102 protein-coding genes and 2 tRNA genes (1 of these 104 running past the window's edge) are annotated in these 115,343 nt (G+C 65.5%); 32 read left to right on the top strand and 72 right to left on the bottom strand.

Features of this window, described 5'->3' with window-relative positions; translation table 11 throughout:
• Window positions 1-513: the 3' end of an AarF/ABC1/UbiB kinase family protein gene (locus VO57_010740; protein XBL68610.1), read on the top strand. It extends 831 nt beyond the left edge of the window; only the last 513 of its 1,344 coding nucleotides appear in the window; the start codon falls outside the window, past its left edge; it ends in the stop codon at window positions 511-513.
• Between the two features lie 132 nt (window positions 514-645).
• Here VO57_010740 and VO57_010745 read toward each other — a convergent pair whose 3' ends face one another.
• Complete coding sequence (locus VO57_010745) at window positions 646-2,400, bottom strand: DUF885 domain-containing protein (GenBank protein ID XBL68611.1); 1,755 nt, start codon at window positions 2,398-2,400, stop codon at window positions 646-648.
• A 65-nt stretch (window positions 2,401-2,465) separates the two neighbouring features.
• Here VO57_010745 and VO57_010750 point away from each other — a divergent pair, with 65 nt between their 5' ends.
• Complete coding sequence (locus tag VO57_010750; GenBank protein ID XBL68612.1) at window positions 2,466-2,936, top strand: low molecular weight protein-tyrosine-phosphatase; 471 nt, start codon at window positions 2,466-2,468, stop codon at window positions 2,934-2,936.
• 30 nt (window positions 2,937-2,966) lie between these two features.
• Here the strand turns inward: VO57_010750 and recG are convergent, their stop codons facing one another.
• Window positions 2,967-5,030 carry an ATP-dependent DNA helicase RecG gene (gene recG / locus VO57_010755; protein ID XBL68613.1) on the bottom strand — a complete coding sequence of 688 codons (2,064 nt, stop codon included), beginning with the start codon at window positions 5,028-5,030 and terminating at the stop codon, window positions 2,967-2,969.
• A gap of 154 nt (window positions 5,031-5,184) precedes the next feature.
• Between recG and VO57_010760 the strand changes: the two genes are divergently transcribed.
• Together VO57_010760 and mfd are read left to right on the top strand one after the other, a co-directional pair.
• Window positions 5,185-5,460 carry a succinate dehydrogenase assembly factor 2 gene (locus VO57_010760; protein ID XBL68614.1) on the top strand — a complete coding sequence of 92 codons (276 nt, stop codon included), beginning with the start codon at window positions 5,185-5,187 and terminating at the stop codon, window positions 5,458-5,460.
• A gap of 138 nt (window positions 5,461-5,598) precedes the next feature.
• Entirely contained in the window at window positions 5,599-9,090 is a 3,492-nt protein-coding gene (mfd, locus tag VO57_010765) for a transcription-repair coupling factor (GenBank protein ID XBL68615.1), read from the top strand.
• On the opposite strand, the gene VO57_010770 is transcribed toward mfd, so the two are convergent.
• Window positions 9,087-10,382, bottom strand: a complete 1,296-nt coding sequence (locus VO57_010770; GenBank protein ID XBL68616.1) for an EAL domain-containing protein — start codon at window positions 10,380-10,382, stop codon at window positions 9,087-9,089. The two genes, mfd and VO57_010770, sit on opposite strands and share 4 nt — an antisense overlap.
• A gap of 131 nt (window positions 10,383-10,513) precedes the next feature.
• Here VO57_010770 and VO57_010775 point away from each other — a divergent pair, with 131 nt between their 5' ends.
• From VO57_010775 to VO57_010795, 5 genes are all read left to right on the top strand, one after another.
• On the top strand, window positions 10,514-11,302 hold the full coding sequence (locus tag VO57_010775) for an NAD kinase (GenBank protein XBL68617.1): 789 nt from the start codon (window positions 10,514-10,516) through the stop codon (window positions 11,300-11,302).
• A gap of 67 nt (window positions 11,303-11,369) precedes the next feature.
• A tRNA-Asn gene (locus VO57_010780) sits at window positions 11,370-11,444 on the top strand.
• 313 nt (window positions 11,445-11,757) lie between these two features.
• The gene (locus VO57_010785) at window positions 11,758-12,732 is read left to right on the top strand and encodes a GAF domain-containing protein (GenBank protein ID XBL68618.1); all 975 of its coding nucleotides are present in this window, start codon (window positions 11,758-11,760) and stop codon (window positions 12,730-12,732) included.
• A 30-nt stretch (window positions 12,733-12,762) separates the two neighbouring features.
• A complete protein-coding gene (locus VO57_010790; GenBank protein ID XBL68619.1) occupies window positions 12,763-12,951 on the top strand; it encodes a hypothetical protein in 189 nt (62 codons plus the stop codon).
• A gap of 103 nt (window positions 12,952-13,054) precedes the next feature.
• Window positions 13,055-13,888: an IS5 family transposase gene (locus tag VO57_010795; GenBank protein XBL68620.1), complete on the top strand. Its 834-nt coding sequence runs from the start codon at window positions 13,055-13,057 to the stop codon at window positions 13,886-13,888.
• A gap of 357 nt (window positions 13,889-14,245) precedes the next feature.
• Here VO57_010795 and VO57_010800 read toward each other — a convergent pair whose 3' ends face one another.
• The 4 genes from VO57_010800 to VO57_010815 all read right to left on the bottom strand — a co-directional run bounded on the left by VO57_010800 (window position 14,246) and on the right by VO57_010815 (window position 18,875).
• Window positions 14,246-15,046, bottom strand: coding sequence for a sulfite exporter TauE/SafE family protein (locus VO57_010800; protein XBL71327.1), 801 nt, complete (start codon window positions 15,044-15,046; stop codon window positions 14,246-14,248).
• Window positions 14,971-17,805: a preprotein translocase subunit SecA gene (secA, locus tag VO57_010805; GenBank protein ID XBL68621.1), complete on the bottom strand. Its 2,835-nt coding sequence runs from the start codon at window positions 17,803-17,805 to the stop codon at window positions 14,971-14,973. Before secA ends, VO57_010800 begins: the two co-directional genes overlap by 76 nt.
• A 104-nt stretch (window positions 17,806-17,909) precedes the next feature.
• Entirely contained in the window at window positions 17,910-18,176 is a 267-nt protein-coding gene (locus VO57_010810) for a hypothetical protein (GenBank protein ID XBL68622.1), read from the bottom strand.
• A 54-nt stretch (window positions 18,177-18,230) separates the two neighbouring features.
• Window positions 18,231-18,875: a TonB family protein gene (locus VO57_010815; GenBank protein ID XBL68623.1), complete on the bottom strand. Its 645-nt coding sequence runs from the start codon at window positions 18,873-18,875 to the stop codon at window positions 18,231-18,233.
• Window positions 18,876-18,972: 97 nt separating this feature from the next.
• On the opposite strand from VO57_010815, the gene argJ reads away from it, so the two are divergent.
• Together argJ and VO57_010825 are read left to right on the top strand one after the other, a co-directional pair.
• Window positions 18,973-20,199 carry a bifunctional glutamate N-acetyltransferase/amino-acid acetyltransferase ArgJ gene (gene argJ / locus VO57_010820; GenBank protein XBL68624.1) on the top strand — a complete coding sequence of 409 codons (1,227 nt, stop codon included), beginning with the start codon at window positions 18,973-18,975 and terminating at the stop codon, window positions 20,197-20,199.
• A 10-nt stretch (window positions 20,200-20,209) separates the two neighbouring features.
• On the top strand, window positions 20,210-21,022 hold the full coding sequence (locus tag VO57_010825) for an inositol monophosphatase family protein (GenBank protein XBL68625.1): 813 nt from the start codon (window positions 20,210-20,212) through the stop codon (window positions 21,020-21,022).
• 7 nt (window positions 21,023-21,029) lie between these two features.
• Here VO57_010825 and trxA read toward each other — a convergent pair whose 3' ends face one another.
• From trxA to ahcY, 8 genes are all read right to left on the bottom strand, one after another.
• On the bottom strand, window positions 21,030-21,350 hold the full coding sequence (gene trxA / locus VO57_010830) for a thioredoxin (GenBank protein ID XBL68626.1): 321 nt from the start codon (window positions 21,348-21,350) through the stop codon (window positions 21,030-21,032).
• Between the two features lie 48 nt (window positions 21,351-21,398).
• Complete coding sequence (gene addA / locus VO57_010835; GenBank protein XBL68627.1) at window positions 21,399-24,899, bottom strand: double-strand break repair helicase AddA; 3,501 nt, start codon at window positions 24,897-24,899, stop codon at window positions 21,399-21,401.
• The gene (addB, locus tag VO57_010840; GenBank protein XBL68628.1) at window positions 24,896-27,895 is read right to left on the bottom strand and encodes a double-strand break repair protein AddB; all 3,000 of its coding nucleotides are present in this window, start codon (window positions 27,893-27,895) and stop codon (window positions 24,896-24,898) included. The genes addA and addB overlap by 4 nt, the downstream gene beginning before the upstream one ends.
• Complete coding sequence (locus tag VO57_010845) at window positions 27,888-28,607, bottom strand: nucleotidyltransferase family protein (protein ID XBL68629.1); 720 nt, start codon at window positions 28,605-28,607, stop codon at window positions 27,888-27,890. The genes addB and VO57_010845 overlap by 8 nt, the downstream gene beginning before the upstream one ends.
• Entirely contained in the window at window positions 28,604-29,587 is a 984-nt protein-coding gene (locus VO57_010850; protein ID XBL68630.1) for a phosphotransferase, read from the bottom strand. Before VO57_010850 ends, VO57_010845 begins: the two co-directional genes overlap by 4 nt.
• Window positions 29,584-30,042: a tRNA (adenosine(37)-N6)-threonylcarbamoyltransferase complex ATPase subunit type 1 TsaE gene (tsaE, locus tag VO57_010855; protein XBL68631.1), complete on the bottom strand. Its 459-nt coding sequence runs from the start codon at window positions 30,040-30,042 to the stop codon at window positions 29,584-29,586. The genes VO57_010850 and tsaE overlap by 4 nt, the downstream gene beginning before the upstream one ends.
• Window positions 30,039-32,393 (bottom strand): PAS-domain containing protein, encoded by a 2,355-nt coding sequence (locus tag VO57_010860; GenBank protein ID XBL68632.1) that lies wholly within the window; start codon window positions 32,391-32,393, stop codon window positions 30,039-30,041. The genes tsaE and VO57_010860 overlap by 4 nt, the downstream gene beginning before the upstream one ends.
• 91 nt (window positions 32,394-32,484) lie before the next feature.
• Window positions 32,485-33,876 carry an adenosylhomocysteinase gene (gene ahcY / locus VO57_010865; GenBank protein XBL68633.1) on the bottom strand — a complete coding sequence of 464 codons (1,392 nt, stop codon included), beginning with the start codon at window positions 33,874-33,876 and terminating at the stop codon, window positions 32,485-32,487.
• A 322-nt stretch (window positions 33,877-34,198) separates the two neighbouring features.
• On the opposite strand from ahcY, the gene VO57_010870 reads away from it, so the two are divergent.
• Window positions 34,199-34,678 carry a peroxiredoxin gene (locus VO57_010870; protein XBL71328.1) on the top strand — a complete coding sequence of 160 codons (480 nt, stop codon included), beginning with the start codon at window positions 34,199-34,201 and terminating at the stop codon, window positions 34,676-34,678.
• 83 nt (window positions 34,679-34,761) lie between these two features.
• Here the strand turns inward: VO57_010870 and VO57_010875 are convergent, their stop codons facing one another.
• Window positions 34,762-37,122, bottom strand: coding sequence for a TonB-dependent receptor (locus VO57_010875; GenBank protein ID XBL68634.1), 2,361 nt, complete (start codon window positions 37,120-37,122; stop codon window positions 34,762-34,764).
• Window positions 37,123-37,234: 112 nt separating this feature from the next.
• Here VO57_010875 and VO57_010880 point away from each other — a divergent pair, with 112 nt between their 5' ends.
• Entirely contained in the window at window positions 37,235-37,861 is a 627-nt protein-coding gene (locus VO57_010880; protein XBL68635.1) for a TetR/AcrR family transcriptional regulator, read from the top strand.
• A 16-nt stretch (window positions 37,862-37,877) separates the two neighbouring features.
• Here the strand turns inward: VO57_010880 and folE are convergent, their stop codons facing one another.
• The 12 genes from folE to grxC form a co-directional block, all read right to left on the bottom strand.
• Window positions 37,878-38,486 (bottom strand): GTP cyclohydrolase I FolE, encoded by a 609-nt coding sequence (gene folE, locus VO57_010885; GenBank protein ID XBL68636.1) that lies wholly within the window; start codon window positions 38,484-38,486, stop codon window positions 37,878-37,880.
• Complete coding sequence (locus VO57_010890) at window positions 38,483-40,051, bottom strand: phospholipase D-like domain-containing protein (protein ID XBL68637.1); 1,569 nt, start codon at window positions 40,049-40,051, stop codon at window positions 38,483-38,485. The genes folE and VO57_010890 overlap by 4 nt, the downstream gene beginning before the upstream one ends.
• A 187-nt stretch (window positions 40,052-40,238) precedes the next feature.
• On the bottom strand, window positions 40,239-42,386 hold the full coding sequence (locus VO57_010895) for a TonB-dependent receptor (protein ID XBL68638.1): 2,148 nt from the start codon (window positions 42,384-42,386) through the stop codon (window positions 40,239-40,241).
• Complete coding sequence (locus tag VO57_010900) at window positions 42,383-42,520, bottom strand: hypothetical protein (GenBank protein XBL68639.1); 138 nt, start codon at window positions 42,518-42,520, stop codon at window positions 42,383-42,385. The genes VO57_010895 and VO57_010900 overlap by 4 nt, the downstream gene beginning before the upstream one ends.
• Window positions 42,517-43,623, bottom strand: a complete 1,107-nt coding sequence (locus VO57_010905; GenBank protein XBL68640.1) for a DUF917 domain-containing protein — start codon at window positions 43,621-43,623, stop codon at window positions 42,517-42,519. Before VO57_010905 ends, VO57_010900 begins: the two co-directional genes overlap by 4 nt.
• Window positions 43,616-45,139, bottom strand: coding sequence for a hydantoinase/oxoprolinase family protein (locus VO57_010910; protein XBL68641.1), 1,524 nt, complete (start codon window positions 45,137-45,139; stop codon window positions 43,616-43,618). Before VO57_010910 ends, VO57_010905 begins: the two co-directional genes overlap by 8 nt.
• Window positions 45,140-45,326: 187 nt before the next feature.
• Window positions 45,327-47,723, bottom strand: coding sequence for a LuxR C-terminal-related transcriptional regulator (locus tag VO57_010915; GenBank protein XBL68642.1), 2,397 nt, complete (start codon window positions 47,721-47,723; stop codon window positions 45,327-45,329).
• A gap of 228 nt (window positions 47,724-47,951) precedes the next feature.
• Window positions 47,952-48,028: transfer RNA gene (locus VO57_010920), tRNA-Arg, on the bottom strand.
• Window positions 48,029-48,074: 46 nt separating this feature from the next.
• Window positions 48,075-48,485 carry a tail fiber protein gene (locus VO57_010925; protein XBL68643.1) on the bottom strand — a complete coding sequence of 137 codons (411 nt, stop codon included), beginning with the start codon at window positions 48,483-48,485 and terminating at the stop codon, window positions 48,075-48,077.
• Window positions 48,486-48,560: 75 nt separating this feature from the next.
• Window positions 48,561-49,031, bottom strand: coding sequence for a DUF1178 family protein (locus VO57_010930; GenBank protein ID XBL68644.1), 471 nt, complete (start codon window positions 49,029-49,031; stop codon window positions 48,561-48,563).
• Complete coding sequence (locus tag VO57_010935; protein XBL68645.1) at window positions 49,028-49,852, bottom strand: carbon-nitrogen hydrolase family protein; 825 nt, start codon at window positions 49,850-49,852, stop codon at window positions 49,028-49,030. The genes VO57_010930 and VO57_010935 overlap by 4 nt, the downstream gene beginning before the upstream one ends.
• Window positions 49,853-49,860: 8 nt before the next feature.
• A complete protein-coding gene (grxC, locus tag VO57_010940) occupies window positions 49,861-50,121 on the bottom strand; it encodes a glutaredoxin 3 (GenBank protein ID XBL68646.1) in 261 nt (86 codons plus the stop codon).
• A 143-nt stretch (window positions 50,122-50,264) separates the two neighbouring features.
• Between grxC and VO57_010945 the strand changes: the two genes are divergently transcribed.
• Window positions 50,265-50,747: an Hsp20 family protein gene (locus VO57_010945; GenBank protein ID XBL68647.1), complete on the top strand. Its 483-nt coding sequence runs from the start codon at window positions 50,265-50,267 to the stop codon at window positions 50,745-50,747.
• Between the two features lie 339 nt (window positions 50,748-51,086).
• Here the strand turns inward: VO57_010945 and VO57_010950 are convergent, their stop codons facing one another.
• From VO57_010950 to tpiA, 3 genes are all read right to left on the bottom strand, one after another.
• Window positions 51,087-52,721 carry a CTP synthase gene (locus VO57_010950; protein ID XBL68648.1) on the bottom strand — a complete coding sequence of 545 codons (1,635 nt, stop codon included), beginning with the start codon at window positions 52,719-52,721 and terminating at the stop codon, window positions 51,087-51,089.
• An 87-nt stretch (window positions 52,722-52,808) separates the two neighbouring features.
• On the bottom strand, window positions 52,809-53,207 hold the full coding sequence (secG, locus tag VO57_010955; protein XBL68649.1) for a preprotein translocase subunit SecG: 399 nt from the start codon (window positions 53,205-53,207) through the stop codon (window positions 52,809-52,811).
• An 86-nt stretch (window positions 53,208-53,293) separates the two neighbouring features.
• Window positions 53,294-54,064, bottom strand: a complete 771-nt coding sequence (gene tpiA / locus VO57_010960; GenBank protein XBL68650.1) for a triose-phosphate isomerase — start codon at window positions 54,062-54,064, stop codon at window positions 53,294-53,296.
• Window positions 54,065-54,289: 225 nt separating this feature from the next.
• On the opposite strand from tpiA, the gene VO57_010965 reads away from it, so the two are divergent.
• The 11 genes from VO57_010965 to lexA all read left to right on the top strand — a co-directional run bounded on the left by VO57_010965 (window position 54,290) and on the right by lexA (window position 65,114).
• On the top strand, window positions 54,290-56,230 hold the full coding sequence (locus VO57_010965) for a SurA N-terminal domain-containing protein (protein XBL68651.1): 1,941 nt from the start codon (window positions 54,290-54,292) through the stop codon (window positions 56,228-56,230).
• A 10-nt stretch (window positions 56,231-56,240) separates the two neighbouring features.
• A complete protein-coding gene (locus tag VO57_010970; GenBank protein XBL68652.1) occupies window positions 56,241-57,752 on the top strand; it encodes a chorismate-binding protein in 1,512 nt (503 codons plus the stop codon).
• Window positions 57,752-58,624 (top strand): phosphodiester glycosidase family protein, encoded by an 873-nt coding sequence (locus tag VO57_010975; protein ID XBL68653.1) that lies wholly within the window; start codon window positions 57,752-57,754, stop codon window positions 58,622-58,624. The genes VO57_010970 and VO57_010975 overlap by 1 nt, the downstream gene beginning before the upstream one ends.
• Complete coding sequence (pip, locus tag VO57_010980; GenBank protein XBL68654.1) at window positions 58,624-59,580, top strand: prolyl aminopeptidase; 957 nt, start codon at window positions 58,624-58,626, stop codon at window positions 59,578-59,580. The genes VO57_010975 and pip overlap by 1 nt, the downstream gene beginning before the upstream one ends.
• A complete protein-coding gene (locus VO57_010985) occupies window positions 59,573-60,109 on the top strand; it encodes a YcxB family protein (GenBank protein XBL68655.1) in 537 nt (178 codons plus the stop codon). Before pip ends, VO57_010985 begins: the two co-directional genes overlap by 8 nt.
• Window positions 60,110-60,122: 13 nt before the next feature.
• A complete protein-coding gene (locus VO57_010990; GenBank protein ID XBL68656.1) occupies window positions 60,123-60,728 on the top strand; it encodes an aminodeoxychorismate/anthranilate synthase component II in 606 nt (201 codons plus the stop codon).
• Window positions 60,725-61,717 carry an anthranilate phosphoribosyltransferase gene (gene trpD, locus VO57_010995; protein ID XBL68657.1) on the top strand — a complete coding sequence of 331 codons (993 nt, stop codon included), beginning with the start codon at window positions 60,725-60,727 and terminating at the stop codon, window positions 61,715-61,717. Before VO57_010990 ends, trpD begins: the two co-directional genes overlap by 4 nt.
• Before the next feature lie 4 nt (window positions 61,718-61,721).
• Window positions 61,722-62,510 (top strand): indole-3-glycerol phosphate synthase TrpC, encoded by a 789-nt coding sequence (gene trpC, locus VO57_011000; protein XBL68658.1) that lies wholly within the window; start codon window positions 61,722-61,724, stop codon window positions 62,508-62,510.
• A gap of 160 nt (window positions 62,511-62,670) precedes the next feature.
• The gene (gene moaC / locus VO57_011005) at window positions 62,671-63,165 is read left to right on the top strand and encodes a cyclic pyranopterin monophosphate synthase MoaC (protein XBL68659.1); all 495 of its coding nucleotides are present in this window, start codon (window positions 62,671-62,673) and stop codon (window positions 63,163-63,165) included.
• Window positions 63,162-64,349: a molybdopterin molybdotransferase MoeA gene (locus VO57_011010; protein ID XBL68660.1), complete on the top strand. Its 1,188-nt coding sequence runs from the start codon at window positions 63,162-63,164 to the stop codon at window positions 64,347-64,349. The genes moaC and VO57_011010 overlap by 4 nt, the downstream gene beginning before the upstream one ends.
• Window positions 64,350-64,427: 78 nt before the next feature.
• The gene (gene lexA / locus VO57_011015; protein ID XBL68661.1) at window positions 64,428-65,114 is read left to right on the top strand and encodes a transcriptional repressor LexA; all 687 of its coding nucleotides are present in this window, start codon (window positions 64,428-64,430) and stop codon (window positions 65,112-65,114) included.
• On the opposite strand, the gene VO57_011020 is transcribed toward lexA, so the two are convergent.
• Entirely contained in the window at window positions 65,108-67,369 is a 2,262-nt protein-coding gene (locus tag VO57_011020) for a ComEC/Rec2 family competence protein (protein XBL68662.1), read from the bottom strand. The genes lexA and VO57_011020 overlap by 7 nt on opposite strands.
• Window positions 67,370-67,398: 29 nt before the next feature.
• Here VO57_011020 and gltX point away from each other — a divergent pair, with 29 nt between their 5' ends.
• Together gltX and VO57_011030 are read left to right on the top strand one after the other, a co-directional pair.
• Window positions 67,399-68,844 (top strand): glutamate--tRNA ligase, encoded by a 1,446-nt coding sequence (gltX, locus tag VO57_011025; GenBank protein ID XBL68663.1) that lies wholly within the window; start codon window positions 67,399-67,401, stop codon window positions 68,842-68,844.
• A 10-nt stretch (window positions 68,845-68,854) separates the two neighbouring features.
• A complete protein-coding gene (locus VO57_011030; protein XBL68664.1) occupies window positions 68,855-70,141 on the top strand; it encodes a citrate synthase in 1,287 nt (428 codons plus the stop codon).
• A gap of 45 nt (window positions 70,142-70,186) precedes the next feature.
• Here VO57_011030 and VO57_011035 read toward each other — a convergent pair whose 3' ends face one another.
• The 3 genes from VO57_011035 to VO57_011045 all read right to left on the bottom strand — a co-directional run bounded on the left by VO57_011035 (window position 70,187) and on the right by VO57_011045 (window position 73,040).
• Window positions 70,187-71,584 carry a HAMP domain-containing sensor histidine kinase gene (locus tag VO57_011035; protein ID XBL68665.1) on the bottom strand — a complete coding sequence of 466 codons (1,398 nt, stop codon included), beginning with the start codon at window positions 71,582-71,584 and terminating at the stop codon, window positions 70,187-70,189.
• Window positions 71,574-72,551, bottom strand: coding sequence for a hypothetical protein (locus VO57_011040; GenBank protein XBL68666.1), 978 nt, complete (start codon window positions 72,549-72,551; stop codon window positions 71,574-71,576). The genes VO57_011035 and VO57_011040 overlap by 11 nt, the downstream gene beginning before the upstream one ends.
• 177 nt (window positions 72,552-72,728) lie before the next feature.
• Window positions 72,729-73,040, bottom strand: a complete 312-nt coding sequence (locus tag VO57_011045; GenBank protein XBL68667.1) for an Hpt domain-containing protein — start codon at window positions 73,038-73,040, stop codon at window positions 72,729-72,731.
• 71 nt (window positions 73,041-73,111) lie between these two features.
• Between VO57_011045 and VO57_011050 the strand changes: the two genes are divergently transcribed.
• Complete coding sequence (locus tag VO57_011050) at window positions 73,112-75,565, top strand: ATPase (protein XBL68668.1); 2,454 nt, start codon at window positions 73,112-73,114, stop codon at window positions 75,563-75,565.
• 42 nt (window positions 75,566-75,607) lie between these two features.
• Here VO57_011050 and VO57_011055 read toward each other — a convergent pair whose 3' ends face one another.
• The 30 genes from VO57_011055 to VO57_011200 form a co-directional block, all read right to left on the bottom strand.
• Complete coding sequence (locus VO57_011055; protein XBL68669.1) at window positions 75,608-75,889, bottom strand: DUF1467 family protein; 282 nt, start codon at window positions 75,887-75,889, stop codon at window positions 75,608-75,610.
• A gap of 14 nt (window positions 75,890-75,903) precedes the next feature.
• Window positions 75,904-77,553 carry a ribonuclease J gene (locus VO57_011060; protein XBL68670.1) on the bottom strand — a complete coding sequence of 550 codons (1,650 nt, stop codon included), beginning with the start codon at window positions 77,551-77,553 and terminating at the stop codon, window positions 75,904-75,906.
• A gap of 1 nt (window position 77,554) precedes the next feature.
• Complete coding sequence (locus tag VO57_011065) at window positions 77,555-78,337, bottom strand: type III pantothenate kinase (protein ID XBL68671.1); 783 nt, start codon at window positions 78,335-78,337, stop codon at window positions 77,555-77,557.
• 3 nt (window positions 78,338-78,340) lie between these two features.
• Window positions 78,341-79,060, bottom strand: a complete 720-nt coding sequence (locus VO57_011070; protein XBL68672.1) for a biotin--[acetyl-CoA-carboxylase] ligase — start codon at window positions 79,058-79,060, stop codon at window positions 78,341-78,343.
• A gap of 25 nt (window positions 79,061-79,085) precedes the next feature.
• A complete protein-coding gene (nuoN, locus tag VO57_011075) occupies window positions 79,086-80,549 on the bottom strand; it encodes an NADH-quinone oxidoreductase subunit NuoN (protein ID XBL68673.1) in 1,464 nt (487 codons plus the stop codon).
• Window positions 80,549-82,147 carry an NADH-quinone oxidoreductase subunit M gene (locus VO57_011080; GenBank protein XBL68674.1) on the bottom strand — a complete coding sequence of 533 codons (1,599 nt, stop codon included), beginning with the start codon at window positions 82,145-82,147 and terminating at the stop codon, window positions 80,549-80,551. The genes nuoN and VO57_011080 overlap by 1 nt, the downstream gene beginning before the upstream one ends.
• A complete protein-coding gene (gene nuoL, locus VO57_011085) occupies window positions 82,147-84,207 on the bottom strand; it encodes an NADH-quinone oxidoreductase subunit L (GenBank protein ID XBL68675.1) in 2,061 nt (686 codons plus the stop codon). The genes VO57_011080 and nuoL overlap by 1 nt, the downstream gene beginning before the upstream one ends.
• Before the next feature lie 7 nt (window positions 84,208-84,214).
• Window positions 84,215-84,520, bottom strand: a complete 306-nt coding sequence (nuoK, locus tag VO57_011090) for an NADH-quinone oxidoreductase subunit NuoK (GenBank protein ID XBL68676.1) — start codon at window positions 84,518-84,520, stop codon at window positions 84,215-84,217.
• A complete protein-coding gene (locus VO57_011095; protein XBL68677.1) occupies window positions 84,517-85,137 on the bottom strand; it encodes an NADH-quinone oxidoreductase subunit J in 621 nt (206 codons plus the stop codon). The genes nuoK and VO57_011095 overlap by 4 nt, the downstream gene beginning before the upstream one ends.
• A 39-nt stretch (window positions 85,138-85,176) precedes the next feature.
• Window positions 85,177-85,662 (bottom strand): NADH-quinone oxidoreductase subunit NuoI, encoded by a 486-nt coding sequence (gene nuoI, locus VO57_011100; GenBank protein XBL68678.1) that lies wholly within the window; start codon window positions 85,660-85,662, stop codon window positions 85,177-85,179.
• Entirely contained in the window at window positions 85,659-86,045 is a 387-nt protein-coding gene (locus VO57_011105) for a hypothetical protein (protein ID XBL68679.1), read from the bottom strand. The genes nuoI and VO57_011105 overlap by 4 nt, the downstream gene beginning before the upstream one ends.
• Window positions 86,042-87,097 (bottom strand): NADH-quinone oxidoreductase subunit NuoH, encoded by a 1,056-nt coding sequence (gene nuoH, locus VO57_011110; GenBank protein ID XBL68680.1) that lies wholly within the window; start codon window positions 87,095-87,097, stop codon window positions 86,042-86,044. The genes VO57_011105 and nuoH overlap by 4 nt, the downstream gene beginning before the upstream one ends.
• The gene (gene nuoG / locus VO57_011115; protein XBL68681.1) at window positions 87,094-89,136 is read right to left on the bottom strand and encodes an NADH-quinone oxidoreductase subunit NuoG; all 2,043 of its coding nucleotides are present in this window, start codon (window positions 89,134-89,136) and stop codon (window positions 87,094-87,096) included. Before nuoG ends, nuoH begins: the two co-directional genes overlap by 4 nt.
• Before the next feature lie 12 nt (window positions 89,137-89,148).
• Entirely contained in the window at window positions 89,149-89,673 is a 525-nt protein-coding gene (locus VO57_011120; protein ID XBL68682.1) for a hypothetical protein, read from the bottom strand.
• A 143-nt stretch (window positions 89,674-89,816) separates the two neighbouring features.
• Window positions 89,817-90,473, bottom strand: coding sequence for a hypothetical protein (locus VO57_011125; protein XBL68683.1), 657 nt, complete (start codon window positions 90,471-90,473; stop codon window positions 89,817-89,819).
• Window positions 90,474-90,483: 10 nt separating this feature from the next.
• A complete protein-coding gene (locus VO57_011130) occupies window positions 90,484-91,173 on the bottom strand; it encodes a hypothetical protein (GenBank protein XBL68684.1) in 690 nt (229 codons plus the stop codon).
• Window positions 91,170-91,823 (bottom strand): hypothetical protein, encoded by a 654-nt coding sequence (locus VO57_011135; GenBank protein ID XBL68685.1) that lies wholly within the window; start codon window positions 91,821-91,823, stop codon window positions 91,170-91,172. Before VO57_011135 ends, VO57_011130 begins: the two co-directional genes overlap by 4 nt.
• Window positions 91,820-93,115, bottom strand: coding sequence for an NADH-quinone oxidoreductase subunit NuoF (gene nuoF / locus VO57_011140; protein XBL68686.1), 1,296 nt, complete (start codon window positions 93,113-93,115; stop codon window positions 91,820-91,822). The genes VO57_011135 and nuoF overlap by 4 nt, the downstream gene beginning before the upstream one ends.
• Complete coding sequence (locus VO57_011145; protein ID XBL68687.1) at window positions 93,112-93,282, bottom strand: hypothetical protein; 171 nt, start codon at window positions 93,280-93,282, stop codon at window positions 93,112-93,114. The genes nuoF and VO57_011145 overlap by 4 nt, the downstream gene beginning before the upstream one ends.
• Entirely contained in the window at window positions 93,279-93,422 is a 144-nt protein-coding gene (locus tag VO57_011150; GenBank protein XBL68688.1) for a hypothetical protein, read from the bottom strand. The genes VO57_011145 and VO57_011150 overlap by 4 nt, the downstream gene beginning before the upstream one ends.
• The gene (locus VO57_011155; protein XBL68689.1) at window positions 93,422-93,610 is read right to left on the bottom strand and encodes a hypothetical protein; all 189 of its coding nucleotides are present in this window, start codon (window positions 93,608-93,610) and stop codon (window positions 93,422-93,424) included. Before VO57_011155 ends, VO57_011150 begins: the two co-directional genes overlap by 1 nt.
• Complete coding sequence (locus tag VO57_011160; protein ID XBL68690.1) at window positions 93,607-93,777, bottom strand: hypothetical protein; 171 nt, start codon at window positions 93,775-93,777, stop codon at window positions 93,607-93,609. The genes VO57_011155 and VO57_011160 overlap by 4 nt, the downstream gene beginning before the upstream one ends.
• Window positions 93,777-94,445, bottom strand: a complete 669-nt coding sequence (locus tag VO57_011165; GenBank protein ID XBL68691.1) for an NAD(P)H-dependent oxidoreductase subunit E — start codon at window positions 94,443-94,445, stop codon at window positions 93,777-93,779. The genes VO57_011160 and VO57_011165 overlap by 1 nt, the downstream gene beginning before the upstream one ends.
• Complete coding sequence (locus tag VO57_011170) at window positions 94,438-94,614, bottom strand: hypothetical protein (protein XBL68692.1); 177 nt, start codon at window positions 94,612-94,614, stop codon at window positions 94,438-94,440. Before VO57_011170 ends, VO57_011165 begins: the two co-directional genes overlap by 8 nt.
• A complete protein-coding gene (locus tag VO57_011175) occupies window positions 94,611-95,828 on the bottom strand; it encodes an NADH-quinone oxidoreductase subunit D (GenBank protein XBL68693.1) in 1,218 nt (405 codons plus the stop codon). The genes VO57_011170 and VO57_011175 overlap by 4 nt, the downstream gene beginning before the upstream one ends.
• Window positions 95,829-95,838: 10 nt before the next feature.
• Window positions 95,839-96,384, bottom strand: a complete 546-nt coding sequence (locus VO57_011180; GenBank protein ID XBL68694.1) for a hypothetical protein — start codon at window positions 96,382-96,384, stop codon at window positions 95,839-95,841.
• Window positions 96,385-96,446: 62 nt separating this feature from the next.
• Complete coding sequence (locus tag VO57_011185) at window positions 96,447-97,298, bottom strand: NADH-quinone oxidoreductase subunit C (GenBank protein XBL68695.1); 852 nt, start codon at window positions 97,296-97,298, stop codon at window positions 96,447-96,449.
• A gap of 2 nt (window positions 97,299-97,300) precedes the next feature.
• Window positions 97,301-97,834: an NADH-quinone oxidoreductase subunit B family protein gene (locus VO57_011190; GenBank protein ID XBL71329.1), complete on the bottom strand. Its 534-nt coding sequence runs from the start codon at window positions 97,832-97,834 to the stop codon at window positions 97,301-97,303.
• A 78-nt stretch (window positions 97,835-97,912) separates the two neighbouring features.
• The gene (gene ndhC, locus VO57_011195; GenBank protein XBL68696.1) at window positions 97,913-98,287 is read right to left on the bottom strand and encodes an NADH-quinone oxidoreductase subunit A; all 375 of its coding nucleotides are present in this window, start codon (window positions 98,285-98,287) and stop codon (window positions 97,913-97,915) included.
• Between the two features lie 127 nt (window positions 98,288-98,414).
• Entirely contained in the window at window positions 98,415-99,845 is a 1,431-nt protein-coding gene (locus VO57_011200; GenBank protein ID XBL68697.1) for a coniferyl aldehyde dehydrogenase, read from the bottom strand.
• Between the two features lie 94 nt (window positions 99,846-99,939).
• Here VO57_011200 and VO57_011205 point away from each other — a divergent pair, with 94 nt between their 5' ends.
• Window positions 99,940-101,136, top strand: coding sequence for an acetyl-CoA C-acyltransferase (locus tag VO57_011205; protein ID XBL68698.1), 1,197 nt, complete (start codon window positions 99,940-99,942; stop codon window positions 101,134-101,136).
• Between the two features lie 94 nt (window positions 101,137-101,230).
• Here VO57_011205 and VO57_011210 read toward each other — a convergent pair whose 3' ends face one another.
• Entirely contained in the window at window positions 101,231-101,713 is a 483-nt protein-coding gene (locus VO57_011210; protein ID XBL68699.1) for an SH3 domain-containing protein, read from the bottom strand.
• Between the two features lie 93 nt (window positions 101,714-101,806).
• Here VO57_011210 and VO57_011215 point away from each other — a divergent pair, with 93 nt between their 5' ends.
• Together VO57_011215 and VO57_011220 are read left to right on the top strand one after the other, a co-directional pair.
• Window positions 101,807-102,823, top strand: coding sequence for a D-glycerate dehydrogenase (locus VO57_011215; protein XBL68700.1), 1,017 nt, complete (start codon window positions 101,807-101,809; stop codon window positions 102,821-102,823).
• A 121-nt stretch (window positions 102,824-102,944) separates the two neighbouring features.
• Window positions 102,945-104,246 (top strand): ammonium transporter, encoded by a 1,302-nt coding sequence (locus tag VO57_011220; GenBank protein XBL68701.1) that lies wholly within the window; start codon window positions 102,945-102,947, stop codon window positions 104,244-104,246.
• Here VO57_011220 and VO57_011225 read toward each other — a convergent pair.
• From VO57_011225 to VO57_011250, 6 genes are all read right to left on the bottom strand, one after another.
• Window positions 104,243-104,986, bottom strand: coding sequence for an alpha/beta fold hydrolase (locus tag VO57_011225; GenBank protein XBL68702.1), 744 nt, complete (start codon window positions 104,984-104,986; stop codon window positions 104,243-104,245). The two genes, VO57_011220 and VO57_011225, sit on opposite strands and share 4 nt — an antisense overlap.
• Before the next feature lie 4 nt (window positions 104,987-104,990).
• Entirely contained in the window at window positions 104,991-106,397 is a 1,407-nt protein-coding gene (locus VO57_011230; protein ID XBL68703.1) for a nitronate monooxygenase, read from the bottom strand.
• Between the two features lie 31 nt (window positions 106,398-106,428).
• On the bottom strand, window positions 106,429-107,190 hold the full coding sequence (locus VO57_011235) for a methyltransferase domain-containing protein (GenBank protein ID XBL68704.1): 762 nt from the start codon (window positions 107,188-107,190) through the stop codon (window positions 106,429-106,431).
• 49 nt (window positions 107,191-107,239) lie between these two features.
• Complete coding sequence (gene prfB / locus VO57_011240) at window positions 107,240-108,367, bottom strand: peptide chain release factor 2 (protein ID XBL68705.1); 1,128 nt, start codon at window positions 108,365-108,367, stop codon at window positions 107,240-107,242.
• 68 nt (window positions 108,368-108,435) lie between these two features.
• Entirely contained in the window at window positions 108,436-110,928 is a 2,493-nt protein-coding gene (locus VO57_011245; GenBank protein ID XBL68706.1) for a transglycosylase domain-containing protein, read from the bottom strand.
• A 73-nt stretch (window positions 110,929-111,001) separates the two neighbouring features.
• Window positions 111,002-111,871 carry an N-acetylmuramoyl-L-alanine amidase gene (locus tag VO57_011250; GenBank protein ID XBL68707.1) on the bottom strand — a complete coding sequence of 290 codons (870 nt, stop codon included), beginning with the start codon at window positions 111,869-111,871 and terminating at the stop codon, window positions 111,002-111,004.
• Between the two features lie 490 nt (window positions 111,872-112,361).
• Here VO57_011250 and VO57_011255 point away from each other — a divergent pair, with 490 nt between their 5' ends.
• A complete protein-coding gene (locus VO57_011255) occupies window positions 112,362-115,304 on the top strand; it encodes an Rne/Rng family ribonuclease (GenBank protein XBL68708.1) in 2,943 nt (980 codons plus the stop codon).
• Window positions 115,305-115,343: the final 39 nt, after the last annotated feature.

Here is a 115,343-nt window from a genome sequence, read left to right on the forward strand (position 1 = left end):
GCGCGCGAATTGTTCGAATGGGGCCTGATGCAAACCGACCCCAATTTCGCCAACTACCGCTACCGCGAAGCCGACCGGAAGATCGTGCTGCTCGATTTCGGAGCGACTCGCGAGGTCGACCGCGAAGTACAGCAATCCTACCGCGAACTATTGCGCGCCGGGCTCGACCGCGACCATGCGGGCGTTCGTCAGGCGGCTATCGATGCGCAATTCATGTCGCCCGCCGTGGTCGAAAAACATGGCGAGGCGATCGACCGGATGATCGCGATCATCCTCGGCGAAATGGCCAAGGATGCTCCATTCGATTTCGGGGACCGGGGTTTTGTCCCCGTGCTGCGTGACGAAGGCATGGTCATCGCGCAGGACAAGTCCATCTGGCACATCCCGCCCGCCGAGACCTTGTTCGTCCAGCGCAAGGTCAGCGGTACGGCGCTGCTCGGCGCGCGGATCGGTGCGGTGGTCAACATCCACGCCATCGTGCGCGATGTGCTGGAGCGGACGGCAGCTACCTAGAAATTCGTCATTGCGAGCGACCGCAGGTCGCGCGGCAATCCACGGTGGGATCTCGCAAGCCATGAGCAAGGCAGAGCGTCCAGTCCATGGATTGCTTCGTCGCTTCGCTCCTCGCAATGACGATTGGGAGGGTCAGCCCTCCCGCTGCTCCGCGATCCAGCGATCGATATGCTCTTCCAGCACGTCGAGCGGGACCGCACCGTTTTCCAGCACCGCGTCATGGAACGCGCGCAGGTCAAACCGGTCGCCCAGCGCCTCCTCAGCACGCCCACGCAACTCGCGGATCTTCAGCTCGCCGATCTTGTAGGCCAGCGCCTGGCCGGGCCAGGTGATGTAACGGTTGACCTCGGCGTCGATATTCGCGGCACTGAGCGCGGTGTTCTCGGTCATGAAATCGACCGCCTGTTGCTTGGTCCAGCCCTTCGAGTGGATGCCGGTATCGACCACCAGCCGGGTCGCGCGCCACATTTCGTAGCTCAGGCGCCCCATCTGCTTGGCGGGCGTATCGTACAGCCCCATCTCGATCCCGAGCCGTTCGGAATAGAGGCCCCACCCTTCCACGAAGGCGGTGAAGAAGGTGCCGTTGCGGCGCAGCGGGTGGAGGTCGAGCTCCTGCTGCAACGCAATCTGGTGGTGGTGGCCGGGCACCGCCTCGTGCACGCCGAGCGCGGGCAGTTCCCACAGCGGGCGCTGGTCCAGCTCGGTCAGGTTGATGCGGTAGATACCCGCCTGCCCGGTTTCGAGCGAACCGGGCTCGTAATAGGCAGTGGTGTTGCCCGGCGCCTGCGCGGCGGGGATCGGCTGGACCGTGTAGGGCTGGCGCGGCAGGGTGCCGAAGAGCTTGGGCATCCAGCCGTCGATCTGCTTGGCCAGCGCGCCGACATAGCGTTCGTACTCGGCTTCGTCGGTCATATAATATTGCGGATCGGTGCGCAGGTGTTCGACGAAGGCCTCGCGGGTGTCGAAGCCCGCCTCTGCCGCGACCTCCTCCATCTCCGCCCGGATCCGCGCGACTTCGGACAGGCCCAGCTGGTGGATCTGGTCCGGCGTCATGTCGGTCGTGGTGAAGCTGCGGACGCGATAGGCGTAGTAGTCATCGCCGTTCGCGGTTTCGGCGACACCGGGCAGGCCGGTGCGGCATTCGGGCGCGTATTCCTCGGTATAGAAGCTGAGGAAATCCTCGTAGGCGGGGAACACCACATCGGTCAGCGCGGCACGTGCGCGGGCCTGCAGGGCTGCCCAGTCGGCTTCCGAAATGGTCGAGGGGCGCTTTTCGAACGGACGCCAGAAGCCCGATTCCTCGGGGCTGTCCGCCATCTGCCCGGTGATCTGGTCCTCGACGCCTTCCATCGGCCCGCACGCCTGCGTCAGCCCGCGCGCCACCGCCTCTCGGCTGCGGGCGATCCCGGCTTCGTTCTGCGCGCCATAGGCTTCGAGCCGCGCAACGTAGCTTTCGTAATCGGCCTTGGTGAACAACGGGGAGCTGTAGGGCAGCGATGCGATCCAGCTGAACCAGCCGCCGCGATTGGTGAACAGGACGTAGCGGGTCTGGTCGAACTGCGCGCCCTCGATCCCGTCTTCGAGCGACGACTTGAGGATCGCGTAGTCCACCCGCAGGTCTTCGGGCAGCGCGCTCTCGTCGATGGAGTTGAGCCGGGCGAGGAATTCGCGGTCTTCGGCGACGTTGCGATCATAGGCCGCCATGCTGAGGTCGCCCAGTTGCCCGTCCCCGCGCCGGTCGCCCACCGAGGTCGCCAAGGTAGGATTGTCGTCGAGCATGTCCTGCCACACGTCTTCGCGCAGCTCGGTGTAATCTTCGACCGGTCCGGCAGTCAGCGGGCTGGCGATGGTGAGTGTCAGCGCGGTTGCGGCGAACAGGTGCTTCATGTGTGTCTCCCCTTGTTGGGCGATCTCTATTGCTCTGGCCCGGCCCCGTCCAGTACGTCGGGGCCATGGAAAAACCCGCGATCCTGTTCGTCTGCCTTGGCAATATCTGCCGCTCCCCGCTCGCCGAAGCGGCGTTTCGAGACGCTGCGGAGAAGGCCGGGCTGGAGGCGGAGGCCGACAGTGCAGGCACCGCGGACTACCACGTCGGCAGCCCGCCCGATCCGCGCAGCGTCGAGGAAGCCGCGAAGCACGGGATCGACATTTCGGGCTATTCCGGACGGCAGCTGGTGGTCGAGGACTTTCACCGCTTCACGCATATCTTCGCGATGGACCACCAGAACCTGCGCAATATCGAGGCGCTGCGGCCCGAGGGATCGCGTACGCATGTCTCGCTGCTGATGGACCTGGTGCCCGGCCGCGAAGGCGCGGTGATTGCCGACCCGTACCATGATGGCGAGGAGCAGTTCGAGGCGACGTGGGAGGATGTCGACGCGGCGGCGCGGGCGCTGGTGGAGCGGCTTTCGAAGCCGAGTTAAACCCCTCCCCCCAAGGAAGGGGATAAATGCTCACCCGCCCCGAAGCGTGCGCACGCCCATGTCGCGCTCCATCAGGTAGAGCAGCACCCGCGCCGCCTCGCCCCGCTCGCCTTCCAGCCCGGCATCGCGGTCCATCAGCAGTTTGGCATCGGCGGTGGCGGGGTCGAGAAAGCGCTGCATCTGGTCGAGAGTGGCGATCCGGAACGGCGTGTCACCCGACTGGCGCGTGCCGAGCAATTCGCCTCCGCCGCGCAGTTCGAGGTCTTCCTCCGCAATTCGAAAACCGTCCTGCGTCTCGCGCATCAGGGCGAGGCGGCGCTGGCCCGTTTCGGACAGCTGGTTGCCGCGCAGCAGCAGGCAGACCGACTTCTCGCTCCCGCGCCCCACGCGGCCACGCAGCTGGTGCAACTGGGCGAGGCCGAAGCTTTCCGCCTGTTCGATCACGATCAGCGTGGAGGCGGGCACATCGACGCCGACCTCGATCACGGTGGTCGCGACCAGCAGCTTCGCCTGCCCGCTGGCGAAGCGCGCCATCGCGGCGTCCTTCACCTCGGGGTCGAGCTGGCCGTGGACCATCACCACGGCATCGTCGTCGAACCGCGCCTTGAGCGCTGCGTAGCGCTGCTCGGCCGCGGCTTTCTCCATGCCCTCCTCATCGCGGACCATCGGGCACACCCAGTAGGCCTGCTGCCCGCTCGCGAGGTGCCGCCCGACCGCCTCGACCACTTCTGGCAGGCGATCCATCCCGACCACGCGCGTATCGATCGCCTGCCTGCCCGGCGGCAGTTCGTCGAGCCGGCTGACCTCCATCTCGCCATAGTTCGCCAGCGTCAGCGTGCGCGGGATCGGGGTGGCGGTCATCGAAAGCGTGTGCGGCGGGCGCTTGCCCTTCCCCGCCATCTGGAGGCGTTGCGAAACGCCGAAGCGATGCTGTTCGTCCACCACCACCAGCCCGAGATCGCGGTACTGCACCGCTTCCTGGAAGATCGCATGCGTGCCGACCACGATCTGGATGCTGCCATCCATCAGCCCCATCAGGATGCTTTCGCGCGCCCGGCCCTTGTCGCGCCCTGTCAGCAGAGCGACCTCCACGCCGGTGGGCCGCGCCATCTCGCGCAGGGTCTCGAAGTGCTGGCGGGCGAGGATTTCGGTCGGAGCGAGCAGCGCGGCCTGCGCGCCCGCCTCCACCGCGACCAGCATCGCGTGCAGCGCCACCACCGTCTTGCCCGCGCCGACATCGCCCTGCAGCAGACGCAGCATCGGCGCGTCCTGCGCGAGGTCGCCCTCGATCTCGCGGATCGAACGCTCCTGCGCGCCGGTCAGCGGGAACGGCAATTGCAGCTTGTCGCGCAGGTGTCCGTCGCCTGCCAGCGGGCGTCCGCGCTTGCGGCGGTTATCCGCCTTCACCAGCTGCAAGGCCAGCGCATTGGCGAGCAGTTCGTCATAGGCGAGCCGGTCCTTCGCCGTCTCGTCGTCGCGCGCATGCACGCTGCGCAGCGCTTCGCCCCAGGCGGGCCATTTCTGCTGTGCGAGCATGCCGGGCTCGATCCATTCGGGCAGGTCGGGCAGCTTCTCCAGCGCCTGCGCCGCAAGGCTCGCCATGCGCGGCTGGGTCAGCCCTTCGGCGAGGCTGTAGACCGGCTCGCGCATCTGGCCGAGGCCTGCATCGTCCAGCTTCATCACATGGTCGGGATGGACCATCTGGAGCATGTCGCCATACCGCTCCAGCTTGCCCGCCACGCGGCGCTTCTCGCCGACGGGCAGCTGCTTCTTGGCCGTGTAGGAAGCGCGCCCGAAGAAGGTCAGCGCCAGCACATTGCCCGCGCTGTCGGTCGCCAGCACGCGATAGGGCGCGCGGCGCGAGGCACCGGAGCGATGCTCGGTCACGGTCAGCGCGATAATGATCTGCTCGCCCTCGCCCGCCTCGTCGAGCGTTTCGACCGGGCGGCGGGTCACGAAGCGATCGGGCCAGTGATAGGCAATGTCGCGCACGCGCGTGCAGCGCAGCTTTTCCAGCGGCTTCTTCAGCTTGGGCCCGACACCGTCGAGCGTGTCGACCTCGGCAAACAGGGGGTTGAGGATTTCGGGCCGCATGGGACCATCGATATGGCCCAGCTATCGCGTCATTGCGAGCGGAGCGAAGCAATCCACGGCGTGCCGCTGTGGATTGCCGCGTCGGGTCAGCTGCGGTGCCCCTCCTCGCAATGACGAGTTGAAAGCGGTGCGCAGAAAATCTACCTCCCGCCCCATGACCTCCCCCAGCTTCGAATCCCGCCTCGCCCGTGCCAAGTTCCGCGCCTGGCACCGTGGCACGCGTGAAGCCGATTACATGATCGGCGGCTATTTCGACCGCTATCACGCCGAATGGGGCGAGGAAGACCTCGTCTGGTTCGAAACCCTGCTCGATTACGACGATGTCGAGATCATGGCCTGGGCGCTCAAGACGCAGCCGATCCCGCCGGAAATGCAGGGCGAGCGGATCGCGATCATGCAGAAGCTCGATTACGTCGATATTCCCCGCTAGGATTTGGCGCATGCGGGCTGGTGCATTGCGCCACCGCCCGCTAGTCCCACCCCGAACCCCGGCCCCCCTCCTCTTCGCGAGCAGGGGGCTATTTTCGTTTGCGCGGAACACGCACAGCACGGATCGACTTACGCCATAATGCCCGACCTTTCCCGCATCCTCTCCGCCAAACAACCGCTCACCTTCGCCAATCTTGCGCGGGGGAGCCAGCCGCTGGTGATGGCCGATCTCGCCCGCGCGGCGCACAAGCGCGCGGTGTTCGTCGCGCCGGACGACAGCGCGATGCGCGCGGTCGCGGATGCCGCGCGCTATTTCGCGCCCGAGCTTAGCGTGATCGAGTTGCCCGCTTGGGACTGCCTGCCCTACGACCGGGCATCTCCTGCGCTGTCGATCAGCACCCAGCGCCTTTCCGCGCTGCATCGTTTGCAGGCGGAAAAAGGCGCGCCGCAGCTGCTGGTGACCACCGCCAACGCCGTGGTCCAGCGCATGCTCACCCCGTTCCGCATCCGCGAGGCGGTGCGCGAGCTGAAGCCGGGCGTGCATATCGGGCACGAGAGCCTGACCCAGCTGCTGCAGAAGCAGGGTTATAGCCGCACGGACACCGTGATCGACGCGGGCGAATTCGCGGTGCGCGGGTCGATCTTCGACATCTTCCCCTCCGGCCTCGAACAGGGCCTGCGGCTCGATTTCTTCGGTGACGAGCTGGAAAGCCTGCGCCTGTTCGACCCGAACACGCAGCGCACCACAGGCACGCTCGACAGCTTCCTCCTGCTGCCCGCGTCCGAAGTTTTGCTCGAAGACGCGACGATCAAGCGTTTCCGCGCGGGCTATCGCGAGCGGTTCGGCGCGAACGCCACGCAGGACCCGCTTTACGAAGCGGTCAGCGAAGGGCGGCGGCAGGCCGGGATGGAGCACTGGCTGCCTCTGTTCGAGGAGAAGCTGGCGACCCTGTTCGACCATCTGGGCACCAGCGATCCGGTAGTGATCGATGTCGGCGCTCTGGCCGCGTTCGAGGAGCGGCTGGGCGACATCGCCGAATACCGCCGCACCCGCACCGAAACCGCGGGCCAGAAGGCGGGCAGCTATCGCCCGCTCGACCCGCAGGCGCTCTATCTCACCGAGGACGAGATCGGCACCACTCTCGAAACACGCCCGGTCCACCGCGCGACCGGGTTCGACGAGCCCGAGAGCGACAGCGTGATCGACTTCGGCTTCCGCTCTGCCCGCGACTTCGCGCCCGAGCGTGCGCGCGGCGACAATGTGTACGAGGCAGCGGCCGAGCACTTCAAGAAGCTCGCCAAGGCGGGCAAGCGCCCGCTGCTCGCCGCCTATTCGAAGGGTAGCCGCCAACGCATCGCCTCGATCCTGGGCGAAGCGGGCACCGAACTCGCGCTGGCCGAAAGCTGGCAGGAAGCGCTGGGCAAGTCCGCCAAAGGCAAGCCCACGGCGATGATCCTCCCGCTCGACAGCGGCTTCGCGAGCGAGGATATCGAGCTGGTGACCGAGCAGGATCTGCTCGGCGACAGGCTGGTCCGCCGCCGCAAGAAGCGGCGCGATTCGGATGCCTTCCTCAGCGAGCTACAGGCGCTGTCGCGCGGCGACCTGGTGGTTCACACCGAACACGGCATCGGCAAATATCTCGGCCTCGAACCGGTCACCGTGGGCAAGTCCAAGCACGACTGCGTGATGTTGCAGTACAAGGGCGGCGACAAGCTCTACATCCCGGTCGAAAACCTCGAAGTCCTCTCCCGCTACGGCAGCAGCGAGGATGCGGTGATGCTCGACCGGCTGGGCGGCGAGGCATGGCAGAAACGCCGCGCCCAGCTGCGCGAACGCATCCGCGAGATCGCCAGCGAACTGATGCGCACCGCCGCGCAGCGCGCGCTGAAGAAGGCGCCCGTGCTGGAGGCCGATCATGCCAGCTACAACCAGTTCGTCGACCGCTTCCCCTGGGAAGAGACCGAGGATCAGGAGCGCGCGATCGCCGACGTGCTGGGCGATCTGGAAAGCGGCAAGCCGATGGACCGCCTCGTCTGCGGCGATGTCGGCTTCGGCAAGACCGAGGTCGCGCTGCGCGCCGCCTTCGTCGCGGCGATGGGCGGCCAGCAGGTCGCAGTCGTCGCGCCGACCACGCTGCTCGCGCGCCAGCATTTCCAGCATTTCAGCGAACGCTTCGCCGGTTTCCCGCTCAAGGTCGGGCGGCTCAGCCGGCTCGTTTCGGCCAAGGAAAGCAGCGAGACGCGCGATGCGCTGGCCGACGGCACGATGGACATCGTGGTCGGCACCCACGCGATCCTCTCCAAGTCGACCAAGTTCAAGGATCTGGGGCTCGTGATCGTCGACGAGGAACAGCGTTTCGGCGTGACCCACAAGGAAAAGCTGAAGCAGCTGCGCGCGGACGTGCACATGCTCACGCTGACCGCCACGCCCATTCCGCGCACGCTGCAGATGGCGATGACCGGCCTGCGCGAGCTTTCCACCATCCAGACCCCGCCGGTGGACCGCCTTGCGGTGCGGACTTACGTTATCGAGTGGGACGATATGGTGATCCGCGAGGCGCTGCTGCGCGAACATCATCGCGGCGGCCAGAGCTTCATCGTGGTGCCGCGCATCTCCGACATGGACCCGCTGCTCGACTGGCTGCACGAGCATGTGCCCGAAGTGAAGGTGGTGCCCGCACATGGCCAGATGAGCGCGTCGGAGGTCGAGGACCGAATGAGCGCGTTTTACGAAAAGAAATACGACGTACTGCTGTCGACCACGATCGTCGAAAGCGGGCTCGATATTTCGAGCGCCAACACGATCATCATCCACCGCGCCGACCGCTTCGGCCTCGCCCAGCTATACCAGCTGCGCGGGCGCGTGGGCCGCGCGAAGCTGCGCGCCTATGCCTACCTGACCACGCCTGCGGACGAGGCTCTGTCGGAGGTCGCAGAGAAGCGGCTGAAGGTGCTGAGCGATCTCGATTCGCTGGGCGCGGGCTTCCAGCTCGCCAGCCACGATCTCGACATTCGCGGCGCGGGCAATCTGCTGGGCGACGAACAGTCGGGCCACATCCGCGAGGTCGGGTTCGAACTCTACCAGTCGATGCTGGAGGACGCGATCCTCGCCGCGAAGGCGGGCGAGATGGGGCTCGAGAAGCCCGCTGAGGACTTCAGCCCGCAGATCACGGTCGATGCGCCGATCATGATCCCCGAGGATTACGTGCCCGACCTCGCCGTGCGCATGGCGCTCTATCGCCGCCTCAACCAGGCGAGCGACAAGGCCGAGATCGAAGGGCTGGCCGCCGAGATGATCGACCGCTTCGGCGAACTACCCTCCGCGACGCAGAACCTCGTCCGCCTGATCGAGATCAAGCATCAGGCGATCGAGGCGAATATCGCCAAGATCGACGTCGGCGCGCGCGGCACGCTGGTCACCTTCCACAAGGACGATTTCCCCGATCCGGTCGGCCTGCTCGCCTATGTCGACAAGCGGGCCGAGGCGGTGAAGCTGCGGCCGGACATGAAGCTGGTCGTCAACCGCGCCTGGGGCGATCCGCAAAGCCGCCTCAACGGTCTGTTCCAGCTGACCAAGGGCCTCAGCGCGATCGCCAAACGCGCGGCGAAGAAGGAGAAAGCGCCAGCCTAGGCTTGCCCGCTCGCCAGCGCGAGGAACTCCTCGTGCGGCAGCGGGCGCGCGCGCAGGAAGCCCTGGTACGCGCTGCACCCTTCCTCAAGCGCGATTTTGCGCTGCGTTTCGTCCTCGACCCCCTCGGCGATCACCGCCAGCTCCAGCGCGCGGGCCATGGCGATCACCGCGCGCAGCACCGCGCGGTCGCGCGCGCTTTCTGCCACGCCATCCAGCATGATCCGGTCGAGCTTGATGAAATCGAGCGGCAGGTATTTGAGATATCCGAAATTGCAGAACCCCGCGCCGAAATCGTCGAGCGCGATCCGCATCCCCGCATTGCGCAAGCGGCCGAGCGAGCGCGCAGCAAGGTCCAGATCGCCCAGCAGCGCCTGTTCGGTGATCTCCAGCGTAAGCCGCGCCGGGTCGACGCCCCGCTCCTCCACCATCCGCAACAGGTCATCGGGAAAGCGCACCACCGCCAGATCGGCGGCGGTGATGTTGATCGAGCACTTGAGCCCCTCGGGCCAGCCCCGCACCGCATCCAGCGCGGCCTCGATCACCTTGCGGGTCAGCTGCGTGGTCAGGTCTGCGCGCGCGGCGATCCGCAGCAGCGCTTCGCCGCCGATATCGCCCAGTAGCGGCTGATCCCACCGCACCAGCGCCTCCGCCCCGATCAGCGCATCATCGGCGAGCGCGAATTGCGGCTGGAAGCGCAGCGAGATCGCGCCCCGCTCTAGCGAACGCCGCAGCTCCGCCTCGATCTGGCCGACATCGAACCCGGCGGGTGCCAGATCGCGGTCGATCCACACGATCCTGCGCCCGGACTCCCCGCGCAGCGCGATCTGCGCATCGCCGAGCCGCGCGAGCACCGTGGTAGGATCGTCGCCCGACAGCGCGCGGATCAGCGCGATATGTGGCCACAGCTGCGGCACGCCCAGCGCGCTGCCTGCCATCGGCTGGGCGACCCCGTCGGCCAGCGTCTCGGCCAAAAACTGCCACCGCTCCCGGCTGCACTTGTCGCGCGTGGCGAGCAGGAACTTGCCCCCGTCGATCCGCGCGACCAGCCATGATGCCCGCGCAAACTCGTCCTGCGCGAAATGCGCCATCCGCCGCCCGACCTCGCCCAAGGCATAGTCGCCGGTCTGCGCCCCGTGGGCCAGATTGACGCTATCGAACCGGCCCAGCACCAGCAGCATCGCGTGGACCCGCGCCTCCCCCTCGGCGAGCCACATGCCGAGGATCTCGCGCGCCTCTTCGGTATCGACAAGCCCTGTGGGGCGCTCGCTCGCGGGATGTTCCGTCGGACTCATCGCCGCCTTATCGCAAGGCCCTGCGTTTTGGGGAAGCCTGCAAGCTGCGCTTGTCCCACCAATCGCCAGGTTGCATTGCCAAGCAGGCATCGCCTCCATAGGCAGGCGAACGGGTTTGAGAGAGGGTTTTGATGGCCGGCCAACCGACATACGAGCGGCTCGCGCTCGCGATATCGAACTCCGCGCTGGCGCAGGATACCGCCGCCGCGCTGCGCGATGCGCATGACTGGGTGCCGCAGGAAGAGGCGGAGGCGGTGGTCGCGCTGGGCGGCGACGGGTTCATGCTGCAAACCCTGCACAAGATGCTCGACAGCGGACGCATCCTGCCGGTTTACGGCGTCAACCGCGGCACGATGGGCTTCCTGATGAACAAGCACCGGCCCAAGGGCGCGCTGGTGGAGCGGGTCAACCGCAGCCGCCCGGTCGGCATCTCTCCCCTGCGGATGGAAGCGATCAACCAGAACGGCGACACCCGCGTCGAATGCGCGCTCAACGAAGTCTCCCTGCTGCGCGAGACGCGCCAGACCGCGAAGATCGAGATTCTGGTCGACGGCAAGACCCGGATCGAGGAGCTGGTCGCCGACGGCGTGCTGGTGGCGACGCCCGCCGGGTCGACCGCCTACAACCTGTCTGCCAACGGGCCGATCCTGCCGCTCGATTCCCAGCTGCTCGCCCTCACCCCGATCAGCGCCTTCCGCCCCCGCCGCTGGCGCGGAGCGATTCTGCCCGACCGTGCGAAGGTGACCTTCCGCATAAACGAGCCGTCCAAGCGCCCCGTGGCGGCCGTGGCGGACCAGAAGGAAGTGCGCGACGTGGCCGAGGTTCACGTTGAAATCGCACGCGATTCCGAGCTGACCCTGCTGTTCGACAAAGGCCACGCGCTGGACGACCGGATCGTCGCCGAACAATTCGTCGTGTGATTTTGCAGCAGGGGCTTGCGTTAATCTGAGCACCCCCATATAGGCGCGGGCCTGCCGACAAGGCTGCTCCCCGATAGCTCAGCGGTAGAGTAGGTGACTGTTAATCACTTGGTCGTTGGTTCGAATCCAACTCGGGGAGCCATTGAAGGCCGCGATAAATTCGCGACAGTCGGCAGGCCAGCTAGATATCTCCTTTTTTGACCTAGAGAGCTTGGGCCTAGTTGCCCCCTCAGGTGCTGTTCCCTTGTGAAGATAGCCTGATGGCGCCAACAGCCAAAGCTAGCTAAGGCGTCCACGGGAGGTTTATTGACCTCCAATTTTCTTATCGCCCGCCGCAATCGCAGGCCTCTCTGCCGCCCATCGCACGAGAACGATGGGGAAAAAATTGAGGGCCTGATTGATCCCAATTCCTTTCCGACCAAATTCGTGGCATCGAATTAAGGAGGGGGAAAGGTATGGTGAAGACGCTTGACGACTTAGAGGAGGAGGTCGCCTCTGCTTTCGAAGAAAGGTCTAAACGCTTTGTCCGCGCATCTCTGTTCATAAAAGGCGTTGTTATCGCTGGCGGCGCAGCGGCAGCTACAATAGCGCAATTTATGATGGATATGCCCGATAGCCCCACGGGGGTGCCGTGGTCTAGAATTATCGGCATAGGCTCGTCTATTATAGTCTTTATCGGCGGCCTCATTCTAGCTGTCACTGAAACCGACGCGTCAGAAGAGCTTCAGAAGGCGCGTGAAGCCATTCTCACTGCACGCTCAGTTCTCTCTCAAAACTCCCGCCTCCTACAATTTCGTCGCAGGTATCAAAATCTCATCGCTGCCAACGAGGCTCAGCGCACTTGGGCGGACTTCTCGCACTCCAGGCTCAGACAGACGGGGACCTCCGAGGAAGATACTGTAAAAGAGATGCTCGAGGACACCGGCCATTCTCTCTCTATCTCCTGCGGCTTTGAGCAAAATGACATTTGGTCGATAGCCATTCAACGTCCCATAGACGAGAACGGAACGAAGGTGTTGAGACCTATCGCGCACAAGCGTGCGGTCGATTGCTCGCTCGATAAGGCTCGTTCATGGCCTTCGGATGTGGGAATCAGCGCGAGGTGCTTTCAGACCAGAACTCCGGTGCTGGTGGGAGACATGAAGGACCCGGCAGTGCAATCAGCCTTGGGTACGCAATCAGTCCAACCAGACGTTTATCGATCTATTTACGCTCATCCTATAATTTTACAGGACGAAGATGAATGCTGGGGCGTACTGATCGCGACTAGCAACGTGCGCAATCACTTTTCGAAGAGCCAATTGCCGTCGGAAGAACATCACTCCTCACTCGCCCAGTTTGTGACGATGGCTCAGCTCGCGTTAGGCATAAGAAGGATGAGCGAGGAACTGGAGAAAACCTCCGACGCACCGAAACCCTCGGTCGATTAGTGCATTCTAACCTTTGAAAGGGAAATCAAGATGGCATCGGCTGCAATCGCCTCGCATGAAGATGCAATTTACGAGGTCAAAAGTTTCGCAGAAATGCGCATTGCCGAGTTGCTTGCAAAACAAGCGCGAGGTCACCTGTCACGTGACGAGACCTGCGAGCTCACCGAACTCCTCGCGCAGCGGCGCGCTGAACGGATGACCTTTGATTTGGACTCTTAGAGCCTGTCTTCAAAAGTAGTTGGGAGATATCAGCTGGTTGCGCTTGACGCGCTGGTGCATCGCTGATTCCGGGGTTTCGCCAGAAACGACCGAGGAATAAGCGATGTGGACCGATACCTCCCGGCAGCAGCATAGCCGCCCGGGTCTACGTTATCCAAGCGATTTGCGCGATGCCGAGTGGGCCTTGATCGAGCCTCTGTTGCCGCCCGCGAAACCTGGCGGCAGGCCGCGCTGCGCCGACCTGCGCGAGGTGATGAACGCGATCCTCTATCTGGCAACAAGCGGTTGCCAATGGCGGATGCTGCCCAAGGATTTCCCTCCGCTCTCGACGGTTCAACGCTATTTCTATGCCTGGCGCGACAGCGGCCTATGGCAGACGATCAATCACCTGCTGGTGATGGCTGCGCGCCAGATCGAAGGGCGCGAGGCCAGCCCCAGCGCCGGGGTGATCGATAGCCAGAGCGTCAAGACCACCGAGAGTGGCGGCCCACGGGGCTACGATGCGGGCAAGAAGATCATGGGACGCAAGCGTCACATCATCACCGATACGCTCGGACTGATGTTGTTCGTCACCATCCACGCTGCCAGCATTCAGGATCGCGACGGGGCGGTCGATCTCATCAAGGCAATCCGCTACCGCTTCCCGTGGCTGCGCCACCTCTTCGCCGATGGGGGCTACGCAGGCGACAAGCTCATCGGCGCGCTTCAAGGGCATGGGCAATGGACGCTCGAGATCGTGCGCCGCTGCGACACCGCCAGGGGCTTTGTTCTGCTCCCGCGCCGCTGGGTGGTCGAGCGCACCTTCGCCTGGCTCGGCAGATGTCGACGGCTCGCAAAGGACTGGGAAAGAACTATCGAAAGTTCCACCGCATGGACTACCATCGCCCACATCCGCCGCCTCACCCGCCTCATCGCAAGCCACTGCCAGATCGCATAAACTTCTGAGTCAGGCTCTTAGCTCCAACATCCCCCCTCTTGTGCAAGAATTTGCAGCGATACCGGTACTCCAATGGCCCGGCACTGGGCGCGAAACGTTTACCTTCGATCTTTGTTATGGGTTCCTCATTCGCTCGTACTTTGATGGGCGCGTCGATTAACCGAGTGTCCATTTTCCTACTCCGCCCCCACCCGCTAAACCCGCCGCACGATGGCGCGTGCGCACCTCTCCCCTGCCCGTCCAGCAAGGCCTCTCAACAGGCATTCCGCGCGGAGGGAGTTTTCCATCCCCTGGACTGTGTGTCAGGTGTGTCAGGGCTCGGCCCGCCAAACGCCTCGGACGGGGCAAATGCGCGCTTCAGCCGCCCGCGAGCAGCCTTACGCCCACGAACAGCGTCAGTGCCGCGGTCAGCCAGCGGATCAGTTGCGGCTTGAACAGGCGCACCGCGAACAGGCTGCCGATCTGGCCGCCGATCACCACCGCAATCATCAGCGGCAGGCCGGTGCTCGCCGCCGCGCCCAGCATGTCCGCGCCGTTCTTGCTCAGTTGGCCGACGAGGCCGAACAGCGAATTGACGAGGATGAACAGGCTGGCGGTCGCCGCGATCGCGCGCGGGCCGTTCCAGCGGACCAGATGGAGCAGCGGGGCGAGGAAGATGCCGCCGCCGATCCCCACCAGCCCGGCAAGATAGCCGAGCGGTGCGGCGGCGAGCAGCATGGCGCGCTTGGCGTGGCGCGGCGCAGGCTCTCCGTCCGGTGCGGCCCGCGCGCTGGTCTGGGGGAGGAGCAGCAGCGCTCCGGCAAGGCACAGGCTGGCGCCCAGCAGCGCCATGAAGGCCTGTTCCCTGATCGGGGTCAGCCCGCCCAGCAAGGCGGCGGGCGCGGCGATCGCGGTGAGGCCCAGCGCGCCGCGCCACGGGGTAATCCCGGCACGCGCGAACCGCAGCGTGCCGCCGCTGACGACCACCAGATTGCACAGCAGGGAGACCACCGGCAGCAGCCGGTAGTCCATCCCCGACAGGGCCAGCAAAGCACTATACGTCGATCCGCCACCAAAGCCGACCGACGCATAGAGCAGTGCGGTTACGCAGAAGGCGGCGAGGAGGGCGGCGAGGCCGATCCCGCGGCTCCCGCAACAGCCTTGGCCGCGCCGTGGCAGTGCTTGTACTTGTTACCCGAACCGCACGGGCACGGGGCGTTGCGGCTGATCTCCTGCCCCGCCCACGGATTCTCGGCCGTATTGCCCGGCCCTGCATTGGCGCGGGTCGAGCCGGCGAGCGAGCCGAACATCGCGGCGCGGCTTTCCGAACCGTCGCCATCGTTGGAATCGTCCAGTCCAGTCAGCGGGTCGATATGGCCGGTCAGGAAATCGGGCAGGTCGGGCAGCGCACGCTGGGGCGGCGCGATCCGCAGCTCGTTCTTGAGCAGGATGCTGGTCACATCCTCGCGCAGCGATTCCAGCATCTTCTCGAACAGGCCGAAGGCTTCCTGCTTGTACTCGTTGATCGGCGTCTTCTGCGCGTATGCCCGCAGGAACACGACCTGCCGCAGCGCGTCGAGCGTGGCGAGGTGTTCCTTCCAGTGGAAATCGAGCCGTTCGAGCAGGATGCTCTTCTCCACCCGGCGCCACAGCTGCGGATCGTTCTGCTCGATCTTGCGCTCCATCAGTTCGTCGGTCTCGGCGCGCAGACGTTCCTCGAACATCTCTGGTTCGACCGCGTCCTCTTCCAGCCACTGGTCGATCGGCGGCGTCAGGCCGAGCACTTCCTCGACCCGCGCCTTCAGGCCCGCGATATCCCACTGTTCCGGATACGATCCCGGCGGGCAGGCTTCGGCCACGATCGCGGAGATGGTGTCGTGCCGCATGTCGAGAACGACATCGTCGACGGTTTCGGAATCCATGATCTCAGCGCGCTGTTCGTAGATGACCTTGCGCTGGTCGTTCATCACGTCGTCGTATTCGACGACCTGCTTGCGGGTGTCGTAGTTGCGCGCCTCAACCTTCTTCTGCGCGGTCTCGATGGCCTTCGACAGCCACTTGGACCCGATCGCCTCGCCGTCCTTGAGGTTGGAGTTCATCATGCGGGAGAACAGCGTGTCCGGCCCGAAGATGCGCAGGAGGTCGTCTTCCAGACACAGGTAGAAGCGCGACAGGCCGGGGTCGCCCTGACGGCCCGAGCGGCCGCGCAGCTGGTTGTCGATCCGGCGGCTTTCGTGGCGTTCGGTTCCGAGCACGAACAGGCCACCGGCCTCCAGCACCTTGGCCTTGTCTGCTGCGACCTGCGCCTTGATCTTCTCGATCGCCCGGTCGCGCTCGGGCCCTTCGGGCATCTCGCCGACTTCGTCTTCGATCAGGAAGTCGAGGTTGCCGCCCAGCTGGATGTCGGTCCCGCGACCGGCCATGTTGGTCGCGATGGTAACCGCGCCCGGGCGGCCCGCCTGCGCGACGATATGCGCCTCACGCTCGTGCTGGCGGGCGTTGAGCACTTCGTGCTTGACGCCTTCCTTGTCGAGAAACTGGCTGAGCAGTTCGGACTTCTCGATGCTGACCGTACCGACCAGCACGGGCTGGCCGATGTCCGACTTCTCCTTGATCGCCTTGGCGATGGCCTGGAACTTGTCGAGCGTGTTCTTGTAGAACTCGTCGTCCTCGTCGATCCGCTGGACGGGGACGTTGGTCGGGATCTCGACCACGTTCATCTTGTAGATGTCCCAGAATTCCGCCGCCTCGGTCGCCGCGGTCCCGGTCATGCCGGAAAGCTTGGGATACATGCGGAAGAAGTTCTGGAAAGTGATCGAGGCCATCGTCTGGTTCTCGGGCTCGATCTTGACGCCTTCCTTGGCCTCGACCGCCTGGTGCAACCCGTTGGACCAGCGCCGGCCATCCATCATGCGGCCGGTGAATTCGTCGATGATGACGACTTTGTTGTCCTTCACGATGTAGTGATCGTCCAGCTTGAACATCAGGTTGGCGCGCAGGCCTTCGTTCATGTGGTGGACGACCTGCGTGTTCTCGACATCGTAGAGGTTGTCGGTTTCGAGCAGGCCCGACGCGACGAGGCGCTGTTCGATCTCTTCCGCGCCTTCCTCGGTCAGGGAGACGGTGCGGCTCTTCTCGTCGGTGTCGTAGAAGCCCACGCCTTCGCTGGCGCTGTCGGGGATCGCGTTGTGATCGGCGACGAAGTTCTTAATCACCTGATCGATCGTCACGTAGAGATCGGTCTTGTCCTCGGTCGGGCCGGAGATGATCAGCGGGGTGCGCGCTTCGTCAATCAGGATCGAGTCGACCTCGTCGATGATCGCGTGGTTGAACGGGCGCTGCACCATCTGGCTACGCTCGTGCTTCATGTTGTCGCGCAGGTAGTCGAAGCCGAACTCGTTGTTCGTGCCGTAGGTAATGTCGGCCTCGTAGGCCTCGCGCCGCTCGATCTCGCTGAGATTGGGTACGATCACGCCGACCGACAGGCCGAGCCAGCGATAGAGCTGGCCCATCCACTCGGCATCGCGGCGGGCGAGGTAGTCGTTGACGGTGACGACGTGGACGCCCTTGCCTTCCAGCGCGTTGAGATAGGTCCCCAGCGTGGCGACCAGCGTCTTGCCCTCACCCGTGCGCATCTCGGCGATCTCGCCGCGATGGAGCACGATGCCGCCGATCATCTGCACGTCGAAGTGACGCATCCCGAACACGCGTACCGAGGCTTCGCGCACGGTCGCAAAGGCTTCGGGCAGCAGGTCGTCGAGCTTGGCCCCCGCATCGAGCTGGTCGCGCAACTTGCTGGTCTGCGCGCGCAGCTCGTCATCGGAGAGCGCCTGCATATCGGGCTCGAGCGCGTTGATCTGCGCGACGATCTTGTGAAGCGACTTGACGTAGCGATCGTTGGAAGAGCCGAAGACGGACTTCATCACGGACTGGAACATGGGAATACGGGCCTTGCGATAATGGGATTATGCTGTGCAGCGCCCTGACACTGCGAGTGCCGGGCGGTCCTGCGAACGCGAAACGAAATGTGTGGGGTGACGCGCTATTCGAGCGCGCGATCGGGGCCGAGCTGGACCGTCGGCACAAAGATCACGGGGGTACGCGGACGGCAGACCCGTTCCAGCGCAATCCGCCAGTTGCGCACCCGAATCGCGGTGCTGCATTCGCACCGGGCGTCCTCCTTGTCGCTGCTGCAGACTTCCGCAGCCGAACCGGCCACGGAGCTTTCCGTGAACATCGCGCTTGCCGGCGTACCGACGGCGACGAGGCCGGTCAGAAAGGCAAGACAGGTGAGGAGAAGCCGAAGCATGCGGTCAGACATAGTCAAACGCGGGACAAAGTCCAAGGTGCAAACCTTAAGCACCTATTCGTTCTCGATCTCTTCGATCGTCGTCAGAATGCGGAAGGTTTTTGGGGTACCGGAGCCATCGGAGAAAGGCGCAAACGAGAACCCCTCGCAGAAGTTATTCAGAAGGCCTTCGGGCAAGTCCCGATTCACAGCGCCCCCAGACGTCTCCCACGTACAATCCGCCACCGTGCCATCGGGCCTGATCGTCATGACGATTTCCGTTCTGCCCGGCTCCGGATGCGGCACATCTGCGCCTATCCAGAAAGGGATCGGCGGCAGGGCGTAGGTTTTGCTAGGCACTTCGCCGGCCGCCGGGATTTCCCACGCCACGGTGGCTTCATAGGTTCCCTCGGCCGGGTCGCCCTTACTGTTGCTCGCCGGCTTGAATCGCGCCCTCTCGCGGACCAGCTGGCAGGTCAGTTGCTTGAGGTTATCGGGCGCGGTGCCACCGGTGGTCTTGCAGCCGGTCACCGTCCCCTCGGGCGAAACGGAGAGCTTGAAGGTGACCCTTCCCTCGTCCTCGTTGCTTATCGCAGCAGCGGGATAGTCATGAGCCGTGATCCATTCCTCCGGATTGGTCGGCTTAGGCCCCACTTGGGCCAACCCCGGCGTTGCCATTCCAAACAGCGCCGCAGCGCAGATCATCCGCCAGTCCAGCATCGTGGCCCCTTCTTTTGCTGCCTCACTCCTACCGCGTCGATCCCGGGGACGAAAGCCGCTTGCCTCGCCCGGAGAGCAAACCTAACCCGCGATTACTATGGACCTCGCCCGCTCCCCTCTCGCCCGGCCCTTCCCCGACATCCCGCCGATCGACGGCGTTACCCTGCGCATCGCGCGGGCGCGCTACAAGGAATGGGACCGGTGCGACCTGACCTTCGCCGAACTGGCGGAGGGCACCAGCGTGGCCGGCGTGTTCACGAAGAACCTGTGCTGTTCGAGCGAGGTCGAGCTGGGCCGCGAACAGGTGAAGGGCGGCAGCGCGCGCGCGCTGATCGTCAACGCGGGCAATTCCAACGCCTTCACCGGCTATCGCGGGCGCGAGGCGGTGGAGCAGATCATGGGCCAGGTGGCAGACCACCTCGGCTGTGCGACCAACGAGGTGTTCGTCTCCTCCACCGGCGTGATCGGCGTGCCACTGCCTAAAGACAAGGCGCGCGCTGGCGTAGAGGGGGTGCTCGATGCCCAGCCATGCAGCTGGGAGGACGCGACCAACACCATCGGCACGACCGACACCTTCGCCAAGGGCGCGCATGCCAGCGCGATGATCGGTGAGACGCGGATCGAGATCGCGGGAATCGTCAAGGGCAGCGGGATGATCGCGCCCGACATGGCGACCATGCTCGGCTACATCTTCACCGATGCGGCGGTCTCGCCTGCTTTCCTGCAGGAATGCCTTTCCGCCGCGAACCGGCAGACATTCTCCTGCATCACGGTCGATTCCGACACCTCGACCAGCGACACCGTGCTCGCCTTCGCGACCGGCAAGGCTGGCCATGCGCAGCTGACCTCAGCGAACGATCCGGGCGCGGATGCCTTCATGGCCGCGCTGCACGATGTCTGCCGCCAGCTCGCACATCTGGTCGTGCGCGATGGCGAAGGCGCGCAGAAGTTCATCGCGGTGCATGTCAGAGGCGCTGTGTCGGACGAGAGCGCGCGGACCATCGGCCTCGCCATCGCCAACTCGCCGCTGGTCAAGACCGCGATCGCGGGCGGCGATGCGAATTGGGGCCGAGTGGTCATGGCGGTGGGCAAGGCGGGCGAGCCTGCCAACCGCGACACGCTGTCGATCGGTTTCGGCGGGCACTGGGCCGCGCGCGAGGGACAGCCGGTTGAGGATTACGACGAAGCGCCCGTCGCCGCGCATCTCGCAGGGCAGGAAATCGACATCGCGGTCGATCTCGGCATGGGCGACGGCCGCGCCAGCGTGTGGACCTGCGACCTGACGCACGGATACATCGACATCAACGCGGATTATCGCTCCTGAGGAGAAACTCATGAGCGTACTCGACCGCGAAATTCTGGCCCTGATGCGCGATGTGGCGGAGCGGATCATCATGCCGCGCCACCAGGCGCTCAAGGCGACCGAAATCATCGAAAAGGCGGACGACGATCTCGTCACCATCGCCGACCGAGAGGCGGAGGTCGCGCTGGCAGAGGGGCTAGCGAAGCTGCACCCCGAAGCGGCCATCGTGGGCGAGGAATCGGTCCACGCCGACCCGTCGGTGATGGATCGCCTCTCCGGCACTTGCTGGATCATCGACCCGATCGACGGGACGAGCAATTTCGCCAGCGGGACGGGCCATTTCGGGATCATGGTAGCGCTGGCCGAAGAAGGCTTTGCGCAAGACGGCTGGATCTACGACCCGCAGCGCGACCGCTTCTGCGCGGCCCATCGCGGCCAGGGCGCGATGATCGACGGGGAGACGGTGACAGCGCGCGCGAGCGGCGCAAACCCGCCGCGCCTCGCCGCGATGAAGAAATTCATGACGCCCGAGCAGCGCCGCCAGTTCGAGCTGGAAATCGTGCCCAACTACACGCTGGTCCACGCGCCCGGTGCCGCGTGCGAGCAATATCCGCTGACCGTGCTCGGCGAACACGACGTTGCGATCTACGAGCGCACGCTGCCGTGGGACCACGCTGCGGGATCGCTGTTTCTCAATGAAGCGGGCGGCGCCTGCCTGCGCCTCGACGGCACACCCTACCGGGTCGACGATGGTCGCAGGGGGATGGTCGGCGCGGCGAGCCGCGAACTGTTCGACCAGCTGGTCGTGCGGCTGTCGGCGGCAGGCTACCAGCCCGCCGCCTGAGCACTTATCAGAGCTGTTCTTCGAGCCACGCCTTGAGCTGGCTCTTGGGCCGCGCGCCGGTCAGTTCGGCGGCGCGTTCGCCATTCTTGTACAGCACCAGATAGGGGATGCCCTGCACGCCCAGCTTGCCGGGGGTGTCGGTGTTTTCCATGATGTCCATCTTGGCGATGGTCACCTGATCGGCCAGTTCGTCGCTGATTTCTTCCAGCGCGGGCGCGATCATCTTGCACGGGCCGCACCACTCGGCCCAGAAATCGACCAGCACGGGCTTGTCGCTCTGCAGGACGTCGGACTGGAAGCTGGCATCGGTGACGGTTTTGGTGGCCATGGGGGATGTCTCCTGTTTCTTGGCTCGATATCTAGGGATGCGAAGCGATTACGCAAAGGCGGAGCCGGGCAAACTTAGCTGCTTGTCCCCCAAGCCGGGCTTGTGAGCGGCCAGAACCGCGTGCGGAAGCACGATCAGCTGCGGGGTCTGGGTATAGAGCAGCGCCGCGCAAATCCGCCGCCCGGGATAGATCGCGGCGAGCGCGTGGGCATAGGCGGACATCTGCCGCAGCGTCGCGGTGGGCACCTGTTCGAGCGATGTGGGCGCGCGGCGAGTGGTCTTGTAATCGACCACCAGCACCTCTTCCTCGGCCACACACAGCCGGTCGAGCTTGCCGGTGACCACCTGCCCCTCAACCGTCGCGGCGAGCGAGACCTCGGCCAGCGCACCGGGCGCGAACAGCGCGGCGAAATCGGGATGGTCGAGCACGCCAAGCGCCTGCTCCAGCATCGCCGCGCGCGCCCCCTCCGACAGATCGCCGGCCTGCGCGGCGAGCCATGCCGAGCCCCGCGCCTCGCGGTCCTCGGGCGCGATATCGGGCATGCGTTCGAGCAGGCGGTGGATCAGCGTACCGCGCTGCGCCGCCTCGGCCCCGGTCGCCAGCCCCGGTGGGTTCGGCGCGAGGTCGTCCCCGGCGGCAGACGGCGCGAGCGGTCGCGGCGGGCTCGGCTCGGCGGCGGGAGCGCGGGTGGCCCATTCAGGCAGCGCGGGGCGCTGTGCTCGGCTCGCTGCATCGGGAGCGGGCGGCGCGATATCGGCCAGCGTGCCCAGATCGTGCCGCTCGCCCCAGATCGGGTCGGAGACGCCCTCCCCCTCGCCCCCGCCTTCGCTGTCGAACAGCGCAGCGGCCTGCGCATACCAGCTCGCCTCGGGCACGTCCTTGTCGCTCGGCAGCAATGCGCCGCCGATATAGAGCGCTTCCTCGGCGCGGGTCATCGCGACGTACATCAGCCGCCAGTGCTCCTCGCGCTCGCGCGCCTTCTTCGCTTCCTCGGCCGCGACCACCGGCCCCGCCTTCGCCTCCTTGGGCAGCGAGGGAAGCGGGACGGTGCGCCCGTCATCGGTCGCCAGCTCGCCCGCGCGCGCAGGGCCGCGATCGGGATTGCCGGTCGCATCGGCGAGGATCACGATCGGTGCCTGCAACCCCTTCGAGCCATGCGCTGTCAGCACGCGCACGGCATCACCGCTGCCCGCCGCTTCGCGCTTCAGTTCCTCGTCCGAAGCATCGAACCAGTTGAGGAAGCCCTGAAGGCTGGGCGTGTGTTCGGCGCAGTAGGCGAACGCCGCGCCGACCAGTTCGTCGATCGGATCGTTCGCCTCGCGCCCCAGCCGCGCGACCAGCTTGCGCCGCCCGTCCCACGGACCGGTCAGCAGCCAGTGGAGCAACGCCTGCGGATGCTCGTAATCGACCCGCGCCAGCAGCGCGCGCAGCCGGTCGGCCGTCGCCATGCACAGCGGCGCGTCGCTGCGACGGATATGGTCCCACAGGCCGACGCTCTTGTCGCGCAGGCCATGCTCGAGCAGGTCGTCCTGCGACCAGCCGCCCAGCGGAGAGACCAGCAGGTTGGCGAGCATCAGGTCGTCCCTCGGCTGCGCGGCGAAGCGCAGCGCGGCGAGCAGATCCTTCACCGCCAGCGGAGCGCCCAGCCGCAGCCGATCGACGCCCGCCACCGGCACGCCCGCCGCATGGAGCCGCGCGACGATCAGCCCGGCGAGCGCGCGGCGCTTGCGCACGAGGATCATGATATCGCCCGGCCCGGCCCGGCGCGTGCCGCCCTTGGTCAGCGGGTGGCCGTCTTCGAGCCACTGCTTCACCTGCGCGGCAATCCGGTCCGCCATGCGGCGCTCTGGCGCGGGCAGCCAGGTTTCCGCACCGTCTTCCTCGACCGCTTCGGGATCGTCGCTTTCCTCGGCCCTGATCGGTGCCCACAGCGTCACCCGCCCGGGACGATCTTCGCCGGTATGCTGCACCTCTTCGCCCGGCATCCCCATCGCCTGCGTGCCGACATGCGCCACCGCGCGGTCGACGAAATCGAGGATCACCTGCGATGATCGGAAATTGCGCTCCAGCCCCAGGCGGGCGAGCGGCGCGAGCGGGACCAGCGGGGCCTCGCGGGTTTCATGCGCGAGCGCCTCGGCATTGGCGATCGCGCTGTTGATCCGCGCGTCATATTGCTCGCGCTTGTCCACGAACAGGCGCGGTTCGGTGCCCTGAAAGCCGAAGATCGCCTGCTTGTAATCGCCGACCACGAAGATCGTGCGCAGCCGCGCCCCCGCCGCACCCAGCCCATCGAAGAAATCCTGCGTCAGCGCGTCGATGATCGCCCACTGGCTGTCATTGGTATCCTGCGCCTCGTCGACCAGGATGTGGTCGAAACTGCGGTCGAGCTTGTAGCCGATCCACTGCGCCATCTCCGAATTGCCGAGCAGCGTGGCCGCGCGTGCGATCTGGTCGTCGAAATCGACGAGGCCATGCACCCGCTTCGCCTCGTCCCACCGCAAGGCAAAGCGCCGCCCCAGTTCGAGCGCGGGGGTGAGATATTCCGCGAGTGCGAGCAGCGCGAATTTATCCCGGATCGCATCGAGGCTGGCCTGAACCGCCGCGACATTGCCCTCGTAGGTCGGGTCGCGCTTGACCAGATTGGTCAGGTTCTTGGGCTTTGAGCCGTCTGCGACCAGCAGGCTGCCGTTGAAACAGGCAAGCGTGGCGAGGCGCTGATCGGGATCGGCAGCGAGCCATGCGGAGATCGGCTCCGCCGCGTCGCGCCCGCTCTTTGTGTTCCAGTCCTGCAAGGTCGCAAGGCATGCGCGCAGAGAGCCGCAGTCGAACCTGTCGTCGGCGCATTCGCGCACCAGGTCGGCCTCGGAAAAATCGCTCGGCAGGCCTAGCATCGCGAGCACCTGCCGGCGCATCGGGCTCTGCCAGCCCTGCGGCCCTTCCCACAGCTCGCGTGCCTTGGCGCAGGCCATCAGCCATTGCTTGACCCCGTCGGGCCCGAGCCTGAGCGAGAGCATCGCCAGCGCGCTGTTATCCGCCTCGTCCGCGTTGGCGACCAGTTCGGTCAGCACCTCGCGCGCGAGCAGGCCGCGCGTGCGATCGTCCATCGCGACCGTGCCCGGCTCCAGCCCCGCTTCCTCGGGAAAGGCGGCGAGCAGGTATTGCGCAAAAGCGTGGATCGTATCGATGCGCAGCCCGCCGCCGGGGCAATCGAGCACCCGGGTGAACAGCGTGCGGGCATGGGCCAGCGTTGTCGGATCGACCTTCGCCCCGATGGCGCGCAGGTGCTGGGCCAGCAGGGTTTCCTCCATCCGCACCCAGCGGGCCAGCGTCTCGTTCACGCGGGTCGCCATCTCCGCCGCGCCCGCCTTGGTGAAGGTGAGGCACAGGATCGATCCGGGCTCCACGCCGGGCTGCAACAGGAGGCGCAGCACGCGCGCCGAGAGCACCTGCGTCTTGCCGGTGCCCGCGCTGGCGGAAAGCCACACGGAATGGCCCGGGTCCGCCGCGTGGCCCTGTTCCGGCAAAAGCGTGTGGATTGTGTCGCTCATCGCGTGGCCCCCGGCTCGCTCTCTCGGCCCAGCCATTCCTCCAGCCGCATCAGCTGGTCGTAGGTGGCATACAGCTTGAGGTCGGGATTGGGCCGCGCGGTGAAGGGCGCATCGCCGAGGATCCAGGTGTCGAGCGCTTCGGCAAGGTAGCGCCGCGTTTCGGGCAGGAAATCGTCGGGCTCCATCCCTGTGCGGGCATTGCCGATCTTCAGCGGGGTGGTGACGTAGCCAAATCCCGTGTCCGACTTCGCATCGCGCCCGAGGGACCAGTATTCGAACCGCGTTGGCACGCCTTCGATGCCGCGATCGGCATAGGCGCCCTCCTCCACCAGCAGGCCCAGCGTGCCGAGCTGCAGCGCGAAGCCTTCCTCGACCATCCGCTTGGATGGCGGGCCGCCGGTCTTGTAATCGACGATGGCGTAGCTGCCGTCGGCCAGCCGGTCGATCCGGTCGGCGGTGCCGGTGATCTCGACGCCAGAGAACAGGTGACGGCCCTTCTGCTCGACCGCAACGATCCGGCGATCGGGATCGGAACTCACCTCATTCTCGATCCATTCGAGCGCGGCCATCAGGCGCGGCTCCCAAAGCGCACGGGTCAGCGGGTGCGCGTCCATCGCGCCCAGATGCTTGGTCGCCAGATCGACCAGCGCCCCGCCCTGCTTGTGCCATTCCTCCAGAATCGCGTGGGCGAGCGTGCCCTGCCACGCGGGGCTGGGTTCTGAGTCGAGCGGGTCGCGCTCCTTCAGCCGCAGGATCGCATTGGCGTAGAACTGGTAGGGATCGGAGCGTAGCCGGTCGAGCGCGGTCGCGCTGATGGTCACCCGACGCACTTCGGCAGGCGGGCACGGCTGCGGCACCGGATAGAGCGGCGCAGGATCGGCATCGCGCAGGGCGTCGACCAGCGCGGGCAGCTCGCTTTCCTCATGACGCTTGGCCAGATCGCCCAGCAAGGCCTTGATCCGCAGGAAGAAACGCGATGGAATCGCAGGCCCGTTGGCATCGAGCGCGGCGCGGGTGAGCAAGACCTGCGGCGCGCCCAGCGCACCCGCCAGATCGTGCGCGGCAAGCCCGATGCGGAACTCGCCGCCGGGCACGCCCAGAGCGCGCAGCACCGGCGGGGCGAGTAGCGGATCGGGCGAGGCGCCGCCCGGCCAGGTGCCTTCGTTGAGGCCCGCGCAGATAATCAGGTCGGCCCGCGCCATCCGGCTTTCGAGCAGGCCGTAGACCGCCACGCGCGGGTGCCCACCATAGGCCGGGCGCACCGCGACCCGCTCCATCGCATCGGTCAGCACATCATGCACCTCGCGCGGGTCGATCATGGTGCCCGCCGCGCTCGCCTGCTGGCGCAGATCGTCGACGAAGCTGCCCAGCGCGCGGCCATCCTCGCGGCCCCAGACCGCTTCGCCGCAGAATTCTTCCAGCACCTGCGCCAACGTTCCGAGCAGTTCGGCGAGCGGCGCGTCCTCGTCCCGCTCCATCAGCGGGGCGAGCCTGTCCGCAACCGTGCCCCACCATGCATCGACATCGGCCTTCGCAGCGATGGCGCGCAAGGGCGCGAGGCCGGGTGCCGGACGCGGGCCGCGCAGCCGGTCCTCGAACCGGCGCAGCGCATCGAGCCAGTCGGCCCGCGCGCCACCGGAATCCTCCGCCCCCGCGACCCCGACGAAGGGATGACCGAGGAACGCAATCAGCGGCACCGGCGCGGCCCGTTCCGCAATCACCTGCGCCAGCAGCAGCAGCGCGCGGCCAGCAGCGGTATCGCACAGCGGTGCGCCCGCCGAATCGTCGGCCTGAATATCCCACCGGCGCAGGTGATGGACGATCCGCCGGGCGAGCGAGCGATCGGGAGTGACCACCGCCACGCGCTTTTGCGGCTCTTCCAGCTTGCGGCGCACCGCCAGCGCGACCGCCTGCGCCTCCTCCTCCGGATTGCCCGTTTCGAGCAGCTGCACCGCCGCCAGACGGCGCTTCTCCGATGGCAGCTCGACCCAGCTCTTGCTCGCCTGCGGAGGCAGGAACAGCGCGCTGACCGCGTGGGTCCGGTCGGGGTTCGCGGCAGTCAGCCCGCGCCGGTGCCATTGTCGCACCTCGCCGCGATTGACGCCCATCCGGCCCAGCAGCAGCTTGAGATGATATTGCGGATGGGTCGGCGCATCATGGCGGCCCAGCCGCTCGCCATCGGCATCGTCGGACTGGCCCGCGCGGCCAAGCTCGTCCCACGCCTCGTCTGACAGCGCGAGGTCGAGATCGGGCAGGATCACCGCGCCCTGCGGCAGCTCGCTCACCACCCGCAGCAGCCGCGCGAGCGCGGGCGCGGCGCTGGTGACGCCTGCGGCGACGATCGGCGTGGCGGGCGGCTCGGCGCGCCAGCTTTTCGCGGCATGGGCGAACAGCTGGTTGCGCCGTGTGGCGGAATCGACGCGGCCCATCGCCTGCAACTCGGCGAGCCAGCGCGCCTGCACCCTTGCAAAGCGCCGCAGGCTGTCTTGCCAGTGCCCGGCGACCGAGCCGACCACGTCGAGCACCCGGTCCCCCAGCAGATCTTCGGGAGCGATTTCTTCGACCAGCAGGCGGTCCATCGTCTCGGCAATCATCCGCGCCTGCCGGAACAGCGGCGGGCCTTTCGGAGCCCCCTTGCCAATCTCCTCCGCCAGCAGCGCGGCGAGCCGCAGCCAGCGGAGGGTCGGGTCGACGGCTGGCGGAATCTCGTCGGCCCCCAGCGGATCGAGCAGCGGGCCGAGCGCTTCGTCGAGTGAAAGGTCGCCGATGGTGACCATGCGCGGCAGCAGCAGGCCCGCGCCGCCTTCGTCGCCCATATGGCGCACGAAGGCTTCGCTCACCGTGCGGATCGCGCGCCCGCTCGGCAGCAGCAGGGTCAGCCGGGCGAGGCCAAGGCCGTCTTCGGAATATCGCGGAACCAGACCCGCCACCAGCGCATCGGCAAACCCGCGATGGGCTGCGATCGAAAAAACTTGCGGTCGCGTAGCGTCAGCCACGCGACAGCGCCTCCTCGGTCGGGCGGATCGCCTGCGGCGTGCCGACCTCGAACCAGTCGCCGGTGAACGGCAGGCCGAACAGTCGCCCTTCCTCGATCGCGCGGTTCCACAGGATGTTGGTCGAGAACTTGCCCTCGGGCGCATCGCGCAGCAGGCGGTGGGAAACCAGCTGGATGCCGGTGTAGATGAAGGGCGCGATGCGCCCCGGCTGTCGGCGCGAGACCTTGCCCGCCGCATCGAGATGGAAATCGCCCGGCCCGTCGAAATTGGCCGCGCGCTTGTGCGGCACCACCAGCACCAGCGCGTCCATCCGCTCCGCATCCCACAGCATCGACAGGTCGGCAAAGGCGTTGCGCGGCCCGTCGAGCCAGATGTTGTCCGAGTTGAGGCAGAAGAACGGATCGGGCAGCAGGCCCTGCGCCTTGATCATCCCGCCGCCGGTTTCCAGCAGTGCGTCCCGCTCGTCAGAGATGGTGACCTTGGGGTTCGCCCGCCCGGTCACATGCGCTTCGAGCGCGTCGGCCAGGTAATGGACGTTGACCACCGCGCGCGCGACGCCCGCATCGGCCAGCCGGTCCAGCGTATGGTCGATCAGCGGCTTGCCCGCGACGCGGACCATCGGCTTGGGCATGGTCGCGGTCAGCGGACGCATCCGCTTGCCCAGCCCTGCCGCCATCACCATCGCGGTATCGGACGCAAGAAGGCTGCTCATGCCTCAAGAGCTCCGTTGCGCGCGCGTAGATCGGCCGGGATATTGGCCTTGAACCACTGCGCCACCGGAGCCAGCGCGGGGTGCGCCAGATCGCGCTCCAGCGCCTCCCACACGCGCGGGATCAGGGCGAGGTAGCGCGGCTTGCCGTCGCGCTCGTTAAGCCGCGCGAAGATGCCGACGATCTTGGTGTTCCGCTGCGCGCCGAGCCGTGCGTAGTCGGCATCGAACTCGTCGCCGCAATCGGCACATTCGCGATAGCGGGCGAGCATCCGCGCCTCCAGTTCGGGCGTCACATCGCGGCGCGCATCCTGCAGCAGGGAGACAAGGTCATAGGCCGGGTGGCCGACCAGCGCGTCCTGAAAATCGATCACGCCCTGACTGCCCGCCCCGCTATCGGGCGCGAGCAGCATGATGTTTTCCGCGTGATAGTCACGCAGCACGGTCACGCCGGGCTGCTGGTTCGCGGTCAGCGGGGCGAGCACTTCGCGCCAGGCGGCATCGAACTCATCGCTATCGACTTCCAGCCCCAGCGCCGGGCAATACCACTGCGTGAATAGCTGCGCCTCGCGCAGGTAGGTTTCTTCGTCATAGGGCGGGAAAGGCCCGGCGGGCTTGCGGTGCAGATCGGCGAGCGTGTCGATCGCAGCGGAATAGGCCTCGTCCTCGGCGGCCGGATTCTCGTCCAGCCAGTCGCGCATCCGCGCATCGCCGAAATCCTCGATCAGCACCCAGCCATTGTCGAGATCCTCGGCATAGATCTGCGGCGCGCGGATCTGCTGGTCGAGCAGCCAGCGCCCGACATGCAGGAACTCGCGCGGCTCCTCCGGCGGGGGCGCGTGCATCAGCATCGCGCTCTTGCCTTCATGGTGGAGCCGGAAATAGCGGCGGAAGCTGGCATCGCCGGTCAGCGGTGCGATCTGCGCCCCGGCCCAGCCTGCCGCGCCGAGGAAGTCGTGAATACCGTCAGGCAATGTCGTCATGGCGCGCGTCCTAGCCAATCTGCCCCGCCTTCGACAATCGCCTTGCGACCAGCTTGCGCATTTGCCCCCGCGAAAGATACGTCGATGGAGAGGCAGGCGGGCTCGTGCGCGAAGCCGCCCGCGCGTTCGGGCCATTCGGCGATGAGCACCGCGCCCTCGCGATAATCGTCGAGGCCCAGTTCCTCGACCTCGGCAGGGTCTTCGAGGCGGTAGAAATCCGCGTGCGCGACCGGCGGCTGGAGCGCCTCGTACATTTCGATCAGGGTGAAGGTCGGCGATGGGACTTCGCCCGCGTGACCCGCCGCGCGCAGGATCGCACGGGCGAGCGTGGTCTTGCCCGCGCCGAGCGGACCGGACAGCGCAATCACGTCGCCGGGGCGCATGTCGGCGGCGATCCGCGCGCCCAGCGCCTCCATCGCCGCGAGATCGGGCAGGTCGATCGCTGTTCGCGTCATGCCAGCGGCAACCACAGGCTAACGCTGGTGCCGATGCGCTTTTCGGAATGGATATCGAAGCGCCCGCCATGCGCCTCGATCAGCTGCCTGGCGAGCGGCAGGCCCAGCCCCTGCCGGCGGGTCGCCTCCGCCCCGCCCTCACTCGCCGAGCGCATCCCGTCGAGCGCCAGCGCCAGCTCGTTCTCGTCCATGCCGCGGCCATTATCCGAGATCACGATCCGCACTCCGCCATCCTGCTTCGCCAGATCGACCAGAATGCGGCCCTTTTCTCCGGAGGCTTCGATTGCATTGTCGAGCAATTGCCCGATCGCACGGCCCAACTGGCGCGGATCGGCCTGCAATTTGAGTGCCTGGCTGCCGCGCAGGTCGAGCGTGATCGACTTCGTCTCGATCACATCCTCGCGCGCCCGGGCCACGCCGGTGACGAAGGCCAGCAGCGACAATTCGCGCCGCGCGATGGGCAGCAGCCCCGCCTCGCTCTGCGACAGGTCGAGCACGTTTTCGACCTGGTCTGTCAGCCGTGCGACCGATTCGATGATCGCGGCGACATATTCCTTCGCGCCATCGCTCAGCGGCCCGGCAACCTCGGCCTGCAACAGCTCGGCAAAGCCGCCGATCGAGGTCAGCGGCGTGCGGAATTCGTAGGACATGTTGGCGAGGAAGCGGGTCTTGACCTTGTCCGCCTGCTCCAGCGCTTCGGCGCGGTCGCGCAGCGCGGTTTCGGCCTGTTCATTGGCGGTCACGTCCAGCGTGGTGAGCAGGCCGTTGCCATCGGGCAGCGGGATGCCGGCAAATTCGATCGTCCGCCCGTCGGCCAGCTGGAGCCGTCCGGCCCGCTCCTTGCGGTCGAGCGTGGCGGAGCGGATCACCTCGCCCACGCCCTTGGCCTGCTTGGGCCGGGCGAGATTGGGCTGGATCAGGCCGAGCAGCGCATCGACCGAGGGGTGTTCATCCAGCGCATCGGGTTCCAGCCCCCAGGTCTCGGGGAAGCTGTGGTTCCACAATTGCAGCCGACCGTCGGGCGCGAACACCGCGAGCGCTTCGAACAGGCTGTCGAGCATGGCGGTGCGCGTGCGCAGCAGCGTGTCGCGGTTGGCCGCCAGGCTCAGCTGTTCGGTCCGGTCTTCGAGGATCAGCGCGAGCCCGCCATCGGGCATCGGCTGGCCGACCACCTGCAGATGCGTACCGTCGGACAGCGGCCAGTCTTCCTCTTGCGTATCGCCCGCCTCGAACCAGGCCATGCGGTCCTTTCGCCAGCTGGGGAAGTCGCGCACCTCGGGCAGGCGGCCTTCGTCGCGCGCATCGCTGAGCAGGCGTTCGAACGGCGTGCCCAGCCCGCTGGCGCCCGGGCGCACGCCCAGCAGGCGGCGGAACGGCTGGTTGGCGAAGGTGAGCCGTCGCTGGTCGTCGAACTGCGCCACGCCGACCGAGAGACGATCGAGCATGGAACGCTGCGCCTCGCGATAGGCGCGGTGTTCGCGGGCCAGATCTTCCTGTTCCTGAATATCGACTGCGTAACCGGCCACCCCTTCCTCGGCCAGCGGCAGGTCGGATACGCGAAAGCGCCGCCGCATCCCGTCGACATTGGTGACCGAAACAACCCGTTCGATTGGCGCGCCGCTTTCCGCCGCCTGCCGCGCGATCTCGGCCGGCGGCTCCCCGTCGACCGCTTCGACCAGCTCGATCTGCTGGTCGATCACGCTTTGCGCGTCATCGGCCCCCACGGCTGCAACATAGGCTTTGTTGACCAGTTGCAGCTCCATATCGGCATTGCGGAACCACATCGGCGTGGGCGCGGCCTCGATCAGGCCGACCAGCGCTGCGAAATCGGATCGGGCGCGCGCTGCCTCCTTGCGCATCCGGCCCAGTTCGAGCTCGCTCTCGCTGAAATCGAACACCCAGATCAGCGCTGCGCCCGCGGGCGAGACCTGCGGATCGGCGAGGCTGCCGCGCAGGGCGAGGCTGCGCGAGGAGCCGGGCAACGTCACCGCCATGCGGAACGGCGCGGCGGATTTCTGCGCGAGGCGGACCTTCTGGGTCAGTTCGTCGAGCTGTTCACGGCTCAGCCCGCGGTCGGGATATTTGGCCAGCTCGCTGATGAACTGCGGCAGCTGATCAAAGCCGAGCCAGTGGGCAAGCCTGTCGCTGCCTTCCAGCCGTCCGTCGCTGCGCACCACCAGCGCGGCGGCGGGTGCCTCGTCCAGCAGGCGCGCCATCCGCTTGGCATTGCGGCGCGCGGCCTCGGCCCCGCGCGAACGCGAGGCGGCGGCGATCATCAGCCACGCCGCAGCAGCGGTCCACGCCGCGAGCAGCAGGCCGAGCAGTGCCAGCGCGGTTGAGCCTAGGTCCATGAGAATCAGCTAGGCCCGGCAATGATCGCTTGGCAACCACGCCGGGCCTGCAAGACGGGCGAGTTTCCCCGCCCGTGAGATGATCGCTGGCTTAGTAGCGATAGTGCTCGGGCTTGAAGGGGCCTTCCTGGGACACGCCGATGTAGTCGGCCTGTTCCTTGCTCAGCTCGGTCAGCTGGACGTTGAGCTTGGCGAGGTGGAGCGCGGCAACCTCTTCGTCGAGGTGCTTGGGCAGAACGTGGACCGCGTTCTCGTATTCGCCCGCCTTGGTGAACAGTTCGATCTGCGCGAGCACCTGGTTGGTGAAGCTGGCGCTCATCACGAAGCTGGGGTGGCCGGTCGCGTTGCCGAGGTTGAGCAGGCGGCCCTTGGACAGCAGCAGGATGCGCTTGCCATCGGGGAATTCGACCATGTCGACCTGCGGCTTGATCTCGGTCCACTTCATGTTGCCGAGCCCTTCGACCTGGATCTCGTTATCGAAGTGGCCGATGTTCCCGACGATCGACATGTCCTTCATGGCGCGCATGTGATCGACGGTGATCACGTCCTTGTTGCCGGTGGTGGTGACGAAGATGTCGGCGCGCTTGGTCGCCTCTTCCATGGTCACGACTTCGTAGCCGTCCATCGCGGCCTGCAGGGCGCAGATCGGGTCGATTTCGGTGACCATGACGCGCGCTCCGGCACCGGCCAGCGAAGCTGCCGAGCCCTTGCCGACATCGCCGTAGCCCGCGACGCAGGCGACCTTGCCGGCCATCATCACGTCGGTGCCGCGACGAATCCCGTCGACCAGCGATTCCTTGCAGCCGTACTTGTTGTCGAACTTCGACTTGGTGACGGAGTCGTTCACGTTGATCGCCGGGAACGGCAGCTTGCCCGCCTTCGACAGCTGGTAGAGGCGGTTGACGCCCGTGGTGGTCTCTTCCGACACGCCGCGCACGGTTTCGACCGTCTTGGTCAGGTAGCCGGGCTTGCGTTCGATAAAGGCCTTGAGGGCGCGCTGCATTTCGCGCTCTTCCTCGTTGGTCGGCGCGGGCATTTCCTCGCCCGCTTCGATCCGTGCGCCCCACAGCGCGAACATGGTCGCATCGCCGCCATCGTCGAGGATCATGTTGCAGGGCTCATCGCCCCAGTCGAAGATGTGCGCGACGTAGTCCCAGTATTCGGCCAGCGTTTCGCCCTTCACGGCGAACACCGGAATGCCCTGATCGGCGATCGCGGCGGCGGCGTGATCCTGCGTCGAATAGATGTTGCAGGTGGTCCAGCGCACGTCCGCGCCCAGCGCGACGAGCGTTTCGATCAGCACCGCGGTCTGGATCGTCATGTGCAGCGAACCGGCGATCTTCGCGCCCTTGAGCGGCTTGTCCTTGCCGTACTGTTCGCGCAGCGCCATCAGGCCGGGCATTTCGGTTTCGGCGATCGCGATTTCCTTGCGACCGTAGTCTGCCAGGCCGATGTCTGCGATAATATTTGCGGGGGTAGCCATGCTAGCTCCTTTGGGTTTGGTGGGCATACGCCCTTGAAGGCGCAGGGAACCCGGGGAATGTTCCGTTGCGGGCGTTGAGGTGCCGCGCAGATTGATACGGCCCATATAAAGACTTCTTTATATCTGCAAGCGATGTGCGCCGGTGAATGCGCCCGAAAATTCTTTGCGTGCGACGAAAAGCGCCCAAACGGGAAAGAATGCGGTGCCGAGCCGTATGTTCTGTTGAACGCGGTTGCGCGCGCGCCGATCCCTTCAGGATTGCCCGAAGCCTAAGACCGCGCCACACAGCGCTCCACGACTCAAACCGCGAAGGATAGACATGATGAAGATTTCCGAAGGCGACACGATCCCGCAGGTCACCCTTACCAAGGCGACCGAAAACGGCCCCGAACAGGTCGACAGCCGCGAATACTTCGCCGGCCGGAAGGTTGCGCTGTTCGCGGTGCCCGGTGCCTTCACCCCGACCTGCTCCGCCAAGCACCTGCCCGGCTTCGCCGAAAAGGCGGACGAGCTGAAGGCCAAGGGGATCGACGAGATCGCCTGTATCTCGGTCAACGACGCGTTCGTGATGGGCGCGTGGCAGAAGGCCGACGGCAGCAAGGATGTGACCATGCTGGCAGACGGGAATGGCGATTTCGCCGAAGCGGTCGGCCTGACGATGGATGGGTCGAGCTTCGGCATGGGCCAGCGCAGCCAGCGCTATTCGATGCTGGTGGACGACGGCCAGGTGCGTAAGCTCAACGTCGAAAAGCCGGGCGACTTCAGCGTCTCCAGCGCAGAATACATGCTCGGCCAGCTCTAAGCTTCAAGCCAGGATAAAAAGAAAGGGGGCGCGCCTTCGCAGTGAAGGCGCGCCCCCTTTTTTGTGTCACCCGGCGGGTCGGATCAGAACTTAAAGCCGATCGTCGCAAAGACTTCGCGCGGATTGCCGTAGAACGCGGTCAGCGTGCCTTCCGGCCCCAGCGTGGGGATCGGGAAGCCGTTCGCGCCATTGATGATCTCGCCGGTGGTCGGATTGGTCGCGACGAAGGTGTAGCCGCTGGTCTTGTACCGCTTGTCCAGCAGGTTCTTGCCGTGGACCCCGATCGTGATCCGGTCGCCCGGCAGGGTGTAGACGATGTCCGCGCTCAGCAGCGCATAGCCATCCTGATCGAGATAGGGATTGGGAATCTCGAACTGGTAGGTCTTGCTACGGTAGCTGACGGTTGCACCAGCATAGAGATCGCCGGTCCCCACAGCGGCGTTGTACGCCAGCGTCGCGCTGCCGGTCCACTTGGGCGTGTTCTGCACCTCGCGGAAATCGGCGACGTCGGTCGGCGTGTTGTTGATGTTGGTGATGTACTCATCATACTGCGCGTCGATATAGCCGAGCGAGCCGGACAGCACGAAGCCCGCGCCAAGCCGCGCCGATCCTTCGAATTCCAGCCCCTTGAAGGTCGCCTTGCCCGCATTGGACACGACCCCGCAGAAGCTGGGCAGGCCAGCCATGGTACACGCGACCGATCCGGGGATCTGGACGTCCTTGTAGTCGGCATAGAAGCCGGCGATCGCGACATTGATCATGCCGTTCAGCAGACTCCCTTTGTAGCCGACTTCGTAGCTGTCGACCTCTTCCGGCGCGAAGCTGAGGAACGCAGTGATCTCGTCGTCGGAGCGGACGCCGTCATTGTTTAGATCGGGGGCGTTCGCCCCTACCCCGCGCGGGTCGAAACCGCCGCCTTTGAAGCCCTTGGAGTAGCTCGCGTAGATATTGTGGTCCGGCGTCGGCTTGAAGCTGATCGAGGCGCGCGGAGTAAACTTCTTGAAGTCGCGCTCGCCGTCGAAATCGGTACCCGGTGCGCCGAACGGCACGCCTGCGCCGCCGAACACGGGCGATCCGCCGCCCAGATAGTTCTGCCGCAGGATCGACGCCTGCCGGTTATCCCAGGTGTATCGACCGCCGACCGACAGCGAGAGCTGGTCGGTCAGATCGTAGGAGAAATCGCCGAAGATCGCGAAGGTCTCGGTATCGACGTCCGCCTGGGTGTACGCGGTCAGCCCGGCCAGCGTGGTGAAGATGCGCACGTCGAACAGCGTGTCTGCCGTCGCGTCGAGATAGTAGGCACCGATCAGGCCGGTCAGCGGGCCGCCATCATCGTACAGAACCTGCAGTTCCTGGCTGATCTGTTCGTTCAGATAGAGGCCGGGAACGTCCAGATCGACCGCGGGCAGCGCGTCGAAATCGATCGGCGTGCTGCTGTCGTCCTTGCGCCATGCGGAGATGGAGCGCAGCGTCAGCCCTGCTCCCATATCGATCTCCGCCTGCATCGACAGGCCGTAGGATTCGACCTCCTGCTTGGGATCGTCGAGCCCGCCGCGCGTGTCGAACACATCGTCCAGCACCGGCGCGCCGGAAACCTGGCCCGGGATCAGGCGATGGCCGCCGCGCGGATTGCTCTTGTCCTTGGTGTAGTCGCCCTGGATGCGCAGGAACACCGGTTCGCCATAGCCGCCCATTTCGAAGCTGGCGCGGCCGGCCCAGATGTCCTTGTTGTAGTTCTCGGTCCCCAGCGTCAGGTTGTCGCCGAAGCCTCCGCGCGAAAGCCGTGCGACCGAACCGCCGACGCGGATCAGATCGTTGAGCGGAGCGGACGCGGTGACCACGCCTTCCGCCAGATTATAGGTGCCGTAGCTCGCCTTCGCCTTGAGCGAGAAATCCTGCGGCAGGCGACGGCTGACATACTTGACCGCGCCGCCGATCGTGTTCCGCCCGTAAAGCGTGCCCTGGGGCCCGCGCAGCACTTCGATCCGCTCGACATCGTAGATTTCCAGCACCGCGGCCTGCGGGCGGTTGAGATAAACGTCGTCGAGATAGATGCCCACGCCCTGCTCGAAGCCGGAAACCGGATCCTGCTGGCCGATCCCGCGGATGAAGGCCGACAGCGTCGAATTGGTCGCGCGGCTCGCCTCAAGCGTCACGTTGGGGGTGTAGTTGCCGATATCGGTAATATCGACCGCGCCGCGCTGCTCCAGCTGCTCGCCGCTGAACGAGGTGACCGAGATCGGCACGTCGATCAGCCGCTCTTCGCGGCGGCGGGCGGTAACGGTGATGACGTTGAGATCGGGATCGGCGGGTGCCTCCTCCGAATACGGCATCGCGTCCTCGGCGGACGCATCCTGCGCCATGGCAGGCGCCGCAATGAAGGCTGCAAAACCCGTCCCAGCCAGCAGGCCGGCACGCAAGGCATGACTCTTGGCGCTACGCATCCTCAAATTCCCTCTCCATTTCGTTTCTTATTCCGAAGGCATATTGAAACCTGAACCATGTTTCAAGTTATGTCTTGTGAGCGCGGTGGAGTTTCCATAGGCTGTGGCCATCATGGCACGTACCGATCCGGATATTTCCCCCGCCCCGCCCGCGACCGAGCGGGGGCGACGCACGCGGCGCAAACTGCTGGATGCGGCAACCATCGAGTTCGGGGAACGGGGCTTTCACGAAGCATCAATCGCCTCGATCACCCGCCGCGCGGGTGTCGCCCTGGGGAGTTTCTACACCTATTTCGGCAGCAAGGAGGCGATCTTCCGCGATCTGGTCCGCGACCTGAGCGAAGGCGTGCGGCAAGCCGCCGCGCAGAGCCTGGCCGAGCGGGAGCTGGACGCACTGGAGACGGAGCGCGCTGCGCTGGGCGCATTCCTCGCCTTCGCGCGCGAGCACAAGGAAATCTACCGGATCATCGACGAATCGGAATTCGTCGATCCGGAAAGCTACCGCCTGCACTACGAAAAGACCGCAGAGCGCATTCTGGGCCGTCTGCGCGCGGGCGCGGCGGCGGATCAGCTACGCGGCGATCTGAACGAAGCCCATGCCTGGGCGATCATGGGAATGAACGTGTTCCTCGGCCTGCGCTACGCGGTGTGGAGCAATGGCGACGAGGATGATGGCGAACGCGCGGCGCTGGCCGCAGCCTCCATCCTGAAAGACGGCATCGGACCGCGCGAAGCGTGATCGGTGGCCCCGGGGCCTAGTGCCCCATCAGCTTGAGCACTTCCTCGCGGCTGCGGGGATCGTCACGGAACACCCCCATCATTCGGCTGGTCACCATCGTCACCCCCGGGGTGCGCACGCCGCGCGCGGTCATGCAGGCATGGCTCGCCTCGATGACCACCGCCACGCCTTCGGGCTTGAGATTGTCCCAGATGCACTCGGCGACCTCCGCGGTCAGCCGTTCCTGCACCTGCAGCCGCCGGGCGAAGCCGTGCAGCACGCGGGCGAGCTTGGAGATGCCGACAACGAAATCGGTCGGCAGATAGGCGATGTGCGCCACGCCGATGATCGGCGCCATGTGGTGCTCGCAATGCGACTGGAAGGGGATGTCCTTCAGCAGCACGATATCGTTGTACCCGCCCACTTCCTCGAACACGCGGCCCAGATGCACCGCAGGGTCTTCGGTATAGCCGACGCAATATTCCTTCCACGCGCGTGCCACGCGCTTGGGCGTGTCGAGCAGGCCTTCGCGCGCGGGATCGTCGCCCGCCCATTCGATCAGCGTGCGGATTGCCGCCTGCACGTCTTCGGGCACTGCGGGCTTGCCGTCTTCCCGGTCCTCGTCGGGCCCAACCAGACTGCTCATCTCTTCAACCGTCCCTTCACCTTGCGCTTCACCCTGTCGCGCAACCGCGCGAGCAGGCCGCCTTTGCGGAAAAGTCCGCCGCGCGCAAATGGTCGCAGCAGATCGTCGGGACGTTCCGGGTCCAGCATCGCCGATTCGGCGAGGTAGCGCGTCACCCCGTTCTTCTCTGGCGGGCGATAGGGCACCAGCCTGCGCGAACCCTCCAGTCCCAGCTCGCCAATCGCGCCCTGCATCGTGCCGTGCCGCTCCAGCGCCTGCGCCATCGCATCCTCGGCCACGCCGCAATGTTCGGCCAGCAGCGAGACGCGGATGGAGCGGATCTCCTCCTCCAGCCCGCGCCCGGTATTGTGCGGACGGTTGGCATCGAGGATCACGTCGCATTCGCTGTCCAGCGCCATCGACCGGTTGTTGAGGTTGGCCGATCCGATCCGCACCACCTCGTCGTCGACGATCATCAGCTTGGCGTGAACGTAGATCGGCGTCTCGCCGGTATAGGGCACGTAGATCTCGAAAAACTCGTCGCCATCCGCCGCCTCGACCGCTTCGGCGACCAGATCGCGCGCATGATCCATCGCCTGCTGCTCGACCCAGCCATCGGCGTGTTTGGGATGGATGATGACGATTTCGGGCGGGTTCTCGCCCGACAGCCGCAGAGCGATCGCCTCAGCAATCTTGCGCGAGGTGAAATACTGGTTCTCGATATAGATGAACCGCTTGGCCCGCGCGATGTGGGCGAGGAACAGCGTCTCGATCTCGTTGACTTCGGTCACGTCGCCGCACTCGGCACGGGTACGCGCGAGGCCCACCTCGACATCCTCGAACCCTGCCTTGAGCGGCTTGGGCCAAGGGGAGCGGATATTATCGGCGGGGCGTGCCAGCGGATCGCCACCCGCGACCTGCCAGCGGGTGTTGCACAGGTCGTGCAGCGCACCGGCGACCGGCCCCTCCATCATCAGCGTGATGTCGTGCCACGGGCCGTGTGTGCTGCCCGGCCAGTTGAGCCGCCGGGGGTCGTCTTCCAGATGCTCACGCGTGTCCCACCGGTCGTAGGTCAGGTCGATCCCGCCGCACACCGCCAGCTTGCGGTCGAAGACGGCGATTTTCTGGTGATGGCTGCACCCGGTCGGATGGTGGCTGTCGAAGCGGAAGCTGATCCCGTCGACCATCCACATCCGCGCAATGTCGTAAGCCATTCGTCCGCGTTTGAGGAATTGAACCCACGACAGCCCCCATTTGAGAATGCGGATGTCGAGATCCGTGTGTTCCTTGACCAGCCACGGGAGATAATCGCCCAGCCGCGCGGGACGATCGGCATCGCCATTGTCCCATTCCTCACCACGCCTCAGCGAGATGCGGGTGTCGAAATCCCACCCGATCAGCACGATCTGGTCGCGCGCGTTGTACATCGCGGTGTGGACCAGCGCGAAGTAATCCTCCCCGTCGATCACCACCGCCAGTCGGTCGGCGATCGCATAGCGCCAGATGCCGGGTTCTGCGGACGCGTCGGGGCCGGTGCCACCGGCGATGGCACTGTTCGACCCGTCGCTGTCCCCCTCGCGACCCACTATTCCGTCGCGTCTTCGCGGGTTTCGAGGGGGAGCTCTCCCTGGTTATGCCGGGTGGCATCGCCCCGCCTCGGACGTTCGAAAATCGCTTCTGCACTGCTCACAAGGGGGCTCCGGAATGTGGTGTCCCTTCAACCAGAAGGCACGGCATGAGTTCCGCGAGCAACCCGACATGACGCGAGGACAGTCAGAACTTGAGCGTCGCCTCGATCGCCCAGGTCGAGGGCTGGGCAAGGAAGCCGATATCGGTGGTAAGGCCGGAAAATTCCCTGGGATTGTAGTCCGCGTAATACTTCTCGTCGAAGATGTTACTGGCGCTCAGGAACAGGCCCATGCGGTCATTCTCGATCCCGATCCGCGCGCCCAGCAGGTTGAGCGGCCCCTGCACGTCGAGATTGTCGACCTGCCAGTACTTCTTGCCCCGATGTTCGTAATCCGCCCGCACGAGAAGATCGAATGTGTCCGAAATCGGCGCCTTGTACTGGAAGCCGAGGTTACCGGTGAAGCTGGTCGACTTGGGCGTGTGGTTGCCGATGAAGGACGGGTCCAGAGCATATTCCTTGATCTGGGTATCGGTCGTGCCAAGCGCCGCGAAGACCTGCAGCCCGTCGGCGACCAGCGCCTGCACCTCCAGTTCGACCCCGAAGATGTCGACCCGGTCGATATTCCCGATGATCTGCGATGCCGATAGCGCGTCGATATAGAAGAACTGGAAATCGTCGCTTTTGGCGAAATAGACCGCTCCGTTGAGGATGAGGCGGTTGTTCATCCAGCTCGACTTGAAGCCTGCTTCGAAATTCTGGAGATACTCGGACTGGTAGACGGGGATCGACACCGTCGGGGCATTGAACCCGCCCGACCGGAAGCCGGTCGAGTAGGTGCCGTAGACCAGCTTGTCGTCGTCCAGCCGGTAGGTCAGCGTAACTTTCGGCTGGACCGCGGAGAAGCTCTCGCTCCGCACGCCGCCATTCTCAAGGTCGGTCTGCCGCCGCTCGTCCAGGTCATAGCGCAGGGCACCCGACAGGATGAGAGAGTCGGTCAGGTCATATTCGAAGTTGGAATAGACCGCATAGGCGTCGTTCCGGTTGCTCTCGTTGAGCGTGATCAGCCTGAGCGCGGGATTATTGATCTGGTCGCGCGATCCGATGCCGCCGGCGGTGCCCTCGGCATCGATGAAGGCACGGGTCAGCAGGTCGCGGTTGGTGTGGAGATAATAGACCCCCGCGATCCACCGGAACGGCAGCGCGTCGTCGGAAACGTAGCGCAGTTCCTGGCTCATCAACTCGACCGAGAGATCCTGGCCCTGCCCGGCCTGAATACCCAGGCCTGCAAAGCCGCCGGGATCATCAATCGCATTCGAGAAATCGAGATCGCCGCGGACGTTCTCCGCTAGGTCGGTGTAGGCGGAGATAGAGGTCAGAGTGCCGTTGCCGATCTCGAAATCCCACTTCATGGCCCCTTCGACAATATCGCCGAACGTCAGCCCTTCGATGTTCTCCGCAGGGTAGACGATATCGTCCGCATTGCCCGATCTGACCTGCGAATCGTAGATCCCGCCCGCCTGGAAATCGCGATAGGATGCACGCAGGTCCAGTTTGGTCGCGGCCCCGATATCCGACACGAAGCGACCGCGCAGCGTGTAGTCGTGATCGACGAAATCGACATTCTTGCCCGTGAAGCTGTTCTCGATCCGGCCGCCGTCGGAAATGTAGTTGCCCGAAACCCGCAGGCCGGAGCTGTCGCCGATCGGGGTCGAGATTGCTGCGTTGAGGTCGACGAAATCGCCCCTGCCGTAGGTCGCCTGAACCATGCCGGAAAACTCGTCCCCGGGGCGCTTGGTAACGATGTTGATCGCACCGCCGATCGCATTGCGCCCGTAAAGACCGCCCTGCGGGCCTTTCAGAACCTCGATCCGCTCCAGATCGAACAGATTCATCTTGAGCTGCTTCTGGCTGTTCTGCGGCACGCCGTCGACGATCACCGCGACCGGAGAATCGGCGTTGTTGATCTGGGTGACGCCGCGCACGACGACGAAGCTGTTGAGGTAGGTGAAGCTGTCGTCGAACGAGACGTTGGGGACCAGGTCCATGAAATCCTGGGTCGAATCGATGCCCGCGTCCGCAATCTGCTCTTCGCCGAAAGCCGACACTTGGATCGGTACGTCCTGCAACTGCTGGTTGCGCGTCTGCGCGGTGACCACGATGACACCGAGGCCTTCTTCATCGCCACTCTCGTCGTCGGCGACGGTCTGCGCGAAGCCGGGTGCAGCCATGCTCGCGGCGCTGGCGATGGCAAGGGCGCTGACGGTTCTGGCAAGAATTGTTGGGCGCATCATTTGGCTCCTCGGCTGGGTCGTAGTTCGAAAATGGGATGGCTGGTTTCAGGTCCGGGGCCGACCCGGCGGTCGATATCGTCGAAGGATCGCGCGCCCGCGCTCATCCCGGAGTTGATCACGTGCATTCCGCTCATGATCCGTCCTCCTGCAGTTTGCCCAGCGGACTGTACTGTTCCGAAAGTCCGAACTGGTCGGGGCCGACGATGGCGAGCGCCTCGGGCGTGGTCAGCGCAGGCGGAGCCTCGCACGCGATCACCGACACGCGCTGACCATAGGCCAGTCGCTCGGTCGGGATCGCATGGGCGGTTTCGCTGTCGACGATGGTCACCAGATCGGGAACGACCGCGCGAAGCGTGCCGTCGACGTGAACCGACAGATTCTCGTTCTGGAAGGCAACCACGGCCGAACTGCCACCCGCAATCGTCTCGACATGGCATTCGCCGGTGACCCAGCCATCCTTGGTCGTGCGCTCCACCGCAGTGATCTTGCCGCTGAACACCTCGGTCGGCGTGTTGTAATACTGGTGATCGTCGAGCGCGCGCAGCAGCCGCTCGATCGGCGGCAGATCGCCATAGGTCGCACCGGCAATGGCCTGTCCGATCTCGATCGCGGCACTGATGGTATAGCGTACACAGGCCGTGCGCGCCTGCGCGCCCGTCATCGGATAGCACGACAGACAGCCCGCCGCGCCCATCACGGCGACGACGGGGCGGGCGAATTCCTCCGCCTTCTTGCCGTTTTCCGCTTCGAAAGTGACGACATTGCCGTGTTCGTCCGCGAGCGTCATCGGGGCCACCGCAACACCGGCAATATTGAAGCTGGTCATCTGCAACTGCGGGAAGGCACGGCCCATCCCGTCGCCATCCAGCAGCGGCAGGCCGCGCATCGCAGCGTAGGCGACCGGCATCATGGAATTGCACCCGCCGATCTCCGCCGAGGTGATCACGCTGGCCTGGCAGCCGAGCCGCTGTTCGAGCGAGCGAACGGCGCGATCCTGATCCTCCAGCGAGAACAGCTTTTCCAGCATCACCGTCGGCGCGCCCATCGCCGCGGCCACGAACACGGAGTCGCTGTGGGTCAGCTCTGCCGGATCGGCCAGTTTCACCGGCCCGTATTCGGCCAGCGCCTCGCGGCACAACAGCGACCCCAGATAAGGGTCCCCGCCGCCGCCGGTGCCGAGGAACGCCGAGCCTATCGCGAGATGCTCGATATTTTCGAGCGTGACTGCCTCAACCACCAACTGTCTCCTTAATGGCCAGATCGCCGACGGCGCGGCAGAAGACGCGCGTTGCCCCGCCCGGCAGGTATTGGAGCGGGAAGGTCTCGATATCGGTGATCTCCACGCTCCCGGCGGCAGCGCCCGCCTCGATCGCCTTGTCGGTTGCTTCCTTGCGCGCCTGTTCCAGCGCGTGTTCCCGCTCGGTCGGATCGGTAATCGCGAAGATCGAATCCACCTCGCCGCTGACCTGCCCGATCGCCGCGCCGATCGCATTGGCGACGCCTGCATGGTCGGGACGCATCATCTCGGACACGCCTGGCGGTTGCTGATTCACCAGTACCCCGCCGCCGCCGACCAAGATCATCGGCATCGGGTCCGGGCTCGTTTTGACCTTGTCTATCGCCGTCGCAACGATCTGCCGGATCGCCTCGGCCGCGCCCGTGACCAGAGCGGGGTCGATCGCGCCCAGCCTCTCGCGATCGCCGATCTGCGCCCAGCCCCCGGCCACTGCAATATCGCTCGCCGTGAGTTGCTCGCCGCCGAAAATCAGGGCTTCTTCGGTCAGCCGGTATCCCACCGAGTCCGGGCCCACCGTGACAACGCCATCCTGCTCGCGAACCCGCGATCCGCCTCCCAGGCCGACCGAGAGCACATCCGGCATCCGGAAATTCGTGCGCACTCCGCCGACATCTACGTGGACGCTCGACTGGCGGGGGAAGTTCTTGACCAGCACGCCGACATCGGATGTCGTGCCGCCGATATCGACGACGATCGCATCCGACGCTCCGGTAAGCCAGGCGGCACCGCGCAGGCTGTTGGTCGGCCCCGCAGCGAAGGTCAGCACGGGATAGCTGCGCATGTGATCCGCGCTCATCAGCGTGCCGTCATTCTGGCTGACGTAGTACGGGCAATCGAGGCCCAGCGTGGCGAGCGCATCGGCGAAGGCGGTGGCCACCTTTTCCGCCAGCGGACGCAGGCTCGCATTCATGATTGCGGCATTCTCGCGCTCGATCAGACCGGTCCGACCCAGCTCCGACGACAGCGAGACCTCGATCTCGGGCGCGGCCCGCTGAACGATCTGCGCCGCGCGCCGCTCCTGGTCATCGTTGATCTGGCTGAAGATGCCTGAAATGGCGAGCTGCCCGACCCCGTCGCGCTGCAGAGTGCGGGCAACCTCCTCGACCGCATCTTCGTCCAGCTCGCCAATCGTGCGGCCGTCGAACTCGTAACCGCCCCTCACCAGCGTGCGCCCGGCGAAGACTGCATCGCGCACATCGTCCGGCCAGCCGGAAAACGGCGGCACACCGCGCGATGCGGGCAGGCCCAGGCGCAGGCAATGCACCTTGGCCAGATCGTGGCGCTGGACGAAAGCATTGGTGAAGTGGGTCGTGCCGATCATCACCGCTTCGACCGCGGCGGGGGACGCCTGCCCCTGCTCCAGAATCGTGCGAACCGCGGCGACGATGCCGCTGCCCACATCGCTGGTGGTAGGCACCTTCACCGTCGCGAGGACGTCACGATCGGACAGTAACACCGCATCAGTATTGGTGCCGCCTACGTCTACCCCTATGCGCAAACCCGATCTCCCGTTCATGGTCGATCAGGAGCATGCCGTTCGCGGCACGCAGAGCAATTGAAGCGGTGTGGAGGGTGGCAAGCCTACTTGGTAGTCATCGAATCCGGCACGGCTTCCGGCACTACCGAAACAAGTAGGTCCGCCGTCAGATCCAGCCCTTTTCCTGCGCGCGGACCACGGCTGAAAGCCGGTCGTGGACGCCCAGTTTCTTGAACACGCCTTTCAGGTGAAAGCGCACGCCGTGATCAGAAATGCCGAGTTCGCGCGCGAGCTCCTTGTCCGATCCGCCGGTCGCCAGCGCCCGGAGGACATCGGTCTCGCGCTTGCTGAGCTCGCTCGCAGACGCCCTCGCCGCACGATCGCGATTCATCACACTGCGCAGAAAGTGCAGCTGGGCCTCGTCCGCATCGGGCTGCGCGGACAGTTGTGCGACGTAATCGGCCAGATAGCCGCCAAGCATATCGGCGCAGGTCTGGCGCATCCCGGTTGCGATGCCCAGCGACGCCAGTTCGGCAACCTCGCGCAGCGCGCCTTCACGATCGCCCGAAACATGCCGCAGCGCGAACAGCAGCTGGGTCATACGCGAAACCGAATGGACCACTCCGCTCCTGCCCGCTTCCTCGCGCGCGTCGGACAACAGCGCGATCGCCTCCTCCGTCTTCCCTGCCCGGTGCATCTCATGCGCGGCGGCGAGAGAGAACAGCTCGCGCTCCTGCCAGCTCGACGCGGCAAGCCCGGAAAAGTCGGTGAGAGGCGGCTCGACGTCGACCCCATTTCCTCCCAGCCGGGCCTCGCCCACCAGACAGGCCATCACCGCGCCGAGGAGGTTGCCGATGCGGCCAAGCCCGCGTGCCTCCAGCTTGGCCCGCTCCTGCTCGACCAGTTGGATCGTCCGCGCGATCCCGTAATCTTTCACATAGATACGGGTCATCGGCTCGTAGGCCGCGAAGTAGATGTCGAACCACGCCTCTGCCTCGGGCATGCGCTGGGCCGATTTGCGCAGCGAGTTGCGCGCGCTGGTCAGGCGTCCAGTCTCGAATTCCACCTTCGCGCCCAGCGCGGCGATCACCGTCTCGACGCCCTGATCGGTCGAGAATTCGTCGCGCCACATCTTACGCGCCTTGGCCAGGCTTGCGCGCGCCTCGACCAGCTTGCCGCGCGCAATGTCGATCGTGGCCTGGTGGGCGTGCAGAAACATGAGGTTGTAGCGCGAACCCGCGCGCTCCCCCTCCAGCCGCGCCTCGCGCAGATTGGCTTCGGCCGCATCGAAACGGGCACGCTGCGAATTGAGGACGCAGGCCAGCGTCGCGAGGAAGGTCTGCCAGCCCGGCTCGCTCGACTGTTCGGAAAGAAGTTCCGTCAGGAACTCCAGATCGTCACGCCGCGCGAGCGCGCAGCCATAGACCAGCAGGGTCACCCGGACGATCTCGATCTCCCGCTGCATCGAGTTCGCCACGCGAGGGTCTTCGGACAGATCGCGCAGCTCCTGCTCCGCCAGATTGATCCGGCCCGACTTCAGGTTGACGATGCACCGCATCATCCGCAGCTCGGGAGACGCCGCGATCACCTCGTCGCTGGCGTTCTTCACCAGCGCGGCCAGATCCGCGAATCCGCACAGCACCCAGATCAGCAGCGCGCCATGTTCTTCCGCATAGGCGCGGACCCGCTCCGGCATTGCGGCCTCTCCGGCCAGGCGCGCTGCATCGGTCAGCCTGCCGTTACGCGAGCATCGGTCCGCAAGGGCAATCACACGGTGCCGGTGCCCGGCCGGGTCCTGCAACAGCGACCATTCGCGCACGCATGCCGCAAGCGCGGGATTGATCGCATAGTGCCGCCCTTCGATGTCGACGAGACCGGACAGAACCCGCGCTACCGACGCCAGCACCCGGTCCGTTCGGACCTCGTCATGCAGCAATTCCCGATCCGGAGAAGGCACCAGCGATGCCGCGGCCAGAGCCTGTTTCTGGCTGTCATCCAATAGCGGCAGTACCCGCCGCTCGACGACATCATAGATCCCGCAATCGCGCAGGATATCGATATCTTCCCGGCCCCACGCATCGGTCTGCGCGCTGGCCGCCCAGTGCGAGAGCCTGACCGCCGCGTGCGGCCAGCCCCCGATCAGATCGAGAATGCGCATCCGGTTGGCGGGCCGGGCGATCTTGCGAAAGGCACGCGCGGCTTCGGCTCGGGTCAGTCTGAGCACCGCCGGCCCCACGATCGGGATCGGCTGCGCCAGCCCCTCTTCCAGAACGGAGAGGCCCTGCGGGTTGCTCATCCCGAGAAAGATCTGCCCTGCCCCTGCGCCCCGTGCGAACCTCTGCAGGGCCGAGCCGAGCCATCGGGCGTCGCACAGATCCGCATCCTCGACGATGATCCGGCGCGCCGCGTGGTCCATGTCCATCACCGCCTGGGCGGCGCATGTCGGATCGGCCAGATGGTCCAGCCTGTCGAAGTAGGAGACGCCCCCTTCCCCCGCATCCGGCTCGGCAAGCGATTGCAGCAGCCGCCTGGTCTCGAACCCGGGCGGCGCGCAGACGGCCACGATCGGTCCCGCAGCACAGGCCTGTTCGATAAAGCGATGGACCCGTTTGGTGAAAACCGGAAAAACCTCCAAGGATTACCTACCAAGTAGGTGGCCGCACGCTAACGCGCGGAAATGGCTCGGGCAAGCACCACCCGAAGGCAGACGTGCCGACGGCCGCCTGCCTAGGTTCTTTCGCAATCTTGGGAAAATTCCGCGCGCAGCATGGCGCGCTGCCTCGAATGGAAATGGTGCGCCCGACAGGATTCGAACCTGTGGCCCCCAGATTAGGAATCTGATGCTCTATCCGACTGAGCTACGGGCGCGCCGGTGGGAAGCCTTAACCGCCGCCTCGCGCGCCCGCAATCCCGGTCAACCCCGCGAAGGATAGACGCCCTGCAGCGCCACGCAGAAACGCAGGGTCTGCGTACCGGGCACGTCGAGCCGGCCTTCGGCGCGATCGGCCATTGTCGGCCCGCCATCCCGGCGATCTCCCAGCCGGTTGCGATCCCCGACATGGATCGGCGCACGGCCGCGCAGATCGGGCAGAGCGAACGTCGTCCGCCCATCTCCGCCATAGGTGGTGCCGTAGAGCGAAAAGAGCGCCGTGTTCTGGCTGATCGACAGCAACTGCCCGTTGGCCTCCGCCCAGCCATACGGGCAGAAGGGATAGCCGACCATGATGATTTCGCCGAGATAAGGCGTATCCGAAGCCTGAGCCGGAGCCGTCGTTGCAACCGTGCCGATCGCCGCAGCAAATGTCGCCAAAATTCCGATTTTCATGCAGTTCCCCCGATTAGCGACCCGAGCCGATCCTACCGCCCCCATATCCGCTGTCAAAAATGGGAGAAATATCGGCTAGTTGGTTTCCTCGGGGGGAGTGAACGGGATCAGCAGCGGGGCGAAGGAGATCCCCTCCTCCAGCAGCTCGCGCGCTTCTTGCGCATCGGCCTTGCCGTGGATCAGCGCCGCGTCCTTCTCGCCGTAATGCATCGCGCGGGTTTCCTCGACGAAACGATCGCCGACATAGGTGCTGTCCTTGATCGTCTCGGCCTGCAGCTTCGCCAGCTTGCGCATCGCTTCCTGCAGCGCGGGAGGCAGTGCGCCGCCCTGCCCGGTCGCGTCCTCGGACGTGCGCGCGACCTCCACCTTGCGGGCATTGCCCTTGGCAGGCACGGCGGGGGCCATCGGCGCCTTGCCGACCTCACCGCTGCCGCAATGCGGGCACGCGATCAGGCCGCGCGCGCCCTGATCCTCGTAATCGGAGGAGGAGCGGAACCAGCCTTCGAAGCGGTGGCCATTGTCGCAGGAAAGGTCGAACACGATCATGACGCGCGGTATTCCGGAATAGCGCGGCGATTGGCAAGGCTGGGCACCTGCGCGCGGGCCTTCGCGATGCGGCCCTGGTCGATCTCGGCAAAGCCAAGCCCGGCCTCGGCGCCCATATCGAGCAGCACTTCGCCCCACGGGTCGACCACCAGGCTGTGGCCGTAGGTTCTGCGCCCGTCGGCATGTTCGCCGACCTGCGCCGCGGCGACCACGAAGGCACTCGCCTCGATCGCCCGCGCACGCACCAGCGTATGCCAGTGGGCAGAGCCGGTGGGTACGGTGAAGGCGGCGGGGATCGCGATCATATCGCAGCCTGCGCGGCCCAGCGCATCGAACAGCGCAGGGAAGCGGATGTCGTAGCAGATCGTCAGGCCGAGCCGCCCGGCAGGCGTTTCGCCCGTCACCGACAGCGCCTCGCCCGGCTGGTAGGCGTTGGATTCGCGCCAGCTTTCCCCGCTATCGAGGTCGACGTCGAACATGTGCAGCTTGTCGTACCGGCCCGCGATCTCGCCCGTGGGCGCAATCAGCAGCGAGCGGTTGGCGAGCATCCCGTTCTCCAGCCTGACCGGCAGGCCGAAGGTCGCCCATATCGCGTGTTCACGCGCGGCATCGCGCAGCCGGTCGACCAGCGCAGGGTAGCCATCCGCCGCCATCGTCTCGCCGGCACGCCGGCGATCCCGGTCGAGCAGCAGCGCCATCTCGGGCGCGAACAGCATATCCGCCCCGCCCTCGCGCGCCTGCGCCATGCCGGCGATCAGCGTATCCGCATTGCCCGCGGGATCGACGCCCGAGGTCATCTGGAGGACGGCGATTGTGCTCACGAGTGCGCTCAGCCTTCGAGCATCGCGTCGAGCTTGCCCTGCCGCTCCAGCGCGTGCAGCTCGTCCGATCCGCCCACGTGGGTATCGCCGATGAAGATCTGCGGCACGGTGCTCGCATTGGGCGCGCGTTCGCGCATCTCGTCCCGCTTGGGGCCGCCCATGGTGATGTCGTATTCGTTGAACTCGACGCCCTTCTTTTCCAGCAGGGACTTGGCGCGGAAGCAGTATCCGCATCCGAACTTGGTATAGATATCGATCTTGGCTGCCACTGCTTGTTCCTCGCGTTTTCGGTGTTTGAGGGCTCTTGCGCGCCTTCGCACGCTCCCTACATTCGATCTGTCCGGCGATGCCACAACGGGTCGATCCGGACACCATGTAACTGACAGAATCGCTCAATGGAGGATTTGTTTCAATGGCACGTATCGATTTCACCCCCTATCGCCGCAGCACCGTGGGCTTCGACCACCTGTTCGACCTGCTCGAAAGCTCGGTCCGCAACAGCGGCGACAACTACCCCCCTTTCAACATCGAGAAACGTGGCGAGGACGAGTTCCGCATCACGCTTGCGCTCGCCGGGTTCAAGCCCGAGGATATCGACATCACCGCGCAGCAGAACCTGCTGACCGTCACCGGTCGCAAGCAGGACGAGGCGCGCGGCGCGGATAGCGAGATGCTGCATGTCGGCATCGCCAACCGCGGGTTCGAGCGGCGCTTCGAACTGGCCGATCACGTGCGCGTTTCCGGCGCCGATCTGGCGGACGGCCTGCTGGTGATCGACCTGCTGCGCGAAGTCCCCGAGGCGATGAAGCCGAAGAAGATCGCGATCAACGGCCAGAAGTCGTCGCTGAGCCTTGTCGACGACAGCTCCGACAAGTCGGAAAAAGACGCCGCCTGACGCGGCACGGATAGCCTGAGAGGCTATCGCGCAAACCAGTCGCCCGCTGCTCCACCCCAATGGAGCGGCGGGCTTTTTCTTTATTTCTATAAGTTTGGGCGGGGTTTGGGGCGGCCCAATAAAGGACCGCCCCGCGGCATGGCCGCCCTGACCGAGTCTGCCCGTCCGGGTCGCAGAAGACGTTCAAACCCGGGACAAGCTGGATAGATGGGCCCCCCCATAAAATCCTTACGTTGCCCCCACAACGCGTTGGAATCCTATGACGGATAAATTCTGAAAGATAAAGACTGTTCGATGTTAACTTTAACTTGGAGCGATCCAAGTTGAGTTACAGCAGTGCTAAACCAGACGCGACTGACGCAGCGCAGCCGCTACAAAACCGGCAAACAGCGGGTGCGGCGCGAACGGGCGCGACTTCAATTCCGGGTGCGACTGGACACCCACGAACCACGGATGGTCGGGCCGCTCGACAATTTCCGGCAACAGGCCGTCGGGCGACATGCCGGAGAAAATCAGGCCGTCCTTCTCCAACTGCTCACGATAGGCGTTGTTCACCTCGTAGCGGTGGCGGTGACGCTCCGAAACGACGGTCGCGCCGCCGTATATCTCGCTGATGCGGCTGCCAGGTTGCAGTTCGGCATCATAGGCGCCCAGGCGCATGGTACCGCCCAGATCGCCGTCGGCAGCGCGGGTTTCCAGCCCTTCCTTGGTCATCCATTCGGTGATGAGGCCAACCACCGGCTGGTCCGTGTCACCGAATTCTGTGGAGGATGCGCCTTCGACGCCCGCAGCGCGCGCGCTCTCGATGCAGGCCATCTGCATGCCCAGACAGATGCCGAAGAACGGCACCTTGCGTTCGCGCGCAAAGCGCACGCTGGCGATCTTGCCCTCGCTGCCCCGTTCGCCGAAACCGCCGGGCACCAGGATACCGTGCAGCGGCTCCAGCTGGGCGGCGATGTCGGACGGGTCACGCTCGAACACTTCGGCGTCGATCCATTTGAGCTTCACGCGGACCTTGTTCGCCATCCCGCCGTGGACGAGCGCTTCGTTGAGGCTCTTGTACGCATCCTTCAGTCCGACATACTTGCCGACCACGCCGATGGTGACTTCGCCTTCGGGGTGGAAATAGCGATCCGTGACCTCGCGCCACGGGTCCAGATCGGGCTCGGGCGCGTCGGTGATGCCGAAACCGCGCAGAACCTCGGCGTCGAGGCCTTCCTCATGGTATTGCAGCGGCACGGCGTAGATCGATTTCGCATCGAGCGCGGGGATGACTGCCTGCTGGCGCACGTTGCAGAAATTGGCGATCTTGCGCCGTTCGCTGTCCGGGATCGGATGCTCCGCGCGGCACAGCAGCACGTCGGGCTTTATCCCGAGGCTGGCCAGTTCGCGGACCGAGTGCTGCGTCGGCTTGGTCTTCAGCTCTCCGGCCGCGGCAATGTAGGGCACCAGTGTGACATGGACGCTGAGCGTCTGCATCGGCTCCAGCTCGTTCCGCAGCTGGCGAATCGCTTCCATGAAAGGCAGCGATTCGATGTCGCCGACGGTGCCGCCGATTTCGCACAGGATGAAATCGTGGTCGCCCTGATCGGCCAGCGCGAACTGCTTGATCGCATCGGTGACGTGCGGAACGACCTGCACCGTCGCGCCCAGATAGTCGCCGCGGCGCTCCCTGGCGATGATGTCCTGATAGACGCGGCCAGAGGTTATATTGTCGCCCTGGTGCGCCGAAACGCCGGTGAAGCGTTCGTAGTGACCAAGATCGAGGTCGGTCTCCGCGCCGTCGTCGGTCACGTAGACCTCGCCGTGCTGGTAGGGGCTCATGGTCCCCGGATCGACATTCAAATAGGGGTCGAACTTGCGGATGCGGACCTTGTAGCCACGCGCCTGCAGCAACGCGCCGAGCGATGCCGCCATGAGACCTTTGCCGAGCGAGGAAACCACGCCGCCGGTGATGAAAATATACCGCGCCATGGGAGGTGGGCCTTACGGGTTAACGGCGTGCGAAGGCAAGCCGTTGCAACGCGCCGGCCCGTCTCCATCACCGCCTTTTGAGAAAATTTATTCGGTTGCGCCTGCGAGCGGGTCGGCCGCTTCGCCCTGATCGGCCGCGTCACCCTGCTGTGCAGGTGCTGCAGCAGGTGCCGCTGCACCGCCCTGCGCCAGCGGATCGGCCGGCGCAGCGGGGGTGACATTGCGGTCGAGCGTCGATTCGATCGAATCGGTGCCGGTCATGTTCACCGCGAGCGAAGCGAGGATGATCGACAGGACGACGAAGACGACCGCCAGCCAGCGGGTCGCGCGGGTCAGGAAATCCGCCGCGCCGCGTGCGCTCATCATGCCGCCAGGCGACCCACCGCCGCCGATCCCGAGGCCGCCGCCTTCGGAACGCTGCATCAGGATCACGCCGACCAGCGCGGCTGCGATGATCGCCTGGAGAACGGTGAGGAAAAGAAACATGATGATGGCTGCTTTCGGCTGATATCTTGGTGCCAGATGGGATCTTGGCGCGCGTTAGGCAAGCAATGCCTGCGCCCCGCCCCGGCTCAATCGCGGTTGGTGATAACTTCCTGCACCGCGAGCACGATGTTCATGAAGCTTTCGGCAGACAGGCTCGCCCCGCCGACCAGCGCGCCGCCAACCTCGTCCCCGGCGATGATCTCCGCCGCATTCTCGGCATTGACCGAACCGCCGTAAAGGATGCGGACCGCTGCGCCCTCTTCCTCGCCATAGGTCTTGACCAGGAAGGCGCGGATCGCGCTATGCATCTCGACGATTTCGTCGATGCTCGCCGCGCGGCCGCTGCCGATCGCCCAGATCGGTTCGTAGGCAATGGTCAGCCGCTCGCCGGGCTCCTCGATCGTCGCGGGAAGCGACGCCTTGAGCTGGCGGAGGACGAAATCGACCGCCTTGCCCGATTCGCGCTTCTCCATCGGTTCACCGCAGCACAGGATCAGCTTGAGCCCGGCGGCAAGCGCGGCGGTGCCCTTCTCGCAGATCAGCGAATCTTTCTCGCCATGACCCTGGCGCCGCTCGCTGTGGCCCAGAATCACGAAGCCCGCGCCCGCATCGGCGACCATCGCGGCGGAAATATCGCCGGTATGCGCGCCGCCATCTGCGGGGTGACAATCCTGCGCGCCGACCCCGATCTGCTCGGCCTCGCGGCGGACGGGGTGGATCAGGGTGTAGGGCGGCGCGAGCGCGATCTCGACCTGCATCAGCCGCTGCGCCGCGCGGTCGATCGCGCGCGCTTCGGACAGCATCGCACGCGTGCCGTGCATCTTCCAATTGCCAACGATGAAAGGGCGGATCGCCATTCCGATAGGTTTCCTGCTATTTTTCTAAGAAATTACGTCGCGCAACGGGTTTCTCCCGTCACGCAGACGCGGCTCGGTAGCGAAGGACAGCCCGAAGGTCAAAACCATGCTCGCCTTGCGGCACGCTCTTCGCCGAATTAAGGCTTGCGCGCGATGCGTCAGCGCAACACAGCGCCGGTGCTTACCAGCAATCTGCCAGCTTCCACCCGTAAGGCCCCCGCACCCATGATCAATTTCTTCCGGTCCTTCTTCCAGTCCAAGATCGGCCTCGGTCTGACGATCGGCTTCCTGGTCCTGATCGCGATCGCCTTTGCCGCCGGCGATGTCGGCAATTCGGGCTCTTTCGGTGGCCTTTCGGGGACCAACAGCGTGGCCGTGGTGGGCGATGAAGACGTGACCACCGCCGAACTGCGCCAGTCGGCGGACAATGCCTTCCGCCAGGTGCAGCAGGATGAACCGACGCTCTCGATGGCCGAGTTCGTCGAAGACGGCGGCCTGATGCAGGTGCTCGACACGCTGCTGGACCGGGTCGCAGTCTCCGAATTCGGCAAGATGCTGGGCGTGCGCGCGGGCGAGAACCTGATCAACAGCGAGATCCGCATGATCTCCGCGTTCCGCGGCCCCGACGGGAGCTTTAGCACCGAGGCCTACCGCGCCGCGCTGCAACAGCAGGGACTGACCGACCAGATCGTGCGTGACGACCTGTCCGACGGGCTGATTGCCCAGCAGGTGCTGGTGCCCGCGGTGTTCGGCGCGAAATTCCCCGACAGCATCGTCGCGCGTTACGCGACCCAGCTGCGCGAGAAGCGCGAGGGCTCCATTGCGCTGGTGCCCGCCGAACTCTTCGCGCCCAAGGACGACCCCACCGACAAGCAGCTGCAGACTTTTTATAACGCAAACCGCACAGACTTCATGCGGCCCGAGCGGCGGCAGGTACGTTATGCTCTGTTTGGCGCCGATCAGCTGGCCGACTCGGTCGAGCCGACCGCTGCGGAGATTAAGAAGCGCTACGACGACAATGCCGATCTTTACCGCGCGAGCGAGGACCGCACCTTCACCCAACTGATCGTGCCCACCAGGCAGGCGGCAGAAAGCTTCCGCGAGCGCGTGGCCGATGGTGCATCGCTAACCCAGATCGCCGAAGAGGCAGGTCTCGAAACGCAGCAGATCGGCCCGATCAAGCGCGAGGATTACGCCCAGCAGGCCAATGCTGCGGTCGCCGAGGCGGTGTTCTCCGCCGATCGGGGCGAAATTGCGCCGATCGCACGCAGCCCGCTGGGCTATCACGTGGTGCGGATCGACGATGTGAAAACGATCCCCGCCCGTACCCTCGCGCAGGCCCGCGACGAGATCGCCGATGCGCTGCGTGCGGACAAGCAGCGCCGTGCGCTGACCGAGCTGGCCAGCGATATTGATGCCCGCGTGACCAGCGGCGAATCCTTCGCCGACATCGCCGAGGCACTCGACCTCGACATCCAGACCACCCGGCCCCTGCTCGCCGATGGCCAGGTCTATGGTGGCCAGCAGGGCGAGACGGCACCCGAAGTGGTCCAGCCACTGATCCAGACCGTGTTCCAGATGCGCGAAGGGCAGCCGCAAATCGCCGAGGTCGAGACGGGCGAGACTTTCGCGCTCTACGAAGCGTCTGAAATCTCACCCGCCGCAGTCCCGCCGCTGAAGGAAATTCGCGATGCAGTGACGGCACGCTGGACCATGGCCGAAGGTGCCAAGGCTGCGAAGGCGGCTTCCGACCGGATCCTCAAGCGGGTGAAGGATGGGAAATCGCTCGCCGAGGCGATCCGCGCCGAAGAGACGCGCCTGCCCCCGCCCCAGCCGCTCAGCCTGACGCGTGAGCAGATGATGCAGATGCAGCGTCCCAACCCGCCGATCTCGCTGATGTTCGCAATGTCCGCGGGCACTGCCAAGCGCCTCGAAGCGCCGCGCAATGCCGGGTTCTTCCTCGTCCAGCTGGACGAGATTACCGCAGGCAAGGTCGCCAAGGACGATCCGCTGATGGGTGAGGCGCGGCGCGGCTATGGGCAGCTGCTGAGCCGCGAATATGGCGATCAGCTGCGCAATGCGATCCGCACCGAAGTTGGGATCGAGCGCAATGCGGACGCGATCGAAACCGTGCGCCGCCAGCTCACCGGCCAGTCCGCCAACTAGTCGGCGCGAGATGCTGCGTAACCGAGATGCCGCACACGACCGGCTGACGCAGGGCCTGCCCGCGCTCGTCTGGCAGCGGCGCATCGCCGATACGCTGACGCCGGTCGGCGCGGCGTGCGCGCTGATGGAGGACGGGCGCGGAGACTTCCTGCTCGAATCGGTCGAGGGGGGAGAGATTCGCGGGCGTTACTCCATGCTCGGGCTCGATCCCGATCTGGTGCTGCGCGCCGATGGCGAGAGCGCCGAGGTCAATCGCGACTGGCGGCGCAATCGCGATGCCTTCGCCCCGGTCCAAGGCGACGGGCTGGCCGCGCTTCGCAGCCTGCTGGGCGAGATCGCGATGCCCACGCCGGAGGATCTGCCCCCCGCCCTCGCCCTGCTGGTCGGCTATTTCGGCTACGAAACCTTCGCGCTGGTCGAGAAGCTGCCGCGCGCCAGCGACGATCCGCTGGGCCTACCGGACATGGTGTTCACCCGCCCCGGGCTGGTGCTGGTGTTCGATGCGCTGACCGACGAGGTTTTCGTGATCGCGCCGGTGTGGCCTTCGGATGCCGAGCCCGATCATGTGCTGGACGCCGCGGAAGAACGGATCGAGGAGGCGCTGCGGCGCCTGTCGCAGCCTGTTCCGCACGGCGATGCCGTGCCGGACACGCTCGATCCGGCGACGATGGACCTGCGCCCGACCGTCGCGGGGGATGATTACGCCGCGCGGGTCGCTCGCGCGCAGGACTACATCGTTGCAGGCGACATTTTCCAAGTGGTGCTCGCCCAGCGCTTCACCACCCCCTTCCCCCATTCCGCGATGGCGCTGTATCGCGCGCTGCGGCGGGTGAACCCCTCGCCGTTCCTCTATCTGCTCGACCTGCCCGAGGTCGGAATGGTCGGCTCCAGTCCGGAAATTCTCGTGCGGCTGAGAGACGGGCAGATCACCATCCGCCCGATCGCGGGCACCCGTCCGCGCGGCAAGACGCCCGAGGCGGACCGCGCGGCGGAGCGCGAACTGCTCGCCGATCCCAAGGAACGCGCCGAGCATCTGATGCTGCTCGATCTCGGGCGCAACGACACTGGTCGTGTTTCCACACCGGGTAGTGTCGAAGTGACGGACAGCTTCATGGTCGAGCGCTATAGTCACGTGATGCATATCGTCAGCAATGTTCAGGGCCGGCTCGACGCAGGCAAGGATGCGCTCGACGCGCTGTTCGCAGGGTTCCCCGCGGGCACCGTCAGCGGCGCGCCCAAGCTGCGCGCGTGCGAGATCATCGCCGAGCTGGAGAGCGAGAAGCGCGGGCCCTACGCGGGCGGCGTCGGCTATTTCGCGCCCGACGGCAGCTTCGATTCGTGCATCGTGCTGCGCACCGGGCTGGTGAAGGACGGCACGCTGCACGTCACCGCAGGCGCGGGTATCGTTGCGGACAGCGATCCGGCCTCCGAACAGCGCGAGTGCGAGGCGAAGGCGGGCGCACTGCTCGCCGCCGCGCGCGAAGCGGTGCGGGTGGCTGGCGAAGCGGGGTTCGGCCAGTGATGCGCCGCAGCCTCCCCCTCATCGCCCTCTCGCTCCTGGCGCTCACCGCCTGTGACCAGCCTGCGGCGGGCGATCCCGTGATCCGCACCGATATCAGCGGCGAAAAAGGCGTCGAGATTGCGCGCGCCGAGCAGGCCGAGGCGAAGCCTTCGGCCAGCCCGACGCCCACGCCGACACCCAGCGAGACCACCGCGCCAGAGGATTCGGCGTGCCAGCCGGTCCGCTTCGAGGATGTCGTCTTTACCGAATGCGTCGCCGATCCGGCAAAGCATCGCGTGGCAATGGTCCTCGGCAATCCGCCTTATCGCAGCCTCGCCAAATATTCGGTATCGCGGCCCAAGGATGCGCCGCGCGTCGCCTTCGCGATGAATGCGGGGATGTATGACGGCGAAGGCAAGCCGATCGGCTATTACGTCCAGAACAAGGATCGGCTGCAGGAACTCAACCGCAACGACGGCTCGGGCAATTTCCACCTGAAGCCCAACGGCGTGTTCTACGGCACCGGCGGCACCTGGCGCATCCGCACCGCGGACGATTTCTACCACACGGTGGGCGACCGCCCCGATTTCGGCACGCAGAGCGGCCCGATGCTGCTGATCGAGGGCAAGGTCCATCCCGAGATTTCGGCGGACGGCCCCTCCAAGCGCATCCGCAACGGCGTCGGCGTAGACAAGGACGGCAAGGCGCATTTCGTGATTTCGAGCCGCCCGGTGAGCTTCGGCCAGTTTGCGCGTTTCTTCCGCGACGTAGCGAAGACGCCCAACGCGCTCTATCTCGACGGGACGGTATCGAGCCTGTGGGACCCTGCGCGCGGGCGGATGGATACCCGCGCCGATCTGGGCCCGCTGGTGGTCGTCGAATTCAAGGAATGATGATGGAATACGAACGCACGCTCTATCCCGAGATCGAACCTTACGAGACCGGCATGCTCGATGTTGGCGAAGGTCACTCGCTCTATTACGAGCGGGTCGGCACGCCCGGCGCGAAGCCCGCGGTGTTCCTCCACGGTGGCCCCGGCGGCGGGATGAGCCCCGATCATCGTCGCCAGTGGAACCCGGAGAAGTACGACGTCCTCCTGTTCGACCAGCGCGGCTGCGGCAAGTCGCTGCCCTTTGCCGAGATCGAGAACAACGACACGTGGCGGATCGTCGAGGATATCGAGCGTCTACGCCAGATGTGCGGGCACGAGAAATGGCAGGTATTCGGCGGCAGCTGGGGCGCGACGCTCTCGCTCGCCTACGCGCAGGCCTATCCCGAACGCACCAGCGAGATCGTGCTGCGCGGCGTGTTCCTCGGCCGCCAGAAGGAAAAGGACTGGCTCTACTCCTACGGCGCGAGCGAGATCATGGCCGAACAGTGGGACAAGTTCACCGGCCTGATCCCCGAGGACGAGCGCGACAATCTGGTCAAAGCTTACCACGCGCGCCTGACCAGCGACGATGAGCAAACCCGCCTCGCCGCCGCGAAGGAATGGTCGCTGTGGGAAGGTAATGTCGCGACGCTGCTGCCCAACGAGGAACTGCTCGGAAGCTTCGCCGATCCTTCCAAGGCCGTGCCCTTCGCCCGAATCTGTGCGCGCTTCTTCCTCGAGAATTTCTTCCTCGAAGAAGGCCAGCTGCTGCGCGATGTCGGCAAGATCAAGGGCATTCCCGGCATCATCGTCCAAGGCCGCCACGACATCTGCACCCCGCCCGTCTCCGCGTGGGAGCTCAAGAAGGCGTGGCCCGAAGCCGAGCTGTGGATCGTCCACGACGCAGGCCATTCGGCGGGTGAACCCGGCATTATCGATGGGCTGGTGAGGGCTACGGACAAGTTGGCCGATGCGTGAATACCGGTTCACGCAACCGTATGACCTCGACCGGACTGTAGACGCCTATGAAATTCACACGCATGTCAGCCGCTCGCAGTCCGAACGCAGAAATATCTTCTTAATTCTGGCGGTGACCTTTTTGGCCCTCACCTGGGCGCTGTTCGGGATGCGCAGCGATGCCGGACTGGCCGCTTACTGGCCTTGGATACCTTTGTCGCTCGGCCTTTCGGCACTGATCGCATGGTTTCCGCGACGCTGGAATAGGGTTGGCTTGAAGGGCCAGCTCGCTACGCGGATGAAACAGCTTGGGATCGAAGAGGGGCAGACAACCTACGTTTTTAACGACGCGCAAATGCGGATCGAGGACGATTATGTCGGCGGAAAATTCGCTTGGAACGATCTCTATGCATGGCACGATAGCGCGGAGTACTTGCTGATCTATCGCGCGCCCCAATTCTTCTACTCCATCGTTAAGGCGGACGTTGAGACGGAAACCTTGTCGGCTCTCGTTCAACGCTTGAAATCGTCCCCCGCCAAACAGCTTTAGGCCGAAGATTCCCATGATCCTCGTCATCGACAATTACGACAGCTTCACCTTCAACCTGGTCCACTACCTGCAGGAACTGGGCGCCGAGGTGCGCGTGGAGCGCAACGACGCGCTGACCGCGCGCGAGGCGGTGGCGAGCGGGGCGAAGGGCATCCTGCTCTCGCCCGGCCCGCGCACGCCGAACGAGGCGGGGATTACGCTCGATACCGTCGCCGCCTGCGCCGATGCCGGGCTGCCGCTGCTGGGCGTGTGCCTTGGCCATCAGGCGATCGGGCAGCATTTCGGCGGGCGCGTGGTTCAGGGTGGGCTGATGCACGGCAAGACCAGCGCGGTGACGCATGACGGCAGCGGCGTGTTCGCGGGCCTCCCCCGCCCCTTCGATGCCACCCGCTATCACTCGCTGGTGGTGGAGGACATTCCCGAGGCATTGCACGTCAACGCGACCAGCGAGACGCCCGGGCTCGACGGCACCAGCGTGATGGGTTTCCGCCACGCCGAGCTGCCGATCCACGGTGTGCAGTTCCACCCGGAAAGCATCGCGACGCAGCACGGTCACGATCTGCTCGCCAACTTCCTGCGCGTTTGCGGCATCGAAGCGCGCGAGAGGCAGGCGGCATGAAATCGCTCCCGCTCGCCGTCCCGCACATGAACGAGGCCGAGGCCGAGGAGGTCTTCGGCTGGATACTCGACGGGGAAGCCAGCGATCAGGAGATCGCCCGCTTCCTGCTCGCGATGACCGAACGCAGCGAAACCGCCGACGAGATCGCGGGCGCGGCGCGCGCACTCAGGGCGCGCTACATCCCGGTCGACGGACCCGACAACGCGATCGATGTGTGCGGCACCGGGGGCGATGGACACCATACGCTCAACGTCTCGACCGCCGTTGGACTCGTGGTCGCAGCCTGCGGCGTGCCCGTAGCGCGGCATGGCAACCGCGCAATCTCCTCGCTCTCGGGCGTGGCGGACACGCTGGAGGTGCTGGGCCTCGACATGGAAGCCGCCGGGCGCACGGCGGAAAAGACGCTGAACGAGATCGGCATCTGCTTCCTCTTCGCACCCAACCACCACCCCGCGATGCGTCGGATTCAGCCGATCCGCAAGGAACTGGGCCGCCGCACGATCTTCAACCTGATGGGGCCGCTGTCCAACCCGGTTGGCGTCAAACGCCAGCTGATCGGCATCGCGCGCCCCGGCTATGTCTCGATCTATGGCGAGGCGGCCGCACGCCTCGGCACCGAGCGGACGCTGATCGTCTCGGGCGACGAGGGGCTCGACGAGCTGAGCCTCGCTGCGGGCAATGAGATGGCAGACGTCACCGGCCACGAATTCGCCATGCGCCGCGTCGATGCCAGCATGGCGGGCCTCGAACACGCGCCGGTCGAAGCGATCCGGGGCGGCGATCCCCAGCACAACGCCAAGGCGCTCGATGCACTGCTGTGTGGAACGCCGGGGCCGTACCGCGACGCGGTGCTGTTCAACTCCGCCGCCGCGCTGATCGCAGCGGGCGAGACCGAGGACTGGAAGGAAGGCGCCGCGCGCGCCGCAGAGGCGATCGATAGCGGCGGGGCGCAGCGGTTGCTCGAGCGCTGGATTGCGATGGCGAAGTAGCGGTATGAACAAACTCGAAGAAATCTGCGCCACCAAGCACGACGAAGTGCGCGAGCGGCAGTCCGCCACGCAAGTCAGCGAACTGATCGCCCGGATCGCCGCGCAGGCCCTGCCGCGCGGGTTCGAGGCTGCGCTGCGCCAGACCCACGCGGAGGGCCGCCGTGCGCTGATCGCAGAAATCAAGAAAGCTTCGCCCTCCAAGGGGCTGATTCGCGAGGATTTTCAGCCCGCAGAACACGCGAAAGCCTATGCCGCCGCCGGTGCAAGCTGCCTCTCCGTCCTCACCGACGCGCCCTATTTCCAGGGCCACTCCGACTACCTCGTCGCCGCGCGCGAAGCCTGCGCCCTCCCCGCGCTGCGCAAGGATTTCATGGTCGATCCGTGGCAATGCGGCGAAGCGCGCGCGATGGGCGCAGATGCGATCCTGATCATCGTCGCCGCGCTCACCGACCAGCAGGCGGCCGAGATCGAAGCTGCGGCGGACGAACTGGGCATGGACGTTCTGGTCGAGGTCCACGACGCCGCCGAGATGGAGCGCGCGCACAAACTGAAATCGCGCCTGATCGGGGTCAACAACCGCGACCTGCGCAGCTTCACGACCGACATCGCCACCACCGAAGCGCTGATCCCGCTCGCCCCCGAAGGCGCTTTCCTGATTTCCGAGAGTGGCATCGGCAGTGCCGCCGACTGTGCGCGGCTGGAGGCGGCGGGCGCGCACGGCTTCCTGGTCGGCGAAAGCCTGATGCGGCAAGCGGATGTCGAGGCGGCGACGCGCGATCTGCTGACACGCTGAGTCTGTCCTACTCGCGTCTTGCGTGGCATGATCGGCGCATGGCCCGCATCCTGCCCTTGCTGCATGCTCTCCCATCGCCGTCCGACGTGATGCGGGCGGGCGGCTTTTTTGCCTTTAGACAGTGTGTCAGGTGTGTCAGCCGTTCTGCAGGAGCGACGAGATGAGCGGCCTTGCGCATCTGGACGAGCACGGCTCCGCCCGCATGGTCGACGTGGGCAGCAAGGCGGAAACCGCCCGTTCCGCCACCGCCACCGGCAGGATCGCGATGAACGCGGCAGCGCTGGCCGCGATCCGCGATGGCACCGTGCCCAAGGGCGATGTGCTCGCCGCCGCGCGCATTGCCGGGATCATGGCCGCCAAGCAGACCGCCGGCCTCATCCCGCTGTGCCATCCGCTGGCACTCGACAGCGTGAGCGTAGACTGCGCGGTCGAGGATGATGCCGTGCGCGTCACCGCCACCGCCTCGCTTACCGGCAAGACCGGGGTCGAGATGGAGGCGATGGTCGCGTGCAACATCGCGCTGCTGACGATCTACGACATGGCCAAGGCGCTGGATAAGGGCATGGTGATCGAACAGGTTCGGCTGCTGGCCAAGACCGGCGGCAAGTCTGGCGACTGGCACGCGGATGAGACCCTTGGAGGAACGGCGGCATGAGCGCACCGCTGGAACTGGAGGAGGCGCAGGCGCGATTGCTCGACCTGCTCTCACCAACCCCTGCCAGCCCCTGCCCGGTGGACGAAAGCGCCGGCCTGTTCCTGGCAGAGCCCGTCATCGCGCGCCGCACGCAGCCGCCAACGGACCTCTCCGCGATGGATGGCTATGCCACCGCTGGCCACGGCCCATGGCTGCTCAAGGGGGAGAGCCGCGCGGGCGCGCCCTTCGACATGGTGCTGGGCAAGGGAGACGCGATCCGCATCTCGACCGGCGCGCAGATGCCGCTCGGCGCGGATGCGGTGCTGGTGCAGGAGGATGCGCAGGTCGAGGGCACGCGCCTCACCGCGACCGAGCCGCCCACCGCCCGCTTCATCCGCCGCGCCGGGCTCGACTTCAAGGCATCCGACACGCTTCTGGCTGCGGGCACGCGCATGGGCGCGGCGCAGATCGCGCTGACGCGGGCGGGCGGTTTGGCCGAGGTCGTGACGCATGATGCCCCCCGCGTGGCGGTGATCGAGTGCGGCGACGAACTCGCCCAAGATCCAACCGCCTGCGAGCCGCACCAGACGCCCGCGGTCAACGGTGCGATGCTGGCCGCGATGGCGCGCGAGGCCGGGGCGCAGGTTCGCCAGATCGGGCCGGTCGCAGACGACGCGCAGGAGATCACCCGCGCGATCCTTGCAGCAAGCGAGGATGCCGCGCTGGTCGTCATCAGCGGCGGCGCCTCGGTGGGTCCGCACGATCTGGTCAAGCCCGCGCTGGAAGCGGCGGGTTTCACGCTCGACTTCTGGCGGATCGCGATCAAGCCGGGCAAGCCGCTGCTGGTCGCGACGCGCGGCGATACGGTGGTGCTGGGGCTGCCGGGCAATCCTGTGTCGAGCTACGTCACCGGGTTCCTCTTCATGGTCCCTGCACTTCTGCGCATGGCCGGTGCGAAAGACTGCCTGCCCCGCGCAATACCCATGCCGCTCGCCTGCGATCTGCCCCCCGGCGGCAGCAGGCGCGAGTTTCTGCGCGCGCGGTGGACGCAGGACGGGCTGGTCGCGGCTGAGCTTCAGGACAGCTCCGCGCTGACGCCGCTCGCACAGGCGCAAGTACTGATCGACCGGCCCGCGCGTGCCGAAGCATCCGAAGCGGGGGCGTTTGTTCCGGCGTTCCTGTTGGAAACCCGCACATATGCTTGACTTGTTCCGGATGGTTGCCTAGTTGTTCCGCATTCGTTCGCATGAGCCCGCGAACAAGTAATGCGGAGAAGAAGTCCGATGTTGACGGCGAAACAGCATGAATTGCTCCGGTTCATCCATGAACGTCTGGAAGAAACCGGCATCTCGCCCTCTTTCGAAGAGATGAAGGAGGCGCTCGACCTCAAGAGCAAGTCGGGTGTGCATCGGCTGATCTCCGCGCTCGAAGAACGCGGCTTCATCCGCCGCCTGCCCAACCGCGCGCGCGCGCTCGAAGTGCTGAAGATGCCCGAGAGTGCGGTCGCCGGATCGGCGCCCAAGGCGGCGAACGATCTGGGCGCGCGGACAACCAGCGTGCCTGCGCGGATGCCCGAGGCGGCGAACGACGTGATCGACATTCCGCTGCACGGCCGGATCGCCGCCGGCGCCCCGATCGAGGCGCTGGAAGATCACCAGAGCCTGCCGGTGCCCGCCGCGCTGCTCGGCCCGGGCGAGCATTTCGCGCTGGAAGTCTCCGGCGACTCGATGATCGAGGCAGGCATCTTCGATGGCGACTACGCGCTGATCCGCCGCGCCGACACCGCGCGCGATGGCGACATCGTGGTCGCGCTGGTCGAGAACGAGGAAGCGACTCTCAAGTACCTGTGGCGTGAAGGCGGCCGGGTCCGGCTCGATCCCGCCAATCCCAGCTACGAACCGCAGGTCTACGACGCGCGTGCCGTGCAGGTTCAGGGCAAGCTGGCGGGGCTGCTGCGCCGCTATCACTGATCGGGACGAGTGCGGCGCTCCGCCTCGCGCGGAACGCCGCCCGCCCCATGCCACCAGCCATGCGCGCCCTGCCCCTGCGCGACTGTTTCGACCTCGCGTGAAGAGAGCCGGATCGCCAGCCCGCCGGTTTTCTCAAGCATCCGCCGGTCGGCCTTGAGCCAGCGCGGACGGCAACTGTAGGGCAACCAGCGGTCGGCGACCACGATGTCCACCCGCGCGCAGGCCGCGGCCAGATCGCGCTCGGTCACATACTCGCGCCCGCGCGCCAGCAGCAGGCGATAACGCCGCCCCTCGCGCTCGATGGTCGCGACGCAGAACTCCGCGCTGCACCGCGCACCAGGCCATTGGGACAGCGGTAGCGGCGGCTCGTCGAGCGCGCCCAGCTCGGCCAGTGTGTCGCTGGCGTAGGAGGACTGGCTGTCACGCAGGCTCATCAGCCGCCCGCCCTCGATGATCGCGACATCGCGGCCATCTCGCGAGACCAGCACATCGGGCCGCGAAGTGGAGAGCATCAGGATGGTCGCGATCAGCACCGGCACGAAGCCCCAGAACCGCCCTCGCCCGCTCCACAGCGCGATCCACAGGCCTCCGGCGACGAACAGGCCGAACGCGAGACCGCCCATATGCGGTGCCAGCTTGACTGCGCCGGGCTGGCTCGCGGTGAGATGCGCAATGCCCAGCAGCAGGTCGAGCGAGGCCCCCGCGAGCCACCACACCGGAGCACCCGCGCCCACAAGGTCAGCCAGCAGCGCCAGCGCGATCAGCGGCATCGACACGAAAGTCACCAGCGGAATGCCGACCATGTTGGCCAGCGCGCCGTACATCCCCGTTCGGTGGAAATGGAATAGCACGATCGGCATCAGCGCGATCTCGATCACGAAGCCCGTCACCAGCAGCATTGCCCCTCCGCGCAGGGGGCGCATGAACCACGCCTCCTCCCGCGGGGCGAGAAAGGCGCGCACTGGCGCGCTGTTGTGCAACGCCACGATCGCGAGCACCGCGGCGAAGCTCATCTGGAAGCTGGGGCCCACGACGCTCTCCGGCCACAGCAGCAGTACAAAGCCCGCTGCCACGGCGAGCAGGCGGAACGTCAGCGGCTCACGACCTAGCGCCAGTGCGACCAGCACCAGCACCGCCGCCGCACAACTGCGCACCGTGGGAACCTCCGCTCCGGTCAGCAGGGTGTATCCGATCCCCGCAAGCGCGCCGAGAGCCGCGGCGACCACTGGCAGCCGGACGCGCAATGCCAGCCAAGGCCACAGGGCCAGCAGCTTGAGCGCGAGGAAATACGCCGCCGCGACCACCGCGCTCACATGCAACCCGCTGATCGAGAGCAGGTGGGTAAGCCCCGCATCGCGCATCGCCACCTCGTCCGCCTCAGCAATCGCACCCCGGTCGCCGCTGGCGAAGGCGGCCGCGATCGAACCTGCCGACCCGCCGAGCTGGCTGCGGACGTGTGCGGAGAGGTTGCGCTGGACCGATGCGATTCCGCCCAAGCCCGGCGGTGGTGGTGCGATCACGTCGACCGGGCCGACCACCGATCCGGTTGCCGCCAGCCCCTGGAACCACGCGGCGCGCGCGAAGTCGTATCCACCCGGCACCAGCGGAGGCGCGGGCGGCATCAGCCGCGCGGTCAGACCGATCACCGCGCCGCGCTGCATCGCCGGGCTCTCCTGCTCCAGCGGCACGTTGACCCGCAGCTTGATCGCCTCGCCCTGCTCATCGCGCGCAGCCAGCACCAGACGCACACGCTCTCGCGCGGGCTGCTCCTCCCGCTCGAGGATGCGCGCGTGCATGGTCAGCATCTGCGGATGCTCGATCGCCGGCTCGCCCACGCTGGTCGAGCGGGCCCAGATCAGCCCGATACCGAACGCCACCGCCAGACCAAGCGCCAGCAGCGCGAGCGCCAGGTCGGGAACGCGGTCCATGCGCAGCAGCAGCACACCGGCGACAGCGACGCCAAGTGCCACCCCGATTGCGGCCATCCACGCCATTGGCCCGGGCAGCACGAACCACGCCGCGATCCCTGCGATGACGCCGACGATCACCCATGGCCCGCGCTCCAGCGCTGCGTCGCCGAGGCTGCGATCGAGCCCCTGCGCGACCCTCGCGAGCGGGCTGGACATCATCGCGACCACCTGCCAAAGCCTGCGCTGCGCTGCACCATAGGCCGCACCTGCTCCGCCATCGGATCGAAGGTCGCTGCCGCTCGTTGCGTCGTCAGACGGAACGGTGGACGAAGGCTGCGTCGTCATGAACCGAAATGGAAAGGAACCGCGCCAGGATGGCAAGCGAAACCGGTACGATCATTACACGCTTCGCCCCATCTCCGACCGGCTACCTGCATCTCGGCGGCGCGCGCACCGCGTTGTTCAACTGGCTCTACGCCCGCCACCACGGCGGCAAGGCGTTGCTGCGGATCGAAGATACCGACGCGAAGCGCTCCACGCAGGACGCGATCGACAAGATCATCGAAGGGCTCGACTGGCTCGGCCTTTCCTTTGACGAGGAGTCGGTGTTCCAGTCGCAGCGGGCCCAGCGCCACGCCGAAGTCGCCAATACCCTTCTCGCCAACGGCCACGCCTACAAATGCTACGCCACGCCCGAAGAGCTCGAGGCGATGCGCGCGGAGCAGCGCGCCAACAAGCAGCCGATGCGCTATGACGGCCGCTGGCGCGACCGCGAGCCTGGCCCCGAACAGGAAGGCCAGCCCTTCACGGTCCGCCTCAAGGTGGCCAAGGACGGCGAGACCGCGATCGAAGATCAGGTTCAGGGCCGCGTGACGGTCAGAAACGAAGAGATCGACGACTACATCCTGCTGCGCGCAGATGGCACGCCGACCTACATGCTGGCGGTGGTGGTGGACGACCACGACATGGGCGTCACCCATGTGATCCGCGGCGACGATCACCTCAACAACGCCTTCCGCCAACTGCCCATCTACCGCGCGATGAACGCGATCGAAGGCGGGTGGGACGATCCGGTCTATGCCCATGTCCCGCTGATCCACGGCAGCGACGGGGCCAAGCTGTCCAAGCGCCACGGCGCGGTCGGCGTGGAAGCCTATCGCGACGAACTGGGCATCCTGCCCGAAGCGCTGTTCAACTACCTTTTGCGGCTTGGCTGGGGCCATGGCGACCGCGAGGAAATCACCCAGGCCGAAGCGATCGAACTGTTCGATCTGGACGGCGTGGGCCGCAGCCCGGCGCGCTTCGACATCAAGAAGCTGCAGAACCTCAACGGCCACTACATCCGCGAGGCCGACGATGCGCGGCTGGCGCAGATCGTCGCGGGCGAACTGGCGGGCAGCGTCGATGGAGAGATCGACCAGGATCTGCTGACCCGCGCCATGCCCGTGCTCAAGACCCGCGCGAAAGACACCCACGAGCTGGCCGAGAATGCGCGCTTCCTGTTCGCCAAGCGTCCCCTCACCATGACCGAGAAGGCCGCCGGCCTGCTCGACGATGAGGCACGGGCGCGGCTGGCGCAGGTGTCTGCCGAGCTCTCCGGGCAAAGCGACTGGACAATCGAGGCACTGGAAGCCACTACCAAATCGCTTGCGGAGCGGCTGGAAGTGGGCCTCGGAAAGCTCGCCCAACCTCTTCGTGCCGCCCTTACCGGGACCACGACGAGCCCTGGAATTTTCGATGTTCTCGCCCTCCTCGGCAAGGAGGAGTCGCTTGCGCGGATAGACGCACAGGCTGCTTCGGCGAACCCCACTCAAGACTAAGGAGACCCACATGTCGGATACTACCGCCAAGCTGGAGATTGCCGGCGACACTCAGGAATTTCCCGTTCTGCAAGGCACGTGCGGGCCCGAGGTCGTGGACATCCGCAAGTTCTACGGATCGACCAACCGCTTCACCTACGATCCCGGTTTCAAGTCGACCGCGAGCTGTGAAAGCGCCCTGACCTTCATCGATGGCGAAGAAGGCGTGCTGCTGCACCGCGGCTATCCGATCGGGCAGCTGGCCGAGAATTCCAGCTTCATGGAAGTGTCCTACCTCCTGCTGAACGGCGAGCTGCCGTCCGCCAACGAGCTGGACGAGTTCAGCTACACCATCACCCGCCACACCATGCTGCACGAGCAGCTGATGACCTTCTACCGCGGTTTCCGCCGCGACGCGCACCCGATGGCGATCATGTGCGGCGTGGTCGGCGCGCTGTCGGCCTTCTATCACGACAGCACCGACATCGCGGACCCGGAACATCGCAAGATTTCCAGCCACCGCCTGATCGCCAAGATGCCGACCATCGCGGCGATGGCGTACAAGTATTCGATCGGCCAGCCCTTCCTGCAGCCGGACAATTCGCTCAGCTACACGGGCAATTTCCTGCGCATGACCTTCGGCGTGCCGGCAGAGCCTTACGAGGTGATCCCCGAGGTCGAAAAGGCGATGGACCGGATCTTCATCCTCCACGCCGACCACGAACAGAACGCGTCGACCAGCACCGTGCGTCTGGCCGGTTCGTCTGGTGCGAACCCGTTCGCGTGCATCTCCGCCGGGATCGCGTGCCTGTGGGGCCCCGCGCATGGCGGTGCCAACGAAGCCGCGCTCAACATGCTGCGTGAAATCGGCCGTCCGGAAAACATCCCGCACTACATCGAGCGTGCGAAGGACAAGGACGATCCGTTCCGCCTGATGGGCTTCGGCCACCGCGTGTACAAGAACTACGACCCGCGCGCGACCGTGATGCAGAAGACCGTGCGCGAAGTGTTCGAAGCGCTCAAGGTCGACGATCCCGTGTTCGAAACCGCCTTGCGGCTGGAAGAAATGGCGCTGAACGACGACTACTTCATCGAGAAGAAGCTGTTCCCCAACGTCGATTTCTACTCGGGCATCATCCTCTCGGCGATCGGCTTCCCGACCACCATGTTCACCGCGCTGTTCGCGCTGGCCCGCACGGTCGGCTGGGTCGCGCAGTGGAACGAGATGATCTCCGATCCCGCGCAGGTCATCGGCCGTCCGCGCCAGCTCTACACCGGCCCGACGCAGCGCGACTACGTGCCCGTCGAACAGCGCTGAGGCGTATCCTGAATGAAAAGGCCGCGCGATCTGCGCGGCCTTTTTTTATTCGCTACGTCTGGGCACCGACAGGGTGAAGGTGGCCCCCTCGCCTGGAGTGCTCGCAATGGTGAGGTCGCCGCCCATCGCCTGTGCCAGGCGCTTGGAGATGTAGAGACCCAGCCCCGAGCCGCCGCCGCCACTGCGGCCGAGCCGTTCGAACTTGTCGAACACTATTCGCTGCGCCTGCTCGTCCAGCCCCGGCCCCTGATCGATCACCGATACGCGCGCGCGCTTTTCGTCGGCGCCCAACTTCACCGTGATGGTCGAGCCTTCGGGCGAATAGCGGATCGCATTGCCGATCAGATTGAGCAGAACCTGCAACACACGGCGGAACTCCGCAGTGGCAGGCTGGCTCGCGTCGGCAGGCGGCGCGCTGATGCTGATCCGCTTCTCCTGCGCGCGAACCGCCAGAATGCCCGCAGCGCGGCGTGCGACATCGGCCAGATCGATGGGATCGGGCGCGGCGCGGAAACCGTCCGCCTCCACCACTTCGAGATCGGTCAGGTCGTCGACCAGCGACAGCAGATGCTGCCCCGCGTTGACGATATCGCGCGCATACTCGCTGTATTCGTCGCCCAGCGGCCCGGCGAGGCGCGCGCGGATCGTCTCCGCATTGGCGACGATGCGGGCGATCGGCTGACGCAGGATCGGGGTGAGATCGCGCCCGATCGACGCACCATCCTCGGTCCGGCGGTCGCGCCGCTGCGCACGCGTGACCCACGCGCGATTGGCGATCAGATAAAGCTCGAAACCCTGTGATCCCGGGGTAGGCTCACCGACCGGGATCAGTCGTGCGGTCCATTGGCGCGGGCTGCCATCGATTGAGACGCGAGACTGATCGAGCAGCCGCCAGTGCAGCGGCTGGGCGTGCTGGCTGCCAGCGATATTGACGAAATCGGTCCACGGCTGGCCGAGGTTTTCGCTCATCCGGCGAAGCAGCGGTTGCAGGTCTTCGGCGTCGGTATGGACGGTCAGGACCTTTTGCGCGGGGTCGAGCCGCGCGTGGAGTTCCGCCAGCGCATCGTCGATCGCATCGCGCCGCGCGGCAGCCTCGTCATCACGCTCCACCGGCGGCGGGCTCGCCTGCCAGGTGACGATGCCGATCGAGCAGCCCGATTCCGACTCATCGTCTCCCTCGACAGGTACGATCTCCATCCACGACTTGATCCGGTCGGTCCCGTCGAAGGCATGAATCGTGCGCCCGAGCCGCAGGTTCGTGCGGCGCGCCTTGCGCACCTGTTCGCGCAGCTCCGGAATCGCGATCGTGCCGGGGATCTCGCCCCCCGCCCGCCGCTGGAGCGAGGCGAGCGGCTCGTCCGCCGCAATCAGGCGGTCCTTCGCATCGGTGCGCGCACGCGCGATATAGCTGGTTGTACTCTCGTCCATGGGCTTACTCGACATGCCCGAAGGGCGAGGAGGATAGCAGCGCGCGCGCATCATAGGTCGTCAACTGATCGACCGCGGCGGGCAGCGTTGCGTCGGGATGCAGGCAGCGCAATTGCGCCCGCGCTTCTGCCGGGCTGAGGCCCGCAGCGCGCAAAGACAGCGCAAAGCGGACAAGCTGGCGATCATTGGTCGAGACGACTGCGATATCGCGCTCCTGCCCTGCCCTGTGCCCCAGCGCGGTCAGGAACATCGCCGCGCCCGCATGGGTCAGCGACAGCGCGACGTCACTGCGTGCACCAAGCCCCTGGAAAGTGCGGTCGAGCAACGAAAGCCGCGCCTCGTTCTCGCTGCGCATCTGGCGGATGCGGCTTTCCACCGTGCTCGCCAGATCATCGCTCACATCCTCGCGCTGGCGGCGCCAGACGCCGATCAGGTGGGCGAACTGATCCTCCGGCAATTCGGCCAGCGGCATCTCCATGCGCTTCTGCTGCTCGATAAAGCGCGCCTGCGCGGCCAGCGTGGCCATTGCCGCGTCCGGCAGATCGCCATCGCCCGACGCGATCAGCGATTGCAGTAGTGGCGAGAGCACGGGATCGATCCCGTTGCGCCCGCGCAGCCGGTCGGCCAGCTGCCATTCGATCGACAGCGCATGGCAATGGCTCAGAAACGCGGCGTGCGTGGCAAGGTCTTCGGCCAGCGCGTCGGCGCGGTTTTCGGCATAGGCGAATACGTCGTTCGCGCCGATCTCCTCCGCCTCGACCCGCAGCAGGCGGTAGGCGGCGCTGCGCATCATGCCGCGCACACGCGCGATGATCGAGTCGCTGAACAGCGACCGGTCGTGAGTGCTCAGGAAGTGGGTCAGGACCGGCGTGAGGGTGGAAAGCGCCATGTCGCCGCGCGCCAGCTCGGCACGCAGGCCCGCGTCGACCGTGTGGTCGTCCAGAATAGAATCCGGCACGCTGTTCATCGAGCTATCGGTCACGCTGCCTGCTTAGCCGCCTATCGTTAAGGGGCGATTATCCCTGATCGTTTGCCACCATGTGCAGCGTCTAGCACAGCGGACACGCGTATGCAGGCCCCGAGCGGCTGAAATGCGCAAGATTTGGGGGGAAATGCAGCGGTTTTGCGCAATTCGTCCCGTACCCCACAGGGCGACGGATCAATCGGGCGTAACCCTATCGAATTCCGTGAGAAAACCGTCGAGGCCGCGCAGCGCCACCGGGTCTCCCGGGGCGGCGTCGATCGCGCCTTGTGCCAGCACGATCAGCTCGTCTGCGTGGAAGCTGGCCGCCAGCCCCTTGATCCGCTGCGCCGCGACCAGCCAGTTCCCGTCGCAACGCGAACGGTGCAACAGGTCGATCTGCTGGGCCAGGCTTTCGCGAAACGCGCCGCGCAGCTCGCTGAGCAGCGCAGGATCGTCACCCGCCGCAGCGGTGAGCGTGGCGGTAAAGGCAGCATTCTCGAAAGCCATGTGGATTATTCTAGCGAGCGGTGCGTTAACGTGGGGTTTAACCGGCCTGGAAACGTGGTAAGCCACTGATCATGAGTGGGGGTTCTTCGATCAGAGTAGTCGGCAAGGACACGGCGGAGCCAAAGGCGGAGGATGCCGCGCGCCCTCCCCGCGAACCGGTCACTTTTCCGGACGAGGAATGGCTGGTGGACGAAGAGGATTCGCCTGCAGAACGCATGCCCCGCATCGCCAGCCCGCTGGTCACTGCCATTGCGCTGATCGCACTGGCCGGGTGGACCGCGCTGTTCGTGATCGCGCGCGGGCCCGACAGTTTCACCCGGATGGCCCCGGGCATGTGGGCCGATGCGATCATCGCATGGTCCGTCCCCGCCCTTCTGATCGCCTTCGTATGGTTCGCCGCGAGCCAGCGCATGGGCCGCCAGAGCGCGCGCTTCCGGGCGACCGCCCGCGCTGCTGCGGTGGATATTGCGGAACTCGAAACCCGGCTGACCGCGATCAACCGCGAGCTGAGCCTGGCGCGCGAGTTCCTGACCCAGCAGACCCGCGAACTGGAATCGCACGGCCGGGTCGCCGCCTCGCGCCTGTCGCAGAATGCCGACCGGATCGAAGCGCTGGTGGCCGAAAACGGCGAAGAGGTGGAGCGGATCGCCCGCGTTTCCGAAACCGCGCTGGCCAACATGGCCCGCCTGCGCGACGACCTGCCGGTGATCGCCAATGCCTCGCGCGATGCCGCCAACGCCGTCGGCTCGGCCGGAGAGCGCGCACAGGGGGCTCTCGACGGTCTGACAACGGGCCTCACCAAACTCAACGAATTCGGCGAAGCGGGTGAGCGGCATGTCGAGCATTTCCGCACCCAGGTCGACCGCACCCTGACCACTCTGGGCGACCGGGTCGCCGAACTCGAGGCAATGGCGGATGCGCGCTTCACCGCGCTGCGCGAACGTAGCGAGAGCTTCCGCGCGGATCTGGACGGTCGCGAAGTAGAGGCGCTGGCGGCGGCTCAGGGCCGGATCGACAAGCTTCGCGAACGCCTGACCGACGCGATCGGCGAGGTTCAGTCGATCGACGAGCATGCGATGGAATCGGCACAGGCACGGCTTGCCTCGCTGCGTGACGAGGCGGTGCGGATCGACGAGTCGATGAAGGAGCGGGATCGCGAATTTGTCGAGTGGGTCGACGCCCGGCGCACCCGGCTGGAAGAGATGGAGCGGCTGGCGCTTGCCTCGCTCGAAGACCGGCTCTCGGCGATCGACACCGCGGTCGACGAACGGCGCGAAAAGCATGGCGAGATCGCCCGCGAAATTGCCGAAGCGGGCGACAGCACGGCCGAGCGGCTGGCCGAGGCGAGCGAGCGACTGGCCGAGATCGCCAGCACCACCGCATCCTCGCGCGACAATCTGCTCGAGGCCACGGACAATCTTGAGACCCGGCTCGGCAGCGGGCGCGAAGGGCTCGCCGCGCTCGGCACCACGCTGGACGAAGTGACCGAAGCCGGAGTGCGGCTGCTCGAACTGATCCAGGCAGGCGCCAAGCACAGCCGCGAAGTCCTGCCCACCGCGATGGAAGCCGCCGAGGCGCGCTTGCAGGCGCTGCGGGACAATTCCGAGAAGCTGCGCCGGACGATCGATGAAGGCGCCGAGAAGAGCGAGCGCCTGTCCGCCTACGTGATCGAGACCCGCGAGAAGGGGGAGGAGATCTTCTCCGTCGCCGACCGGATCGACGACCGGCTGGCCGAAACGCGCGAAAACATGGCCGAGGGCATCACCGCGTTGCGCACCACGCTCGCGGCGCTCGACGAAGAGACCGGCGTGGTCGCACAGGCAACCAGCGAGCGTCTCGCCGAAGCGGTCTCGCAGCTCGAAACGACTGCCGAGAAGGCGCGCACGCTGCTGGCGGAGTATGCCGAGCGCGAAGGCGAGCAGCTCGGGACCAAGATCGGCGAAGAGGCGGCGCGTGCAGTGGGCGATGCGGTCCGCACGCAGGCGGACGAGGCGCTCGCGGAGCTGCGCGAAGCGACAGGGCGCTCCGCCGATGCGGCACGCGATGCCGCACGCCAGCTGCGCGATCAGCTGGCGCTGGTGAACGAGCTGGCAGGCAATCTCGAAAACCGCGTCTCGGTCGCGCGCGAGCGGGCCGAGGAGCAGGTCGACAACGACTTCGCACGGCGCGTGGCGCTGATTACCGAAAGCCTCAATTCCAACGCGATCGACATCGCCAAGTCGCTATCCGGCGAGGTGTCCGACACCGCCTGGGCCAGCTATCTGCGCGGCGATCGCGGCGTGTTCACCCGGCGTGCGGTGCGCCTGCTCGACAATCGGCAGGCGCGCGAAATCGCCGAACTGTATGACGAGGATGCGGATTTCCGGAACAACGTGAACCGCTACATCCACGATTTCGAGGCGATGCTGCGCACGCTGCTGTCGACCCGCGACGGCAATGCGCTGGCGGTGACGCTGCTCGGTTCCGAAGTCGGCAAGCTCTATGTCGCGATGGCGCAGGCGCTGGAGCGGCTGCGGACCAGCTGAGGCTGCTGGGGGGGCAGGTCGCCCCGCCCCCCATGGATAGCGTTATGCGCCCCGCTGGCTGGGTGGCAGCATGAAGTCGAACATGTCGCGGGTCACCCAGCCATGCTCCCAGTTCAGCACCCACACGGCGGTCAGCACCGCGGCGATCACCGACGCGCGCAGCGCCAGTCTGCCGGGACGGAAATTGGCCGGCGCGCTTTCCGCCTGTCCGGGAACGAGGTCCAGCCCCATCTCCTCGTGCGTGCGCACGCCGAAGGGCAGCATCGTGAACGCGACGAATATCCACATCAGGAAATAGATCGCGACGATCGACCAGAAACCCATCGTGTTGCCCTCCCTCAGGCCTCCGGAATGACGACCTGAACCTGCGGGCGCTTGCCCGACCAGCGATTGGCGGCGCGGCGCGCGGCGAGGCGCGCGGCTTCTTGCCGGGCACCTGCATCCTTCGCGTCGCGGCCGCGCAGGCGGCGCAAGGCCTCCTTCACGTCACGGGTAGCCTCGGCGACGAAGTCGGGGAAATCCTCGTCCAGCGGCAGGCCCAGCGCGCGGATCGTCACATCGTCACGGCCCGTTACGACCACCACCAGCACGCCGTCGCGCGATAGCCTGCGGCGCTCGGTAACCGCACTGCCATCGGCTGGCACGATCAGATCTCCATCGAGCACGAGACGCCCGGTGGGCACCCTGCCGATCTTGCCCGGCTCGCCCGGCGCGAGGCTCACGATGTCGCCATTCTTCTGGAACACCGCGTGCGGGATGCCTTCAGCAAGACCAAGCCGCGCCTGTTCCTGCATATGGCGGATCTCACCATGTACCGGCACCAGCACTTCGGGCTGCAGCCATTCATAAAGCGCCTGCAGTTCGGGCCGCCCGGGGTGGCCGGAGACGTGGATCATGCTCTGCCGGTCGGTCACCATCTCGATCCCGCGTTCGGCCAGCTGGTTCATGATCTTGCCGATCGCGATCTCGTTGCCGGGGATCTGGCGGCTGGAAAACAGCACCACATCGCCGCGAGCCAGCTCCAGCGGATGGTTCTTGTCCGCCATGCGGCCCAGCGCAGCGCGCGGCTCGCCCTGCCCGCCGGTCGCCACGATCAGAACCTTGCCGCGCGGCAGGTTCATCGCGGTGTCCCAGTCGATCGGCTGGGGGAAATCGGTCAGGTAGCCGCAGCCTTGCGACACCTCCAAAATGCGTTCGAGCGAGCGCCCGGCGATCACCAGCTCGCGCCCCGTCTCCTTGGCGATCTCGCCCAGCGTGTGCAGCCGCGCGACGTTGGAGGCGAAGGTCGTCACCACCACGCGCCTGTCGGGCCAGTTCTGCACTTCCTCCAGCAGGCCTTTGAAGACCGCCCCTTCGGAGCCGCTCTCGTTCGGGTTGAAGACGTTGGTGCTGTCGCACACCAGCGCGAGCACGCCATCCTCGCCGATCGCGCGCAGCTCTTCCTCGGTGGTCGGCTCGCCGATGATCGGATCTTCGTCCAGCTTCCAGTCGCCGGTGTGGAAGACCTTGCCGTAAGGCGTGTCGATCAGCAGCGCGTTGCCCTCTGCGATCGAGTGGGCGAGCGGGAGGTAGCGGATGCCGAAAGGCCCGATCTGCATATCCTGGTCGCCTTCGCGCACGATATGCAGCGGCACCTCGTCGACCAGATCGGCTTCCTTCAGCTTGCGTCGCACCAGTTCCGCAGTGAACGGCGTCGCGTAGAGCGGCACGCCAAGGTCGGCCGCGAAGTACGGCACGGCACCGATATGGTCCTCGTGCGCATGGGTCAGGACGATGCCGAGCAGGTCCTTCGTCCGTTCCTCGATAAATTCGAGATCCGCGAAAACCAGTTCGATGCCAGGGTATTCATTGGCGCCGAAGGTCATCCCCAGATCGACCATCAGCCATTTGCCGTCGCAGCCATAGAGGTTGACGTTCATCCCGATTTCGCCCGAGCCGCCAAGGGCAAGGAACAGGAGTTCGTTCTCCGGCTTGAAGTTCTTTTTCATGCTATCCTTTGTCGACCGTGCGCCGGGCCAGCAGGTGCAGGCCGCGCAGCGTCAGGTCGGTGTCTACGACATCAAATATGTCGGTATGGTCGTCGAACAAGACCGAGAGGCCGCCGGTGGCGACCACCTTGGTCGGGCGACCGATCTCTTTCTTCATCCGCGCGATCAGGCCTTCCATCATCGCGACGTAGCCCCAGAACACGCCGATCAGCATCTGATCCTCGGTATTGCGCCCGATAACGCTGTCCGTATCGGGGGCGTGGATCGCGATGCGCGGAAGCTTGGCGGTCTTGCCCACCAGCGCGTCGAGCGACAGATTTATTCCCGGTGCGATGATCCCGCCCTTGTAGGCACCGTTGAAATCGACCGCTTCGAACTTGGTCGCGGTGCCGAAATCGACCACGATCAGGTCGCCGCCGACCAGCGAATGGGCCGCAATGCAGTTGAGCGCGCGGTCTGCACCCAGCGAACTGGGAAGATCGACGTCGATCTCGAAATTCCACGCCGCCTCGCCCTGCCCGGCGATGATCGGGGTAATGCCGAAATATTTCTCGCACAGCACGGTAAGGTTGTGGTCCGCACGCGGGACGACCGAGCCGAAGATGATATGCGTAATCTCTTCGCGGGCAACGCCTTCGATGCCGAGCAGCTGGAACAGCCAAACCGCGTATTCGTCGCCCGTGCGCCGCCCATCGGTCGAGATGCGCCAACGCGCGCGCAAATCATCCCCATCGAACAGCGCGAAGACGAGGTTGGTATTTCCGACATCGATCGCGAGAAGCATCGGCTACCTTTCCGCCAAGATCACATCGCCTGCGTGAATGACACGCAAGGCCCCATCCTCCAAGCGCAGTCGCATCGAACCATCCGGTTCAAGCCCATCGAACAGGCCGTGGACGCGCCCGCCATCGGGTTCATGTACGCTCACCTGCGTGCCGCGCGGGGTGCCCGCTGCGATCCAGCTGCGTAACAGCGGTTCCAGGCCGTAAGTCCGCCAGCGCTCCAGCTCGGTCGCGAAGTGCGCAGCGAGGCTGCTGGCGAAGGCATCACGATCGGGAGCGGGCCCGAAAGCGCTCAAGGCGCGCGTCTTCCGGTCGGGCAGATCGGGCGCGGCGACCAGATTGACGCCGATGCCGATCACCACCGCATCGCCCTGCGCTTCGAGCAGGATACCAGAAAGCTTGGCATTTCCAACCAGCACGTCATTGGGCCACTTGAGGCGCAAGGTGCAGTCGGCCGCGTTGACCACGCCCTGAACCGCCTCGAAAAGGGCAACCCCGGCGAGCAGCGACAGCGTGTGTGCAGGCGGCTGTCCGGGCAAAAGACGCACGATCGTGGAGCCCATGAAGTTGCCGTGGCCGTCATGCCAGCCACGGCCCTGCCTGCCCCGCCCTGATACCTGCCGGTCGGCGACCAGCCAGTCCCCTTCGCGCACGGCTTCGCCGGCGCGCAGCGCGCTGAGCAGGTCGGCATTGGTCGAGCCGGTTTCGGGTACGGTCCGTATCAAGACGTCGCGCCGGGCATTCGCGGGCTCAGACGCCCGGGAACAGGCCCGCCGCCGCCGTATCGGTCATCGCCTGCAGTCCGCGGGTCAGCAGGAAGCCGAGCGGCGAGATCAGGAGGGTGCAGATGATCAGGATCGCCCAATGCGCCGCGCTGCCACCCTTGGTGGCGCGGCCTACCGGCTCCTCGAAATACATCACCTTGACGAACTTGATGTAATAGAACGCGCCGATCACGCTCGCCGCGATGCCGATCACTGCCAGCGGGACCAAGCCGGCCTGGATCGCAGCGTTGAACACCTCGACCTTGGCCCAGAAGCCCAGCAGCGGCGGAATTCCGGCGAGGCTGAACATCAGCGCCAGCAGACACAGCGCGATGCCGGGGCGCGTGCTGGAAAGACCGGCGATATCCTCGAAAGTTTCCAGGTTCTCACCCTCGCCATTACGCAGCATCAACACCGCGACGAAGCTGCCGAGCGACATCACCACATACGTCGTCAGATAGAACAGCATCGCGCTCGCCCCTTCGACCGTCGCCGCGGCGAGGCCGATCAGGATGAAGCCGACATTGTTGATCGAGGAATAGGCGAGCAGCCGCTTCAGATTGTTCTGCCCGATCGCTCCGAGCGCACCCACAATGATCGAGGCGAGCGCGGCGAAGATCACGATCTGCCGCCAGGCATCGGCCTGCGAACCGAACGCGTCGAGCGCGACGCGCGCGGTCAGCGCGACCGCTGCCACCTTGGGCGCGGTGGCGAAGAAGGTCGTCACCGGGGTCGGCGCGCCCTGGTAAACGTCCGGGGTCCACATGTGGAACGGCACGGCGGAAATCTTGAACGCCAGACCTGCCAGCACGAAGATCAGCCCGAACAGCGCACCGGTGGAAAGCCCCGCTTCCTGCGCCGCGCGGATGCCGGCGAAGCTGGTCGTGCCGGTGAAGCCGTAGGTAAGGCTCATCCCGTAGAGCAGAATGCCGCTGGCAAGCGCACCGAGGACGAAATACTTGAGCCCCGCCTCCGCCGAACGGCTGTCGTTACGCAGGAAGCTGGCGAGCACATAGGCCGCGAGGCTGTTGAGTTCGAGCCCGATATAGAGCGTCATCAGATCGGTCGCGGAGACCATGATGCTCATGCCCAGCGTGGCGAACAGCACCAGCACCGGATATTCGGGCTTCATCGCGCGCCGCTGGTTGAAGAAGCCGGGCGCGATCATCAGGCAGCCGATCGCCGCTAGATAGACCAGCAGCTTTGCGAAAGCGGAGAAAGAGTCGGCGCTGATCTGGCCGTAAAACGCGGTCGCAGCCTCGCCCTCGACACCATTCGCCAGCGTCGGAATGACAAGACAGCCAGCCGCGCCGATTGCCACTGCGGCAAGGATCGAGACCAGGCGGCTCGCCTTCTCACCGCCAAACGCGGCAATCATAAGCAGCACCAGGCCGGAACCGGTCAGGAGCAGCTCGGGAATGATCCGGCCAAAGGAAGTTGCGTAATCCATTAGTGTTCGGCCCCTTCAGAGCCGCCTTCTTCCGCAGCGCCGTGTTCACCTTCGGCACCATGGCCGCTGCCATGTTCGCCTGCCATGTAGTTGGCCGCATGTTCGTTGGGCGTTCCTGCCACCAGCATCGCATCACCTGCCGGAGTGGCACGCGCGATCCGGGCTTCGATGGCCGCAATGTCGCTGCGCATCGGAGCAAGGAAGCTCTCGGGATAGACACCCATCCACAGAACCGCCGCCGCCACCGGTGCCAGCATCAGCCATTCGCGTGCGTTCATATCCGGCATCGCGGCGGCATCGGCGTTCTTCTGTTCACCGAAGACCACCCGGCGGTAGAGATACAGCATGTACCCCGCGCCAAGGATGATGCCGGTGGTCAGCACGAACGTCGTGGTGCTGGACATCTGGTAGATACCCGCAAGGCTGATGAACTCGGCGACGAACCCGCTGGTCCCCGGCAGGCCGATGCTCGCCATCGTAAACAGCAGGAAGAACAGCGCGTAGCGCGGCATGTTGGTGGCAAGGCCGCCGTAGCGGGCGATCTCACGCGTGTGCAGCCGGTCGTAGATCACGCCCACGCACAGGAACAGCGCGCCCGAGACGAGGCCGTGCGACAGCATCATCACCATCGCGCCCTCGATCCCTTGAGAATTGAACGCGAACAGGCCCGCGGTCACGATCGCCATGTGCGCGACGGACGAATAGGCGATCAGCTTCTTCATGTCGTGCTGGACCAGCGCGATCAGGCTGGTGACCACCACCGCGATCATGCTGAGACCGAACACCAGCCACACGAACTGCGCGGATGCCTCGGGGAACATCGGCAGGCTGAAACGGATGAAGCCGTAGCCGCCCAGCTTCAGCAGCACGCCCGCGAGGATGACCGAACCGGCGGTCGGCGCCTGAACGTGCGCGGCGGGCAACCAGGTGTGGACCGGCCACATCGGCATCTTCACCGCGAAGCTGGCGAAGAAGGCCAGCCAGAGCCACGTCTGCGCTTCCGGCGGGAAGTCGTATTGCAGCAGCACGGGGATCAAGCTGGTGCCCGCTTCCTGGATCATCCACAGCATCGCGATCAGCATCACGACCGAGCCGAGCAGCGTGTAGAGGAAGAACTTGAAGCTGGCGTAGATCCGGTCGTCGCCGCCCCAGATGCCGATGATCAGGTACATCGGGATCAGGCCGGCTTCGAAGAAGATGTAGAACAGCAGGATGTCCTGCGCGGCGAACACGCCGATCATCAGCAGTTCCATGATCAGGAACGCGGCCATGTATTCGCCGACGCGCTTGGTCACGCTGGTCCAGCTCGCAAGGATGCAGATCGGCATCAGGAACACGCTGAGCATGATCAGCATCAGGGCGATGCCATCGATGCCGAGCGCATATTCGAACCCGGCGAACAGGTTCGCGCGCTCGGTAAACTGCCATTGCGCGCCGCCGATGTCGAAATTGAGCCAGAGCATAATGCCCAGCACCAGATCGATCAGCGTGGCGATCAGCGCGACCCAGCGAGCGGTCGACGCGTTGACGAACATGCACAGCACCGCACCGACCAGCGGCACCAGCAGCATCAGCGAAAGGATTGGGAAGCCCTCCATTACAGCAGCACCCAGGTAATAGCGGCGACAACGCCGAGCAGCATGATCAGGGCGTAGGTGTTGAGCATGCCGGACTGGAAGCGCTTGGCCCCTACCGATCCCTGCCTGACCACCCAGGCCGCGCCATCAGGCCCGAACCTGTCGATAATTCCGATGTCGAGCACCTTCCAGAACACGCGGCCCAGCCAGAAGGCAGGCTTCACGAACAGGAAGTTGTACAGCTCGTCGAAGTACCACTTGTTGAGGAAGAAGCGGTAGATCGGGCCCAGCTGCTCGGCCGCCGCTTCCGGCAGCTTCGGATTGCGGATGTAGGACAGCCAGGCGATCGCGAGACCCAGAAGCATCGCAATGGTCGCGGTCAGCTTAACCCACAGCGGCACGCCGTGCATCGTGTGGACGAGGTTCTCGTTGAAGAACACGGAGCCCTTCCAGAAGCCTTCGGCATCGACGAAAGGCTCGTAGAACACGAAGCCAGCGAACACTGCACCCAGGCTCAGCACGACCAGCGGGATCAACATGACCCACGGTGCCTCATGCGGATGATAGCCGGCAGTGCCGTCCTTCTCCTCGGTCGAGGGAACGTGGTGCGCCACGGCCTCGCCCGAATCTTCCTGCGCGGCAGGATTGTGATCTTCCGGCTCGTCATGCCCGTGGTGGACCGCGTGCTGGATATGCTCGCTATCGGCCCAGCGCGGCTTGCCCCAGAAGGTCAGGAACATCAGGCGCCAGGAATAGAAGCTGGTCAGCATCGCCGCGATCGCACCCGCCCAGAAGGCGAAGTTGGCTGCGCCCGTGCCGCGCGCATAGGCCGCTTCGAGGATCGCGTCCTTCGAATAGAAGCCTGCAAAGCCGAACACGTCGATGATCCCGACGCCGGTGATCGCCAGCGTACCTGCCATCATCGCCCAGAAGGTGATCGGGATGCGCTTACGCAGCGCGCCGTAGTAACGCATGTCCTGCTCGTGGTGCATCGCGTGGATCACCGCGCCCGCGCCAAGGAACAGCAGCGCCTTGAAGAAGGCGTGCGTGAACAGGTGGAACATCGCCACGCCGTAGGCGCCCACGCCCGCGGCGAAGAACATGTAGCCCAGCTGCGAACAGGTCGAATAGGCGATGACCCGCTTGATGTCCCACTGCGTGGTGCCGATCGTCGCCGCGAACAGGCAGGTCGCCCCGCCGATCACGGTCACCACGGTCAGCGCCACAGGTGCGGTCTCGAACATCGGCGACAGGCGACAGACCATGAACACGCCTGCGGTCACCATGGTGGCGGCGTGGATCAGCGCGGAAACCGGGGTCGGGCCTTCCATCGCGTCGGGCAGCCAGGTGTGCAGGCCCAGCTGCGCGGACTTGCCCATCGCGCCGACGAACAACAGCAGGCACAGGATGTCCATCGTCATCAGGCGCATGCCCATGAAGGTGATCGAGCTGCCGCTCATCGCAGGAGCCTGTTCGAGGATCGCGGGGATCGAGACGGTGCCGAACACCAGGAAGGTGCCGAAAATGCCGAGCATGAAGCCAAGGTCGCCCACGCGGTTGACCACGAAGGCCTTGATCGCGGCGGCGTTGGCGCTGGGCTTTTTATACCAGAAGCCGATCAGCAGGTACGACGCGAGGCCGACGCCTTCCCATCCGAAGAACATCTGGACCAGATTGTCCGCCGTCACGAGCATCAGCATCGCGAAGGTGAACAGGCTCAGATAGGCGAAGAAGCGCTGCTGGCTGGGGTCTTCGTCCATGTACCCCCACGAGTACAGGTGGACGAGCGCGGAGACGCTGGTGATGACCACCAGCATGACCGCGGTCAGCGTGTCGACGCGCAGCGCCCAGTCGAACGAGAGATCGCCCGACTGCACCCACTGGAGCACCGGCACGACCTGCGCCTGGGCATTGCCGCCGAGGAAATCGAGGAAGATCGGCCAGCTGAGCGCGCAGGAGGCAAACAGCCCGACGGTCGTGAGCACCTTGGCCGGCGTCTTGCCGATCGTGCCGCCGAAAAGCCCGGCGACAATGGCAGTCGCCAGCGGCAGGAAGACGATGAGGAGGATCGAAGACTGCACGGGTGGTTCAGCCCTTCATCCGGTTCACATCGTCGACCGCGATCGTGCCACGGTCACGGAAGAAGATGACGAGAATCGCGAGCCCGATGGCCGCTTCGCCCGCCGCCACGGTCAGCACGAACATCGCGAAGATCTGCCCGGTCAGGTCGCCGAGGAAGGCGCTGAACGCGACGAGGTTGATGTTCACCGCCAGCAGGATCAGCTCGATCGCCATCAGAATGACGATCACGTTCTTGCGGTTGAGGAAGATGCCAAGCACGCCGAGCACGAACAGGATCGCGCTGACGATGATGTAATGCTGGATGCCGATCATAGCTCGACCCCCTCGCCGACGGTCGGCTGCTTCATCTGGGTTGCTTCCTTCGGGTTGCGACGAACCTGCTTGGTGATGTTCTGGTGGCCGCGCGTGGTCTTGAGGTCGCGGTGGGTCAGCACGATCGCGCCGATCATCGCCACCAGCAGGATCAGGCCCGCGGCCTCGAACACGAAGATGTACTTCGAATAGAGCAGCGCGCCGATATTCTCGATATTGCTGTTGGCCAGATTGGGCGCGTTCGCACCGCTCGCCGTGCCCAGCTCAAGCGGCCCGGCCCCCAGCGCGCCGATGCCCAGCACCAGCTCCGCCAGCAGGACCAGCGCGATCGCGATCCCCAGCGGGAAGTTCTTGATGAACCCGGCGCGCAGCTCCGCCATGTCGACGTCGAGCATCATCACCACGAACAGGAACAGCACGGCCACGGCACCGACGTAAACGACGACCAGCAGCATCGCGATGAACTCCGCGCCCAGCAGCACCATCAGGCCCGCCGCGTTGAAGAACGCCAGGATCAGCCACAGCACCGAATGCACCGGATTGCGGCTCATGATGGTGAGCACGCCACTGGCGATCACCATCGTTGCGAAAAGGTAGAAGGCTATGGCCTGGATCATGGCTTTGAAAAAGTGCCCCGCGAGTGGTCTGTGGCGCGCCTAGCGGTAGGGCGCGTCGGCTTCAAGGTTGGCTGCGATGGCGCGTTCCCATTTGTCACCATTGGCGAGCAGCTTGGCCTTGTCGTAAAGCAATTCTTCCCGGGTTTCCGTCGAATATTCGAAGTTCGGACCCTCGACGATCGCGTCCACCGGGCACGCTTCCTGGCAGAAACCGCAATAGATGCACTTGGTCATGTCGATGTCGTAGCGCGTGGTGCGGCGCGAACCGTCCGCGCGCGGCTCCGACTCGATGGTGATCGCCTGCGCCGGGCACACCGCCTCGCACAGCTTGCACGCAATGCAGCGCTCTTCCCCGTTGGGATAGCGGCGCAGCGCATGCTCGCCCCGGAACCGCGGGCTGATCGGGTTCTTCTCGTACGGGTAGTTGATCGTGACCTTGGGCTTGAAGAGATACTTCAGGGTCAGCGCGTGGGCCTTCACGAACTCGTAGAGGGTAAAGGCCTTGATGGTTTGTGCGATGCTCATGCGTCAGTTTCCTCGCGAGCAATTGTGCCGATCGTGCAGGAGCCGGGAACGGCCATCACCTCACCCGAAGGCAGCGTGCCGGTAACCGCCGCTCTAGCGGTGGCAGCCGCCATATCGACTTCGGAGATCTCGAATTCGATCGTCGCTTCGTCGCTCTTCATCTCGATGTAGAGCGAGTTGGGCATATCGTCGAAAACCTGGGAGATACGTGCGGACGACGGCACGATCTCGCCATCGCCGGTCACGCTGTACAGCGTCAGCACATTTCCCATGACGTTCGCGGTTTGCTCCTCGTCAGGTGCGAATATGGTGAAAGTCGCCGTATCCGCGCTGCACTGGAAAGTGGTGCCCGCCAAGGCGGCCAGGGCCAAAATCATGCTCATGCTGCGCTTCCGAAATGCCCGGTGGCCATCAGGTAGCCGCTGATGACGAAAACGAAGATCAGGCTCATCGGCAGGAAGATCTTCCAGCCAAGCCGCATCAGCTGGTCGTAGCGGTAGCGCGGCACGGTCGCCATCACCCAGCTGAACATGAAGAAGAAGAACAGCGTCTTGAGCAGGAACCAGATAATCCCCGGCACCCAGTACAGCGGCGCCCAGTCGACAGGCGGCAGCCACCCGCCGAAGAACAGCAGCGTATTGAGCGCACACATCAGCAGGATGTTGGCATATTCACCCAGCCAGTAGAGCGCGAAAGCCATGCTGGAATATTCGGTCTGATACCCGGCAACCAGCTCACTCTCCGCCTCGGTCAGGTCGAACGGAACGCGCTGCGTTTCCGCAAGCGAGCTGATGAAGAACACCACCCACATCGGGAACAGCAGCAGGTTGAAATAGAACCCGTTGACGATGCCGAAACCGTGGCCGCGCTGCGCCTCGACGATCTCGGTGAGGTTCCACGAACCTGCCCAGAGCACGACGCACACGAGGATGAAGCCGATCGAGACTTCGTACGAAATCATCTGCGCAGCGGCACGCATGGCGGAGAAGAACGGGTATTTCGAGTTCGAGGCCCACCCGGCCATCACCACGCCGTAAACCGACAGCGAGCTGATCGCGAGGATGTACAGCAGGCCGACATTGATATCCGCCAGCACCACTCCATCCGCGAACGGCACCACCGCCCACGCCGCCAGCGCCACCGTAAAGGTGATGATCGGCGCGATGATGAAGATGCCCTTGTTCGCTGCGCTCGGGATGATGGTTTCCTGCAGGAACACCTTCAGACCGTCTGCAAAGCTCTGCAGCAGGCCGAACGGGCCGACCACGTTGGGGCCTTTGCGCAGGTTGATCGCGGCCCAGACCTTGCGGTCGATCAGGATGACGTAGGCGACCGCCAGCATCAGCGGCAGTGCGATCAGCAGGATGCCCGCGATCGTCGCGACGAACCACGCCCACTCGTAGTTCATGCCGAGAGATTGGAAGAATTCGGTCATTCCGCGGCCTCCAGAATCTCGTCACCGTGGACCAGTTCGGCCGAGCAGCGCTGCATCGTCTCGCTCGCGCGGGCGATGGGATTGGTGAGGTAGAAGTCGGCGATCGGGTACGCGATCGCGCCCTTGGCCTTGGGCGTCTTCTTGCCCTTGGGCAGCTTGCCCAGCGGCGCGAGACCTTCCTCGCCCAGCGCGGGCACGGCTTCGATCATCGCCGACTGCAGCTGTGCGAAGCTGTCGAAGCCCACGCTCACGCCGAAGGCATCGGCAAGGGCGCGCAGGATCGTCCAGTCCTCACGCGCATCGCCGGGAGCGAACACCGCCTTTTCGGCAAACTGCACGCGGCCTTCGGTGTTCACGTAGGTCCCGTCCTTCTCGGCATAGCTGGCGGCGGGCAGGATGATATCCGCCGCGTGCGCGCCCGCATCGCCGTGGTGGCCGATATAGACCTTCAGGCTCTTCTCGAACGCGCCGTAGTCGACCGCGTCCGCGCCGAGCGAGAGCAGCACGGCAGGCGCGGCGTCGACCACATCCTTGATCCCGCCCTTCTGCGCGTAGCCGAGCATCACCGCGCCCATCCGGGCTGCAGCGGTGTGGATGACGTTGAAGCCGTTCCAGGCCTCTCCGTCGATGTCACGCACCAGGTTCCACTCGTCCGCCAGCACCAGCGACGGGTGCAGCGCGTTCGCCGCGAGACCGCCGGGGCCAACGATGATCGCAGGCCGCCCCGCGTCCTTGAACGCATCGGCCACGTGGCCGGGCAGATCGTGCAGCAGACCCGCATCCTCGCCGAGGAATTCGCAGGCGAAGGTCGTGTCCCACTCGGGACCGATCAGGAAGATTTTCGCGCCGCGCTTGGCCGCCTTGCGCAGGCGGACATTGATCAGCGGCGCTTCGTGGCGGACCTGGCTGCCGACGATCAGGATCGCATCGGCGCTCTCGATACCCGCCAGCGTCGAATTGAATGCAATTCCCGCGAGGCTGGAGCAGTCATAGTCGAGACCGGTCTGGCGACCTTCGAGCTTGTCCGAGCCGAGCTCTGCCAGCAGGCGCTTGGCCGCAAACATCGTCTCGCAATCGACCAGATCGCCCGCGACCGCCGCGATGGAGCCCTCGCCGCCCTGCTTCGCAGCCTTCACGATCGCGTCGAACGCGTCTTCCCAGCTTGCGCGTTGGAGCTTGCCCGCGTTCGGCCCGCCGACCGCGCGCATCCACACCTGGTCGAGCCTACGGCGCGTCAGGCCGTCAACCTGATAGCGCGCCTTGTCCGAAATCCACTCTTCGTTGACGTCGTCGTTGATCCGCGGGAGCGCGCGCATGACCTCGCGCCCACGGCTGTCGAGGCGGATATTCGCGCCGACCGCGTCGGACACGTCGATGCTGAGCGTCTTCTTCAGCTCCCATGGACGCGCTTCGTACGCGTAGGGGCGACTGGTCAGCGCGCCGACCGGGCACAGGTCGATCACGTTGGCGCTCATCTCGTGGGCGGCTGCCTGTTCGAGATAGGTCGTGATCTGCATGTCTTCGCCGCGATAGAGCGCGCCGATCTCGTCCACGCCCGCGATCTCTTCGGAGAAGCGCACGCATCGGGTGCAGTGGATGCAGCGGGTCATGATCGTCTTGATCAGCGGGCCCATGTACTTCTCGGTCACCGCACGCTTGTTCTCGTGATAGCGAGATGCGCCACGACCATAGTTCATCGACTGGTCCTGCAGGTCGCACTCGCCGCCCTGGTCGCAGATCGGGCAATCGAGCGGGTGGTTGATGAGGAGGAACTCCATCACCCCTTCCCGCGCCGCGCGCACCATCGGCGTATCCGTGCGGATTTCCTGGCCTTCGGTGGCGGGCAGCGCACAGCTTGCCTGCGGCTTGGGCGGCCCGGGCTTCACTTCGACCAGGCACATGCGGCAATTGCCCGCGATGCTCAGCCGCTCGTGATAGCAGAAGCGCGGGATTTCCTTGCCCGCAAGCTCGCACGCCTGCAGCACGGTGGCACCTTCCGGTGCGTCGATTTCCTGTCCGTCTACGGTGACTTTAGGCATTCTGTCTCAGTCCTAGTCCGATTGGCCCGGCAAGCGCGCCGCGCCCGGATTGCGGGTTGCGTGGTACAGCGCTTCGGCAAGTGCCATGCGAATGTTCATCGGCTTGAGCGCGATCTGCGACCCTTGCGGCATGCAGGGGCCGAAGGTCGGTGCCAGCTCGCGCATGCGGGCCAGTTCGCTCTTGTCGCCAAGCCTGGTCTCTTCGATCAAGCCGCGCGCCGCCGCGAAGTCTTGCGCGACATAGCAGCGTGCGAAGTCATGTATAGAGGCGATGCTCTCCGGTTCCTCGATCGCAGGCACGGTCCCCTCCGGCCAGTCGCGCATCGCGTCTTTGAACAGCCCTTCGGCAACCACGCCGCGCACCCATGCACGCACCAGCGTCGCGCTGACGAAGTTCTGCATGCAGCGGTTGGTCGTGTCACCGAACAGCGCGTCGAACGCGGCGGCCTCTTGCGGCGAATCGATCGGCGCATCGAGGAAGGCGATCGACCGATCCCGCTTGTTGCTCGCCAAGCACGGGCCGAGCTGGCGGAGCATATAGAAATACTCCTCGTCGTTAGCCGACGTGGGCGCGCTCGAAAAACCCGAGGTACTCGGGCTCAACTGCGCAAGTGCAGGCGCGCTGCCGCAAAGGCTCGCAGCAAGCAGGGCAATGGCAGATATGGCGGCGCTGCGTGGGGTCATTCGGCACCCTGCCCGGTCAGCCGAGCCGCAAGCCGGTAATACATTGTGGCAAGGCCGAACCGCAGCCGCGCCCGGTCGATCTGCACCTCCTGCCCCGCAGGCACGCAGCCGCTGATGACAGGAGCAAGCGCACGAATCGCGGCCTTCTCCTTGTCGCTACCCATCCGGGTGGCAAACAGCGTTCGCGCGCCCGCAGCATCGGCCCGCGCAATGCACTCGCCGATCCGATACATCAGCGTGTGGCCCTGCGCGGCAGGGCCGCCACCCGCGTAAGTCGCGTTAAGCGCTTCGAGATCTGCGACATTGTCCAGCACATCGGGAGCGAGCGTCTTTTCGATAAGCCGTTGGGCGAGCGCACCGCGAAAGAGAAAATCCTCCATCTTCAGCTTGCCGTAGTTGAAGCCCATGCAGCGCGAATCGAACAGCCGCTTTACTCCGTCCACCCGCGCCGCATCGGCACCATCGGTGAGGACGAAGGCCCGCGTAATTTCTGGCTCGGCGTCGGCCACGCAGGTGCTGTAATCCACCAGCACATTATGCGCCTGTCTGGTCTCTTTCGCGCTCGACTGCGCAGCCGCAGGCACGGCGATGCCAAGGGAAAGCGCACAGGCTGCCCCCGCCATCGATAGCGAAAAATGTCTGATAGCGAACATCCCTGCCCCCTTACCCGGCCTGCGCCATGCGATGATAAAGCGGCTCGCTCAGCGCCCGGCGCAGCATTGCAGGCGTGAGCTGGATTTCGTCACCACTCGCGATGCACGGGCCGAGGAACGGGACCAGGCCCTGGATCGCAGTCTGCTCGCCCGCGGTTCCGGGCGTCGCGGAGATGAACGCGACGCTCTGCGAGGGCGCTGCCGATACGACGCAATCGCCGAATTCCATCAGCACCATGTAGCGCGCGTCGGCCTGAACTTCGCTCTCGCCCTCGGGTATCAGGGCGAGAAACCACGGCTCCCCGCCACCGATCGCCGCCGTATCGACGGGCGACTTGAGCCGGTTGGCGACCATCTGTTCGACCAGCATCAGGCGAAACGCCAGCGCGCTCGCCGTCATGATGTCACTACCAACCGCAAGATTACGGTCGTAATCCATGCAATTGCTCAGATCGCCGAGACCGCGCCTGAACTGGCGGCTTTCCTCGTCACTGCCCGGCAACGCGTCGAGCAGCGCAAGGGCATAGGCGGGCTTGCGGTCAGCAGCGCACTGCGCAACCACCCGCAGGACCGCTTCCGGGTCGGATTTCTTCGCATTGCCGCCCAGCCGGGTACCCGTCCGCTGCGCTTCGAGCGGCGCAGTAGCGAACACCGCGATGGCGGCGGCGAGCGTGAACAGGGCGACGATGCGAGCGATCACAGGCCCGTTTCCGATTGCTGGACGGAGAGCCGATAGAGTGGCTCGGCGATTGCCCCACGCAACATCGACCTGCTGAGTTCGAGCGTTCTGCCTGCCGGAATGCACACTGGCAGCATCGGCATCAGTGATTCGATTGCATCGGTTTCGCCTGCGCTGGCGATCTCCGAGAGGACCAGATTATGCGAGGCCGACGCATCAGCTCTGACCAGGCAGTCGCCCACCGCCATCATCAGCAAATAACTCGCAGCATAGCCGTCCACATTCTGCGTCTCTGGGGTCGCAACAGGATATTGGAGTGGGACAAGCTGCGAAAAGTCTTCGATCTCGAGAGCGTCGCCGAACTTGCTTCGATACAAACTCTCGAACGCAGCGCCGCGAAGAACCAGGGGCTGCATGCGCAATTCCACATCGCCGGAAGTGTCGCCAAGACAGCTCGAGGTTGCGAGCTTTGCCAAGGTCGCCGTGAGGGAAGGATCACCCACAGGGATATCTATCGCCTTGCGCAGCTTATAGCCCGACCGGTTCAGCAAACAGTCGACATAGGCCGACATTGCCTTGCGCGCGTCAGCCTCGGGCTCTTTGTCTCGCGCATGGGCCGGCGCTGCGAGCCCCGCAACCAGAGCCAGAAGAAGAAGCGCGCGAGCGATCACTCCGCCGCCTCCGCCATCGCCTCGCCGCGTTCGGCGATGCGCCGCTCCAGCTCGGGCCGGAAGTGACGGATCAGGCCCTGGATCGGCCACGCGGCGGCATCGCCCAGCGCGCAGATCGTGTGGCCTTCCACCTGCTTGGTGACGGTGTGGAGCATGTCGATCTCGTCGATATCGGCATCGCCCGTCTCGAGCCGCTTCATCACGCGCCACATCCACCCGGTGCCTTCGCGGCACGGTGTGCACTGGCCGCAGCTCTCGTGCTTGTAGAAATAGCTGATCCGGCTGATCGCACGGACGATGTCGGTCGACTTGTCCATCACGATCACGGCGGCGGTGCCGAGGCCGGAGCCCAGTTCCTTCAGCCCGTCGAAATCCATCGGCGCGTCCATGATCTGTTCGGCCGGGACCAGCGGGACGGACGAACCGCCCGGAATCACCGCGAGCAGATTGTCCCACCCGCCGCGAACGCCGCCGCAATGCCGCTCGATCAGTTCGCGGAAAGGAATGCTCATCTCTTCCTCGACCACGCAGGGCTTTTCGACATGCCCGCTGATCTGGAACAGCTTGGTGCCGTCGTTCTTCTCGCGCCCGAAGCTGGCGAACCATGAGGGGCCGCGCCGCAGGATCGTGGGCACGACCGCGATGGACTCCACGTTGTTCACCGTCGTCGGGCAGCCATAGAGGCCCGCACCCGCCGGGAACGGCGGCTTGAGGCGCGGCTGGCCCTTCTTGCCTTCGAGACTCTCGATCAGCGCGGTTTCTTCGCCGCAGATATATGCGCCCGCACCGCGATGCAGGAACACATCGTAATCATAGCCCGAACCGCAGGCGTTCTTGCCGATCAGCCCGGCGTCGTACGCCTCGTCGATCGCCTTTTGCAGCGTCTCCGCCTCGCGGATATATTCGCCACGGATGTAGATGTAGGCCGCCCGCGCGCGCATCGCGAAGCCCGCGACCAGCGCGCCTTCGATCAGCTTGTGCGGATCGTGCCGCATGATCTCGCGGTCCTTGCACGAACCCGGCTCGGATTCGTCGGCATTGATGACCAGGAAGCTGGGCCGCCCGTCCTTGCTTTCCTTGGGCATGAAGGACCATTTCATGCCGGTGGGGAAGCCCGCACCGCCGCGACCGCGAAGGCCGCTGGCCTTCATGTCGTCGATGATCGAATCCTGCCCCTTGGCGAGCAGCGCCTTGGTATCGTCCCAGTCTCCACGAGCCTGCGCGGCCTTCAGGCCCCAGTCCTGAAACCCGTAGAGGTTGGTGAAGATGCGGTCCTTGTCCTGAAGGCTCATGCGAACACCTGCCAGATTGAAAGCCCGCCGACCAAAAGGAAGGCGAAAGCCAGTGAATATTTCATAACGCGCCTCTGCACGCGGCGCTCTTGGTCCGTGGCGAGCGGATAATGGCCGGCGGTGGAATAGTCACCCGTCCAGTCCTTGCTGTCGATCTTTTCGCTCATGCCATGGCTCCAAAGACGACGAAGGCCGCGACAGCGAGGATCGCGAGCAGCGCGAGCGTCTTGAACAGGCCGCTCAGCACTTTCCATGCGATCGCGATGGCAATCAGTGCGACGATGATGGTGACGATGTTGATTTCCATCACTTGTCTCCTTCGCCGACCGCGCCAGCCTTGCTCTTGGAGAGAAAAACGATGCCCACCACGACGAACGGGAGCCCGGCGCCAAGGAAGGCCGGATCGAGCGTCAGGCCCAGCGAAATACTGAGACCGACGCCCATCATCAGGAAAGCGATGCCGAGCGCCTGATTGTTGGTCTGCTTGTTGCTCATTGCTCACCGCCTTCGACGCGCCGCGCACCGAAAATTCCGAAGCCGCCGAACAGGAAGCCGAGGATCGCCCAGACGACCCAGTTGTCGCCCTGCAGGAAATTGACGACAGCCAGGATCAGGAACATGACCCCGACGATCGGCAGGCCTTTCCTGGCGGTATCGCCCATCACCATTCACCCCGGTAATCGTGGTTCTCGGTGACCATTTCCTTGAGCGTGGTCGGACCGCCGCTGGGCTCGCTCGTATGGCGCCCGGGCTCCTGCGTGCCGGTCTTGGGCTGTTCGCCCTTGGCCAGCGCGTCGAGCACGGCGTCGAGCCGCTCGACCGTCAGATCTTCGTAATTGTCGTCGTTGATCTGGACCATCGGCGCGGTTGCGCAGTTGCCCATGCATTCGACTTCGGTGAGCGTCCACAGGCCATCCTCGGACACTTCACCCTTCTTCATCCCGCGCTTCTTGCACGCCGCGATGATGTCGTCGCTGCCGCGCAGCATGCACGGCGTCGTACCGCAGACCTGCACGTGGTACTTACCCACGGGCGTCATGTTGTACATGAAGTAGAAGGTCGCGACCTCGAGCACGCGGATCACCGGCATGTCGAGATAGTTCGCGACATACTCGATCACCGGCAGCGGCAGCCAGCCTTGCGTATCGGTTTCCTCGCCGACCTGCCGCTGGGCAAGGTCGAGCAGCGGCATGACCGCCGACTTCTTGCGCCCTTCAGGATAGCGGGCGAGCGCCTTCTGCGCCTTCGCCTCGTAGTCGGCGTTGAAGGCGAAATTGCCCCACCGCTCGCGGAGTTCGGGGGTGTCGGGTGCGGGGGTGCGATCAGCCAATGTCGGCCTCCTTCTCGACCGGCGTCGTTACCACTATGAAAGACGCGATCAGCGCAACGAAAGTCAAAGGCCAGATAAGCCAGCCTATCGTAATAAAATCGAGTGCGTTCAACGCGATGATGATCACCACCACCATGTCGACCAGAAAGGCCAAATTGCGCTTGCTCACCGGTCACACTCCCCGAACACGACGTCGATCGCGCCGAGGATGGCGGTGGCGTCGGGGAGCATGTGGCCCTTGGTCATCATGTCCATCGCCTGCAGGTGCGAGAACGCGGTCGGGCGGATCTTGCAGCGATAGGGTTTGTTCGACCCGTCGCTGACCAGGTACACCCCGAATTCGCCCTTGGGGCTCTCGGTCGCGACGTAGACCTCGCCCGCGGGCACATGGAAGCCTTCGGTGTAGAGCTTGAAGTGGTGGATCAGCGCTTCCATCGACTGCTTCATCTCGCCGCGCTTGGGCGGGGACACCTTGCGGTCGTCCGATGCGATCGGGCCGGTCGGCATTTCCGCCAGGCACTGCTTGATGATCTTCATGCTCTGGTAGACTTCCTGCACGCGGACCATGAAGCGGTCGTAGCAGTCCGAATTGGTGCCCACCGGCACTTCGAAGTCCATCCGGTCATAGACGTCGTAGGGCTGCGACTTGCGCAGATCCCACGGCACGCCGGCTGCGCGCAGCATCGGGCCGGAGAAGCCCCACTTGATCGCGTCTTCACGGCTGACGACGGCGATGTCGACGTTGCGCTGCTTGAAGATGCGGTTGTCCATGACGAGGCTCATCGCGTCGCCGAACAGTTCGGGCACGCGGTTGTCGAGCCATTCGCCGATGTCGACCAGCAGCTTCTCTGGCACGTCCTGGTGGACGCCGCCGGGGCGGAACCAGGCGGAGTGCATGCGCGCGCCCGAAGCCCGCTCGAAGAAGTTCATGCAGTCTTCGCGCAGCTCGAAAATCCACAGGTTCGGCGTCATCGCGCCGACGTCCATCACGTGCGCGCCGATGTTGAGGAAGTGGTTCGACATGCGCGTCAGCTCGGCGAACAGCACCCGCAGGTACTGCGCGCGGATCGGCACTTCGAGGTTGAGCAGCTTCTCGATCGCGAGGACGTAGCTGTGCTCCATGCACAGCGGCGAACAGTAATCGAGCCGGTCGAAATAGGGCAGCGCCTGCAGGTAGGTCTTGTGCTCGATCAGCTTTTCGGTGCCGCGGTGCAGCAGGCCGACATGCGGATCGACCCGCTCCACGATCTCACCGTCGAGCTCCATCACCATGCGCAGCACGCCGTGCGCCGCAGGGTGCTGAGGCCCGAAATTGATCGTGTAGTTGGTGATCTGCTCGTCGCCGGTGGTCGGCGATTCTTCGATCGTCAGCCCGTGTGCCATTATTCCATTCCTATCCGCAGGCCCATTGCCCGCCAGCGAACTTGCGCTGTTTGCCATCGGCCGCGACGTAGAGGTCCGCGGTCCGCATCGCATCATTGCCCGCTGCGGGCACGACCTTCACGGTCACGCCTTCGGCGGTCATCGTCGGCCCCGCGTAGATCGCGCCCAGCCCGCCATTTTCGGCGGTGAGGTTGATCAGCTCGCCGCCGATCCGGACCACACCCTTGCCCTTCACCGCCTCGTCATCGGGCGCGCCGGCGAGCAGCAGTTCCTGCGCATTGAGCGAGAAGGTGCAGCCGCCGTCGCGCGGACCGAGATCGACGCGTGCAATATTGCCGAGCTTTTCGAGACCCATCGGGTCCGCGCCCTCGGGCACGGCGGAGCCGCGCGCCATGGTGCTTTCGGGCGGCGCGACCGTGCCGGTGGGCGCGGGGGTCGCCTCGCCCTGCCCTGCCCCGACGCGCGCGGCGAAGTCGTCACCGCTCTCGGCGTCGCCATCGCCCTGCGAACAGGCCGCCAGCAGAACGGCGGCAGAAACCATCAGCACTCGCTTCATAGTCGCTTTCTCCATCGCTCCATCGACGCGGGCGGCACTCGGAGAGATCCGCCCCGCTTCGCTCAATCCTTGTCCTTCGGCTCGGTCGCCGCGGAGGTATCCTTGGTATCGCCCTTGCGCTCGGCCCGGTCCGGTCGATCCTCGGTCGGTTCGGGCGCAGGCGTGCGGTCCTCGACGGTTTTCTCTTCCGCCGGAGCATCAGCGCTGACCTTGTCGTCCGCCTTCGCGTCGGTCTTCGCACCGGCGCCGGTGTCCTTCGGGCTGTCGGTGGTCTTGGCCTCGTCGACCGGCGGGGTATGCGCCTTCTCGTCGCCGGGAAGCACGTAATCCGCGCCTTCCCACGGGCTCATGAAGTCGAACTGGCGAAGATCCTGCGCCAGCTCAACCGGTTCGTAGACCACGCGCTGCTCTTCCTCGGAATAGCGCAGCTCGACATAGCCGGTCAGCGGGAAGTCCTTACGGAAAGGGTGTCCTTCGAAACCATAGTCGGTCAGGATGCGGCGCAGGTCCATGTTGCCTGCGAAGACCACGCCATACAGGTCGAACACTTCGCGTTCGAGCCAGCCGGCATTGGGCCACAGCGTCGTCGCGGTGGGCACAGGCGTCGTTTCGCTGGCGGTCACCTTGACCATTATGCGGCTGTTCTTGGTGAGCGAGAGCAGCATGTAGACCACTTCGAAGCGCTCTGGCCGGCCGGGATAGTCGACCCCGGCAATCTCCATCAACTGCTGGTAGCCGTGATCGTCGCGCAGCAGGCGCAGCGCGTCCTCCAGCCGGTCGCGCTGCACGCTCAGCAGCAGCTCGCCATGCTCTTCCTTCGCTTCGACGAGCATCTCGCCGAGTGCGCCGGACAGCGTGTCCTTCAGCCCGTCGATCAGGGTGAAGCGGGGTGCGGAATGCAGAACCGTCGCCATTCTTAGCGCTCCACCGTCCCGCTGCGGCGAATCTTACGCTGCAGCTGCATCACGCCATAGAGCAGCGCTTCAGCGGTCGGGGGGCACCCGGGCACGTAGATGTCCACGGGCACGATCCGGTCGCAGCCGCGCACGACGCTGTAGGAATAATGATAGTAGCCGCCGCCATTGGCGCAGCTGCCCATGGAGATGACGTATTTCGGGTTCGACATCTGGTCGTAAACCTTGCGCAGGGCCGGTGCCATCTTGTTGCACAGCGTGCCCGCGACGATCATCACATCGCTCTGACGCGGGGAAGCGCGCGGGGCGACGCCGAAGCGTTCCATGTCGTAGCGCGGCATATTGACGTGGATCATCTCGACCGCGCAGCATGCGAGGCCGAAGGTCATCCACCACAGGCTGCCGGTGCGCGCCCACTGGAACAGCTCCTCGGTCGAGGTGACGAGGAAGCCCTTGTCGTTCACTTCGGTCTGAAGCGCGTTGAAATAGTCCGAATCCGGCTGACGCACCTCGCCGGGCTGCGCCGCGGGCTGCATCTGCGGGTTGTGCCCCGCCGGGGTGATGGTCTGGTTCTCGCTCATCTCAATTCCAATCGCGCGCGGCGCCGGGCAGGATCACTCCCACTCCAGCGCGCCCACTTTCCATGCATAGATCAGGCCGATGGCCAGTTCGCCGATGAAGATCATCATCGTGGTCCAGCCCGACCAGCCGGTGAAGTCGAGGCTGACCGCCCAGGGGAACAGGAACGCGGCCTCAAGATCGAAGATGATGAACAAAATCGCGACGAGGTAGAAGCGCACGTCGAACTGGCTGCGCGGCTCCTCGAAGGCGGGGAAGCCGCATTCGTACTCGCTCAGCTTCTCGGCGGTCGGGTTGTGCGTGCCGGTCAGGCGCGAGACGCCCATCGGCAGGAACACGAAGACGCAGGAAATGGCCAAGGCCACCCCGAGAAACAGGAGGATAGGCAGATATTGTCCGAGATCGATCACGCGCAGTTTCCATCAGTCCGCTTGTCGGTGCCGCCTCTAGGCCGCACGCCGCGCGGGCGCAAGGGAGCCCGCGACGCAACTCACGTTGGTTTTTCCGCAACAGACAGGCGGCACGCCTGCCCGCCGCCTATTTCATCTCGCGCGCAATCGCCTTCTTCGCCGCATCGCCATAGGGCGGCTTGAGCCCCGCAAGCTTGGCGATGTCGATCTTGGGCTGCTGATAGGTGCTGCGCGCGTGGCTGAATTCGCGGAAGCCTTCGGGCCCGTGATAGCTGCCGATGCCCGAGGGGCCGACCCCGCCGAACGGCATATCCTCGACCGAAATGTGGAAAATCACGTCGTTGACCGTGACCCCACCCGAGATCGTGCGGTCGAGCACGTGCTCCTGCTCCTTTGCATTGCTGCCGAAGTAGTAGAGCCCCAGCGGACGGTCGTGATCGTTGATGTAATCGACCGCCTCGTCGATCGCCTTGTAGGTCTTCACCGGCAGCACGGGGCCGAAGATTTCCTCCTGCATCGCCTTCATGTCGTCGGTGACATTGCGTAGGATCGTCAGCGGCATCTTACGGGTGTTGGCGCTGGAGAAGCTCTCGTTCGCAGGGTTCACCTCGATCGCCTCGGCCCCCTTGGCCTTGGCATCCTCGACGATGCCCTTGAGCCGCTCGAAATGCTTGTCCGAGATGATCGCGGTGTAATCCTCGTTATCGAGCAGCGTGGGATACATCTGGTGCACGCCCAACTGGACCGCCGCGACCACGCCTTCCTCCTGATCCTCGGGCACCAGCAGGTAATCGGGGGCAAGGCAGATCTGCCCGGCGTTGAGCATCTTGCCCAGAGCGATCCGCTCGCCTGCGCGGGTCAGGTCCGCACCCTTGCCGATGATCGTCGGGCTCTTCCCACCCAGTTCCAGCGTGACGGGCACGAGGTTCTTGGCCGCCGCCTCCATCACCTTGCGGCCCGTTGCGGTCGATCCGGTGAACACCAGATGGTCGAAGGGCAGCGAGGAGAACGCCTGCGCCACATCCGGCCCGCCGGTGACGACGGCTACCTCATCTTCGTCGAAAACATCGGCGACCAGTTCACGCATCCGGTCGCTGGTCGCGGGCGTGAATTCGCTCGGCTTGATCATCGCGCGGTTGCCCGCGGCGAGCACCTGCATCAGCGGGCCGAAGCTGAGGTTCACGGGGAAGTTCCACGGGCTCATGATCCCGATCACGCCCTTGGGTTCGTAGCGCACTTCCGCCTTCGCACCCATCAGGCCGAGCGGGAAGCGGACCGAGCGCTTATCGGGCGCAGCCCAGTGGTCCATGTTCTTGAGGCAGTATTTGCCGAAGCCGATCGTGCTGACGATGTCGGTCATCATCGAGCCTTCGAAGCTGCGGCTGCCGAAGTCCGCATTCATCGCCTCGGCCAGCGATTCGCCGTGCTGCGAGAGAATCGACATCGCCCGCTTGATCCGGTCGCGCCGGATGGAGAGCGGCTCTGGCCGCGCCGCGGTGAAGGCCCGGCGCTGGGTTTCCAGAATGCGCTCAAGGGTCTGGGGCGGTGTATCGCTCATGTCTCGGCTCTCCGATTGTGTTTCTTGGCAGTGCTATTACATCGAACGCGAATTGAGCCAAAGCGTTGCGACAACAGAAAGGCACAGCTTACCAATGCCCCAGTTTTCCGAAGCAGATCCGATCGTCATCCTCTCCTACGCGCGCACCCCGATGGGCAGCATGCAGGGCGCACTGGCCGATGCCACTGCGACCGACCTCGGCGCGACGGCGGTGAAGGCGGCGGTGGACCGCTCGGGCGTGCCGGTGGACAAGTTCGACCGGACCTACATGGGCTGCGTGCTTCCCGCCGGCCTCGGCCAGGCCCCTGCCCGTCAGGCGTCGATCAAGGCAGGCCTGCCCAAGTCGGTGCAGGCGACCACGGTGAACAAGGTGTGCGGCAGCGGGATGCAGACCGTTATCATGGGCTCCGAAGCGCTCGCCAGCGGCACCGTCGACTACGTGGTTGCGGGCGGCATGGAGAGCATGACCAACGCTCCCTATCTGCTGAAAAAGCACCGCAGCGGTGCACGGCTCGGCCATGACACCGCCTATGACCACATGTTCCTCGACGGGCTGGAAGATGCCTACGAGGAAGGCCGCGCGATGGGCACCTTCGCGCAGGAAACCGCCAACGAATACCAGCTGACCCGCGAGGAAATGGACGATTATTCCATCGAATCGCTCCGCCGCGCCAATACCGCGATCGAGAGCGGTGCCTTTGATGGCGAAGTCGTCCCCGTGACGATCGTGACTCGCAAGGGGGAAACCACGGTTGAGCATGACGAGGCACCCAGCAAGGGCAAGCCCGACAAGATCCCGCAGCTGCGCCCCGCCTTCGCCAAGGACGGCACGATCACCGCTGCCACCTCGTCGAGCATCTCCGACGGTGCGGCCGCCGTGGTCCTCAGCCGCGAAAGCGTCGCCAAGGAAAACGGCCAGACGCCGGTGGCCAAGATCGTCGGGCTCGCCGCGCACGCTCAGGAGCCGAGCAAGTTCACCGTCGCGCCCATCGGCGCGATCGAGAAGCTGCTCGAACAGACCGGCTGGAGCGCGGAAGACGTCGACCTGTGGGAAGTCAACGAAGCCTTCGCCTGCGTCGCGATGTTCGCGATGCGCGACATCGGCATCCCGCACGACAAGATCAACGTGAACGGCGGCGGCACCGCGCTGGGTCACCCGATCGGCGCCAGCGGCACGCGGATCATCGTGACGCTGCTCAACGCACTCAAGCAGCAGGGCAAGAAGCGCGGCATCGCCTCGCTGTGCATCGGCGGCGGCGAAGCCACCGCGGTTGCCGTGGAAATGGTCTGAGCTAGGTGCGGGCCCCCGCGAAAGCGGGGGCCTCCATCGCCAGGAGACCAGTTTGCCCGAGGTTCCTGCTTTCGCAGGAACTCACATCACAGGCCTAAGGCTCGCCCGCGCCCCACAGGCGATTCGCTTCGACGAAGCCGGAGCGTTCGCCGACCGAGAATTCGCACCAGTTTTCCTCGCAGTCGCCCAACCGGCCCACCACGCCGGGCTCCAGCTTCCACTTGATCGCGGAACCGGCGGCATCCGAATCATGCATCTCGGCCAGGCCCTTGCCGACGACGATCGCGCCGCGCGTGCGGCTGAGCAGCCGCGCCGCGATCCAGCCCTGATCGCCGTCCGGGTCCTCGACCAGCCGCCAGCCCTCGCGCACGCGCACCACCTTCACCGGCAGACCCTTGCGTTTGTAGACCCACTCGATCCGGTATTCCGCGCTCGGCCCGACGCGCATGTTCGCCTCGGTCACGTCGATCGTCGCCCAGTAGGGCGTGCCGCGGTTCGCCCCGCCGGCAGGCGTTGCGGTGAGTGTGGCGATGGTCAGGGCAAGCCCCGTGGCGAGCAGGAAAGGGCGTCTCGGCATGGCGGAACGAGATACCGCAAGCGCCACGATCCTGGCAAGCTGGATGGTGCCACCGCTTGACCGGGTTTGCGCCACACGCCAAGCACGGCGGCGATGGCCAGCAAACCCGCAGATCCCGCCCGCCGCATTCAAGGCACTCCCCGCGTCATCGTGACCCGCGCACTGGTCCCTTCGGTGCAGGAGCGCATGGCGCAGCTGTTCGACTGCCGCTTCAACGAAAGCGATACGCCGCTTTCGCGCGAGCAGCTGATCGAGGCGATGCGCGATTGCGACGTGCTGGTGCCCACGGTGACCGACCGGATCGATGCCGAAATGCTCGAGGCGGGCGGCGACCGGATGCGGCTGATCGCCAGCTTCGGCGCGGGAACGGATCATCTCGATCTGGCCGCCGCAGCCAAGCGCAAGATCACCGTCACCAACACGCCGAGCGTGTTTACCGAGGATACCGCCGACCTGGCGATGGCGCTGATCATCGGCGTGCCCCGCCGGATGCGCGAAGGGATTGCGCTGGTGCGGCGCGGTGAATGGAGCGGCTGGGCGCCGACCGCGATGCTGGGCCGCAAGCTGGCGGGCAAGGTGCTGGGCATCGTCGGCATGGGCCGGATCGGCCAGGCCGTCGCCTATCGCGCAAAGGCCTTCGGGCTCGACATCGTCTATCACAATCGCAAGCGTCAGCCCGAAGCGGTCGAGCGGATGTTTGGCGCGACCTATGTCGAAACGCTGGGCGAACTGCTGGAAACGGCCGACATCCTCACCCTGCACTGCCCTTCCAACCCGCAGAGCCATCACATGATCGACCGGCAGGCGATCGGGCGGATGAAGGACGGCGCCTGCCTGATCAACACCGCGCGCGGCGATCTGGTCGATCAGGAAGCGCTGATCGAGGCGCTGGAAGCCGGGCGGCTCGCGGGCGCCGGGCTTGACGTGTACCCGGACGAACCCCGGGTCGACGAGCGGCTGATCCGCCATCCCAACGTGATGACCCTGCCCCATATCGGCTCCGCCACGCTCGAAGGGCGTGAGGATTCGGGTCACAAGGTGATTGCCAATATCCACATGTGGGCCGACGGCCACCGTCCGCCCGATCAGGTGCTCGACGCGCTGATCTGACCGCGCGCGGGAAAAGGTGAACCCCGGTTTACCAGTTATGCGCAAAAGCCGGGCTATAGGGTTTCGCGCCCGCGGCCGTCTGCCGACATTTGCGGGCTGACTTGCTGGAGACCCCACCCCGATGACCAGATTCGTTTCCGCCATGCTGCTGGCCGTGCTGCTCGCCAGCCCGGCCTTCGCGCAGGAGGTGGGCACTCTGGTGGAAAGCGATACCGGCGATACCGCGTGGATGCTCACCTCCTCCGCGATCGTTCTGCTGATGACTCTGCCCGGCCTCGCGCTGTTCTACGGCGGACGGGTGCGGGCTAAGAACGTGCTGTCGGTCGCGCTGCAATGCGGCGCTGTCGCGGCAGTGATTTCGGTCCTGTGGGTGGTGACCGGCTACACGCTGGCCTTCGGCGATGTCAGCAATGGCTGGTTCGGCAATGGCCGGGCGTGGATGCTGATCGAACTGACCAATGTGCGCTACGGCACCACCGTGCCCGAAAGCGCCTTCGTGCTGTTCCAGATGGGGTTCGCGATCTTCGCCACTGCGCTGATGGTCGGTGCATGGGCGGAGCGCGCACGCCTTGGCTGGGTCGTGCTGTTCTGCGCCGCGTGGAGCCTGGTCGTCTACGCTCCCGTCGCGCACTGGGTGTGGGGCGGTGGCTGGCTCGCCAGCACCTTCGGCACGATGGATTTTGCCGGTGGGCTAGTGGTCCACACCACAGCAGGCGTGTCCGCGCTGGTCGCGGCGGCGCTGATCGGCCCGCGAGAAGGTTTTGCGGACAAGCCCACGCTGCCCCACGCCCCCGTGCTGACCATGATCGGCGCCGCCCTGCTGTGGGTCGGCTGGTTCGGCTTCACCGGCGGCTCCGCCCTGTCGGCAACCGACGATGCGTCGAGCGCCATCATCAACACCCATCTCGCAGCCTGTGTTGCGGCGCTGGTGTGGCTGCTAATCGAGCGGATCGCGCTGGGCAAATGCACCACGATCGGCTGGGCGACCGGTGCGGTCGCGGGCCTCGCCACGATCACGCCCGCGGCGGGCTATATCGCACCGGGCGCGGCAATCCTGTTCGGCACGCTCGCCTCCATCGTTTGCTACGGCGCGCTGGTGCAGGTGCGAAAGTGGGGCATCGACGATACACTGAGCGTGTTTGCGGTCCACGGCATGGGCGGAATGCTGGGCACGCTGCTGCTCGGCCTGTTCGTCTCCTACTCGCTCGGCGGCACGGGCTATCCTGCGGGGATGACCCCGGCCACGCAGCTCGGCGCGCAGGCGATCGGGGTGGCTGCGGTCGCAGTGTGGAGTGCGGTGATGACCGGCATTCTCGCGCTGGTCATCGGCATCCTCATCCCCATGCGGGTCAAGCGCAAGCGCGAGATCGAGGGGCTGGACATGACCAGCCATGGCGAGCGCGGCTGGTACTTCGCCGACTAGCGGCTTCGCGGCAGTTCCTCGCCGAGGATCTCGAGGATCCGCTCGATCGAGGCGCGGCTGGCGGAAAACTCGAAATGCCGCTCGGGCACCTCGATCGCGCGGTCGCACTCGCCCTCTTCCCCGCGTGAGCAGGCGGGCGCGATGATCCCGTCGCGCGGCGACCAGATTGCGATCGTGCGCACCGGCGGCTTCTGCCGGGGGTCGTCGGAAATCGGCGGATTGTCGACCTTGTGGTCGTTGAGCGCCTCGTACAGCCGCCACGCATTATTGGCCCGCCGGTCGCCGGAAAAAGGCGTGCCGAGCGTCATCACCAGCGCGACCTTGTGCGGATGGCGCTGCGCCAGCACGCGGGCATAAAGGCCGCCCAGACTGATCCCGATCAGCGTCACCGGCTGACCAGTTTCGCACCATATCTGGTCCAGCCGCGCCTCGGCCCGGTCGAAAAAGGCCTGGGTGATACCGGTCATCATCGCGCTGATCCGCGCAGGGTATGCGTCGTAGCCCGCCGCATCGAGCGTGCGCCGCATCAGCGAAGTCGCGCCGTCGTTCGACATGATCCCGGGGATGACCAGAACCGGGGGGCGCGTGCCCTCAGGCGGCCCTGCCCGAACATGCTCCGGCAGCCGCACCCGGCGGACCGGGCTCGACCAGATTTTCGGCAGGTTCGGCAGTTCGCGCAGCCAATAGCCGAAAGGCGGTGCCAGATGGTCCTCTCGCATCGCATCTTTCGGCTGGGGCATGGCGTCAGTCTCCGGTCAGGATACGCTCCACCAACTGCTTCACCGACGGGGTGAAGTTGTTGGAATAGAACGGGTCCTGCTTGAAGCGGTACGCAGCGTGACCGGCGAAGGCGAGGTTTTCGTCCGGATCGCCGCCATGCGCGATGTCCTGCAGCGTCTTCTGGATGCAGAAGCTGCGCGGATCGGCGAGGCGACCGGTGGTGTGATCGTCGTGATCCTTCCAGCTCGAAAACTGGCAGTGCGACAGGCAGCCCATGCAGCCCTGCTGGTCGGCACGGATCTGCTCCGCGCTTTCCGGGGTCACGAACACGACCGTATTGTCGGGCGTCTTGAGTGCTTCGGTGAAGCCTTCGTGCATCCACGCCTGCGCCTTGCGCTGGTCGCCGGGGTGGACGAAGAAATATTTGGCCTTGCCGTGATCGGAGAGCGGGATGGTCCCCTCTTCCTCGTCCCGCTTGAAGATCGGGATCTGCCGCTCTGAACGGTGCATGAGGTCGTAGAGGAACGGCGTCTTGACCGCGCTGGAATAGAAGCCGGTCGGGCTGAACTTGTGCAGCAGCACGTCGCCCGGCTCGATCGTGCGCAGCATGTCCTTCCACACCTGCGGGATCGGGCTTTCTTCGGTCAGCAGCGGGCGCGTGCCGAACTGGAACGCGATCTTGCCCAGCTCGGGATTGTCGATCCACTCTTCCCACTCGCGCAGGAACCACACGCCGCCAGCCATCACGATGGCGGTGTCTTCCGACACGCCTTCCTTGCGCATCGTTTCGCGCAGTGCCTTCACGCGCGGATAGGGATCTTCCGGCTTGGTCGGATCTTCGGCGTTGGACAGGCCGTTGTGCCCGCCCGCCAGCCACGGATCTTCGTAGACCACCGCCGCCAGCAGGTCCGGCACCTTGGAATAGCTGCGCTTCCACAGCGCGCGGAAGGCGCGCGCGGAGCTGACGATCGGCAGATAGTGCACGTTGTAGCGTGCGGCGATCTCGGCCAGCTTGTAGGGCATGCCTGCCCCGCAGGTGACGCCGGTGATCTTGTCGGCGCAATTATCCAGCACGCCTTCCAGCACCTGCTGTGCGCCGCCCTGTTCCCACAGGACGTTGATGTTGATCGCGCCCTTGCCGTCGGCGATCTCGTAAGCACGGTTAACCTGCTCGGTCGCACCATCGATGGCGTAGCGGACCAGCTGTTCGAACCGTTCCTTGCGGGTCGCCTGCGGATAGACCTGCGGGATCGGATTGCCGTCCTCGTCATAGGTATCCGCGTTGACCGCCGACACGGTGCCGATGCCGCCCGCGGCGGCCCATGCGCCCGAGCTTGCGTGATTGGTCGCCGAAACGCCCTTCCCGCCTTCGATCAGCGGCCACACCTCGCGACCGCCGTACTGGATGGGTCGCAGTCCTTTAAATGCCATCAAACTTCCAATTAATCAGCTGGGCGCGCCTTTACCCATTGGCTTGGCCATTATCGGCATCGGACGCGCTTTTCTGCCCGGTACAGGGCACGATGTCCTTTGGGTCGGGCCTTGTAGCGCCGCGAGAGAATTGTGCAAAGTATCCCGCAAGTTCGGGTGCCTGCTCGATCCGGTCGAGCCGGTAGCCGACCCGTTCGAATTCGCAGGCGAGCAAGGCGGGGGGAATGCCGTGGCGGTCGGTCGGGCGGTCGATATCGACCACGATCACCTTGCCGCCGTCTTCGAGCGAGGGCCACAGCCGCCACAGGAAGGCGTAGGGCTCTGCCACCTCGTGATACATGTGGACCATGAAGACGCGGTTGAAGCTGTCCTCGGGCAGGCGCGGATCGTCCTGCGCGCCAGCCTTGATCGAGACATTGTCGAGCCGTTCGCGCTCGACCCGGCGGCCCAGCCTCTCCAGCGCGCCGCGATCGATATCCTGCGCCAGCACGCGGCCATGCTCGCCCACGCGCTCCGCCAGCCGGACCGTGTAATAGCCCTCGCCCGCGCCGATATCGGCCACCGTCATCCCCGGCTCGATCGAGGCCATGTCCATCACCTTGCGCGCCTCGCCCTGGCTGTCTCGCGTTTCCTCATCGGAGAACGCGTTCGCGCCGAGGTTGGAGACGGGGCGATCGGGTAACGGAAATGCCCGCGCGGTTTCAGGCCGCTGCGCCCCTTCGGAAGAAGAGCCGCAGGCCGCAAGCGCGAGCGTGGTGCATGCCAACAGGGAAAATGCCGTGCGTGCCATCATCGGGCGGCACTTAACCGCGCATGCCAGACTTGGCAAAGCGGCTTTTGCCCTATTCGACGTCTTCCACCTCGACCGCCTCGCCCGTCACCCGCTGCGCGAGCGCGGCGGAGATGAACGGGTCGATCGCCCCGTCGAGCACGTCGCCCGGCGCGGTGGAGGTTTCGCCCGTGCGCAGGTCCTTCACCAGCTGGTACGGCTGGAGGACGTAGGAGCGGATCTGGTGGCCCCAGCCGATCTCGGTCTTCTCGGCATATTCGCCCGATGCCGCCGCCTCGCGCTCCGCCATCTCGCGTTCGAACAGCCGTGCTTTCAGCATGCTCATCGCGGTCGCGCGGTTCTTGTGCTGGCTGCGATCGTTCTGGCTGGCGACCACGATTCCGGTCGGCTGGTGGGTGATGCGGACCGCGGAATCGGTCGTGTTGACGTGCTGCCCGCCGGCGCCCGACGCGCGGTAGGTATCGATCTTGAGGTCGCTTTCGTTGATCTCGATCTCGATATCGTCGTCGATAACCGGATAGACCCAGACCGAGCTGAACGAGGTGTGGCGCCGCGCGCTCGAATCATATGGGCTGATCCGCACGAGGCGATGCACGCCGCTTTCAGTCTTGGCGTAGCCGTAGGCGTTCTCGCCCTTGATATGCAGCGTGACCGACTTGATCCCGGCCTGCTCGCCCGACTGATATTCGACCGTCTCGACCTTGAAGCCGCGCTTTTCCGCCCAGCGGACATACATCCGCATCAGCATTTCCGCCCAGTCCTGGCTCTCCGTCCCGCCAGCGCCGGCATGGACTTCGAGATAGGCGTCGTTCGCATCCGCCTCGCCCGAGAGCAGTGCCTGGACCTTGTCCGCATCGGCGCGCGCGGCGAGCTTTTCGAGGCTGGTGAGCCCTTCGTTGACGATGTCGTCATCGCCTTCGGCCTCGCCCATTTCGACGAACTCGATCGCGTCGGCCATTTCGGACGAGATCGTGTTGACCGTGCCGATCGCGCTTTCGAGCCGCTTCTGCTCGCGCATGATCGCCTGCGCCTGCTTGGGATCGTCCCACAGGGTCGGGTCTTCGACGCGCGCGTTCAGCTCGTCGAGTTCGCGCAGCGCGCGCTCCCAGTCGAGCGACTGGCGCACCAGCGCCAGCGCAGCTTCGATCCGGTCGATATGGGCCTGCCCTTCGGCACGCATTGCATTTTTCTCCACAGAAACGGGCAGGCAGCGCTAGGGACGCGCCGCGCCCATGGCAAGGCGCTCGGTCAGTAAATCCCGCCCTGTTCCTCTACGAAGCTCTCGGGCGGCTCCTCCCGCTCGGCCGCCAAGGCGGCTTCGTTCTTCGCGCGGCGCGCACGGCGGATCAGGTCCAGAAACTCCTGTCGCTGGGCCGCGATTTCGGATGCGCGGGTCGAGCGTGGCGGTTCGGTATCGGGCTTGAACGCCTCCCAGATGACCGCAGCGTTATCTTCGGTGCTGGCGGGCGCATCAAACACCCGGCCACCGGTGCGCCGGTCGACCCGGACCATCCGCACGCCTGCAGGCGCAACCGGCGGATTGGCGCTCCACCGCTCGCGCGTTTCCTCGATGAAATCCTTGACGATCGGCGCGGCGATGGTGCCGCCCTGGGCATAACCGCCCATGTTGCGCGGCCGGTCGAAGCCAAGATAGGTGCCGACCATCAGCTGCTGCGTACCGCCGATGAACCACACGTCCTTGGGGCCGGTGGTCGTTCCCGTCTTGCCGAACAGCGGCAGGCCGGTTCCGCGCAGCACCTTGGCGGTGCCGCGGGTAATCACCCCTTCGAGGATGTGGGTGATCTGGAACGCGGTGCGCGCATCCATCACTTGCCGCCCCATCGGGCCGGGCCGGGGCATGGCCGAACCATCCCATTCGGGCATGTTGCAGCCCTCGCACTCGCGCTTGTCGGCGCGCCAGATCACCTTGCCGCGACGATCCTGCACATAGTCGATCACGGTCGGATCGTTGAGGCGGCCGTGGTTGGCGAGCGTGGAGAAGGCGTTGGTCATCTTCTCGACCGTGGTCTCGCCCGCGCCCAGCGCGAAGGCGATGTAGGGCTGGTAAGAGCCGATGCCGACCCGCTCGTAGGTCTTGATGACATTGGGCATGCCCGCCTCGTTGGCGATATTAGCGGTCATCACATTTTGCGAATTTTCGAGGCCATAGCGCAGGGTATAGGTCCCCGCGCGCCCGCCCCGAACGCATTTCTGGCCGAGCTGTGCGCCCTGGTAGGCGCAGAAGCTGCTGTTATCGACCTGCGTTGCCGGGGTCATCCCGTGGTCCAGCCCGGTGGCATAGACGAAGGGCTTTACCGTGGAGCCCGGCTGGCGATTGGCCTGCGTGGCCCGGTTGAAGCTTTCTAGGCGGCTGTCCCACCCGCCCTGCATCGCCATGATCCGACCGGTCTGCGGGTCTTCGACCACGATCCCGCCCGACGCATCGGGGATGACCGCCACCCGCCAGCCATTGCCCGAGGGGCGCACCGCGAGCACGTCCCCTTCCTTGAGCGAGCTTGGCGCACCGCCCAGCGTGGCGGTTTCGCCGTTGGAAAAGACGATCTGGCCAGATCCGGTGAAGGCCGCGACCCGCCAGTCCTTGTAATTGATCCCAATATTCGCGCTTGCGAGCTGGCTGCCCAGATCGCCCTTGCTGGGGTCGAGCGTGGCGACCGGGCCGCTCCATCCGCGCCCGCCGTGATAGCGCAGCATTCCCTTGCGCAGCGCATCGCGCGCGGCCTGCTGGTATTCGAGGTCGAGCGAGGTGCGCACCCATAAGCCGCCTGCATAAACGCTGTTGGGCCCATCATCCGCAGTCTCGCCGAACCGGTCGAGCAGCTGGCGGCGGACCTCTTCGATGAAATAGCCCGCATCGGCATTGCGGATCGAGGCCGCGCCCGAAGTCAGCCCGAGCGGCTTGGCCTTGGCGGCCGCGACATCGGCCTCGCTCGCCCAGCCATTCTCCGCCATCTTGTCGAGCACGTAGTTGCGACGCGTGATCGCGAGCTCTTCGTACTTCGAGCGCCCGTAGCGTTCGGGCGCCTTGGGCAGGATCGAGAGGAACGCCATCTCATGCAGGTCGAGATCGCCGACATCCTTGTCGAAATAGGCGCGCGCCGCCGCCTGCACCCCGAAGCTGCGCCGGCCGAGCGGAATCTCGTTGAGATAGAGAGTGATGATTTCCTGCTTGGTCAGCGTCTGTTCGATCCGCCGCGCGACCAGCATTTCCTTCAGCTTGCGGGTGATCGAATACTCATCGCTCAGCAGCACGTTCTTGGCCACCTGCTGGGTGATGGTCGACCCGCCGACCGCACGTTCGTCCGTCCCGGCCTTGCGCGCATAGTCGAGCACTGCGTTGAGCGTGCCGGTAATATCGACCCCGTTGTGCCGCCAGAAGGTCTCGTCCTCGGCGGCGAGGAATGCGTTGACCAGCGGACGCGGGAAATCGACGTAATCGAGCTGCACCCGCCGGTCGCGTGCATAGCTGCCAACGATCTCGCCATCGGCGCCGCGTACCACGGTGGGCAGCGGCGTCTCGTAATCCTGCAGCGCGCTCGCATCGGGCAGGTCGCGTCCGATCAGGAACCACGCGATCCCGACCAGCGCCAGAAAGGCGATCGTGCCATAGACGATCCAGCGGACCGCCCAGTTGTCCCGCCAGGTCTGCTTGAACTCGGCGAAGGCGTCCTGCGATCCACGCTGGATCCGGTAACGGATATGTTCGACTGATAGCTCGGTCATGATGCGGCAGCGCCCTTAGCACGCTCCTCGCGCAGACCGCCATAACCAATGGTGAACATTCGCACGGGGTCGTTTAGCCGACCGACTGGCGGGCGAAGAACACGCGGATCGCGCGGGCAAGAAAACCGGCAAATTCCTCGCGCCCCTCGTCCGACGATAGCCGCGCGGCATCGTCCGGATTGGTTAGGAAGCCGACTTCGAACAGCACTGCGGGCACATCGGGCGCACGCAGCACCGCGAGCGCGGCGGAGCGCTGGGTCTGCGAATGGAAGCGATGCCTGCCCTTCCCCTCACGCTCGATCAGCTCGCCGAACTCGCGGCTGGTTTCCTGCACCCGGCGCTGCGAGAGTTCGACCAGGATATCGTTCACCGGATCGCTCTGGTTCTTGACCACCACGCCGTTGAGCAGGTCGGCATTGTTCTCGCGATTGGCGAACCGCGCCGCAGCCTCGCTCGATGCCTCGCGCGACAGGGTGTAGACGCTGGCCCCGAACGCGCTTTCGGAATCACCCGCGCTGTCTGCGTGGAGCGAGATGAACAGGTCGGCGTTGAGCCGCCGCGCGATCTCGGGCCGTTCCTGCAGGACGAGGAAGGTATCGTCCTCGCGCGTCAGCGCCACGCGGATGCCGCCTTCCTCGATCAGGCGATCCTTCAGCGCCAGCGCCAGTTCCAGCACCACGTCCTTCTCGTACCGGTCGCCCGAAACCGTGCCCGGGTCCTTTCCGCCGTGACCGGCGTCGATCACCACCAGCGGGCGCGAATTGTCGGGCGGGCCGTAGATTGTCGGAAGATCGACCGGCTGGCCCGCCTCCGGCAGCACCAGGCTGATGACGTAGTCGCGCCCCAGATGCGGCACCGGAATGGTCAGCCCAAGCACATACACCCCGCCGACGATCACCACCGGCAGCAGGAAAATTGCAAGGATCTGAAAAAAGCGGCCCATCCCTGTCCCTAGTAAGATGTGGCACCTCGCTTGCGCAATAGACGTCACATGCTTGCGCAATAGAGTTGCCGCGCCCCTCGCGCGATGCTAGCCACTTCCAGTCACGAGGCGCGAGCCCCTTTTCGATCAGCGGTTTGTCCGCTCTCGCAGGTGGGCTCGCGATCGGGACTACAGACCGGCCACACGGATTTTACCTCGTGTGGTCGACCCCGCAAACTAACAGGTTGATGCGACCTATGCGCACTCCCCACCCGTTCGATCCAGCCACGCCGCAAGGCCGGGCAGGCGGACGCATGGTCGGGGCCGAGCATATGGCAGCCGTCCGCTTGGTCGCAGACGCACACGCTCCCCACATGCCCCCGATCGGGGCGGTGGCGGAATTCCCATCCCGCCTGGCCCGCGAAGGCCGGCGATTTTTCACGACAGATAACGCGCCTTGCCGCGACCGCCCCACCAGGCTGACGCAGGCGAGACGCGTGGAGACAACACCATGGCACAGCGCATGCTTATCGATGCGCGCCACGCGGAAGAAACCCGCGTGGCCGTACTTAAAGGCAACCGGATAGAAGAATTCGACTTCGAGTCGGCTGAACACAAGCAGATCAAGGGCAATATCTACCTCGCGAAAGTTACGCGAGTAGAGCCTTCGCTGCAGGCGGCGTTCGTCGATTTCGGCGGCAACCGGCACGGGTTCCTCGCCTTCAGCGAAATCCACCCCGACTATTACCAGATTCCCAAGGAAGACCGCGACGCACTGCTCGCCGAAGAGGCGGAAGCCGCCGAAGAGGAAGAGCGTCTGCGGGCCGAGGAAGAAGAAGCCGGGCACATGCCGGGCGACGAATACGACGCGGAAGACGATGAATCCGCCGAAGCCCTGGCCGAAGACCTCGCCGAAGACGGGCTCGAGGAAATCGACACCTCGGACAAGGACAAGGTCTCCACGATCGAGGAAGGCCAGCTTTCCTCGGACGATGATGACGACGACGATGATGACGACAGCAATGGCGACGATGCCGATGCTTCCGAGGGTGGCAACCGCCGCCGCGGGCGTCGCGGTCGCGGCGGTCCGCGCCGTCAGGGTCAGGGCAAGCCGCGCAGTCGCGCCAAGGAAGTCGACGAGGCACGCGCCCGCCGCCAGGCGCTGCGTCGCCGGTACAAGATTCAGGACGTCATCCAGCGCCGTCAGGTGCTGCTGGTGCAGGTCGTCAAGGAAGAGCGCGGCAACAAGGGTGCGGCGCTGACCACCTATCTCAGCCTCGCGGGCCGCTACACCGTGCTGATGCCGAACTCGTCGCACGGCGGCGGGATCAGCCGCAAGATTTCCTCCGCATCGGACCGCAAGCGTCTCAAGCAGGTCGTCGGCGATCTCAACCTGCCGCGCACCATGGGCCTGATCGTGCGCACCGCAGGGCTCAGCCGCACCAAGACCGAGATCAAGCGCGACTTCGACTATCTCGCCCGCCTGTGGGACGAGATTCGCGAGCGCACGCTGGGCTCCAGCGCGCCATCGCTGATCCATTCGGACAGCGACCTGATCAAACGCGCGATCCGCGACATCTATAATCGCGAGATCGAGGAAGTCGTGGTCGAGGGTGAGGAAGGCTACAAGTCCGCCCGCGCCTTCATGAAATTGCTGATGCCCAGCCATGCGCGCCGGGTAAAAGCCTATTCGGACCCGGTCCCGATGTTCCAGCGCTACGGTGCGGAAGACCAGCTGCGCGCGATGTACGAACCGGTCGTGCAGCTCAAATCGGGCGGCTATCTGGTGATCAACCCGACCGAGGCGCTGGTGTCGATCGACATCAACTCCGGCCGCTCCACCAAGGAGCACGGGATCGAGCAGACCGCGACGGCGACCAACCTGGAAGCGGCGAAGGAAATCGCCCGCCAGCTGCGTCTGCGCGACATGGCGGGTCTGGTCGTGATCGACTTCATCGACATGGAGCACAACTCCAACATCCGTAAGGTCGAGCGGACGATGAAGGACGCGCTCAAGAACGACCGCGCGCGGATTCAGGTCGGCCGCATTTCGGGCTTCGGCCTGATGGAAATGAGCCGCCAGCGCCTGCGCACCGGCGTTCTCGAGGCGACCACCCGCGAATGCCCGCACTGCGACGGCACCGGCCTGGTCCGCACCGCATCCAGCGCCGGTCTCTCCGCGCTGCGCCTGATCGAGGACGAGGCGGCCAAGGGCAAGGGCACCACCATCACCCTGTCGGCCAGCACCGAAGCGGCAGTCTATCTGCTCAACGCCAAGCGTGCCGAGCTGCAGGAAATCGAACAGCGCTACGGCGTGACCGTGGAAGTCGTGCCCGAGGGTGAGGACGAAGGCGCCAAGATGAGCGTCGCCAGCTCCGGCCCCCGCCCCACCGAAGCGCCCAAGTTCGAGCCGATCGTGATCGACGAGGCGGAAGACGACTTCGAGGACGAGGCGGACGACAGCGACACCGAGGACGAGGATCAGGGCCGCTCGGGCGGCAGGTCTTCCGACGATGGCGACAATGACGACGACCGTCCCAAGAAGAAGCGCCGGCGGCGGCGTGGCGGTCGCGGTCGCAACAAGCGCCGCGATAACGACGGCGAGAACGGCGAGAACGTCAACGACCGCTCCGGCGACGACCAGTCCGACGATGACCGGTCCGACAATGATCGGGCCAACGACGACGGCTCCGACGAATCGTCGAGCGACGACGGCGACGACAAGCCGAAGAAGCGTCGCAGCCGCGGTGGTCGCGGCCGGCGCAAGAAGCAGGACGACGCCAGCGAGGCTCAGCAGGACGTGTCCGACCATGTCGTGGAAGACATGGCGGTCGTCGCCGGACCGGACGACGCACCGGCCACCGCCGATGCTGCGACCGCCGAGAAGCCGAAGCCCAAACGCCGCAGCCGCGCGAAGAAGGCCGATGCCGAGCAGCCGACCGAGGCCGGCGATAGTCAGGAAGCAGGCACGGATGCCGCAAAGGATGGGGCCGAAGACAAGCCCGCACCCAAGCGTCGCAGCCGCGCCAAGAAGGCGGACACGCCTTCGCAGGCTGCTGCCGGTGACGACAAGGCAGAGGAACAGGCCGAAGAAAAGCCTGCACCCAAGCGCCGCAGCCGCGCCAAGAAGCCAGTCGAAGGCGAGGAACAGGCCGATGCGGGCGAGAAGAAGGCTCCCGCAAGGAAGCCGAGCGCTCGCAAGACGCCTGCCAAGCCCGCCGCCAGCAAGCAGACCGAAGCGCAGCTGACCGAGGATATCGCGGTGGTTGCCGGGCCGGAAGACACCCCGGCCGACCCGCAGGAAGCGGCTGAAAAGTCGCCCTCGCCCTCGCCAGCTCCGGCACCTGCGCCCGCTCCGGCACCATCGGCCTCCGCCGATGGTTCGGATGACGGCAACAGTGACGACGACAAGCCGCGTCGCGGTGGCTGGTGGCAGCGGACCTTCGGGGCCTGATCCGCGCCACCTTCGGCGTCCAGCAATGATCGGACGCGT

It is taken from the genome of Citromicrobium bathyomarinum (genome assembly GCA_001306305.2).
GTDB lineage: Bacteria > Pseudomonadota > Alphaproteobacteria > Sphingomonadales > Sphingomonadaceae > Alteriqipengyuania > Alteriqipengyuania bathyomarina.

Excerpts from the sequence above, each read along its gene's own strand:
- VO57_011065 (XBL68671.1), bottom strand. The coding sequence starts at position 78,337 with ATGCTTCTCGCGATCGATGTCGGAAATACCAACCTCGTCTTCGCGCTG.
- VO57_011220 (XBL68701.1), top strand. The coding sequence starts at position 102,945 with ATGACCAGATTCGTTTCCGCCATGCTGCTGGCCGTGCTGCTCGCCAGC.
- VO57_011060 (XBL68670.1), bottom strand. The coding sequence starts at position 77,553 with ATGAAAAAGAACTTCAAGCCGGAGAACGAACTCCTGTTCCTTGCCCTT.
- VO57_010825 (XBL68625.1), top strand. The coding sequence starts at position 20,210 with ATGAGCGTACTCGACCGCGAAATTCTGGCCCTGATGCGCGATGTGGCG.
- VO57_011245 (XBL68706.1), bottom strand. The coding sequence starts at position 110,928 with ATGACCGAGCTATCAGTCGAACATATCCGTTACCGGATCCAGCGTGGA.
- ahcY (XBL68633.1), bottom strand. The coding sequence starts at position 33,876 with ATGGCTACCCCCGCAAATATTATCGCAGACATCGGCCTGGCAGACTAC.
- trpD (XBL68657.1), top strand. The coding sequence starts at position 60,725 with ATGAAATCGCTCCCGCTCGCCGTCCCGCACATGAACGAGGCCGAGGCC.
- tsaE (XBL68631.1), bottom strand. The coding sequence starts at position 30,042 with ATGACGCGAACAGCGATCGACCTGCCCGATCTCGCGGCGATGGAGGCG.
- VO57_011145 (XBL68687.1), bottom strand. The coding sequence starts at position 93,282 with ATGAGCGAAAAGATCGACAGCAAGGACTGGACGGGTGACTATTCCACC.
- VO57_010900 (XBL68639.1), bottom strand. The coding sequence starts at position 42,520 with ATGAGCGGAATGCACGTGATCAACTCCGGGATGAGCGCGGGCGCGCGA.
- gltX (XBL68663.1), top strand. The coding sequence starts at position 67,399 with ATGGCAAGCGAAACCGGTACGATCATTACACGCTTCGCCCCATCTCCG.
- VO57_010845 (XBL68629.1), bottom strand. The coding sequence starts at position 28,607 with ATGAGCAGCCTTCTTGCGTCCGATACCGCGATGGTGATGGCGGCAGGG.
- VO57_010965 (XBL68651.1), top strand. The coding sequence starts at position 54,290 with ATGATCAATTTCTTCCGGTCCTTCTTCCAGTCCAAGATCGGCCTCGGT.
- argJ (XBL68624.1), top strand. The coding sequence starts at position 18,973 with ATGGACCTCGCCCGCTCCCCTCTCGCCCGGCCCTTCCCCGACATCCCG.
- VO57_010770 (XBL68616.1), bottom strand. The coding sequence starts at position 10,382 with ATGAGTCCGACGGAACATCCCGCGAGCGAGCGCCCCACAGGGCTTGTC.
- VO57_010870 (XBL71328.1), top strand. The coding sequence starts at position 34,199 with ATGAAGATTTCCGAAGGCGACACGATCCCGCAGGTCACCCTTACCAAG.
- VO57_011215 (XBL68700.1), top strand. The coding sequence starts at position 101,807 with ATGGCCAGCAAACCCGCAGATCCCGCCCGCCGCATTCAAGGCACTCCC.
- secG (XBL68649.1), bottom strand. The coding sequence starts at position 53,207 with ATGTTTCTTTTCCTCACCGTTCTCCAGGCGATCATCGCAGCCGCGCTG.
- VO57_010875 (XBL68634.1), bottom strand. The coding sequence starts at position 37,122 with ATGCGTAGCGCCAAGAGTCATGCCTTGCGTGCCGGCCTGCTGGCTGGG.
- VO57_010745 (XBL68611.1), bottom strand. The coding sequence starts at position 2,400 with ATGAAGCACCTGTTCGCCGCAACCGCGCTGACACTCACCATCGCCAGC.
- VO57_010810 (XBL68622.1), bottom strand. The coding sequence starts at position 18,176 with ATGCTTCGGCTTCTCCTCACCTGTCTTGCCTTTCTGACCGGCCTCGTC.
- pip (XBL68654.1), top strand. The coding sequence starts at position 58,624 with ATGATGGAATACGAACGCACGCTCTATCCCGAGATCGAACCTTACGAG.
- VO57_011020 (XBL68662.1), bottom strand. The coding sequence starts at position 67,369 with ATGACGACGCAGCCTTCGTCCACCGTTCCGTCTGACGACGCAACGAGC.
- trxA (XBL68626.1), bottom strand. The coding sequence starts at position 21,350 with ATGGCCACCAAAACCGTCACCGATGCCAGCTTCCAGTCCGACGTCCTG.
- VO57_011185 (XBL68695.1), bottom strand. The coding sequence starts at position 97,298 with ATGGCGACGGTTCTGCATTCCGCACCCCGCTTCACCCTGATCGACGGG.
- moaC (XBL68659.1), top strand. The coding sequence starts at position 62,671 with ATGAGCGGCCTTGCGCATCTGGACGAGCACGGCTCCGCCCGCATGGTC.
- VO57_011035 (XBL68665.1), bottom strand. The coding sequence starts at position 71,584 with ATGTCGAGTAAGCCCATGGACGAGAGTACAACCAGCTATATCGCGCGT.
- nuoI (XBL68678.1), bottom strand. The coding sequence starts at position 85,662 with ATGAGCATCGCACAAACCATCAAGGCCTTTACCCTCTACGAGTTCGTG.
- VO57_010895 (XBL68638.1), bottom strand. The coding sequence starts at position 42,386 with ATGATGCGCCCAACAATTCTTGCCAGAACCGTCAGCGCCCTTGCCATC.
- VO57_011225 (XBL68702.1), bottom strand. The coding sequence starts at position 104,986 with ATGCCCCAGCCGAAAGATGCGATGCGAGAGGACCATCTGGCACCGCCT.
- VO57_011050 (XBL68668.1), top strand. The coding sequence starts at position 73,112 with ATGAGTGGGGGTTCTTCGATCAGAGTAGTCGGCAAGGACACGGCGGAG.
- VO57_011055 (XBL68669.1), bottom strand. The coding sequence starts at position 75,889 with ATGGGTTTCTGGTCGATCGTCGCGATCTATTTCCTGATGTGGATATTC.
- addA (XBL68627.1), bottom strand. The coding sequence starts at position 24,899 with ATGAGCGACACAATCCACACGCTTTTGCCGGAACAGGGCCACGCGGCG.
- nuoH (XBL68680.1), bottom strand. The coding sequence starts at position 87,097 with ATGACCGAATTCTTCCAATCTCTCGGCATGAACTACGAGTGGGCGTGG.
- VO57_011155 (XBL68689.1), bottom strand. The coding sequence starts at position 93,610 with ATGAGCAACAAGCAGACCAACAATCAGGCGCTCGGCATCGCTTTCCTG.
- VO57_011205 (XBL68698.1), top strand. The coding sequence starts at position 99,940 with ATGCCCCAGTTTTCCGAAGCAGATCCGATCGTCATCCTCTCCTACGCG.
- VO57_011230 (XBL68703.1), bottom strand. The coding sequence starts at position 106,397 with ATGGCATTTAAAGGACTGCGACCCATCCAGTACGGCGGTCGCGAGGTG.
- VO57_010750 (XBL68612.1), top strand. The coding sequence starts at position 2,466 with ATGGAAAAACCCGCGATCCTGTTCGTCTGCCTTGGCAATATCTGCCGC.
- VO57_011180 (XBL68694.1), bottom strand. The coding sequence starts at position 96,384 with ATGAAGCGAGTGCTGATGGTTTCTGCCGCCGTTCTGCTGGCGGCCTGT.
- VO57_011095 (XBL68677.1), bottom strand. The coding sequence starts at position 85,137 with ATGATCCAGGCCATAGCCTTCTACCTTTTCGCAACGATGGTGATCGCC.
- VO57_010880 (XBL68635.1), top strand. The coding sequence starts at position 37,235 with ATGGCACGTACCGATCCGGATATTTCCCCCGCCCCGCCCGCGACCGAG.
- VO57_010925 (XBL68643.1), bottom strand. The coding sequence starts at position 48,485 with ATGAAAATCGGAATTTTGGCGACATTTGCTGCGGCGATCGGCACGGTT.
- VO57_010930 (XBL68644.1), bottom strand. The coding sequence starts at position 49,031 with ATGATCGTGTTCGACCTTTCCTGCGACAATGGCCACCGCTTCGAAGGC.
- VO57_010950 (XBL68648.1), bottom strand. The coding sequence starts at position 52,721 with ATGGCGCGGTATATTTTCATCACCGGCGGCGTGGTTTCCTCGCTCGGC.
- VO57_011200 (XBL68697.1), bottom strand. The coding sequence starts at position 99,845 with ATGAGCGATACACCGCCCCAGACCCTTGAGCGCATTCTGGAAACCCAG.
- VO57_010970 (XBL68652.1), top strand. The coding sequence starts at position 56,241 with ATGCTGCGTAACCGAGATGCCGCACACGACCGGCTGACGCAGGGCCTG.
- folE (XBL68636.1), bottom strand. The coding sequence starts at position 38,486 with ATGAGCAGTCTGGTTGGGCCCGACGAGGACCGGGAAGACGGCAAGCCC.
- VO57_010860 (XBL68632.1), bottom strand. The coding sequence starts at position 32,393 with ATGGACCTAGGCTCAACCGCGCTGGCACTGCTCGGCCTGCTGCTCGCG.
- VO57_010760 (XBL68614.1), top strand. The coding sequence starts at position 5,185 with ATGACCTCCCCCAGCTTCGAATCCCGCCTCGCCCGTGCCAAGTTCCGC.
- VO57_010785 (XBL68618.1), top strand. The coding sequence starts at position 11,758 with ATGGTGAAGACGCTTGACGACTTAGAGGAGGAGGTCGCCTCTGCTTTC.
- trpC (XBL68658.1), top strand. The coding sequence starts at position 61,722 with ATGAACAAACTCGAAGAAATCTGCGCCACCAAGCACGACGAAGTGCGC.
- lexA (XBL68661.1), top strand. The coding sequence starts at position 64,428 with ATGTTGACGGCGAAACAGCATGAATTGCTCCGGTTCATCCATGAACGT.
- VO57_011120 (XBL68682.1), bottom strand. The coding sequence starts at position 89,673 with ATGCTCCGCCAGCTCGGCCCGTGCTTGGCGAGCAACAAGCGGGATCGG.
- VO57_011175 (XBL68693.1), bottom strand. The coding sequence starts at position 95,828 with ATGGCACACGGGCTGACGATCGAAGAATCGCCGACCACCGGCGACGAG.
- VO57_011150 (XBL68688.1), bottom strand. The coding sequence starts at position 93,422 with ATGGAAATCAACATCGTCACCATCATCGTCGCACTGATTGCCATCGCG.
- VO57_010795 (XBL68620.1), top strand. The coding sequence starts at position 13,055 with ATGTGGACCGATACCTCCCGGCAGCAGCATAGCCGCCCGGGTCTACGT.
- VO57_011235 (XBL68704.1), bottom strand. The coding sequence starts at position 107,190 with ATGATGGCACGCACGGCATTTTCCCTGTTGGCATGCACCACGCTCGCG.
- VO57_011105 (XBL68679.1), bottom strand. The coding sequence starts at position 86,045 with ATGAGCATGATTTTGGCCCTGGCCGCCTTGGCGGGCACCACTTTCCAG.
- VO57_010975 (XBL68653.1), top strand. The coding sequence starts at position 57,752 with ATGCGCCGCAGCCTCCCCCTCATCGCCCTCTCGCTCCTGGCGCTCACC.
- VO57_010945 (XBL68647.1), top strand. The coding sequence starts at position 50,265 with ATGGCACGTATCGATTTCACCCCCTATCGCCGCAGCACCGTGGGCTTC.
- recG (XBL68613.1), bottom strand. The coding sequence starts at position 5,030 with ATGCGGCCCGAAATCCTCAACCCCCTGTTTGCCGAGGTCGACACGCTC.
- VO57_011125 (XBL68683.1), bottom strand. The coding sequence starts at position 90,473 with ATGTTCGCTATCAGACATTTTTCGCTATCGATGGCGGGGGCAGCCTGT.
- VO57_011045 (XBL68667.1), bottom strand. The coding sequence starts at position 73,040 with ATGGCTTTCGAGAATGCTGCCTTTACCGCCACGCTCACCGCTGCGGCG.
- VO57_011255 (XBL68708.1), top strand. The coding sequence starts at position 112,362 with ATGGCACAGCGCATGCTTATCGATGCGCGCCACGCGGAAGAAACCCGC.
- nuoF (XBL68686.1), bottom strand. The coding sequence starts at position 93,115 with ATGAGCCTTCAGGACAAGGACCGCATCTTCACCAACCTCTACGGGTTT.
- VO57_010790 (XBL68619.1), top strand. The coding sequence starts at position 12,763 with ATGGCATCGGCTGCAATCGCCTCGCATGAAGATGCAATTTACGAGGTC.
- VO57_010815 (XBL68623.1), bottom strand. The coding sequence starts at position 18,875 with ATGCTGGACTGGCGGATGATCTGCGCTGCGGCGCTGTTTGGAATGGCA.
- tpiA (XBL68650.1), bottom strand. The coding sequence starts at position 54,064 with ATGGCGATCCGCCCTTTCATCGTTGGCAATTGGAAGATGCACGGCACG.
- VO57_010775 (XBL68617.1), top strand. The coding sequence starts at position 10,514 with ATGGCCGGCCAACCGACATACGAGCGGCTCGCGCTCGCGATATCGAAC.
- VO57_011030 (XBL68664.1), top strand. The coding sequence starts at position 68,855 with ATGTCGGATACTACCGCCAAGCTGGAGATTGCCGGCGACACTCAGGAA.
- VO57_011160 (XBL68690.1), bottom strand. The coding sequence starts at position 93,777 with ATGGGCGATACCGCCAGGAAAGGCCTGCCGATCGTCGGGGTCATGTTC.
- VO57_011190 (XBL71329.1), bottom strand. The coding sequence starts at position 97,834 with ATGCAGCCCGCGGCGCAGCCCGGCGAGGTGCGTCAGCCGGATTCGGAC.
- secA (XBL68621.1), bottom strand. The coding sequence starts at position 17,805 with ATGTTCCAGTCCGTGATGAAGTCCGTCTTCGGCTCTTCCAACGATCGC.
- VO57_010990 (XBL68656.1), top strand. The coding sequence starts at position 60,123 with ATGATCCTCGTCATCGACAATTACGACAGCTTCACCTTCAACCTGGTC.
- nuoG (XBL68681.1), bottom strand. The coding sequence starts at position 89,136 with ATGCCTAAAGTCACCGTAGACGGACAGGAAATCGACGCACCGGAAGGT.
- nuoK (XBL68676.1), bottom strand. The coding sequence starts at position 84,520 with ATGATCGGCATCCAGCATTACATCATCGTCAGCGCGATCCTGTTCGTG.
- mfd (XBL68615.1), top strand. The coding sequence starts at position 5,599 with ATGCCCGACCTTTCCCGCATCCTCTCCGCCAAACAACCGCTCACCTTC.
- VO57_011250 (XBL68707.1), bottom strand. The coding sequence starts at position 111,871 with ATGGGCCGCTTTTTTCAGATCCTTGCAATTTTCCTGCTGCCGGTGGTG.
- VO57_010850 (XBL68630.1), bottom strand. The coding sequence starts at position 29,587 with ATGACGACATTGCCTGACGGTATTCACGACTTCCTCGGCGCGGCAGGC.
- nuoN (XBL68673.1), bottom strand. The coding sequence starts at position 80,549 with ATGGATTACGCAACTTCCTTTGGCCGGATCATTCCCGAGCTGCTCCTG.
- VO57_011210 (XBL68699.1), bottom strand. The coding sequence starts at position 101,713 with ATGCCGAGACGCCCTTTCCTGCTCGCCACGGGGCTTGCCCTGACCATC.
- VO57_011080 (XBL68674.1), bottom strand. The coding sequence starts at position 82,147 with ATGGAGGGCTTCCCAATCCTTTCGCTGATGCTGCTGGTGCCGCTGGTC.
- VO57_010985 (XBL68655.1), top strand. The coding sequence starts at position 59,573 with ATGCGTGAATACCGGTTCACGCAACCGTATGACCTCGACCGGACTGTA.
- VO57_011010 (XBL68660.1), top strand. The coding sequence starts at position 63,162 with ATGAGCGCACCGCTGGAACTGGAGGAGGCGCAGGCGCGATTGCTCGAC.
- prfB (XBL68705.1), bottom strand. The coding sequence starts at position 108,367 with ATGCGTGCCGAAGGGCAGGCCCATATCGACCGGATCGAAGCTGCGCTG.